Annotated in this window: 85 protein-coding genes (2 of these 85 cut by a window edge); 41 read left to right on the forward strand and 44 right to left on the reverse strand. The window is 70.6% G+C overall.

Annotation, left to right across the window (positions count from 1 at the left end; all coding sequences use genetic code 11):
- From ACTWOL_RS32840 to ACTWOL_RS32855, 4 genes are all read left to right on the forward strand, one after another.
- Positions 1–6,821: the 3' portion of a LamG-like jellyroll fold domain-containing protein gene (locus tag ACTWOL_RS32840; protein WP_474300504.1), read on the forward strand. 3,721 nt of this gene lie to the left of the window's left edge; 6,821 of the gene's 10,542 nt are visible here — the last part of the coding sequence; its start codon lies off the left edge, out of view; the stop codon is at positions 6,819–6,821.
- Between the two features lie 2 nt (positions 6,822–6,823).
- Positions 6,824–7,420, forward strand: a complete 597-nt coding sequence (locus ACTWOL_RS32845) for an SMI1/KNR4 family protein (RefSeq protein ID WP_474300505.1) — start codon at positions 6,824–6,826, stop codon at positions 7,418–7,420.
- Between the two features lie 866 nt (positions 7,421–8,286).
- A complete protein-coding gene (locus ACTWOL_RS32850) occupies positions 8,287–10,632 on the forward strand; it encodes a hypothetical protein (protein ID WP_474300506.1) in 2,346 nt (781 codons plus the stop codon).
- The gene (locus tag ACTWOL_RS32855) at positions 10,629–12,494 is read left to right on the forward strand and encodes an SNF2-related protein (RefSeq protein WP_474300507.1); all 1,866 of its coding nucleotides are present in this window, start codon (positions 10,629–10,631) and stop codon (positions 12,492–12,494) included. The genes ACTWOL_RS32850 and ACTWOL_RS32855 overlap by 4 nt, the downstream gene beginning before the upstream one ends.
- Positions 12,495–13,232: 738 nt before the next feature.
- Here the strand turns inward: ACTWOL_RS32855 and ACTWOL_RS32860 are convergent.
- Positions 13,233–13,712 (reverse strand): ricin-type beta-trefoil lectin domain protein, encoded by a 480-nt coding sequence (locus ACTWOL_RS32860; RefSeq protein WP_474300508.1) that lies wholly within the window; start codon positions 13,710–13,712, stop codon positions 13,233–13,235.
- A gap of 150 nt (positions 13,713–13,862) precedes the next feature.
- Between ACTWOL_RS32860 and ACTWOL_RS32865 the strand changes: the two genes are divergently transcribed.
- Entirely contained in the window at positions 13,863–13,997 is a 135-nt protein-coding gene (locus ACTWOL_RS32865) for a hypothetical protein (protein ID WP_474300509.1), read from the forward strand.
- 337 nt (positions 13,998–14,334) lie between these two features.
- Here ACTWOL_RS32865 and ACTWOL_RS32870 read toward each other — a convergent pair whose 3' ends face one another.
- Positions 14,335–15,294 carry an AraC-like ligand-binding domain-containing protein gene (locus tag ACTWOL_RS32870; RefSeq protein WP_474300510.1) on the reverse strand — a complete coding sequence of 320 codons (960 nt, stop codon included), beginning with the start codon at positions 15,292–15,294 and terminating at the stop codon, positions 14,335–14,337.
- A 329-nt stretch (positions 15,295–15,623) separates the two neighbouring features.
- Here ACTWOL_RS32870 and ACTWOL_RS32875 point away from each other — a divergent pair, with 329 nt between their 5' ends.
- A complete protein-coding gene (locus ACTWOL_RS32875) occupies positions 15,624–16,061 on the forward strand; it encodes an ATP-binding protein (RefSeq protein ID WP_474300512.1) in 438 nt (145 codons plus the stop codon).
- A gap of 123 nt (positions 16,062–16,184) precedes the next feature.
- On the opposite strand, the gene ACTWOL_RS32880 is transcribed toward ACTWOL_RS32875, so the two are convergent.
- The 11 genes from ACTWOL_RS32880 to ACTWOL_RS32930 all read right to left on the reverse strand — a co-directional run bounded on the left by ACTWOL_RS32880 (position 16,185) and on the right by ACTWOL_RS32930 (position 29,204).
- Positions 16,185–17,504 carry an MFS transporter gene (locus tag ACTWOL_RS32880; RefSeq protein WP_474300513.1) on the reverse strand — a complete coding sequence of 440 codons (1,320 nt, stop codon included), beginning with the start codon at positions 17,502–17,504 and terminating at the stop codon, positions 16,185–16,187.
- A complete protein-coding gene (locus ACTWOL_RS32885) occupies positions 17,501–18,148 on the reverse strand; it encodes an isochorismatase family protein (RefSeq protein WP_474300514.1) in 648 nt (215 codons plus the stop codon). The genes ACTWOL_RS32880 and ACTWOL_RS32885 overlap by 4 nt, the downstream gene beginning before the upstream one ends.
- A gap of 112 nt (positions 18,149–18,260) precedes the next feature.
- Complete coding sequence (locus ACTWOL_RS32890; RefSeq protein WP_474300515.1) at positions 18,261–19,202, reverse strand: LysR family transcriptional regulator; 942 nt, start codon at positions 19,200–19,202, stop codon at positions 18,261–18,263.
- 70 nt (positions 19,203–19,272) lie between these two features.
- Positions 19,273–20,412: a hypothetical protein gene (locus ACTWOL_RS32895; RefSeq protein ID WP_474300516.1), complete on the reverse strand. Its 1,140-nt coding sequence runs from the start codon at positions 20,410–20,412 to the stop codon at positions 19,273–19,275.
- Between the two features lie 11 nt (positions 20,413–20,423).
- Positions 20,424–21,926 (reverse strand): APC family permease, encoded by a 1,503-nt coding sequence (locus ACTWOL_RS32900; protein ID WP_474300517.1) that lies wholly within the window; start codon positions 21,924–21,926, stop codon positions 20,424–20,426.
- Positions 21,927–22,034: 108 nt separating this feature from the next.
- The gene (locus ACTWOL_RS32905) at positions 22,035–22,745 is read right to left on the reverse strand and encodes an ABC transporter ATP-binding protein (protein WP_474300518.1); all 711 of its coding nucleotides are present in this window, start codon (positions 22,743–22,745) and stop codon (positions 22,035–22,037) included.
- On the reverse strand, positions 22,742–24,526 hold the full coding sequence (locus ACTWOL_RS32910; RefSeq protein WP_474300519.1) for a branched-chain amino acid ABC transporter ATP-binding protein/permease: 1,785 nt from the start codon (positions 24,524–24,526) through the stop codon (positions 22,742–22,744). Before ACTWOL_RS32910 ends, ACTWOL_RS32905 begins: the two co-directional genes overlap by 4 nt.
- Positions 24,513–25,373 carry a branched-chain amino acid ABC transporter permease gene (locus ACTWOL_RS32915; protein WP_474300520.1) on the reverse strand — a complete coding sequence of 287 codons (861 nt, stop codon included), beginning with the start codon at positions 25,371–25,373 and terminating at the stop codon, positions 24,513–24,515. Before ACTWOL_RS32915 ends, ACTWOL_RS32910 begins: the two co-directional genes overlap by 14 nt.
- A 31-nt stretch (positions 25,374–25,404) precedes the next feature.
- The gene (locus ACTWOL_RS32920) at positions 25,405–26,613 is read right to left on the reverse strand and encodes an ABC transporter substrate-binding protein (protein ID WP_474300521.1); all 1,209 of its coding nucleotides are present in this window, start codon (positions 26,611–26,613) and stop codon (positions 25,405–25,407) included.
- Positions 26,614–27,227: 614 nt separating this feature from the next.
- The gene (locus tag ACTWOL_RS32925) at positions 27,228–28,163 is read right to left on the reverse strand and encodes an AraC-like ligand-binding domain-containing protein (protein WP_474300522.1); all 936 of its coding nucleotides are present in this window, start codon (positions 28,161–28,163) and stop codon (positions 27,228–27,230) included.
- A gap of 24 nt (positions 28,164–28,187) precedes the next feature.
- Entirely contained in the window at positions 28,188–29,204 is a 1,017-nt protein-coding gene (locus tag ACTWOL_RS32930; RefSeq protein ID WP_474300523.1) for an AraC-like ligand-binding domain-containing protein, read from the reverse strand.
- A 247-nt stretch (positions 29,205–29,451) separates the two neighbouring features.
- Here ACTWOL_RS32930 and ACTWOL_RS32935 point away from each other — a divergent pair, with 247 nt between their 5' ends.
- Together ACTWOL_RS32935 and ACTWOL_RS32940 are read left to right on the forward strand one after the other, a co-directional pair.
- The gene (locus ACTWOL_RS32935) at positions 29,452–30,459 is read left to right on the forward strand and encodes a phenylacetaldoxime dehydratase family protein (protein WP_474300524.1); all 1,008 of its coding nucleotides are present in this window, start codon (positions 29,452–29,454) and stop codon (positions 30,457–30,459) included.
- 95 nt (positions 30,460–30,554) lie between these two features.
- Positions 30,555–31,235 carry an alpha/beta fold hydrolase gene (locus tag ACTWOL_RS32940; RefSeq protein WP_474300525.1) on the forward strand — a complete coding sequence of 227 codons (681 nt, stop codon included), beginning with the start codon at positions 30,555–30,557 and terminating at the stop codon, positions 31,233–31,235.
- 480 nt (positions 31,236–31,715) lie between these two features.
- Here the strand turns inward: ACTWOL_RS32940 and ACTWOL_RS32945 are convergent, their stop codons facing one another.
- From ACTWOL_RS32945 to ACTWOL_RS32980, 8 genes are read right to left on the reverse strand one after another with little or no spacing between them, the layout of a single operon-like run.
- Positions 31,716–32,897: a 4-hydroxybenzoate 3-monooxygenase gene (locus ACTWOL_RS32945; RefSeq protein WP_474300526.1), complete on the reverse strand. Its 1,182-nt coding sequence runs from the start codon at positions 32,895–32,897 to the stop codon at positions 31,716–31,718.
- The gene (gene pcaDC / locus ACTWOL_RS32950) at positions 32,897–34,021 is read right to left on the reverse strand and encodes a bifunctional 3-oxoadipate enol-lactonase/4-carboxymuconolactone decarboxylase PcaDC (protein WP_474300527.1); all 1,125 of its coding nucleotides are present in this window, start codon (positions 34,019–34,021) and stop codon (positions 32,897–32,899) included. The genes ACTWOL_RS32945 and pcaDC overlap by 1 nt, the downstream gene beginning before the upstream one ends.
- The gene (pcaB, locus tag ACTWOL_RS32955) at positions 34,018–35,391 is read right to left on the reverse strand and encodes a 3-carboxy-cis,cis-muconate cycloisomerase (protein ID WP_474300528.1); all 1,374 of its coding nucleotides are present in this window, start codon (positions 35,389–35,391) and stop codon (positions 34,018–34,020) included. The genes pcaDC and pcaB overlap by 4 nt, the downstream gene beginning before the upstream one ends.
- Complete coding sequence (gene pcaG, locus ACTWOL_RS32960) at positions 35,378–35,917, reverse strand: protocatechuate 3,4-dioxygenase subunit alpha (protein WP_474300529.1); 540 nt, start codon at positions 35,915–35,917, stop codon at positions 35,378–35,380. Before pcaG ends, pcaB begins: the two co-directional genes overlap by 14 nt.
- Complete coding sequence (gene pcaH / locus ACTWOL_RS32965; protein WP_474300530.1) at positions 35,914–36,687, reverse strand: protocatechuate 3,4-dioxygenase subunit beta; 774 nt, start codon at positions 36,685–36,687, stop codon at positions 35,914–35,916. The genes pcaG and pcaH overlap by 4 nt, the downstream gene beginning before the upstream one ends.
- A gap of 11 nt (positions 36,688–36,698) precedes the next feature.
- A complete protein-coding gene (locus ACTWOL_RS32970) occupies positions 36,699–37,877 on the reverse strand; it encodes a thiolase family protein (RefSeq protein ID WP_474301305.1) in 1,179 nt (392 codons plus the stop codon).
- Positions 37,878–37,885: 8 nt separating this feature from the next.
- A complete protein-coding gene (locus ACTWOL_RS32975; RefSeq protein WP_474300531.1) occupies positions 37,886–38,536 on the reverse strand; it encodes a CoA transferase subunit B in 651 nt (216 codons plus the stop codon).
- Positions 38,533–39,303 carry a CoA transferase subunit A gene (locus tag ACTWOL_RS32980; RefSeq protein WP_474300532.1) on the reverse strand — a complete coding sequence of 257 codons (771 nt, stop codon included), beginning with the start codon at positions 39,301–39,303 and terminating at the stop codon, positions 38,533–38,535. The genes ACTWOL_RS32975 and ACTWOL_RS32980 overlap by 4 nt, the downstream gene beginning before the upstream one ends.
- Before the next feature lie 88 nt (positions 39,304–39,391).
- On the opposite strand from ACTWOL_RS32980, the gene ACTWOL_RS32985 reads away from it, so the two are divergent.
- From ACTWOL_RS32985 to ACTWOL_RS32995, 3 genes are all read left to right on the forward strand, one after another.
- Entirely contained in the window at positions 39,392–41,092 is a 1,701-nt protein-coding gene (locus tag ACTWOL_RS32985; protein ID WP_474300533.1) for an IclR family transcriptional regulator domain-containing protein, read from the forward strand.
- A 698-nt stretch (positions 41,093–41,790) separates the two neighbouring features.
- Positions 41,791–42,225 (forward strand): aspartate 1-decarboxylase, encoded by a 435-nt coding sequence (gene panD / locus ACTWOL_RS32990; protein ID WP_474300534.1) that lies wholly within the window; start codon positions 41,791–41,793, stop codon positions 42,223–42,225.
- Positions 42,226–42,318: 93 nt separating this feature from the next.
- On the forward strand, positions 42,319–42,663 hold the full coding sequence (locus tag ACTWOL_RS32995; protein WP_474300535.1) for a GNAT family N-acetyltransferase: 345 nt from the start codon (positions 42,319–42,321) through the stop codon (positions 42,661–42,663).
- A gap of 417 nt (positions 42,664–43,080) precedes the next feature.
- Here the strand turns inward: ACTWOL_RS32995 and gndA are convergent, their stop codons facing one another.
- On the reverse strand, positions 43,081–44,523 hold the full coding sequence (gene gndA / locus ACTWOL_RS33000) for an NADP-dependent phosphogluconate dehydrogenase (protein ID WP_474300536.1): 1,443 nt from the start codon (positions 44,521–44,523) through the stop codon (positions 43,081–43,083).
- Between the two features lie 311 nt (positions 44,524–44,834).
- Between gndA and ACTWOL_RS33005 the strand changes: the two genes are divergently transcribed.
- Entirely contained in the window at positions 44,835–46,121 is a 1,287-nt protein-coding gene (locus tag ACTWOL_RS33005; protein ID WP_474300537.1) for a transglycosylase family protein, read from the forward strand.
- Here ACTWOL_RS33005 and ACTWOL_RS33010 read toward each other — a convergent pair.
- Positions 46,002–47,102 carry a DMT family transporter gene (locus tag ACTWOL_RS33010; RefSeq protein ID WP_474300538.1) on the reverse strand — a complete coding sequence of 367 codons (1,101 nt, stop codon included), beginning with the start codon at positions 47,100–47,102 and terminating at the stop codon, positions 46,002–46,004. The genes ACTWOL_RS33005 and ACTWOL_RS33010 overlap by 120 nt on opposite strands.
- A 131-nt stretch (positions 47,103–47,233) precedes the next feature.
- Here ACTWOL_RS33010 and ACTWOL_RS33015 point away from each other — a divergent pair, with 131 nt between their 5' ends.
- From ACTWOL_RS33015 to ACTWOL_RS33025, 3 genes are all read left to right on the forward strand, one after another.
- A complete protein-coding gene (locus ACTWOL_RS33015; protein ID WP_474300539.1) occupies positions 47,234–47,974 on the forward strand; it encodes a (2Fe-2S)-binding protein in 741 nt (246 codons plus the stop codon).
- Between the two features lie 210 nt (positions 47,975–48,184).
- Positions 48,185–49,684: an SDR family NAD(P)-dependent oxidoreductase gene (locus tag ACTWOL_RS33020; RefSeq protein ID WP_474300540.1), complete on the forward strand. Its 1,500-nt coding sequence runs from the start codon at positions 48,185–48,187 to the stop codon at positions 49,682–49,684.
- 347 nt (positions 49,685–50,031) lie between these two features.
- Complete coding sequence (locus ACTWOL_RS33025) at positions 50,032–50,187, forward strand: hypothetical protein (protein ID WP_474300541.1); 156 nt, start codon at positions 50,032–50,034, stop codon at positions 50,185–50,187.
- Between the two features lie 88 nt (positions 50,188–50,275).
- Here the strand turns inward: ACTWOL_RS33025 and ACTWOL_RS33030 are convergent, their stop codons facing one another.
- Positions 50,276–51,709, reverse strand: coding sequence for a lipase maturation factor family protein (locus tag ACTWOL_RS33030; RefSeq protein ID WP_474300542.1), 1,434 nt, complete (start codon positions 51,707–51,709; stop codon positions 50,276–50,278).
- Positions 51,710–52,074: 365 nt separating this feature from the next.
- Between ACTWOL_RS33030 and ACTWOL_RS33035 the strand changes: the two genes are divergently transcribed.
- The 4 genes from ACTWOL_RS33035 (at position 52,075) to ACTWOL_RS33050 (ending at position 58,334) form a co-directional block, all read left to right on the forward strand.
- Positions 52,075–53,652, forward strand: a complete 1,578-nt coding sequence (locus ACTWOL_RS33035) for a DUF6777 domain-containing protein (RefSeq protein WP_474300543.1) — start codon at positions 52,075–52,077, stop codon at positions 53,650–53,652.
- Positions 53,653–53,774: 122 nt separating this feature from the next.
- Positions 53,775–55,862, forward strand: coding sequence for a SpoIIE family protein phosphatase (locus tag ACTWOL_RS33040; protein WP_474300544.1), 2,088 nt, complete (start codon positions 53,775–53,777; stop codon positions 55,860–55,862).
- A 102-nt stretch (positions 55,863–55,964) separates the two neighbouring features.
- Positions 55,965–57,356, forward strand: a complete 1,392-nt coding sequence (locus ACTWOL_RS33045; RefSeq protein ID WP_474300545.1) for a wax ester/triacylglycerol synthase family O-acyltransferase — start codon at positions 55,965–55,967, stop codon at positions 57,354–57,356.
- A 114-nt stretch (positions 57,357–57,470) separates the two neighbouring features.
- Positions 57,471–58,334 (forward strand): Fpg/Nei family DNA glycosylase, encoded by an 864-nt coding sequence (locus tag ACTWOL_RS33050; protein ID WP_474300546.1) that lies wholly within the window; start codon positions 57,471–57,473, stop codon positions 58,332–58,334.
- Between the two features lie 95 nt (positions 58,335–58,429).
- Here the strand turns inward: ACTWOL_RS33050 and ACTWOL_RS33055 are convergent, their stop codons facing one another.
- Positions 58,430–59,131 (reverse strand): anti-sigma factor, encoded by a 702-nt coding sequence (locus tag ACTWOL_RS33055; protein ID WP_474300547.1) that lies wholly within the window; start codon positions 59,129–59,131, stop codon positions 58,430–58,432.
- A gap of 163 nt (positions 59,132–59,294) precedes the next feature.
- Here ACTWOL_RS33055 and ACTWOL_RS33060 point away from each other — a divergent pair, with 163 nt between their 5' ends.
- The 4 genes from ACTWOL_RS33060 (at position 59,295) to ACTWOL_RS33075 (ending at position 63,923) form a co-directional block, all read left to right on the forward strand.
- Positions 59,295–60,119, forward strand: a complete 825-nt coding sequence (locus ACTWOL_RS33060; RefSeq protein WP_474301306.1) for a LytR/AlgR family response regulator transcription factor — start codon at positions 59,295–59,297, stop codon at positions 60,117–60,119.
- A gap of 244 nt (positions 60,120–60,363) precedes the next feature.
- A complete protein-coding gene (locus ACTWOL_RS33065; protein ID WP_474300548.1) occupies positions 60,364–60,753 on the forward strand; it encodes a DUF485 domain-containing protein in 390 nt (129 codons plus the stop codon).
- A 195-nt stretch (positions 60,754–60,948) separates the two neighbouring features.
- The gene (locus ACTWOL_RS33070) at positions 60,949–62,715 is read left to right on the forward strand and encodes a sodium/solute symporter (protein WP_474300549.1); all 1,767 of its coding nucleotides are present in this window, start codon (positions 60,949–60,951) and stop codon (positions 62,713–62,715) included.
- Positions 62,712–63,923, forward strand: coding sequence for a histidine kinase (locus ACTWOL_RS33075; protein WP_474300550.1), 1,212 nt, complete (start codon positions 62,712–62,714; stop codon positions 63,921–63,923). Before ACTWOL_RS33070 ends, ACTWOL_RS33075 begins: the two co-directional genes overlap by 4 nt.
- 140 nt (positions 63,924–64,063) lie before the next feature.
- On the opposite strand, the gene ACTWOL_RS33080 is transcribed toward ACTWOL_RS33075, so the two are convergent.
- From ACTWOL_RS33080 to ACTWOL_RS33090, 3 genes are all read right to left on the reverse strand, one after another.
- On the reverse strand, positions 64,064–64,588 hold the full coding sequence (locus ACTWOL_RS33080; protein WP_474300551.1) for a hypothetical protein: 525 nt from the start codon (positions 64,586–64,588) through the stop codon (positions 64,064–64,066).
- A 208-nt stretch (positions 64,589–64,796) separates the two neighbouring features.
- Entirely contained in the window at positions 64,797–65,345 is a 549-nt protein-coding gene (locus ACTWOL_RS33085; RefSeq protein ID WP_474300552.1) for a sigma-70 family RNA polymerase sigma factor, read from the reverse strand.
- 193 nt (positions 65,346–65,538) lie between these two features.
- Complete coding sequence (locus ACTWOL_RS33090) at positions 65,539–65,901, reverse strand: amino acid permease C-terminal domain-containing protein (protein WP_474300553.1); 363 nt, start codon at positions 65,899–65,901, stop codon at positions 65,539–65,541.
- A gap of 260 nt (positions 65,902–66,161) precedes the next feature.
- On the opposite strand from ACTWOL_RS33090, the gene lysX reads away from it, so the two are divergent.
- Positions 66,162–69,485, forward strand: a complete 3,324-nt coding sequence (gene lysX / locus ACTWOL_RS33095) for a bifunctional lysylphosphatidylglycerol synthetase/lysine--tRNA ligase LysX (protein WP_474300554.1) — start codon at positions 66,162–66,164, stop codon at positions 69,483–69,485.
- A gap of 118 nt (positions 69,486–69,603) precedes the next feature.
- Positions 69,604–70,452, forward strand: coding sequence for a polysaccharide deacetylase family protein (locus ACTWOL_RS33100; protein WP_474300555.1), 849 nt, complete (start codon positions 69,604–69,606; stop codon positions 70,450–70,452).
- A gap of 124 nt (positions 70,453–70,576) precedes the next feature.
- Here ACTWOL_RS33100 and ACTWOL_RS33105 read toward each other — a convergent pair whose 3' ends face one another.
- Positions 70,577–71,236: a class F sortase gene (locus ACTWOL_RS33105; protein WP_474300556.1), complete on the reverse strand. Its 660-nt coding sequence runs from the start codon at positions 71,234–71,236 to the stop codon at positions 70,577–70,579.
- Positions 71,237–71,544: 308 nt separating this feature from the next.
- Between ACTWOL_RS33105 and ACTWOL_RS33110 the strand changes: the two genes are divergently transcribed.
- A complete protein-coding gene (locus tag ACTWOL_RS33110; RefSeq protein WP_474300557.1) occupies positions 71,545–72,735 on the forward strand; it encodes a hypothetical protein in 1,191 nt (396 codons plus the stop codon).
- Positions 72,736–72,833: 98 nt separating this feature from the next.
- Here ACTWOL_RS33110 and ACTWOL_RS33115 read toward each other — a convergent pair whose 3' ends face one another.
- The 3 genes from ACTWOL_RS33115 to ACTWOL_RS33125 form a co-directional block, all read right to left on the reverse strand.
- Positions 72,834–73,400 carry a hypothetical protein gene (locus ACTWOL_RS33115; protein WP_474300558.1) on the reverse strand — a complete coding sequence of 189 codons (567 nt, stop codon included), beginning with the start codon at positions 73,398–73,400 and terminating at the stop codon, positions 72,834–72,836.
- Between the two features lie 187 nt (positions 73,401–73,587).
- Positions 73,588–74,352, reverse strand: coding sequence for a bestrophin-like domain (locus ACTWOL_RS33120; RefSeq protein WP_474300559.1), 765 nt, complete (start codon positions 74,350–74,352; stop codon positions 73,588–73,590).
- A 10-nt stretch (positions 74,353–74,362) separates the two neighbouring features.
- Positions 74,363–74,860, reverse strand: coding sequence for a hypothetical protein (locus tag ACTWOL_RS33125; RefSeq protein WP_474300560.1), 498 nt, complete (start codon positions 74,858–74,860; stop codon positions 74,363–74,365).
- A gap of 194 nt (positions 74,861–75,054) precedes the next feature.
- On the opposite strand from ACTWOL_RS33125, the gene ACTWOL_RS33130 reads away from it, so the two are divergent.
- From ACTWOL_RS33130 to ACTWOL_RS33145, 4 genes are all read left to right on the forward strand, one after another.
- Positions 75,055–76,011, forward strand: a complete 957-nt coding sequence (locus ACTWOL_RS33130) for an SCO0930 family lipoprotein (protein ID WP_474300561.1) — start codon at positions 75,055–75,057, stop codon at positions 76,009–76,011.
- Positions 76,012–76,226: 215 nt separating this feature from the next.
- The gene (locus tag ACTWOL_RS33135; protein WP_474300562.1) at positions 76,227–77,039 is read left to right on the forward strand and encodes an SAM-dependent methyltransferase; all 813 of its coding nucleotides are present in this window, start codon (positions 76,227–76,229) and stop codon (positions 77,037–77,039) included.
- A gap of 2 nt (positions 77,040–77,041) precedes the next feature.
- The gene (locus ACTWOL_RS33140; protein ID WP_474300563.1) at positions 77,042–79,207 is read left to right on the forward strand and encodes a putative bifunctional diguanylate cyclase/phosphodiesterase; all 2,166 of its coding nucleotides are present in this window, start codon (positions 77,042–77,044) and stop codon (positions 79,205–79,207) included.
- 289 nt (positions 79,208–79,496) lie between these two features.
- Positions 79,497–80,936 (forward strand): hypothetical protein, encoded by a 1,440-nt coding sequence (locus ACTWOL_RS33145; protein ID WP_474300564.1) that lies wholly within the window; start codon positions 79,497–79,499, stop codon positions 80,934–80,936.
- A gap of 235 nt (positions 80,937–81,171) precedes the next feature.
- On the opposite strand, the gene ACTWOL_RS33150 is transcribed toward ACTWOL_RS33145, so the two are convergent.
- Both ACTWOL_RS33150 and ACTWOL_RS33155 read right to left on the reverse strand, forming a co-directional pair.
- Entirely contained in the window at positions 81,172–82,176 is a 1,005-nt protein-coding gene (locus ACTWOL_RS33150) for a helix-turn-helix domain-containing protein (RefSeq protein WP_474300565.1), read from the reverse strand.
- A gap of 119 nt (positions 82,177–82,295) precedes the next feature.
- The gene (locus ACTWOL_RS33155; RefSeq protein WP_474300566.1) at positions 82,296–86,084 is read right to left on the reverse strand and encodes a S8 family serine peptidase; all 3,789 of its coding nucleotides are present in this window, start codon (positions 86,082–86,084) and stop codon (positions 82,296–82,298) included.
- A 433-nt stretch (positions 86,085–86,517) separates the two neighbouring features.
- Between ACTWOL_RS33155 and ACTWOL_RS33160 the strand changes: the two genes are divergently transcribed.
- Entirely contained in the window at positions 86,518–87,765 is a 1,248-nt protein-coding gene (locus ACTWOL_RS33160; protein WP_474300567.1) for a cytochrome P450, read from the forward strand.
- Positions 87,766–87,854: 89 nt separating this feature from the next.
- Here ACTWOL_RS33160 and ACTWOL_RS33165 read toward each other — a convergent pair whose 3' ends face one another.
- The 8 genes from ACTWOL_RS33165 to ACTWOL_RS33200 all read right to left on the reverse strand — a co-directional run bounded on the left by ACTWOL_RS33165 (position 87,855) and on the right by ACTWOL_RS33200 (position 96,194).
- Positions 87,855–88,460, reverse strand: a complete 606-nt coding sequence (locus ACTWOL_RS33165) for a TetR/AcrR family transcriptional regulator (RefSeq protein ID WP_474300568.1) — start codon at positions 88,458–88,460, stop codon at positions 87,855–87,857.
- 143 nt (positions 88,461–88,603) lie between these two features.
- Positions 88,604–89,479 carry a 3-hydroxybutyryl-CoA dehydrogenase gene (locus ACTWOL_RS33170; protein WP_474300569.1) on the reverse strand — a complete coding sequence of 292 codons (876 nt, stop codon included), beginning with the start codon at positions 89,477–89,479 and terminating at the stop codon, positions 88,604–88,606.
- A gap of 211 nt (positions 89,480–89,690) precedes the next feature.
- On the reverse strand, positions 89,691–90,860 hold the full coding sequence (locus ACTWOL_RS33175; RefSeq protein WP_474300570.1) for an acyl-CoA dehydrogenase family protein: 1,170 nt from the start codon (positions 90,858–90,860) through the stop codon (positions 89,691–89,693).
- 40 nt (positions 90,861–90,900) lie between these two features.
- Positions 90,901–92,079: an acyl-CoA dehydrogenase family protein gene (locus ACTWOL_RS33180; RefSeq protein ID WP_474300571.1), complete on the reverse strand. Its 1,179-nt coding sequence runs from the start codon at positions 92,077–92,079 to the stop codon at positions 90,901–90,903.
- 65 nt (positions 92,080–92,144) lie between these two features.
- Positions 92,145–94,205, reverse strand: coding sequence for an acetate--CoA ligase family protein (locus ACTWOL_RS33185; RefSeq protein WP_474300572.1), 2,061 nt, complete (start codon positions 94,203–94,205; stop codon positions 92,145–92,147).
- 1 nt (position 94,206) lies between these two features.
- Positions 94,207–94,398, reverse strand: coding sequence for a ferredoxin (locus ACTWOL_RS33190; RefSeq protein ID WP_474300573.1), 192 nt, complete (start codon positions 94,396–94,398; stop codon positions 94,207–94,209).
- Between the two features lie 21 nt (positions 94,399–94,419).
- On the reverse strand, positions 94,420–95,724 hold the full coding sequence (locus ACTWOL_RS33195; protein WP_474300574.1) for an NADH-ubiquinone oxidoreductase-F iron-sulfur binding region domain-containing protein: 1,305 nt from the start codon (positions 95,722–95,724) through the stop codon (positions 94,420–94,422).
- Positions 95,721–96,194 (reverse strand): hypothetical protein, encoded by a 474-nt coding sequence (locus ACTWOL_RS33200; RefSeq protein WP_474300575.1) that lies wholly within the window; start codon positions 96,192–96,194, stop codon positions 95,721–95,723. The genes ACTWOL_RS33195 and ACTWOL_RS33200 overlap by 4 nt, the downstream gene beginning before the upstream one ends.
- Positions 96,195–96,623: 429 nt before the next feature.
- On the opposite strand from ACTWOL_RS33200, the gene ACTWOL_RS33205 reads away from it, so the two are divergent.
- From ACTWOL_RS33205 to melC2, 9 genes are all read left to right on the forward strand, one after another.
- A complete protein-coding gene (locus tag ACTWOL_RS33205) occupies positions 96,624–97,898 on the forward strand; it encodes an aromatic ring-hydroxylating oxygenase subunit alpha (RefSeq protein WP_474300576.1) in 1,275 nt (424 codons plus the stop codon).
- Between the two features lie 341 nt (positions 97,899–98,239).
- Positions 98,240–99,412 (forward strand): polyamine ABC transporter substrate-binding protein, encoded by a 1,173-nt coding sequence (locus ACTWOL_RS33210; protein ID WP_474300577.1) that lies wholly within the window; start codon positions 98,240–98,242, stop codon positions 99,410–99,412.
- Position 99,413: 1 nt separating this feature from the next.
- Positions 99,414–100,322 (forward strand): ABC transporter permease, encoded by a 909-nt coding sequence (locus tag ACTWOL_RS33215; protein WP_474300578.1) that lies wholly within the window; start codon positions 99,414–99,416, stop codon positions 100,320–100,322.
- Complete coding sequence (locus ACTWOL_RS33220; protein ID WP_474300579.1) at positions 100,319–101,257, forward strand: ABC transporter permease; 939 nt, start codon at positions 100,319–100,321, stop codon at positions 101,255–101,257. Before ACTWOL_RS33215 ends, ACTWOL_RS33220 begins: the two co-directional genes overlap by 4 nt.
- 4 nt (positions 101,258–101,261) lie before the next feature.
- Positions 101,262–102,395, forward strand: coding sequence for an ABC transporter ATP-binding protein (locus tag ACTWOL_RS33225; protein ID WP_474300580.1), 1,134 nt, complete (start codon positions 101,262–101,264; stop codon positions 102,393–102,395).
- A gap of 38 nt (positions 102,396–102,433) precedes the next feature.
- On the forward strand, positions 102,434–103,756 hold the full coding sequence (locus ACTWOL_RS33230; RefSeq protein ID WP_474300581.1) for a flavin monoamine oxidase family protein: 1,323 nt from the start codon (positions 102,434–102,436) through the stop codon (positions 103,754–103,756).
- Positions 103,749–105,188, forward strand: coding sequence for an aminobutyraldehyde dehydrogenase (locus ACTWOL_RS33235; protein ID WP_474300582.1), 1,440 nt, complete (start codon positions 103,749–103,751; stop codon positions 105,186–105,188). Before ACTWOL_RS33230 ends, ACTWOL_RS33235 begins: the two co-directional genes overlap by 8 nt.
- Positions 105,189–105,513: 325 nt before the next feature.
- Entirely contained in the window at positions 105,514–105,930 is a 417-nt protein-coding gene (gene melC1, locus ACTWOL_RS33240; protein WP_474300583.1) for an apotyrosinase chaperone MelC1, read from the forward strand.
- A 17-nt stretch (positions 105,931–105,947) separates the two neighbouring features.
- Positions 105,948–106,775 (forward strand): tyrosinase MelC2, encoded by an 828-nt coding sequence (melC2, locus tag ACTWOL_RS33245; protein ID WP_474300584.1) that lies wholly within the window; start codon positions 105,948–105,950, stop codon positions 106,773–106,775.
- 124 nt (positions 106,776–106,899) lie between these two features.
- On the opposite strand, the gene ACTWOL_RS33250 is transcribed toward melC2, so the two are convergent.
- Both ACTWOL_RS33250 and ACTWOL_RS33255 read right to left on the reverse strand, forming a co-directional pair.
- On the reverse strand, positions 106,900–107,352 hold the full coding sequence (locus ACTWOL_RS33250; protein WP_474300585.1) for an FUSC family protein: 453 nt from the start codon (positions 107,350–107,352) through the stop codon (positions 106,900–106,902).
- Positions 107,301–107,903 carry a hypothetical protein gene (locus tag ACTWOL_RS33255; protein WP_474300586.1) on the reverse strand — a complete coding sequence of 201 codons (603 nt, stop codon included), beginning with the start codon at positions 107,901–107,903 and terminating at the stop codon, positions 107,301–107,303. Before ACTWOL_RS33255 ends, ACTWOL_RS33250 begins: the two co-directional genes overlap by 52 nt.
- Positions 107,904–108,307: 404 nt before the next feature.
- On the opposite strand from ACTWOL_RS33255, the gene ACTWOL_RS33260 reads away from it, so the two are divergent.
- On the forward strand, positions 108,308–115,343 hold the 5' portion of the coding sequence (locus ACTWOL_RS33260; protein ID WP_474300587.1) for a hypothetical protein. The gene runs 3,788 nt beyond the window's last position; only the first 7,036 of its 10,824 coding nucleotides appear in the window; the start codon lies at positions 108,308–108,310; its stop codon lies beyond the right edge, outside the window.

Raw genomic sequence — 115,343 nt, forward strand, 5'->3', positions numbered from 1 at the left:
GCCGCGCGACGAAGGTCGCCGACGGGAACGGGGGTCTCTGGCAGATCTCCGAGCCGCGCTACACGGCCGGCTCGCAGGCCTACGGCGATGCGGTGCGCGCGTCGGGTCCGGTCAACTACTGGCGTTTCGGTGACAGCGGCGGCGCGTCGGCGGCGGACGAGATATCCGGCGGAGGCAACGGCTCGTACCGCGACGGTGTCGCACTCGGCGGCGTCGGGGCGTTCCTCGACGGCGACGACGGCGCGATCACCCTCGACGGCTCCAAGGGCGTCGTCGAAGTACCGTCCGAAACGATCAGCGACGCCACCTCCCTTTCCGTGGAGCTGTGGTTCAGGACGGACAAGCCCAGCGGCGTCCTGCTGGGTCTGCAGAGCACCGAGCTAGGCACCACCCCCACGATGTGGAACGCGAGTCTCCTCGTCGACGCTGAGGGCAAGCTGCGCGGTCACCTGTGGGACGGTCCGTCCGCGGGCTGGCCGGTCATGGGCGGCGCCAAGGTCACCGACAACAAGTGGCACCACGTCGTGATCACCGGCGGTTCCGCCGGTCAGTCGCTCTACCTCGACGGCGCGAAGATCGGTTCCAAGTCCGGTGTGGTCAAGCCGGAGACCCTGGTCCACGCCTACCTCGGCGCCGGCTACTCCAGCGAGGAGTGGGACGGGCAGGCTCGTGCGACGCGCTACTTCAACGGTCAGCTCGACGAGGCCGCCTTCTACACGAAGGAGCTGGACGCACAGACCGTCGCGGACCACTTCAAGGCCCGCAACCGCCTGGTCTCCGGCAACGGGAACCAGTACCAGGGCGTCGTGATGGCGGACGCCCCGGCCGGCTACTGGCAGCTGAACGAGACCGGCGGCTCGACCGTCGTGAACAAGGTCGCCGCCGCGGGTGCCAACGGCACCTACACCAAGGCGACGCTGGGCGGGCCCGGTGCGTTCGGAACCGGCGACGGCTCCGCCGCGGAGTTCGCGGGCGACGGGTACGCCGAACTCGCCGGCGGTCACCTGCCGGACACCGACCTGTCGGCCGAGCTGTGGTTCAAGACCACCAAGCCGGGCGTGCTCTTCAGCGACCAGGAGAAACCCCTCCCGGACGCCGTCGCGTACGCCCCGGTCCTGTACGTCGGCTCGGACAACAAGCTCCACGGCCAGTACTTCACCCGCGGCGTCGGCGCGACCAACACCTCGCCGAACACGGTCACGGACAACGAGTGGCACCACGCCGTGGTGACAGCGCAGGGGTCCACCCACACGCTGTACCTCGACGGCGCGCAGGTCGCGCAGACCACCACCGTGCCGGTCACACACGAGACCAACCAGCTCGCGTACATCGGTGCCGGCTACACCAAGTGGTGGCCCGCTTCCCCGGGCGACGGCGTCCAGTACTTCACCGGCCAGATCGACGAGGTCGCGGTCTACCCGCGCACCCTCACCGCCGACCAGGTCGCCCGGCACTACGGCGCCCGTACCTACGCGTCGGGCTCTTCCCTCACTGCGACGGTGACGGTCACCGACCCGACGGGCGCGAAGACCAGCGGTATTTTCGACGCGGTCCGCGGCCAGCGCCGTATCGCCTCGACGAACGCGGACGGCGGTGTCACCACGTACGCGTACGACACCGGCGGCTTCCTGCACACGGTCACCGACCCCAACGGCCACGCGACCATCACCGGTCACGACGAGCGCGGCAACACCGTCTCGACCACGACCTGCCGGGACGCCAACACCTGCTGGACTTCCTTCGCGGAGTACTACGACAACCCTGCGGACAAGCTGGACCTGCGCAACGGCAAGCAGATCGCGCTCCGCGACGGCCGTTCCTCGGGACCTGCGGACAACCGCTACCGGACGACGACCTCGTACACAGCGCTCGGCATGGTCGACACGGTCACCTCGGTCGACGGCCGTACGGCGACGACCACCTACACCACGGGCACCGAGCCCGCGGTGGGCGGCGGACTGACCCCGGCCGGGCTGGTCGCCGCCAAGAAGAGCACCGGCGGCGTCACGGTCTCGTACGCGTACTTCGCGAGCGGTGACCTGGCCAGGACGACGGCGCCCTCGGGCGTGGTGACGACGTACACCTACGACGGCATCGGCCGGAAGGCCACCGAGACCCAGGTCTCCGACGCCACCCCTGCCGGTGTCACCACCACCTACGCCTACAACGCCATGTCCCGCGTTACCGCGGAGACCGGGCCGGGCGTCAAGAACGGAATCACCGGTGTCACCCACACCGCCCGGATCAGCCGCACCTATGACGCGGACGGTCATCTGCTCACGGAATCCACGGAGGACACCACCGGCGGCGACGCCACCCGCACCACCACCTACCGCTACAACATGCGCGGTCTCAACGACAGCGTGACGGACGCGGCCGGCAGCGAGTCGACGTACGACCACGACGCCCTGGGCCGCGTGATCAGTGCGACGGACCCCGCGGGCAACGTCGTCACGACCACGTACACCCAGCGCGGCCAGGTGGCCGAGTCGGTCCTGAAGAACTGGACCGGCGACCCGTCCGGCCAGACCCGCGATCTGGTCCTGAGCTCGAACGCCTACGACCCCGCGGGCCGCCTGGCTTCGACGACCGACGCCATGGGCGCCACGACCGCCTTCACCTACTACGACGACGGCCTCAAGGCCACGACGACGGCGAAGCAGGTCACCCGGTCCGACGGTTCCAAGAAGGACATCCTCCTCGGGTCGACGGTCTACGACGGCGCGGGCAACGCGGTCTCGGCCACCGCGAACGGCGGGGCCACGACCGTGAACACGGTCGACGCCCTGGGCCGCACCACCCGCTCGGTGTTCGATCCCAACGGTCTGAACCGGGTCTCCACCTACGCGTACGACGCGGAGGACCGGCTCACCGAGCAGACCCGGTCCATCGACGGCACCGGCAAGAAGGTGACCTCGACCACCGAGTACGACGCGGTGGGCAACCCGAAGACGACGACCGTCACCGACGGCACCACGACCCGGGTCTCCTCGACCACCTTCGACCAGCGGGGCCTCCCGCTGACCCAGACCAGCCCGCGCGGCAGCACCAGCACGGGCCGGTTCGACGAGCTGGGCCGCCTGGTCGAGACGACCGCGCCGCAGGTGCAGGCCGAGGAAAACGGCGGTGCGGCCACGGCCGTCACCCCGAAGACCCTCGTCGGCTACAACACCTTCGGCGAGGCCACGGAGTCGCGTGACGCGCGCGGCCTGGTGACCCGTACGGAGACCGACAAGCTGGGCCGCCCCGTCGCGGTCACGCTGCCCGACTACACGCCGCCGGGCGCGACCGCGGCCATCACGTCTGTCTCGCGCACGACGTACGACGCCCTCGGCAACACGGCCTCCACGACCGACCCGCTGGGCCGAGCCACGCATTACGCGTACGACCAACTGGGCAACCTCGTCCGCAAGACGGACCCGCTCGTCGGTAGCGGAGCGACGCTGCAGGCGCCCGGATCCACCACCTTCAACGAAACCTCGACCGACCTGTCCGGCCGCGGAGTCTCCACCTACACCTGGACCCCGACCGGTCAGCCGCTCTCCGCGACCGACCCCACAGGAGCGCGCACCGAGTCCACCTACGACGGACTGGGCCGCAAGCTCACCGCCACCACGGTCGAGCGCAAGCCCACCCTCCAGAACCTCGTCTCCCGCTTCACCTGGGACGACGCGGGCAACCAGGTCTCCTCGACCACGCCCGGAGGGCGGGTCACCAGCGCGACCTACGACAAGGCCGGCCAGACCCTGACGGTCACCGACCCGGCCGGTGGCGTCAGCAGTGCCGTCCACGACGGCCTCGGTCGCACGACCGAGAGCAAGGACGCGACCGGCCGCAGGACGGTCACCGCGTACGACCTCACGGGCAATCCGCTGTCCGTGGCTGACTACGGCACGGGTACGACGGCCCTGCGCACGACCAACACCGAGTACGACGCCGACGGAAACGTCACTGCATCCGTCTCGGCGACCGGCGCGCGCCGCACGTACACGTACGACGCCCTCGGCCAGCTCACCAAGCAGGTCGAACCGGTCACGGGCACCGACTCGATCACGACGACCTTCGGCTACGACGCGGCGGGCCACCGCACGCGCCTGACCGACGGCCGCGGCAAGGCCACGTACTACACGTTCAACACGTGGGGCCTGCCCGAGTCCACGATCGAACCCGGCACGACCCTCCACCCGGGCCTGACCAACCGCACGTGGACCAACGTCTACGACGCGGCCGGCCGGGTCGTCACCGAGCTGCTCCCCGGCAACGTCAAGCGTCAGAAGACGTACGACGACCTGGACCGCCTCACCCGTGAGACCGGCTCCGGCACCGCCGTGGCCACCCGTCCCCGCTCGCTCTCCTACGACCTGGCCGGCCGCCTGACCGGCGTCGGCGGCGACGGAGTGCTCGCGGGTAACAGGTACACCTACAACGACCGCGGCCAGCTGCTGTCCACCGACGGCCCGGGCGGCACCTCGTCCTACGCGTACGACGCGGACGGCAAGATGACCTCCCGCACGGACGCGGCGGGTGCGACGGCGTTCACCTACGACCAGGCCGGCCGCCTCGACACCACGACCGACCCGCTCACCGGCACCCAGGTGCGCAGCGACTACGACGCGGCCGGGCGACCGACCGCCGAGGAGTACGCACGCCCCGCCGCCGGCGGCACGTGGACGGTCGGCGCGAAGCGCTCGTACACGTACGACGCCCTCGGCCGGCTGGCCGACGACAGCGTCAGGAAGACCGGCACGGCTACCGCGATCCAGGGCACCGCCTACGAGTACGACCTCGACAACCGGCTGGTGAAGAAGACCGCGTCGGGGACGGCCGGGGCGGGCCAGCGGACGTACGCGTACGACCTCGCCGGCCGCATGACCTCCGAGACCAGCGGAGGCACCACCACCGCCTACGAGTGGGACAAGGCCGGCAACCTGACCAAGAAGGGGGACATCGCCGGCACGTACGACGCGCGCAACCGGGTCCAGACCTGGGGCACGCAGACCTTCGACTACTCCGCACGCGGCACGGTCAAGGGCATCACGGACACCGCGGGCCCGGCCCGCACCATCAACTCGGACGCCTTCGAGCGCACCGTGTCGAACGGTACGAGCACCTTCACCTACGACTCGCTCGACCGGGTCATGACCCACAACGGCACCGCCTTCAGCTACGACGGCGGCTCCAACAACCTGGTCGAGGACGGCACGTCCTCCTACAGCCGCACCCCCGGTGGCACGCTGCTCGCCAGCGCCACCACAGGGACCGCGGACTCGGCCCGCCTGGCCGTCACCGACGGCCACACCGACCTGGTCGCCAGCCTGTCCCCGGACGGCACCACGGTCACCTCGTCCCGCGCCTACGACGCCCATGGAAAGGTGACCGCGAGCAACGGCCCCACCCCGTCGATCGGTTACCAGTCCGGCTGGACCGACTCCTCCACCGGCGAGGTCAACATGGCCGCCCGCTGGTACCAGCCCGGCGCCGGCGGTTTCACCAGCCGCGACACCTGGCAGCTCGACCCGAACCCCTCGGTCCGGGCCAACCGCTACACCTATGCCAACGCGAGCCCGATGAACGGCACGGACCCTTCGGGGCACTCCGTGATCGACTGCTTCAAGCCCAGCCGTTCGAAGCTCGGGTTTCTCAGGCTGGGCGCAAGCCCGTGGTGCGTCGGATGGGAAGCCTGGAACGAGGGCAGCGACAGCGGGGGCAAGAGCGGCTCTGCCTGCGATTCCACACCTGCCGAGAGAGCGGCCTGTGCCGCCGTACGCAATTTCGGCAAGGCGTGCAATCACTGGATGTGCGGTGGCGGTCCGGCCCCGAAACGGATGGAAACCAGTTCACCGTCACCTGATCGAAGCCGGGGCCACAACAACTATTCGGGAGGCGGACGCCGTGGAGGTACCTCCACGCTGACGCGTCCGAAGCGGCCGACCGCACCTCCCAAGCCGAAGATCCCGCAGAACCCCTACAGCGGCCCGAACCCGATTCCGGCACCGAGGCACATCCCCAAGCCGGACTGGAACCCGACCCAGGCCGTCTGGAGTGCCACCAAGGCCGTCGACATGGTCGTCAGCGGCGCCAACCTCCTCGCCAGGCTGGCCGGCGAGGACACGTTCAGCCCGGACGAGGTGCTGGACACCCACGGTGCACCGGGCGCCGACCCGGGCACCGAACCGGGTACCGGTACGGAGCGTGGCGGCGACTGTCGCAAGAACGGCATCGGCTGGCGGGAGTACGGTGACCTGGATGCCGAAAACGGAAACAGGGCCACGGGAGCCGAGGCCTGCCTGGACAAGGCGTGGATCACCAACAACCCGGGAACCAAGACCAAGACGTTCGCCATGAAGGGCGAGGACCCTTCCGTGATTCGTCAGCCGCCTGGTTATGGATGGGCCGCCGGCGAGGTCAAGAAGCTCGGAAACTTCCCACCCAGCCGGTGGCGCAACGCCTGCCACCTCCTGGGGGACCAGCTGAGCGGTGACGGCCTCGACTACAAGAACATCTCGACGTGCTCACGCACGGCCAACGCCGACCCCAACGTCTCCGGCACGGCCCCACACCCTGTGGGGAACATGCTCCACTACGAGAAGCAGGTGCGCGCGGCGATCGAGGGGGGCCAAGTGGTCCACTACAAGGTGACCCCGCTGTACTACGGAGGAAGGGTCGTGCCCTACGCCTACCGAATGGAAGCGACCGGGCACAACCCGGATGGCAGCCCCGGCATACAGTTCGACAAGCGCGTGCCCAACGTCATCAAGAGCCTGAACGACGGTCGGTGGCACAACCTCGGAACTCGGGCACCGGAAGGACCGTTGAAGTAGCAGTGACCAAGCCATCGAGGTACGTCTCGGGCATTCCCGAACTCGTAGGCCTCCTCAGCCCGCTGGGTGAAACCGTGGGTGAGGTCGTCGATTGGGAGGCAGTCGAGCATGAGTACGGCACACGGTTTCCCCTCGATTTCAGGGATTTCATGGCCCGGTACGGGTACGGCTCCATCGAGGATCAGATCGCGATCCTGGCGCCGCGGCCGAGCGAATCCGAGCCGAACGCCATCTCCAGGTTCTCCCGGGGCTACCTGACCGAGGCCAATCTGTACGAAGGGTGGGAGTCGCCGGAGCTTGCTCTGGAGTATCCACTCGAGAAGATGCTCATCTGGGGTGACACGGTAGGAGCCGACACGCTCTGCTGGTTTACCGGTGATCCGGATCCTGATGCGTGGCCGGTGGCGGTTTTCAGCCGGGGGAGCCTCATGTGGTCTCTCCATCACTGCAGCATGAGTGCATTCCTCCTCAGGATTCTCCGCGGGGATCTCGCCGATTACCCGCTCTCGGACGAATCGCTCCTGGGGTGGGGGGAGGCGCGGTTCCTTCATTTGAAGGACGAGCGTGCCCTGCCGGTGGACGTCGATCCCTGGGGTTGATCCACCTGGCTGCGGCATCCCGCCGTCAGTGACACACGGACACGGCCGGCACCGGGGACTGTTCCCCGGTGCCGGCCCTGTCATGTCGCGCGCAGGTCGTTCGCAGTGCCGTGAGCGGCCCCGCGATGGTGCCCCGTCCGACGCCTGTGGGGGAATCTCATGGCGCCTAGGGGGTTTCTGATGGATCTCCGTGGAGGAAGGAGCGGCGTCCGGTGCGTGCTCTCGGAGTGCCGGCTGGAAGCCCTCGTACTGGACGTACTTGGGCTTTCGGCCGGTGCGGTGAGAGTGAGTGCCGGGCGTCGCGACGCCGCGGAGATCCGTCAGAAGCCCCCTAGGGGGCGGTGCAGGCCGCCTCCGCATGGAGCGAGCGCGGGGAAGCGGTCCCCGCCGTGCCGTGACGCTCAGGCCCCTCATCAGGCCGGCGGGTTGACGCACAGTCCTTGAAGCTCCCCGGGCTGCGTGGACGGCATGTGCAATTCCGGCGCGGACAGGACCTAATTGCCCGGTCCTGCGAACTCGTAGGTTCTCGCACCCAGTTGGGGAATCGCCCGCTACTATCTGGTCCGCAACCACCTCTGACAGGTGGTCGCTCCACGGCATCGGGAGTCCACCTGCCCTCGCACGCCGCATCAGGCGACGCGCCTGGACAGCTCTGGTGACGGTCTGTGGAGGCGGCGCTTGCGTCGTCATGCTGCTGAGTTCCGCGCTCCTGTACAGCGCACCGATGACGCACCCGCCCTCCACCGTGTCCTCCCATACCTGTGTTCTCGGGCCGAGCAGTCGGCGCCTTCGCGCCACCGGCCAGTGATGACGTGTACGGGCATCACGCTTCGACGGGTGTCGACCCCATGAGGAGATTGCCACCCATGGCTGCCCGCAAGAGCACCTTCCAGTTCCTGGACCCCCGCCACCAGAACCTGATCTCCGACGCAGTCCCGCTCGACGGCGTGTTCCCCCTGCTGCCACCGGTCTTCGAGCCCCTGCGCGGCGAGCCCGCTCTCGCCGACGGGGAGCCGCCTACCGAGCTCGGCAAGGCCGTCATGGAGTGGTACGGAAAGGTCCACGGCCGTGCGCCCGAGGAGACCCCCGCCGGGCTCGTCCGGGCCATCGAGGCGGTGTCGATCGGGCGGGACAACGCCGATGCCGTCCGCCGAGCGCAGTGGCGACGCAACCACGCCGGGCTGCTGTCGGTGGCTCAGCTCGTGGTGTGCGTACCGATGGTGCGTCCGGCCACCGTGCAGCCGCGCATGGCCGCCTCCGCTCAGCGGATCATGCGCGAGACGTACAGGGGATCGCTGATTCACGAGGTCGGCAACGGCCTGCGCATCCAGGCCCGTTCCGCGCAGCACCTGCTCGACATCACCCGTGCGCAGCAGGAGGTCCGTCTTCCGTACGCGTATGCGGGTGAGGCCGAGAAGGAGTTCGCCGACTCGTTGGCCCTTGAAGGCATCCGCGAGGAAATCCGCGGATTCGCGTACGACATGTACGTGTCGGACGAGGAACGCGGCCACCTCGTCGAGACGGACGACGGCTGGACGCGGGTCAGCGTCGCCCAGTCCTTCATGGGCCAGTTGATGGGCACGAAGGCCGACCTGTCCACGTGGCACTGGGAGAGCCCGACCGGCGTGACCGTCGGCCCGCACACCCCCGACTCGATCGAGGCCGCCCATCGGGCCCTGCGCTTCGCGGATGCCCCCTTCGCCGTGTGGCCGACGGGCCGCACCCATGCCGCCGTACAGGCGTGGCTCGACGGTGCCTCGCCGGAAGCCCAGGCCACTGTGCGAATGATGACGGCCCGGATGGACATCGGCATCGCCGTCCGGCCGTATCGCGACAACAGCGACCACGATGTGGTCTACGCCGACATGGCGCGCTTCCACGTCAAGGGGCAGAACCCGACCCTATGGGGGAAGGCGGACGACGAGGCGTTCAAGGCCCGTACGGTCGTCAACGACCTCGTCCGGCGCAACTACGTCACCGAGGAACAGCGGGACGTCTTCTTCGGCGACGCGGTGGTGCCGTGGGCGGACGACCCGGCGTCCACCCCGTACCGCAACCGGGTCGTGGCCACCACTCATGTCATGGTCTCCACAGTGGTTGACGACCCGACCGTCTCCACCAGGTACAGCGTGGTGCGCGAGACGCTCAAGCGGCTGCGGGTACCCAACTCGCCCCTCCAGGCGGCGACCACCACTGCCTCCCTGGCCGGCCTGGTCGCGGGCCTGGAAGGAGATGGCGAGATGGGCCAGTTCACCGCGGTGATCGCGCGTTCCTTTCGCAAGCCGGAGCTGCGCGACATCGGCCAGCACGAAGGCGGCAACTGGACCGAGTTGATCGAGCGGGACGTGGAGGAGATCGCCGGGGCCGCCCGCAAGGAGCTCGCGGCCGCTCAGCAGGCCAAGCGGACTCGGCTCGGCCCGCACCAGCGGGCCCTTGCGATCCTTGCTCTCGTCGCGCACGCGGCGAACCCCGCCTTGCGCAACTACCGTCGGCCGGACGGCGGTACGACCTCCGACGGTACCCCTCGTACGGTCCGCTATCCGTCGTCGATGACTCTGACCGGCCGTGGTGGCCGGGGCGGCGTGATGAAGGTCGAGGCCGACGTGATCGTCATGAATGCCGCCCGCTCGCGCCAGGGAATCGACCAGCTCGAGGCGATCGTCACCGCTGCCACCGGCGACGTTCCGGTCGTTCCGGTCGACCCGGCGACCGGTCAGGAGATGTTGGAGGAGTGGCTGCGGAAGCGCTGGGCGAACGCCCCCGGCGCCGGCACGCTTGCCGAGAGGCCGGACCGCGGAGCCCACGGCTCCGTTCCCGGGCCGCGTAGTGACGGCGCCGAGGAAGACCCGGGCGTCCGGTCCGGCGTGGCCATCCCCCTCTGGCTGGAAACTTCGGGGGAGGAAGAGGACCTGGGCGGCGCCGACCTGCTTTCCGACACCGCCGAGTGGGAGAAGGCCATCGTCGCCCTCGCTGACGACATCGACCATGTGGCTGCCCGAGCCGGCGCGCTCGCCGACGTCCGGGTAGACGCCGTAGGAGCCGGCGTCGACGAGGAGGATTACGACCCCGACGACGAGGGCCTGCCCCGCATGATCGACAAGGTGGGCATCGACCCCGAGGTGGAGGCGGGCACCGACGTGTCCCTCGAGAGCCTGCGCCGCTTCCTGAGGCAGGGCGTGATGGCCTACCTCAAGCAGCAGGCCCGCAGGTGACCGCCACCGAGGCCCAGGACGGCCGCGTCACGGGCATGGTCGCTGTGGACGAGGCCGGACGGCCCGTCGTCCGTCGGCCCGAGCACGTCACCGACCGTTGGTGGCAGGACGTGGCCGCCCTCCTCGGACCGACCGTGCACGGCACACCCGCCACGGCGGTGAACGCGACCTCGGTTGTCGTACGCCGCGACCGGGCCCGTGCCCTGCCCCGGCTGCTTGCTCGCCATCCGGCGGCGGCCGCCCGGTGGAGCTGGACACCGGCCGCCGAACGCCTGCGCGAGGGCGGGGTCGCGGCGGCGGACGGACTGGCCCGGCTGCTCGCACTGGACGTCGCCGAACAGTCTCTGTGGCCGCACGACCTCGACCTCCCGTCCCTGGGGTTCGTCCGGCCGCTGCGGCCTTTCCAACGCACTGCCGTAGCCCGGCTGCTCGCTGCCGGCGGCGGAGCGAACTTCTCCGTGCCGGGCTCGGGCAAGACCACCGTGGCTTACGCCGTGTTCGCCGCGCTGCGAGCCCGAGGAGCAGCGCATGCCATGCTCGTGGTCGCACCGCCGTCCGCCTTCGAAGCCTGGGTGGAAGAGGCGGAGGTGTGCTTCGCGCCGGGGCGGGCGCCCTCCGTGGCCGTACGCCCCCGGGTCCTCGCGCGTACCGACACCGTTGTCGTGCTCAACTACGAGCGACTGGGCGACCCGGTGGTACGCGCCGGGCTCGCCGGCTGGTCCCGCGGCCGGAAGGTCATCGCCGTGTTCGACGAGGCGCACCGCGCCAAGGCTGGGGCGGCGTCCCGACGTGGCGCTGAGGCCGCCGAACTCGCGCGCCGTGCCGACGCCGCGATGGTCCTGACCGGCACCCCGATGCCAAACCGGCCTCGAGACCTGGAAGCGGTCTTCGACCTGGTGTGGCCGGGGCAGGGGCAACGGCTCGTCCATGGCGACCTCGCTCACCTCCGGGACCGGGCCTACGTACGGGCCACCAAGGACGACCTCGAACTCCCGCCGCTGCGACTGCGGGTAGAACGCATCTCCCTCGATGCCGCCCATCGCGCGCTGTACGACGCCATGACCAACCAGGTCCGGCAGTGGGCGCGGGGCGTCTGTGTGCCCGAGGGGGCCGCCTCGACGACGGTGGCGGCCCAGGCGGGCCGTGTCCTGCTGCATCTGATCGCCGCCGCGGCCAATCCGGCCGCTGTCTTCACCCCAGGGAAGCCGTGGTCGCTGCCGCTGGACGAGCCTTGCCACGCCGACCTGCCGTCCCTGGTCACCGACCCGACCCGGCACATCCGCCCCGCAAAGGTCGTCCGTGCCGCCCAGATCGTGGCCGAGAACCGTGCCCGGGGCCGCAAGACCGTCGTCTGGTCGGGCTTCCTGGGCAACATCGAGGCGCTGACCACGGCACTGGCGCGGCACCGCCCGGCCGTCGTAACCGGCGCCACCCCGCTCGATGACCCGGCGGGCCGGAGCGGCCGTCGGGCCCAGCTCGACCGCTTCCGTCACGACGACGAATGCTGGGCGCTGGTCGCGACCCCGCAGACCTTGGGCGAAGGGGTATCCCTGCACCTATCGGCGAGTGACCAGGTGCACCTGGACCGCGGGTATGCTGCCGGCACCTGGCTACAGGCCATCGACCGCACGCACCGCCTCGGCCTGCCCGCCGACGCCAACCCCACCTGCACAGTGCTGCTGGCCGCCGGCACCATCGACGAGCGGGTCAACGCGGTGCTCAACCGCAAGGTCGCTGCCCTGGCTGCCGCGCTGCGTGACCCCGCCCTGCGGCCCGTCGCGGACCCGTCCCTGACAGACGGGGACACCGACGCACTGCTCGGCGACATCGACGCGCTGCGCGAGCTGCTGCAACCGTGGTGACATTTCTGGGCGCCGAAGCAACCTCCACATACGGGCGTGGGACTTTCGGGCGTGTCGGAGATGGGACGTGAGTCCGTGCTCCGAGCTCGGGCCCGGGGGATTTCGAGACCCGGCGCGCCGAAATCGAGTTCGCGCGCCGAAATCGAGTTCACCCTTCGTCTTCCAGGGTCGATTCCTGTCTGCGGTGGTCCATGCCCGCGCCGAGGGAGGCATCTGGTCCGACTGAGTCCGCCGCGCTCCGGCATCCGACCACGTGCCTGGGGGTGGAGCCTGCGGGAGTCGCTTCCCCTGCTGATGCGTTCGCGGCGGAGGGCGCTGTGGCGTTCTGTGCTGTATCCGATGGCCTTGAGCGCAGAGATACCTCGACTTTCGAGGCTTGGTCACGTCTTACCGCTGTTAAACACGGCCCTCCGCGAAGCGGTGCGGGCGCCTGAGGGGACGATTTCAATGAGGCGGGGAAGGTAGCCGAGTGACAGTTCGTCAGTTTGGTGGTGTCCTGTGATCCGTCTAGTGGTACCCCGTCGGAGCCTGGTGAAGCTCGGTGCAACATGTTGTACCAAGGCGTGCTCCGATCCCCGCATCGGCGCCCCTTGCCTCCGCCGTGGACGTCGTCCGATTCCGCCAGCCTCATGTGGCGGGACCTCGGGTGCGGGCAGTGCGTGCAGGGGTGGTCAGAGGGATAGGCCGCCGCACCCGGGGCTGTCCGGGCAGAGGCCGGGCACGGCGGTGGGGCAGGGGTCAGGCGGCGGCGAGGCTGATCTGGTCGTTGAAGATCACCCAGCGCTGGCCGGGGCCGGCGGAGTCGCACGGCTTGGTCGAGATGTTCGGGGTCTGCCAGGCGTTGGCCAGGCAGTAGGCCGGAGCGTAGGTGAGGGAGATCTGCTGGCCCGAGACAGTCCAGTACTGCCCCTGGTCCTTGGGGTTGCAAGGCTTCACCGAGACGTCCTGAGCGTTCCACGTGTTGGCGAGACAGTAGCCCCGCGCGTTGCTGAGAGAGATCTGCTGGCCCGAGACAGTCCAGTGCTGGCCGCGGTCGGCGGCATCGCACGGCTTCGTGGAGACATTCGGGGTTTCCCAGACGTTGGCGAGGCAGTGAAGGCCGGGAGCGCGCAGGGACGGGGCGGCGGTGTCTACGGCCTGTGCCCCGACGGTCGGCAGGATGGAGGCATTCAGGGCCAGCGTCGCAACGGCGAGCGTCTTGCGGAGTGCGATTGCCATGGGGCGGAATCCGTTCTTGCTGTAGGCGTGGGATTCGCGCACGACCACGAGGTGATTTCCCAACTCGGGCCCGAACGCATTGCAATTGGTAGCACCACCCGTCGGTGGGCCAACGGTTTCTGCGCGGCACATTCATTCCAAGGAGTCTGCATGTGCGATGATCCGACGGATATCCGAGAGTGGTGGATCGGGCTCGACGGCATGCGGGGATATCCCGCCCCGAACCCCAACGGCGACCACCTGGTCACCGTGATGCACTCCGAACTTCACGACGCTCGACAGTAAAAGCTCGAACTCGCCCCGCAGCGCACCCTGATGCCGCCGCTCTCGATCTGGCTCTGCTTGCCGATGTGGGAGGGCGCAGCGAGCCGGGTGTTGGTTCGGTTTGAAGGAGTTGCACCTTGTTGAGATACGACTTGAACGGCTTTGGAACGCCTTCCGTGTGATGCGCGTGGGCCGAAGCGAGACGCTGGTCGAGCCCCGGTATCGCGGAAGCCCCGTACGGTTCTCGTCGGCGCGTTCACGCGGGCAAGCGGGGTGCTGGTGGCAGATCTTCCTGGCCGCTGCGGCAAGACCGGCGCAGTCCCGCTCTACCGAGCGTGAGCGGATCCGCCGCTGTCGCTCACTGTGCCCTGCCGAATTCCCGCCATTCGCGCGGGGTCATGCCGTTTGCCGCGCGGAACGAGCGGCTGAAGTGGGCGGGGTCGGTGAACCCCCATCGGTGTGCGACGGACGCGATCGTGACGGCTGCGCGGCCTTGCCGGCCCAGTTCGCGCCTGGCCTCCTCGATCCTGCGCTGCTGGATCCACCGGTGCACGGTGGTTCCTTCGTGTTGGAAGAGTTTGTGGAGGTAGCGCACCGAGATGTGGTGGGCCCGGGCGATGTCTTCCGGGGAAAGGCCGGGGTCGCGCAGGTGTTCGTTGATGAAGGCGCGGATCTGCAGCAACAGCGACGATTGGCTGTCCCCTTGGACGTGCCCCTCTCTTCCGCTCCGCTCCGCGACCAGGGTCTCCAGCAGGCAGACGACGCCGGCGGCGAGCCGGGTAGTGCTGTCCTCCCCGTACGATCCGTTCTGCACCGCCAGACCGGCCAGGAACGGGCTGACCAGGTGCCCCAGCCCCTCATTGCCGCGGACCGCCTCGGCACTTATCCGGCGGAGATCCGGTTCGGAAACGCTGAGGAGCCGGCGTGGCAGCATGAAGACGCTCCACTCCATCGGCTCGGGGAATCCGATGATGAAGGGGCGAGCCGGGTCGTAAAAGGCGAGGTCCCCCGGGCGGAGCAGGGCCTGACGTCCATCCTGTTCGACATCGGCCTCGCCCTTGCGTAGCAGCCCTATGTGGATGGACTCCTCACCGGCATCCGAGGTGATCAGGCGCGGGTTGCGGATCACATCGTGCGGGTCGGCTCCGACCGTGGCGATCCGCAATTGCCCCAACCGGTGACTGGCCAAGGAACCGCGGAAGGCGCCGGATCTGGGTGTCTTCACATCGAGGGCAACGAACGTGGCGCACACCGCGTCATGCCAGAGGGTGAGCTGCTCACCCACCGGCGAAGCGGTGGTCGAAAACCCGTCGCTCATAACCCGTTCATCGTACGACACCCCTCGATGTGACGCGGGGTCGATGGATCGTGCCACGGCGTTACGGTCTGCGGGCCCCGCGGAAACCGTGCGTTCTCCGCCAAGGTGCGGTGCAGGGCTGTCCTAGATCGCATGCGGAGGGTGCTTAGCGTCTATGCCAAGACGGGCGGCCCCCGCCCCAGCACACCGGAATCCGCGAGAGTGTGAGTCTCATGACCCTGACGATGCCCCCTCCGCGTCACAGCGTCTCCGCCGGACCGCCTGTCGGCCGTGGCGCCGCCTCAAGCCTCTGTGTCGGAGCTGCCGCCGAGGATGGCGGAGTTTCTGCGGTGCTGTTCAGAGTGCCGGCCGATCTTGGTTCCGCGCACCGCGCCCGCAAGTTGGTCGTGCAAGCTACCCGCCGTTGGAGGCTGCTGAGCGAAGCAGCGATCGGGGACCTGGAGCTGTGTGTCGGGGAGATCGTGGCCAACGCAGTGGAGCACACCGGTTCCACCAGCGAGATCCGCGTGTCAGCGACAGCGTCCGGCGTACGGGTCGAGGTCGTCGATGGCGACCCGCAGCTGCCGATGTCCGCAGTGCCCGACGTCGATGGGGAGTCGGGACGCGGTCTGCTTCTCGTCGATGCCCTCGCGAGTGGGTGGGGCGCCTTCCCGGTCGGCGCGGGAAAGGCCGTCTGGTTCGAGATCGCTGCCGACGTCGCAGCAGCCGGATACGTCGGGCGACTGCCGCATGACCACGAAGCGGTGGAGCACCGCACGGCCGCGTGAGCACCTTCCCCGAACGTTCCGAGGGGGGGAACGTCCTTCAGTCCCCCCGGTGAACCGCAGGTTGACCGCTCCCGAGGCTGGACCCGGCCGCAGCTGTGCGCGGCCGGGGTGGATGTGCGGGGGCTACAGTTCTACTGTCCTGGTGATACCGACGTCGCCCTTGCCCGGGGAGTCGGCTCGGGTCGGCGCCGTCTCACGGAGCAACGAGGTCGCCACCACGCAGACCAGGAGGCCTCCGAGCGCCAGGTACAGGACGTACTGGATGCCGTAGTTCTGAGCGAGGAAGCCTGCGAGGGATGGCGCCACTCCTCCGCCGAATATCTCCGACAGGCCCATGACGGTGCCGGCAGCTGCGGCCATCAGGTTTGCGGGGACCGATTCCACGGTCACGGTGCCGGCCAGCAGTGCCAGGCAGCCGTTCGCGCCGAAGGCGACGAAGAAGAGCAGCAGGAACAGTACGGGTACGACCGGCCCCTGAAGGATGAAGGCGATGAGCATGCACATGGCCATCACCAGGGCGGCGACGGCCACGGGCTTGCGGCCGAACCTGTCCGACAGGCCTGGAATGGCAAGCTGCCCGGCGAAGGCCCCGAACCCGATGCCGGATGCGATGATCCCCATCTGGGACGTGCCAAGGCCCTGGTGGTCGACAAGGTAGCTCGGCATCATGGCGCTGAGTACGAAGATGCAGGTCATCGCTCCGCAGAGGGCGAGGATGGCCAGGCGGATGTTGCGATACCACAGGACGTCCAGGCAGCGGACGCGGTTCGCGGGCCTGGTCGACGGCGACTCGGGAGACGGGTCCGGCGTGGGCACCCCAGAAGGGGCGGCCGGTACGGCGGATTCGAAAGCCGGCAGCTGATGCGGTTCCCTGATCGTACGGAGAATGAAATAGGCCAGCACGAGCCCTGGCAGCAGCATGAGGCCGAAGACCCAGTGCCAGCTGGGCAGGACAAGCAGCAGCTGCGTAGCGATGATGGGGCCCAGCCCGATGCCGAAAAGCGCAAAGGTGCTCTGCTGCGTCCCCATGTTCAGGCCTCGGCGCTGCGGCCGTGACGCCTCCGCCGTGGCGGTGACCGCGGTCGGGCTGAAGGCTCCCTCGGTGATGCCCATGACGACCCGGATGAGGATCAGGCTGATGAGGCCGGTGGCGAATCCGGTCAGCAGGGAGCAGACCGAGAAGAGTAGGAGGGATCCGACGAGGATTCTGCGTCGTCCCAGTCGGTCGGATACGCCTCCGATGAGAAGGGAAGCGCATCCCCAGGCGAGGCCGAGAGCACCGATGATGTTGCCGAGGTCCTGATAGTCGAGGCCCAGTTCTTCCATCATTGACGGAAAGAGGGGGCTGATGATCCAGCGGTCCAGGCCCACCAGGCCGAATCCGAGGGACAGCAGCAGCACGGCGGAGCGTTCATAACGAATGTCGTACTCTCTTGGCTTCATCCCGATCGCCCTTCTTTTCTTTCACGGAGTTCGGCGGACAGCTCTTCAGTCGAGAGCACCCTGCCGAAGAATGCGGAAATATTGCGTTCCGTTGCGGACTGGGCCTCGACGCTCAGGGCGCCGGTGGCGTCTCCGACGAAGGCCACCTTGTAGTCACGCATAAAGGCGCCACGCGCGGTCGAATCGCAGCAGACCTCGGTAAGGGTGCCGACAATGATCACCGTGTCGACCTGGCGGGGACCGGATATGTTCGCCAGGACCGTCTCCAGCTGCGTGTTGTGGAAGGCGTCGTAACGGTGCTTACGGATGACGATGTCGTCGGGCCCGGGCCTCAGATCGTCGACGACCCTCGAGCCGAAGCTCCCTTCGCGCATCCCGGCCGCCAAGAGCGCCGGGTTGTACGCGGATTCGAGGGGCGACACGTTGAAACTGTCCAGCAGGATGTGTTCGGTGTAGATCACGGGGATTGCGGCCGCCCGGCACTCGCTGACGACCTCCTGCATTCGCGGTATTCGGCGGCGCGCCATCGGCACCTCCATCGGATACCCATGCAGCACAAAATCGTTCTGCATGTCTATGATCAGCAGTGCAGATTTCTGCGGATTCACATGCCATATGCCATTCAACGGAGTGAACTCCTCCATATTTCGCGTGCACCCGAGTCTTCGATCGGCTATTAGAGGTAGACCTTAACGGCGAAACATATCCCTGCAGTCATAGTGATTTCTTATGCCCTGGCCGGTGCCACGGACCTTGCTATGTGAAAGTCATTTCTCCGGAGAGGGCCCGGGACATCGACCGGATGAATCCGGCGCTCACCCCGTGCTCGAGGCCGACGTCGCTGATGCCTGCGGTCACATGGATCAGCGGCAGCTGACCGGGCAGCGGGGTGGAGAGGAGTCCGGGATCCGGCGTCCCTTGCGCTCCGAGCACGACACCTGCGGGCAGAACCGTGACGCAGTCCCCCAGTCCGATGAGCACCCTCGCGGTACGGAAGTCGTCGACGACGTGGAAGCGCGTGATCTCATAGGTGTCGATCAACGCGGTGGTGATGCGCGCATGGTGGGTGAGCACCGGGTTGTCGAAGAGGACGAATCGGTGGCGGGCGAGCAGTTCCGTCACCGCCGGGACGCTGATCTCCTCCAGCATCGTCCCCGGCGGGTGTACCAGTACCAGTTCCTCCGTACCGACGGTCTCGGTGTGGAACGGGAGGTCGGTGTCCGTCGAGTAGAAGAGTCCGGCATCGAGCTGGTTCAGCCGGAGCAGGTCGATCAGCGTGGAGGCCGGACGGCTGGTTACTTGGAACTCATCGAGGGCACAGGTACGCCGGGCGGTGCTGACCACAGCATGAACCGCCTTGTCGGAGAGCCAGTTGTCGATGCCGAACATGATCTTTGGGGGGTGGTCCGCCACCTCGGTGAAGCTGCGGGGTCTGGGCAGGTCGTGTCGGCCGAGTACGGCGGAGGCGTTCGAGAGGTCCCGCACGAGTTGGGCTGCGTAGGGCAGGAAGTAGGCTCCCTGCCGCGTCAGCCTGACACCGTTCCAGGACCGCTCGAAGAGGGAGAACCCGAGGCTCTCTTCGAGGCGTCGCAGCCGCTGACTCATGGCCGGCTGGGTGGTGTAGAGACTGGCGGCCGCCTTGGAGATGCTTCGGTGTTCGGCGACGGCGAGGAAGGAATCGACGATCTCGAAGTGCATGGGGACCCGCTTCCTGGCATGGGGGTTTCGAAGAGCGCTCTCCTCCTGGGGTCCCGCCGACTGCCCGGTTCTAGGGAGCCGATGCGGGACGGCTGTGACGCCGACCGGCTTGGACCCGCGCCCGATGTGGGGGCGCAGGGCCGTCGCTCGCCGGCCCTCGGCGGTACTCGTTGGTCACCGGCGCTACCGAGGCACAGAGGGGTGGCGGACCTTCGTCCGGCCGGGGCGGTGTCACGCCAGAGCCTGTTTTCGTGACTGCGTGAAGAGTTCCTGGGGGTCGCCGCAGTACGACCAGGGGACGGCGGTGGGGCGGTCGCCGAGGTGCAGGAAGACGGGTGGCGTCTTTGACGCGGCCTGCGAAGACCAGGCCATGGGCCAGCAGGTTGAGGTCGGCGACGTCCTGTGCGTATTCGATGGACCCACGGTGTGCGATCCAGCGGGCGAGTGTCGCGTCGAGGTCCGGGGCCACCACTTCGTTCGTCCAGTGGAATGACAGCCCCAACGATGCCTTTCCCTCGGTCCGGAGCAACTCGCGGTAGTGCTCGACGCGGGCCCTCTGGGTGAGGACCGCGAGAGGTGAGCCCGGGGGCGCGGCCACGGCCACGTCCCGGGCGAAGTTGTACATGCGGCCGTGTGAGCCGTGCCAGCGGGCGGAGACATGGCGCAGCATCTGGTGGTGTCCTTCACGGGAGTTGCGGTCACGGGCCTGGAGTTCCGCCCACCAGTCCCTCGTGTGGGGGTGCCCTCCGCCGTAGAGGCGGGAGAGGGTGATCAGCGAGATCCACGGCATCGGGTCGGCGGGGCAGGCGTCAGCCGCGCGGAGGCAGGAATGGGCGGCGTGGTGCAGGCGCTCGCGGTCGAAGGCGTTGTGGGTGGGGGGCTGCTGTGTGTGCGGCGGGGTCCGGGCCAGGGCCCCGAAGAGCCGCATCACCTCCGTGTCGGCGCGCAGGACGAGGGCGTCGGCGTCGTGGGGTTCGGCGATCTGCCAGCTCTCCACGATTCGGGAGCCTGCGGCTGCCTGGGCGAGGAGCCGGACGCGGTGGGTGCGGCGGTCCCAGTCGTTCCCGGTGTCGCGCAGCAGGTCGCATGGGCCTTGCCAGCGGCCCACGTGCAGGTCATGCAGGGCTGCCGCGAGCGGGCGGTCGCCATAGGTGGGGTCGTAGTCCAGGCTCCGGGAGCGGCCGAAGCGCTTGTGATTGCGGAATTTCATGGCGATGGCTGTCAGAGGTCGCTGACCCGGGTGTCATGCGGTGCAGGCACGGAGGTGGTGATGTCGTCGTACGGTGACTCCACTCCTTCCGCGACGGCCGCATCCAGTCGGGCGTGGGGGCCGGCGTAGTACGCGCTGTCCGCGACCATGTACCAGGTCAGGGGGAAGAAGCCGATCGCGAGGGCGCCGATGCCTATCAGGAGGACCGTGGGCTCCAGGCTGAGCAGTGACTGGTAGAGGACCCACAGCATGAACAGGGATCCGCATGCCGGCCACGCACCGATGAGGAGGGCGTGCCGGACCGACCGCAGAAGGAGCCTGCGGTAGGCGACGACGACGGCGATGCCGGCGAGGGAGTAGTAGACCGTGATCTGCAGGCCGATGGCAGTGAAGGCATCGGCGAGGACGGTGCTGACGGGACCGAGTGCGCTGGAGGACAGAAGCAGTCCCAGTGCGACCGCCGAAACCGCCGCGACGGCCACCCACGGTGTCTGCCACTGGCGATGAGTGCGTCCGAACGCCGCCGGGAGGGTCCGGTCGCGTCCCATGGCGAAGAGGGTGCGGGTGACCTGGATGAGTGTGGTCTCCAGGGTCGCCACGGTGGACAGCATCACCGCGATGACCATGGCCTTGCCTCCCCAGCCCGGCCAGATCGCGTCACCGAGATCTGCGAGGACCGTGCCGCTGCTCGTCCGGATGTCGGCCTGTGACATGACGAGGTTCACCGCGATGGTGACGATCTCGAACACGACCAGGACACTGATCACGCCGAGTACCGCCCCCGTTCCGGAGCTGCGGTGACTGTTGCTGGTTTCCTCGCCGAGGTTGGCGGTGACGTCCCAGCCCCAGAAGTAGAACGCTGCGATGAGGGCGACGCCGGCAAAGCCTTCGGGGCCGTTCAGGTCGGTGACGTCGAACAGCCAGGACCAGGAGAAGACCTGTTCGCCGCCCCCGCGGATGAGCACGGCGACTCCGATCACCAGAAGGATCGCAACTTCGACGCCGGTCATCACCCACTGGGCGCGGGCGGTGATCCGTGCGCCCTTGACCACCAGGCCCGCCATGAGCAGCAGCCAGAAGGCTCCGACCGCGGCGGCCAGATTCTGGTTCTGCGCCCAGGTGTCGGAGAACAGCGACAGCGTGTAAGCGCCGGCGGGCAGTGAGCCGGCCACCATGAACAAGGTGGCGGAGACGACCAGGGCCCACCCGCTGAGGAAGCCCAGCGCAGGGTGGAGGGCTCGGCCCACCCAGGAGTAACTGGCTCCGGCGTTGACGTCCACCCGTCCCAGATATCTGAAGGCCAGGACGATTCCCATCATGGGGATGGCGCACCACAGCAGGGCCGCGGGGCTTGCCAGGCCGGCCGCGCCCGCGAGCAGCGCAGTGGTCGCGGCAAGTGTGTACGCGGGTGCGCTGCCGGCGATCGCCATCACGACAGCGTCCGCTGCTCCCAGTACGTCGGCCCTGAGCCCTCGCGCCGGCTGGGCTGTGACGTCCCGCGTCTTCCTGTTCATGCTGTTCTTCACCGCTCCAGAAGAAGGTGCCGCGACCGGGCGTGGCCGCGGGGTTCGGTTGTGGGGAGGGTCCGGCGCTGGATCGGTCCGCCCGCCGCTGAGGGTGTTTCAGACGGACAGATATGCCTGGTGGAGGACTCCGGGCCTGGCGTCGAGTTCGGCAGGTGTACCGGAGAAGACGAGGCTGCCGCGGTCCAGTACGTGCACGGTGTCGGCGATCGGAAGTACGAGATGGGCGAACTGTTCCACCAGCAGGACGGTGATCCCCCGCTCGGCGAGGGAGCGGACAATGGGAACAAGCCGGGCGACCACGATCGGCGCCAGCCCCAGACTCAGCTCGTCGAGCAGAAGGAGGCGAGGGGCTCGGCCCGGCGCCGGGCTCAGCAGGGCCCGGGCGAGGACCAGCATCTGCTGCTCACCACCGGACAGCAGCGCAGCGCGGACGTTCATCCGCTTCTGCAGCTCCGGGAAAGGCTCGATCGCCTTCGCGTGCCGGCCCCGCGGGGCGGCGACGGCGAGGTTCTCCGCGACAGTGAGGTCCGCGAAGACGGTACGGCCCTGTTCGACGTGGCGGATGCCCTGCCGGGCCCGGTTGGTGCGAGAGGCCCCGGCCAGCTCCCTGCCGTCGAAGCGGATCTGGCCTGCGCGCGGCGCGACGAGGCCGGAGACCGCGTCCAGCAGTGTCGTCTTGCCGGCGCCGTTGGCTCCCAGCAGAACGGCGAGTTCCCCGGGGCGCACGGTCAGGTTGATGTCGCGCAGGACGTCGCCCTGGCCACGGCTGACGGTCAGGTCGCTGATGTGGAGCAGATGCGCCGTCATGAGCGGACCGCCGTTTCGAGGTCTCCGCCGGAGGCCGGCTCCGTGGAGGGGGTTTCCAGGGCCGTGCCGAGGTAGGCGCGTACGACGACAGGGTCGGCGAGGACTTCGGCGGGAGTGCCGCGAGCGATCACCCTGCCGAAGTCGAGTGCTGTCGCTTCGTCGCAGCATGTGGTGACCAGGTCGATGTCGTGCTCGACCAGGAGGACCGCGCAGCCGAAGCGCTCGGGTATGGCAGCGATGCCGGCGCCGAGGCGTAGGGATTCCTGGGTGGACAGTCCGGCCGCCGGCTCGTCGAGCAGCACCACCGAGGGTCTGCCGGCCAGCGTGGCGGCCACCTCGACCAAACGTCGGGTACCCACGTCGATCGCGGCTACCTTGGTGGCGGCCGGCGGGCAGCCGAAGGCGTCGAGCAGGTCGAGGACCAGTCGCCGGTCGGCGTTGCCCCGGCCGGAGAGCATGAGGTACTGCCCGATGGTCAGCTGCGGGTTCACCCGGCCCTGCTGGAAGGAGCGGCGCAGCCCGAGACGGGCCCTCCGGTGCGGAGGAACACCGTCCAGCGGTATCTCGCCGAGCGTCACATGGCCGGTGTCGGGCGTGACGAAACCGGAGAGCACGTCGATCAGGGTGGACTTTCCGGCCCCGTTCGGGCCGATCAGCCCGTGTACCGTGCCCTCCCGGATGATCAGGTCGGCTCCCTGGATGGCCTTCACCGCGCCATAGGCGACGTTCACACCGTCGGCCTTGAGCGCGGGCTTGGCGCTTCGGGGCTCCGTCCGCGGCCGGCCGGAGACGCTCACGGCCGGGTCGGTGCCGACGGCCTGGGGTGGTTGGTGTGGCTGGGTTCGCGCCGACCGCTTCCTGCCGAGCACGGCTCTGAGTTGTCCGGCGACACCGTCGGAGCCTGCGGCAAGAGCCTGTAGCGCGGCCACGGCGAAGACGGCGGGAGCCACGTCCTGCGGCAGGCCGAGCTGGTGCAGCAGTTCGGGGACGAACGTCGCCGCGAGCCCCGCCAGGAGCGCGCCTTCGACATGGGCCGCCCCGAACGCCACTGCTGCGGTGAACACGGCTATGGAGGCCATGGGCTGGAACCCGACGCCGCTGAGTACGCCCAGCTGGCCTGCCGTCAGGGCACCGCCGAGCCCGGCGATGAAGGCACTGACGGCGAACGCGAGCAGCTTGGTCGTCGTCACGCTGTAGCCGAGAGCCGCGGTGGCTCGCTCACTGTCCCGGACTGCAGTCCAGCGGGCCCCCGTGGTGCGCTTCGACAGCGCCGCCAGGGCCGCGCCGACCAGGGCGAGGACAACAACCGAGAGGAGGAAGTAGCCCGTTTCCGAAGCAGCGAAGGAGGGTCTGGTCACGGGAACGCGCTCGGCCGCGCCGGGGAAGCCCTTGTCGAACACGACCACGGCCACCGCACCGCCGAAGGCAAGGGTCGCCACCGCCAGGTTCACGCCGCGCAGCCGCAGCGCCGGCAGTCCGATCGCCATGCCCACCGGTACGGCTGCCAACGCACCCAGCACGGCCAGGACGAGGAAGGGCAGACCGGTGTGGACGTTCAACCAGCCTGTTGCCCACGCTCCGATGCCTGCGAACGCGAGCGGGCACAGCGCGACCATTCCCGCGCGCCCGTAGACGACTCCCACGCTCAGCGCGATCAGGGTATTGAGTGCCGCGCTGGTGGCCAGGTAGATCCAGTACCCGGGCAGTCCGAACGCGGCGCCCACCACGGCGAGCATCAACACGGCAGCCGGCACGAGCGTCTTGGGGTCAGCGAGCTTCATCCCACACCTGCTTCCGTTGAGACCAGAGGAGGGCGGCGATCACCAGGGCGAAGGGCAGTACCGCCTTGTATCCGGAGACAGCCGGCCAGCTCACCGACACCGACTCGACCGCGCCCAGCACGAGCCCGCCCACCAGGGTCACCGTCACACTGCGGAAGGCTCCGACGAGGACGGCGGCCAGCGCGGGCAGGATGAGCATGCCGAGTGTGCGGAAGTCGTCGGAGCGGGCCGGGGCGATCAGCAGCAGGGCCGCACTCGACATCGCACCGGTGAACGCCCACATGCCGAGTGACAGCAGCCGCACCCGCACGCCGAGGAGTTCGGCAGTCGTGGGGCGCACTGACACCGCCCGGAGGACCGCGCCGAGCCGAGTGCGTGCGAGAACAGCGGCCGATCCCCCTGCGAGGAGTACGGCGAGGCCCAGCGTGACGACGGTGTCCAGGCCGACGGTGACAGCACCGCCGCCCACTGTCGTCGCCGGTACCACCGGGGCGACTGACAGCGGGGTGTCTCCGAACAGGCGGAGGCCCAGGGTGAGCAGCCCGACGGTGACGGCGATCATGGCAGTTGCCCGGACCGCCGTCCGACTGTCCTGGAACAGCCATGACATCAGCAGCCCGACGAGCAGGGAGAGCGCCGTGCCGATGAGCAGGCCGACGAGTGCGGCGGAGGCTGCTGTCAGGCCGAGCACGTCATAGGTCTTGGCCGCCGTGTAGGCGCCGAAGGCACCGAGCGCGGCCTGGGAGAAGTTCAGTACTCCGGTGGTACGGAACAACAGGACCACACAGCAGCCGATGACGGCGTACGCGGCTCCGGGCGCCAGCCCGGCCGCGATGAGTTGAATCATGGCAGTTCACCTCCTCGGTGTGCGATCACGGTCAGGAGCCGGCCGGGAGCCTGATCCAGTCGTTCGTGGCCGTGGTCCAGACGCCGTCCTTCAGCACCATGAACTTGCTCGACTGGTTGGGCGCGTGCGTGGCGGCGGTGCCGAAGGAATAGGGCGAACCGCTCATCGGGGTTTCGTACGACGTCAGCGTGGCGAGCCGTTCGGTGACGGTCTCTCGGTTCACCTCGCCGGTCATGGACAGGAGGGTGTCCTGGGCGATCGTTGCCGCCAGATAGCCGCCCTGCGCGAACGACGTCAGGGGGATGTCGTTCTTCGCCATCAGCCCCCGCCAGTCGCGAAGGGGTGCGGCGTCGGTGTTGGTGAAGGGCTCGAACTCCGAGTTTGCCTGCAGGCCGTCGCCCGTGGCGCCGAGCTGCTTGGCCACGTTGTCGGTGTAGTAGGAGGCGAGCCCGATCCAGGTGATCCCGGTCAGTCCGTTCGCCTTGATGGCCTTGCCCACGGCCAAGCCTCTGGCCTCAGGTCCGTCGACAACCACCGCGTCACAGCCGGCCTTCCCGGCCTGGAGCAGCAGTGGGGTGACGTCGTCGGTCGCCTTGCCGACCGCGCCGGCATAGACGAGCTTCTTGCCGGTGATCTTCTCCCAGCGGTCGGCTGCGACATCGAAGGCGGAGGCGAAGCCGGGGACGTCGAAGAGCCTGATCCGGCAGACGTTCTGCTTCTTGAGGATCTCGCTGGCGTAGTACAGGGAGACGGTGACACCGGTGAAGGGGCCGGTGTTGACCGGTGAGATGTTCGGGGATCCAAAGCAGACCGGGTCGACGCCGATGCCCTGGATGGAGCCGATCTTGTGCTGCGCGTAGTACGTCGAGTTGACCGCGCATTCCAGCAGACTGGCGCTGCCTACGTTGAGCACCACATTTCGCTGCTCCACCAAGCGGCGGGCGGCCTGCGCGGCGGTCGCAGGATCGCCTTGGTCGTCCTCGATGGTGAAGTGGACAGGGCGGCCGCCGACACCTCCGCAGGTGTTGAGCCGGTCGAAGACCGCCTTGGCGGCCCTGGATACCTCCGGGAAGGTGCCGGGGCCGGTGAGAGAGCTGACGTTGCCGATCTCGATCGGTGTGCCGGTGGCCTTCTTGGGGGCCAGCCCGGTGGGACACAGCTCGGCCTGGGCGGAGTCCTTGGCCTGGACGCCGTCGGCCGGACCCGAGCGGGCGCAGGAGACGGAGGTGAGCAGAAGCACGCCCGTGATCGTTGCTGCAGTGATCCTGGGCAGTTGGCGCGGGGTTCGCCGGCGTCTACGAAGGACGGAGGTGCACATGTCGGGTCTCCAGGCAGGGGAAGGAGGCGGGCGGTGCGGCACGGGCGGCGGGGCGGTGACCGACGGACTGCCGGTGGCGGGGATCCGCCGGTGTCCGGCGAGTGGTCGGGATCGGCGAGCTGAGCGGCCGCGGGCAACAGGAGCGGCTTCGGCCAGGTGCCTTGGGGTCTGCTTCGACGGCCGCAGGGAAAGACCGGTGCGGGCGCGGGGCCCTGATGGTGGGGGAGGCGGGGTGCGACAGGTCGCTCGCCCCGGGCGGGATCAGCAATGCCCAGTGGGGTTGGCGGAGGCGGCTGCCGGATCGCGGTCAGATGCCTGCGATGCTCAGCCGCCCACCCGGCGGAGGAGCGAGGTGCCCAAACGTTAGGAGCGACCCGTCGCCCTGGTGCGGCATTCCGTGCACAGGCCTGCGGCATTCCGGGAGCAACGCGGGGAGCCTGGGAGCGGGCCGCCGGGGAGAGGGCCTTGAGGCTGTATCACGCAACCGTGCGCAGCGCAGAGCCGGGCGGCGCAGGCCGAGCGCCCTGCCGCCGGGCTCAGAGGGGTCGGCTGCCGGTGCGCAGGTCGGTCGGGGTCATGCCGTACTGACGGACGAAGGCACGCGTGAAAGTGGTCCTGTCGGCGAAGCCCGAGTGCGCGGCCACGCCGGCGATGGTGCGGTGCGACTGACGCGGATCGGTCAGGGCCCGGTATGCGGCCTTCAGGCGCTGGTCACGGATGAACGCGGCGGGAGAGGTGCCTGCCTCGGCGAACAGATCGGAGGCGTAACGCAGGGAAATACCCTGACGACGGGCCAGGACGGAGGGGGTGAAGGCGGGATCGGTGAGGTTCTCCATCACACAGCAGCGCATCGCCCGCAGCATCGCCTGCCGGCCCGTCGGGGCGTCAGGCTTCCGGCCGGCGGTGGCCCGCAGGGCCGTGGCCAGGAGGTCGATGGTGGTGCGGCCGAGCTCGGCCCGCTGCTCGGGAGTCAACTCCTGCGACACGTCGGCGAGCTCCCGCAGGAACACGGCGAACACTCGCCAGGCAGCGGCTTCGGACGGGAGCGCTCGGCTGGACAGCTCGTCGATGTCTTCGACCCGGTCACGCAGCGGCCGCCTGGGAACCTGGAGGACGACCTCCCGGCTGTCGGCGGGAAAATGCAGCTGGTAGGGGCGTGTGGCGTCGAACAAGGCTCCCGTCCCCGGCTGGAGCACCGCTTCCCGCTCGTTCTGGAGTCCGACTCCGCAACCCCCCAGATGCAGCGAGAACAGGTAGCTCTCGCGGGGTTCGACCCGGATCAGCCGGTCGGTGCGCAGCACCGCCGAGTGCCCGTGGGTACGGACGTCCGCCACGCTCACCTCGGGCAGCAGGACGGTCTGCTCGACCGAGCCGCGGAAGGCAGAGCTCATGTTCGTCAGCGAAAGCGGTACGAGGCTCTCACCCAGCACTCGGGCCCATTCTTCGGCGCTTTTCGCGTGGAGCGCTCCCATAAAAGGGACTCTAGGATATGGACATTACGAAATCGTCTCTTCTGCGGCTCGGTCGGGCAGCCGCAGGGAGACGGCGGCAGCGTCACGTCCGTCTGCCAGCTTCTGCCATTCGCGCGGCGACAGTCCGTACGCGGCGCGGAAGGCGCGGCTGAAGTGAGCGGGGCTGACGAATCCCCATCGGTGTGCGACGGCTGCCACGGCGGGCCTGCTCCTGCGTGGGCGGTCGAGCTCCCGTCTGCATTCCTCGAGACGGCGGCGCCTGATCCATCCCCCGACCGTCGTTCCCTCCGCCTGGAAGAGGCGCTGCAGATGGCGCACGGAGATGTGATGGGCGGCTGCGATCGCCTCCGGTGACAGTTCCGGGTCGCCGAGGTGGGATTCGGCGAAGGCCCGGATCCGCAGCAGCAGCGTCCGGTGGGAGGCGTCTGTTCCGGCGGCGTCCCTGCCGAGTCGTTCCGCAATGACGGTGGTGAGCAGGTCCACCGCGTTGCGCGCGAGCATCTCCCCGATCTCGGAGCGGTGGGCACCGGCTTCGGCCGCGAGGGTGGACAGAACCGGCACCATCATCGCGGACAGGCCCTCGTCCGCCCCCATGCTGACCCCCGTGATCCGCCCCAAATCCAAGCCGGGCAGCTCGAACGCCGACCGGGGTATCTGGAAGACCAGGAGCTGGAAGCGGTCAGGGAACTCCAGCGTGTAGGGGCGGGTCGTGTCGTACAGCGCGAAAGTCCCCGGCTCCAGGGGTGCTGTCCGTCCGTCCTGCACCACCGCGCCCGTCCCGCGGCGCTGCAGGCCGACCAGCAGGTATTCGTCCTGGTCCCGGGCGATCAGACGTCGGTTGCGTCGGACCAGCTGCCGGTCGGAATCGACCGTGGTGATCCGCAGGCACCCGAGCCGGTCAGAGGCGACGGCCCCGGAGAAGGGCCCGTCCTTGGTGGTGGTGACGTCCGAGGGGACGAAGGTCTGCCAGACGGCAGCCTGCCAGTAGGCCAGTCTTTCGCCGGGCGGTACCGAACTGGTGGAGAGGACAACCGCCACCATGCCTCCTCTGTGAGCCGGCGGAGCCACCGCCTCAGGTCGCAGCCGGGTGTAACGACCCGACCACACGGTATCCGGCCTCGTGGACGGGTCCCCTTCAGGACGGCGTCCCTGGTCGCTCCTGGTCAAGTTTCCGTGCGCGCACCGTCAAGACGTGGGGGATGTTCGCTCGTATCGTCCAGAGCTGCTGGACCTGGCCCGAGAAGGAGTCGAGATGCCCAGAAATCACCGGGAGGGCCACACTCCCCGAGTGCCTGCCTACACCGTTCGCTTCCCGGAGGGAACGAACACATTCGTATTCGCCCAGTACGCCTGCCAGGCGCCGTCGGCCGAGGAAGCTGCACGAGGTGCCGCCTCACTCTCGCAGCTGTTCACCGGGCCGTTCAAGCCCGATGTGCTGGACCGCGGCTCGTTCGTCGACACCACAGGATCACACAACGTGGTGTGGCTGGCCTACTGGCACGACCCGGTGGCGTACAGCTCGTGGCAAGAATCCGACACCGTCCGCTCCGCATGGGACGGGCTGCCCGACGAGGGCCGGATCGGGCACTGGCGCGAGACGTGCGTCATCCCTCTCGAGCGCAACGAAACCCTGCACAGCCACCGCCACGAGGACATTGCGACCAGCGGCCTGTCACAGCACGCAGCGGTCACCATGCCGGAGACACCTGTGCACGACTATTGGGGCGCCGCACGTGACCGCATCGCCGCCTCGGCCACCGAGACGCTCGAGCCGGAGCTTGCGGTGTTCCGGCCGAGCGCCCGGGCAGAAGCCGGGAATCGCAGTCGGCGCGTCACCGTCGAAGTTCCGGACAACGTCACCCTGATCCGTACCGCGCAGGACTGGTCCGCCAGCACGGTGTACCGCGAGAAGTACCTGGCCGACGTCAAACCGGTCAAGGACCGCGGAGTCGACTTCCTCGCGGAGAACGCGGACTCCGGCTGCATCGCGGCCCGCAACATCCTCGAAGAGACATCCGACGGCACACCGCTTGCCCGCGCCTGCACCATCGCCTGGTTCGCCTCGCTCGACCACCTCATGACCTGGTGCCGGTCCCACCGCACCCACCTGGAGATCTACGCCAGCTTCTACCAGATGGCCAGTGGCGGTGAAGGACCCCTGGACGTCGCCTTCTGGCATGAGGTTTCGGTCCTGCCGAGCGGGTCCGTCACCGCCGAGTACGTCAACTGCCACGCGTCGACCGGGTTCCTGCCGCTGCCCGAACACCGTCACCGCGCCATGGCATCGAACGTCTGACCTGCTTCCACCGGGCCACTCGCCGTCGAGGCCTGCGGCCCGCCCCCAACTGCCATCGTCCGCACCGCTCTTCTGCCATCTCGGAGGAATCCCTTATGACCACCATCGTTCTCGTCCACGGCCTGTGGGCCGACGGCTCCGCGTGGAGCGAGACCATCACCGAGCTCCGCGCCCTCGGGCACGAGCCGATCGCCGCGCAGCTGCCCCTGGAGACCATGGAGGACGACATCGCAGCCGTACGCCGGGTGCTGTCCACCGTCGACGGACCGGTCCTCCTCGTCGGCTGGTCCTACGGCGGCGCGGTGGTCACCAACGCCGCCGTGGGCCAGGACAAGGTCAAGGCCCTCTCCTACATCGCCGGTTTCGCCCCCGACGAAGGGGAGTCCGTCAGTGACATAGCCCACCGCAACCCCGGCAGCCTCATCCGGGAGAACATCAGGGTGACTGAGGACGGCCACTCCTACCTCGACCGGACCGCCTACGGAAAGGTGGTGTCCGCCGACGCCCCCGCCGAGCGGACCGCTCTTGCCGCAGCCGTGCAGAAGCTTCCCCGGCTGGGCATCGACGCGGCCCCCTCCGGTTACCCGGCGTGGCGCGACGTACCGTCCCACTACCTGATCGCCACCCAGGACAATGCCCTGCCCGCGGCCACCCAGCGTGAACTCGCCGACCGCATCGACGCCAAGGCCACCGCATGGGACACGGGACACGGCCCCATGTACGCCCGCCCCGGCGATCTGGCCACCTACCTGCACGACATCGCCAAGGGGCTGTGACGCACCCGATCAGTCATAGCCGGCTCAGGGTGGGACGACGAGCACCTTTGGTCCTCCCCTGAGCCGCTGGCGGCCGAACCCTCCCACGGCGCGGTCACCACGCCGAGCCATCCGCCGGCATCTCGAAGTGAACGGTCGCCCCACGCGGGCGACCGCCCCCAGCGGCGGCGCGACTTCGCGCGGCCGCTGGCTTCGTTCCACCGGCAAGCCTGCCCGTCATGAGCGCGTCCACCCTGCATGCGGTGACCGCAGAGCGGCCGAGAACGCGGCGTGCAGGCGGCAACAACCCGCGGGGTGCAGGGACTCGTCCGGCCGTGGCCCTCGGCCGGGTGCGGGAGGAGGTCCGCGTGATCGCGGTGGCGCCCGTTCGCGAGTCCCGGTCCGCTGCCGCTCCCGATGTTTGCGCGGACAGGTGCGCCGACATGGCTCGGCCCCGCAGCACAGTGGCACGCTGCGGGGTCGGGCGGTTCCTTCCGCGGATCAGCCGAGTGGCAAACCGGTGTAGTTCTCGGCGAGTTCCGCCGCGGCGTGCGGTGAGGTCGCCACACGTTCCAGCTGGGCGATCTGCAGCCGGGTCTCGAAAGCGGACTGATTCGGGTCCGTGTGCAAAGTGGTCGTCATGAAGTAGGAGAAGTGCTCGGCTCTCCACACCCTCTGCAGGCACGTGTCCGAGTAGGTGTCCAGAAGGTCGCCCGAGCCGGTGGTGCGCCACCGGGCCAGGGCGCGGGCCAGCACGATCACATCGGCGGCCGCCAGGTTGAGCCCCTTCGCCCCGGTCGGCGGCACGATGTGGGCGGCGTCTCCGGCCAGGAACACCCGGCCGTAGCGCATCGGCTCGGTCACGTGGCTGCGCATCGGAAGCACGGCTTTCGAGGTGATGGGGCCGCGTTCCAGCTTCCAGCCCGGACGGCTGTCGGTCGCGAACCTCGCGTCCAGCTCGTCCCAGATCCGCTGATCGGACCAGGCGGCAGTATCGGTGCCGTTGGGTACCTGGAGGTAGAGGCGGCTCACGGACGGGGAGCGCATGCTGGCGAGTGCGAAGCCGCGCTCGGAATGGGCGTAGATCAGCTCGTTGTAGACGGGCGGCGCTTCGGCGAGGACGCCGAGCCAGGAGTAGGGGTAGGTCCGCTCATAGGTGGTCCGCAGGGACGCGGGAACGGCATTGCGGGCCACACCGTGAAAGCCGTCGCACCCGACAACGTAGTCGCAGCTCAGGGTCTGCTGTCGGCCTTCGTGGATGAAGCGGACGACCGGCGTGACAGTGTCGGCCCCTTCGACGGACGTCACCTGGGCGTCGAACAGCAGCGGGCCGCCTTCCGCGAGCTGGAGGGCTATGAGGTCTTTCACCACCTCCGTCTGGGCGTACACGGTGACGTTTCGTCCGCCGGTGAGCGAGGGGAAGTCGATGCGGTGGGCACGGTTCGCGAACCGCATTTCGATCCCGTCGTGGGGCATGCCCTCGCGGTCCAGCCGCGCGCCGGCTCCGGCGTTGCGCAGTGCGTCGACCGTGGCCTGTTCGAGAATTCCGGCACGCTGTCTCTGCTCGACGTAGGTGCGGTCGCGCCGTTCCAGCACGACGCTGTCGATTCCTTCGTTGTGCAGCAGTCTGGCCAGCAGCAGCCCGGCCGGGCCGCCGCCGATGATGCCGACGGTGGTGTGCATCAGCATTCCCCTTCCTCGATTTCGTTCAGGATCCGGTCCGCCACGGCGAAGGCGGAGTTCGCGGCAGGCACCCCGCAGTAGACGGCGCACTGCAGGAGCACCTCGCCGATCTCCTGTGGGGTCAGCCCGTTCCGGACGGCAGCACGGATGTGCATGGCGAGCTCGTCCTCGTGCCGGCCTGCGACGAGCGCGGTGAGGGTGATGCAACTGCGTGTGCGCCGGTCCAGCAGGTCGCTGCTCCAGATCTCGCCCCAGGCATAGCGGGTGATGAAGTCCTGGAAGGGCGCGGTGAACGGAGTGGTCGCCGTGACGGCCCGGTCGACGTGGGCGTCGCCGAGTACGGCTCGCCGGACGGCCATGCCAGGTGGGGCGGGCGCGAAGTGGGCTTGGAGGGCACCGAGTACGGCCTGGGGCTGTTCTACGTTCGCCAGGTGCGCGGCGTGGGGTACTTCGATGAGCTGGGCGTTGCGGATTCCGTCCGCGAGCGCACGGGAATGGTGGGGCGGTGTCGCCCGGTCGTCGCGTCCGGCGATGACGAGTGTGGGCGCCGTGATTCCGGGCAGGTCGGCGCGGAGATCGGTGCTTGCGAGGAGGTCGCAGCAGCGTGCGTAGGCCTCCGCGTTGGCGAAACGCTGATCGGCGACGAGCGCGTCGTACCGGGTGAACGCGGGTGTGAACCAGCGTGCGGGTGCGTTCGCGGCAACCGAGTCGGTGCCGTTCTTGCGCACGGTCTCGGCGCGTTCTCGCCAGGGCCGGGGATCCCCGAAGCGGGCCGAGGAGCAGACGAGCGCCAGTGCGGTCACCCGACTGGGGTGGTGTGCGGCAAGCCACGTGCCGACGGCGCCGCCGAGGGAGATGCCTGCGTAGGCGAAGGTGTCGGCCCCGAGGCCGTCGGCAAGGTCGAGGACGAGCCGGCCCAGGGCTTCGATGCCGGACCCGGCGGGAAGCAGGCCGGCCGGGGAGCCGCCGTGGCCAGGGAGGTCCCAGCGCAGGACTCGCCACTGCCGGGCGAGGGCCGGGACCTGGGGGTCCCAGACGGACAGCGAGGTCCCCAGCGAGGGGCCGAGGACGAGCACGGGGGCGTCGGCCGGGCCGTCGATGCGGTGATGGAGTGCGGGGGTCATGGGACGTCCTGGGATTCAGGGGCGGGTGCGGACGGGAGCGCGTCGGTGCCCGCAGGACACGGGCCGCGCGTGAGGGCGCGGTCCACCAGGGCGGGCGCGGACCCCAGGTATCGGGCCGGGTCGGCGAGACGGGCAAGGGCCGTGGCGGGGAGCCGGGTCGTGAGCTCCGGGTCCTGGAAGAGGCTGGTGCCCTGCAGCGCGGCACGGCGTGCGGCTGCGGTCACCAGTCGGCGCGCCTCCGCGAGGCCCATCGTCGGTGCCAGCGCCGCCAGGACGTGTTCGGCGAGCACCAGTCCGCCGGTCAGTTCCAGGTTGGCTCGCATCCGGTCGGGGCGGACCACCAGGTCCGCGCAGAGGTCCGGTGCCACGTGTGCCGCGCCGCCGGCCAGCCTCAGAGCCTCCCGCAGGGGCAGCCATTCCGAGTGCCAGGCTCCCGGGGGACGTTCGTCTTCGGCGGTCAGCGAGGCGAGGAGGACCGAGGCCGGCGCGGGCATCTGGCGGGCGGCTGCCGCGATCAGAGTGGACCGTGCCGGGTTGCTCTTGTGGGGCATCGCCGAGGAGCCTCCGCCGGTGCCTTCCGCCAGCTCGCCGACCTCGGTGCGGGACAGCACCAGCACATCGGCGGCGATCTTGCCCAGTGCGCCCGTGCAGGACGCCAGTGCCGCGCCCAGATCGGCGATCGGAGTGCGCAGGACGTGCCACGGCAACTCGGGTTCGGCCAGGCCGAGCTCCCGCGCGAAGGCAGCCATGAGAGGCAGGCCCCGGTCGCCGAAGGCGGCCAGCGTCCCCGCGGCGCCCCCCAGCTGTGCGGGCAGGGTGCCACGGACACGCGCCAGACGGTCGTGTGCGTCCAGCACGAGTGAGCGCCAGCCCGCCGCCTTGAGTCCGAAGGTGGTGGGGACGGCGTGCTGGGTGAGGGTTCGCCCCGCCATGGGCGTGTGGCGGTGACGAGCGGCGAGCGTGCCCAGCACGTCGGCCGTCCGCCGAAGGTCGGCGACCGTCAGGTCCAGGGCCCGTGCCGCCACGAGCATCAGAGCACTGTCCATGATGTCCTGGCTGGTGGCGCCTTGGTGGACGAAGTCGGCGTGGTCGGGCTCGCGTTCGGCGACGGCCGCGGTGAGATCGGCGACCAGCGGGATCACCGGATTTCCTCCCGCCCGGGCCCGCAGGGCGAGGGAGCGTGCGTCGAACAGGCCCGGTGTGCGGACGACGGTGGTGACGGTCTGTCCGGCTTCGGGATGGTGGAGCCGCGCGATCGCCGCCTCGGCGTCCAACATCGCCTGCAGGACGGCCTGGTCGCCCGTGGCGGCCTCGACCGGGGTGCCTGCCCACAACGGGGCGAGAAGCCCGACGTCTTCAGTGGAATTCAAGGAACACCGTCTCCTTCTCCCCTTGCAGGTGGATGTCGAAGCGGTAGGTGTGCGCACCGTCGGGCGCGGCTACGAGGGTGGACCTGCGTGGCTCCGGCAACGCGTCGAGCAGCGGATCGGTCGCCGTCTCGCGGAGGTAGGCCCGTGTGAACAAGTGGTGTGTCAGCCCGCGTGCGAACACGCACACCGACAGGCACGGCGCATGCTCGGCCGGTGGGAGAGTATGCACGACCCAGCGCCCGTCGGCATCGGTCGCCACGCGGCCGAAACCCGTGAAGTCCACGCCGTTGCGGCCGGCGTACCCCCCGGTGACGGGGTCCCGGCGCAGCGAACCGGCGCGCCCTTGGCCCTGCCAGAATTCGAGGAGTGCGTCCGGAACCGGAATCCCGTTCCCGTCGTACACGTATCCGTGAAGGGTGACCGCGGCAGGGTGACCGGCGGGGGCCATGTCCCCGCCTCCTGGGAACGGGAGGGCATACCCGTAGAAGGGGCCGATGGTCTGCGAGGGTGTCGGGGCGAACGTCACCGTTCCTCCTCCGGGTCGGGGAGCGTGGCCGCCGGGCCGTCGAGGACGATGTCCCAGCGGTAGCCGAGGGACCATTCGGGGGTCGAGAGGTCGTGGTCGTACGCGGCGACGAGCCGGGCTCGTGCCGCCGGGTCGGTGACTGACTGAAGGATCGGGTCGTAGGGGAAGAGCGGATCGCCGGGGAAGTACATCTGTGTCACCAGACGCTGGGTGAAGGCCCTGCCGAAGACCGAGAAGTGGATGTGGGCGGGCCGCCAGGCGTTGACGTGGTTGCGCCATGGATAGGCGCCGGGTTTGACCGTGGTGAAGGAATAGGTGCCGTCGGCCTGTGTCAGGCAACGGCCGAAGCCGGTGAAATGGGGGTCCAGCGGTGCGGGATGTCGGTCGCGTTGATGTGCGTACCGTCCCGACGCATTGGCCTGCCAGATCTCGACGAGCTGTCCGCGAACGGGTCGTCCCGACCGGTCCAGGATCCGCCCGCTGACGGTGATGCGTTCGCCGAGCGGCTCACCCGCGTGGTGCCGGGTCAGATCCGCGTCGAGTTCGGTGACGTCGGTGACGCCGAATACCGGTCCGTGAAGTTCCACGGCCTCGGGGTCGCCTCCCACGAGGACGGGCGGTCGTTGCGGGTGACGCAGGACGCTGCTGCGGTAGGGGGCGAAGTCGCGGGCGGGGTGGTGCGGCGCCTGGGCGCCGTCGCTCACTGCTTGCGCAGCCGTCGCGTGTGCCGCGGTGATCTCTGCACTGATCTGCCGCTGGGTGGGAATCATGGGTCCTCCTGTCACCTTTCGAGGACGAGCGCCAGGCCCTGCCCGACACCGATGCACAGCGCCGCCAGGCCGGTTCCGGCTCCTGCGGCGGCGAGCTGATGGGCGACCGCGCCGGTGATCCGGGCACCGGATGCGCCCAGCGGATGGCCGACGGCGATGGCGCCGCCGCGCGGGTTGAGGACGGCCGCGTCGAGACCTGGCAGCTGATCGAGGCATGCGAGGGCCTGGGCTGCGAAGGCCTCGTTCAGCTCGACGGTGCGCAATTCACCCAGTTCACGGCCCGCCTTCAGGAGGGCGCGGTGGACGGCCTCGACGGGGCCTGCCCCGAAGTACTGCGGCGCGATGCCGGTGACGGCCGAGGCGCCGATGCGGGCGAGAGGTTCGCGGCCGGTGGCGCGCAGGCCGCTCTCGTCCACGAGAAGCAGTGCCGCGGCGCCGTCGCTGAGCGGCGAGGCGTTTCCTGCGGTGACGGTCCCGTTCGAGCGGAACACCGGCTTCAGTTTGGCCAGCGCCGCCGGCGAGGTGCTGTCGCGGATGCACTCGTCGCGGGTCAGGTCCACGCCGTCGACGGGGACGACCTCTTCGTCGTACAGGCCTTCGGCCCAGGCGCGGGCGGCGTTGCGGTGGCTGGCGAGGGCGAACGCGTCCTGTGCCCCGCGGTCGATTCCGTACCGCTCGGCGATGAGCTCCGCGCCTTCACCGAGGCTGACCGTCCACTCGTCGGGCATCCGCGGGTTGACCATGCGCCAGCCGAGGGTCGTCGAGTACATCTGCTGGTGGCCGACGGGGAACCCGTGCTCGGGCTTGGGGACCACCCAGGGGGATCGGCTCATCGACTCCACACCGCCCGCGACCGCGACCGACGCGTCGCCGACGGCGATGGCGCGGGCGGCTTGGACGACGGCCTCCATTCCGGAGCCGCAGAGCCGGTTCACCGTGGTGCCGGGCACGGTGACCGGCAGTCCGGCGAGCAGGACGGCCATCCGGGCCACGTCACGGTTGTCCTCGCCCGCGCCGTTGGCGTTACCGAAGAAGACGTCGTCGATACGGGCCGGATCGAGGTGCGGTGTGCGGGAGACGAGGGCGGCCAGTACCCCGGCGGCGAGATCGTCGGGCCGCACACCGGCCAGGACGCCGCCGTACCGGCCGATCGGCGTGCGGACGGCATCGACGATGTACACGTCACGCAGACGGCCGGTCATATCAGCTCCTTCGTGCCGGCGTCCCTGACGGGAGCCGCTGTGTTGTGGCGTATGGCGTCGTAGGTGACGCCGGGCGCCGTTTCGACGAGCACGAGCCCTTCGGCGGTCACGTCGAGGACGCCGAGGTTGGTGATGACCCGGTGCACGCACGCCCGGCCCGTCAGGGGAAGCGTGCACTTCTGGAGGATCTTCGGAGAGCCGTCCCTGGTGGTGTGATCCGTCAGGACGATCACCCTGCGGGCGCCGTGGACGAGGTCCATCGCGCCTCCCATACCCTTGATCATTTTTCCGGGTACGGACCAGTTGGCGAGGTCTCCACCTGCGGATACCTGCATGGCACCGAGGACGGCGGTGTCGATGTGGCCGCCTCGGATCATGCCGAAGGACAGGGCGGAATCGAAGAACGCGGCTCCGGGCCGGGTGGTGACGGTCTCCTTTCCGGCGTTGATCAGGTCCGGGTCCACCTCGTCGTCGTGCGGGTACGGACCGACGCCGAGGATCCCGTTCTCCGAGTGCAGGACGACATCCACGCCGGCCGGGAGGAAGTTCGGTACGAGGGTGGGCAGTCCGATGCCGAGATTCACATACGATCCGTCGGTGAGTTCGGCGGCCGCGCGGGCAGCCATTTCGTCGCGTGTCCAGCTCATCGGTGCGCTGCCGCCTTCCGTACGGTCCTCTTCTCGATGCCCTTGGCGGCCGCCTGGTCGGGGGTGAGCGGAAGCACCCTCTGGACGAACACCCCCGGGACATGGATGGCGTCCGGGTCCAGCTCGCCCGGCTCGACCAGCTCCTCCACCTCGGCGATCGTGACCCGCCCGGCCATCGCCGCGAGAGGGTTGAAGTTGCGGGCGGCCTTGCTGAAGACCAGGTTCCCGTGGCGGTCGCCCTTCGCCGCCCGCACGAGGGCGAAGTCGGAGGTGATGGCGTGTTCGAGGATGTGGTCGCACCCTCCGAAGGTCCTCAGCTCCTTTGCGGGGGACGGTACGGCGACCGTCCCGTCGGAGGCATACCGCCAGGGCAGTCCCCCCTCGGCGACCTGGGTGCCGACACCGGCCGGGGTGTAGAACGCGGGTATACCGCAGCCGCCGGCGCGAAGTCGCTCCGCGAGCGTGCCCTGGGGAACGAGTTCCACCTCCAGCTCGCCCTGGAGGTATTGGCGGGCGAACTCCTTGTTCACGCCGATGTACGAGCCGGTGACGCGGACGATGCGGCCTGCGGCGAGCAGGATGCCGAGGCCGCCGCCGTCGACGCCGCAGTTGTTGGAAACGATGTCGAGACCGACGGCACCCTGGGCGTACACCGCTTCGATCAGGACGGTCGGCACACCGCTGATGCCGAATCCGCCGACTGCGAGCGACGCGTGATCAGTGATTCCGGCGACCGCCTCTGCGGCGGAGCGTTTGATCTTGTCCATGGAGGCTCTCGCCGCCCCTTCCGGTTGTTCGCCAGATGAACTACAGTTCATTTTTGACTCGCCGAGAGTGTGCGTGCACCCGGCACGCATGTCAACGCCCCTGGAGCACCGAATGCCGGCCGCCCTTCCCGCCGACGACCCGACCACGGCACCGCCGGAGGTCGTGGGACCGCTGATGCGCGGCATCGCCGTACTGCGGGAAATCAGCGACGCGGGTGGCCGGATGCCGCTGAGCGACGTCGCCCGCACCACACAGCTCGCCCGCTCCACCGTCGACCGGGTCGCCGCGACCCTCGCACGCATGGGCTATCTACGGCTCGACGAACATCAGGCGACACTCGCGCCCCGCCTGATGGAACTGGGCAACGCGTACCTGGCCGCTCTCCACGTCCCGGGGCCGCTGCACGCGCTCTGCGAAAACCTGGCCGAGGAACTCGACGAGTCGGTGTCCCTCGCCGTCCCCGACCGGGACGGCATCCGCTTCGTCCACCAGACCACCCGGCGCCGGGCACTGTCCCTGACCTTCCGCATCGGCGACCTGCTCCCGGCCGAGCGCACGGCGCCCGGCCCTCTGCTCGCCGCGACGAGTTGGACGGAGGAGGACTGGTCCGCGTGGCACCGGCGCCGGGCCGCAGACCCGCAGGGCCGGGCGTTCCCCGACGTACCCCCGCGCTCCGCAGCGGACCATGACAGGGATGTCGCCGACTTCGCGGAACGGGCGGCCCGCTCCGCGAAGGACGGCTACGCTCTGGACGACCAGCGCATCGAGCCCGGGCTGATCGCGCTCGCCGTCCCGGTGCGCGACGCCCGGGGGCAAGTCGTCTGCGCGCTCAGCATCGTCAGCCATACCAGTAGGCACAGCGCCGACTCGCTGCGGAGGGCCGTACTGCCCCGGGCACGGAAGACCGTGGCCGCAATGGAACGCACCTTGCTGCGATCCGGGCCGTCAGCCGCGGAACGGGGCAAGGAGCTCGCGGGCTGGACCGCTGCCTCGAAGCAGGAGCTCGGCGCGGAGTTCGTGGAATCCCTGGCCCGCGGGCTGACCGTGATCACGGCTTTCGGCGAGGGAAGGGCGCAGCTCCCGCTCAGCAGGATCGCCGAGGCCACCGGACTCACCAGGGCTACCGCGCGCCGCGCCCTGATCACCCTGGAGCACCTCGGCTACGTCGCTTCACGCGACCGGCTCTTCCACCTCACTCCGCGCGTGCTCTCACTCGGGTATCCGCTCCTGTCGCGTACGGCACTCCCCGAGATCGCGCTACCGCACATGGCGCAGCTGGCCCGGACCGTCCACGATTCCACGTCCCTGGCCGTCCTCGACGGCGACGACGTCCGCTACACCGCCCGCGTCGCCATCGAACGCATCATGGACGTCAACATCACCATCGGCACCCGCTTCCCTGCGTACGCCGCCTCCATGGGGCGCGTACTCCTGGCGGGGCTTCCCGAGGGCGAACGCACGGCGTATCTGGCCCGTACCGGCCTCAGCCCCTTCACTTCCCGCACCGTCACAGAACCCGATTCGCTCCGCGCGCTCCTCCTCGGTGTCCGGCACGACGGCTACGCCATGGTCGACGAGGAACTGGAGGAGGGCCTTCGCTCGATCGCCGTGCCTATCCACGACAGCTCAGGACGCACGGTCGCCGCCCTCAACGTCGCGATGCACAGCAGCCGCCGCACGGCGGTCGACTGCATCGCGGAGGTCCTCCCGGAACTCCGCGCCACCGCGGCCGGCATCGAAGCCGATCTGCACATCGCGGCTCGCTTCGTCCGGATCCCGGAGGCCTGACGCAAGGCGGGGGAGCACACAACGCCGACGGGCGTGCCGCGCCGCCACCAGCAGTCTTGGTCCTGGGGCGAGGGCGTCCCGACCGTTTCACCCCGGCTGACCCGTTCTGTCCGGACAGGCTCCGGTCCGACGCACGGGTCGTGCGCAGAGCCGCACTCGGCGGGTGCGGCTCTGCGGGCTGTCGTCTCAGTTGATGGCGATGCCGTCGATGTAGCCGCGGTAGCTGCCGGAGCCCGGGTTCTTCTGGTCGTAGCCGACGAGGATCCGGCTGATCTGCTTGCCCGCGTTCTGGTCGAGGCTGACCGCGACGTGGTTCCAGGTGTCGAGAGTGAGGGGCCGTGCACTGTTCGGCGGGGCTGGCCCGATCGGCTGGACGGGGCGGCTCAGTTCAGGCGGCGATGCCAGGTGTAGAGATGCCGCCGCCGAGGCCGGCTGCCGTGGCGCCCTCCGCGGAGATAACCCGGCCGGTGTCTACCGCTCTGGGCACGCCTCGACTGGTCGTCGTGGCGGCGGGGAGTCAAAGGGCACGGAAGAGCCCGCACCGTGCTGACGGTGCGTCGGAAGAGTCGGCAATCGGTCAGCATGAGTCCTGAAAGACCCGGGGACAGCTGACCGAACATGCGAATCGTTGTAGGCTCCGGAGACCGCCCTTGACCTGCGTGAAGCGGGCAGGGAGCAGACATTTCGGGAGTTATTTCATGCTTCGTACCATGTTCAAGTCCAAGATCCACAGGGCCACCGTCACCCACGCCGATCTGCACTACGTCGGCTCCGTGACGATCGACGCGGACCTCATGGAGGCCGCTGATCTGCTCCCGGGCGAGCTTGTGCACATCGTCGACATCGACAACGGCGCCCGTCTCGAGACCTATGTGATCGAGGGCGAGCGGGGATCCGGTGTCATCGGTGTCAACGGTGCCGCCGCGCACCTCGTACACCCCGGTGACCTGGTGATTCTCATCAGCTACGCCCAGGTCGACGATGCGGAGGCCCGGACGCTGGTGCCCCGGGTCGTCCATGTCGACGCCGGCAACCGCATCGTCGAGCTCGGCGCCGACCCCTCCCGGCCGGTCCCCGGCAGCGACACCCTGAGCAGCCCGCACTCCGTCGCGTCGGCCGCCGTCCGGGGCTGAAAGCCGCGGTCCGGTACCGGACCGCCGTTCGTGACCGTGTCACGGTGCGGCATCGCACCGTGACACGGTGGGTGCCAACACGAGGAGAGGGCGATGGCTGGACGCGAGAGCCGGGACGACCGGGACAAGGGCCGACTGGAGGCATTCGAGGACGGCGAGTTCGCCGGGCACATCGCCTACTTCACGATGCGGGGCGAGCCGTCGGCACTCGTCCCGGTACACACCGTCGTGAGTCCCGAGCACGAGGGCAAGGGCGTGGCCGGCTCGCTGGTACGCGACATCTACGCGATGGCCGGCCGTGAGGCCGTGCCGGTCGTACCCCTGTGCCCCTACGCCGCCTCCTGGGCCGAACGCCACCCCGGCGAGGCGCCCGTGCCCCCGGCCGGGCTGGTGGACGAGGCCGTACGGCAGCTCAAGGAGGACCACCCCGAGCTGTGAGGGACGCGGGCCCCGCTGTGGTCGCCCCGGTCTTCCCGAGGCCGCGGTTCACCGCGGGACCAGGGTGCGTCGACTGCCGCGCGACCGGGGGTAGGCCGATGAGTGGACCCGCCGCGCGTGGGCACCCGCAACGGTGGAACCTGGAGCCGTAGGGCCCCACAGACCCGGGAGCCAGCGATGACCCACCCGAATCCGCACCCCGACCCCGTGCCCCCGACGCCGCCCCCGCCACCTACGCCGCCCGCACCGCCTGGCCCTGACCCGGCACCCGGCCCCGTGCCCCCGCCACAGCCGCCCCCCGGTCCGGCGCCCGACCCGATCCCCAAGCCGCCGGGACCCGACCCGGTGCCCGAGCCTGAGCCGTCGCCCGGCCCGATGCAGTGACCGGGCCGGGCGCCCGAGCCCGGGTCCGACAGCTCAGCTGGTGCGTTCCTCCGAGCGGTCGCCGCCCCACAGGGTGTGGAACGACCCGTCGCGGTCGGTACGCCGATAGGTGTGGGCGCCGAAGAAGTCGCGCTGCCCCTGGGTCAGCGCCGCGGGAAGCCGCGGCGCGCGCAGCGCGTCGTAGTACGCCAGCGAAGCGGAGAAGCCGGGGGTCGGTACGCCCTGCTGCGCCGCCGTGGACACCACCGCACGCCAGTCGTCCTGCGCCGCACCGATCTCCTGGGCGAACTGCTTGTCGGAGAGCAGGCTGGGCAGGTCGTGCTGCGCGTCGTAGGCGGCGCGGATCCGGTCGAGGAAGGCCGCCCGGATGATGCACCCCGCGCGCCAGAGGGACGCCACGGCACCCAGGTCGATGTTCCAGTCGTACTGGTCGCTGCCGGCCTGGATCTGGTGGAAGCCCTGGGTGTACGAGACGATCTTCGAGGCGTACAGGGCCTGCTCGACCTGGTCGGCGAAGCGCGCCGCGTCCTGCTCGCCGAGCGCCTGCGGAACCGGCCCCGGGAGGTGCTGGGAGGCCTCGCGCAGATCGGCGTGCCCGGACACCGAGCGGGCGAAGACGGCCTCGGCGATGCCCGAGACCGGAACGCCGAGGTCGAGCGCGATCTGCACGGTCCAGCGCCCGGTGCCCTTCTGCTCTGCCCGGTCCGCCACGATGTCGACGAACGGCTTGCCCGTCGCGGCGTCCGTGTGCGCCAGCACCTCGGCGGTGATCTCGATCAGATAGGAGTCGAGCCGCCCGGTGTTCCACCCGCGGAACGTCTCGGCGATCTTCGCGGGGGAGTACCCCGCGACCTCGCGCAGCAGGTGGTACGCCTCGGCGATCAGCTGCATGTCCGCGTACTCGATGCCGTTGTGCACCATCTTCACGAAGTGGCCCGCGCCGTCGGGGCCCACGTGCGTGACGCAGGGCGTGCCGTCCTTGGCCTTCGCCGCGATCTTCTCCAGCAGCGGGCCGAGCGAGGTGTACGACTCCGGCGATCCGCCCGGCATGATGCTCGGGCCGTGCAGGGCGCCCTCCTCGCCTCCCGAGATGCCCACGCCCACGAAGTGGATTCCGCGCTCGCGCAGTTCGCGCTCACGCCGGCGCGTGTCGGCGAAGTGCGCGTTACCGCCGTCGATGATGACGTCACCCGGCTCGAGGAGCGGGGCGAACTCCTCGATCACCGCGTCCGTCGGCTCACCCGCCTTGACCATGATGACCAGTCGGCGCGGACGCTCCAGCGCGGCGACGAACTCCTCGGCACTCTCCGCCGGAACGAAGGAACCCTCGTGGCCGAACGCCTCGACCAGCTCGCGCGTCCTGCTCGCGGTCCGGTTGTGCAGGGCGACCGTGAGGCCGTTGCGCGCGAAGTTGCGGGCGAGATTGCGGCCCATCACCGCGAGCCCGGTGACGCCGATCTGGGCGGTACCACTCATACGTGTGCTCCTGGATTCTGAAAGTGCGTCGAGTCCATCGGTCCCCGGGACCCTACCGCCGGCCCTTCGGGCCGCCGGTCCGTGCCACCGGCGGTCGGGGGCTGCCGGCAGTGACCCTCCCCCTGGCCAGTATGGATACGGGTCCCGGCGGCGGGGCGTTCATGGTGGCCCAAGTCGCTCGGGCGGCGCAGGAGTCCCGCGACCGACCCCCGGGACGGACACGTGTGCGACATGGCGCCCGTCCGCGCCCCTTGTCACACGCTGTTGGCACCCCATAGCTTTGCGGCTGCCGAGGCGTTCAAGGGGGGACCATGGCCTTACGCGGACGACACCGCCGCCACCAGCCGAGCCGTATCAACCGGGCATCTCTGACCGTCACCGCGAGCGGTGCGGGAATCGCGCTGCCGCTGATCGGCGCGGGCACGGCGGCCGCCGCGTCCGTGGACGTCTGGGACAAGGTCGCGGCCTGTGAGTCCACCAACAACTGGCAGATCAACACCGGCAATGGCTATTACGGCGGGCTGCAGTTCACCCAGTCGACCTGGGAGGCCTACGGGGGCCGGGCCTACGCCCCGCGCGCCGATCTCGCCTCCAAGGAGCATCAGATCGCGATCGCCGAGAAGGTGCTCGAAGGACAGGGACCGGGCGCCTGGCCGGCCTGTTCGTCACGCGCAGGGCTCGCCCGCGGGGGCGGCGACCCCGCCGTCACACCCGAGCACCGGCGCACGACCAAGACGACCAAGGCCGAACCGGCCCGCGCCTCACGGCAGCAGGCCACCCCGACCACCGTCCCCGGGCAACGGGAGATGTACACGGTGGCGCGTGGCGACTCGCTCTCCGTCATCGCGCAGTCCCACCAGGTCAAGGGCGGCTGGCAGGCGCTCTACGAAGCCAACCGCTCCGTCGTCGGCGACGACCCCGACCTGATCATCCCGGGCCAGCGGCTGCGGATGCAGATCACCGCATCGCGTCCCGCACCCGCGCACCCCGACAGCGGCGCCACACGGAGCCGGTCCCCCAAGGACTCCCGGCCGCAGTCCCGGTCGACCACGACACAGCCCAGGCCCGCCGCCAAGCCGGCGCCCCAGAAGCACCAGGAGCGGCAGCGCCCGCAGCCCGAGCGGCGCACACAGCCGGCCGAGCGCGCCGAGCGCCAGACCGCTCAGCGCCAGACCGCTCAGCGCCGGACCGCTCAGGGGCACGTCAGCGCACCCGTCGCCGCAGGACCCGGCACGCCCTACCGCAAGGCCGGTGCGTGGGCGAGCGGCTACCACACGGGCGTGGACTTCCCGGTGCCCACGGGCACCCCGGTGAACGCCGTCGTCTCCGGTCGCGTGGTGTCCGCAGGCTGGGCGGGCGCGTACGGCTACGAGATCGTCATCCGGCACTCCGACGGCAAGTACAGCCAGTACGCGCACCTGTCGGCGCTGAACGTGCGCGTCGGCCAGCAGGTCAACGGCGGGCAGCGGATCGCCCGTTCAGGATCCACCGGCAACAGCACCGGACCCCATCTCCACTTCGAGGTGCGCACGGGGCCGGGGTACGGCTCCGATGTCGATCCGCTGGCCTACCTCAGGGCGCACGGCATCACCGTCTGAAGCGGCGCTCCCGCCGGTCCCCGTGCCGCCGTCCGGCGCGGGGACACCGAGCGTCACCTCGTGCGCTTGGTCCTCCCGTGTCCGTTCCCGCTCCACCCGCGGCCGATCCTCCTGTGTCCCTTCCACCCGCGGCCGGTCGCCCACCGCGACGTTCCGCCGCCGCGCCGTGAGCAGCACCAGGCCCGTACCGGCGAGCGCCGCGCACACCAGCGCCAGAACGGCGCCCGTCATACCGAAGCGGAAGCGTTCACCGAAGAACATCAGTCCTGCCGTCGCGGCGACGACCGGATTGACCACGGTCACCGTCGCCAGCGGTGCGGCAAGGCCGGCGCCGCGGTAGGACTCCTGGGACAGCAACAGCCCCGTCGCGGCAAGCGCCGCCGTCACCAGCAGTCCCGGGACCAGCCCGGTCACACTTCCACCGGGCGGGTCCGCGAGACCGGCAGCAGTGATCTTGGTGAACACCGACCCGGCACCGAAGGCGACCCCCGCGCCCCCGGCCAGCACCACGCCCCGCAGCACGGGACGCCGCGCCCGTCGTCCCGCGAGGAACAGCAGCGCGACCGCCCCGAAGGCCGCCGCGGCCGCGGCGAGGCGCGCCTCGGCGTCCGGTGTGCCGTTGCCCGCCGGGTCGGTGAGGGCCAGCAGCCCCGCGAGGCCCGCCGTGGCCAGGAGTGCGCCCCGCCAGGCGCCCGGCGAGGCCTCGCGACGCCCGCAGGCCGCGGCGAGGGGCAGGGCGAAGACGATGGTCAGTGCCCCGAGCGGTTGCACCAGGCTCAGCGGTCCGCAGGCCAGCGCACCCACGTGGAGCAGTGCCCCCAGGCCGTTCAGCCCGACGGCAGCCCGCCACGGACCGCTGCGCAGCAGCTCGGAAGGTCCGCCGGGCCCCTCGGCGGCCACGCGCTCCTGGACGATCGCGGCGGCCGCATAGGCGACGGCCGAGACCAGCGACAGCAGCACGGACAGCACAAGGAAGCTCATGGTCAACACGATCTCCCGCGCCGGCCGTGACGTCGTCGTTCTGAAGCAGGCAATGGACCGTACCGCCGACGTAGTACGCAACCGGCGCCGTACAGCCCCGGTTGTGGTCCCCGCGACGGAGGGTCACCGGCGTGTGCTTCGATGAGCCGCCGGTACGCGACCGATCGGGGCAGCGGGTGAATCTGGACGAGGTGGCCTCCGTGGGAGGGTTCTTCGCGTTGCGCAGCGGTGCCCCCGGCGGCGGGCACACCGCGCTCTCCGGCGTCTACGCGGGTGACCTGACCGTGGTCGGCAACCGCGTCGACCGCGTCGCGGCCCGGCTGCGTACCCGGGAGCGCCGGGTCGCCGCCTCCGTCGCGCATCTCGGGCTCGCCGCCCGGCTCTGGTCCACGGCCCTTGGACCGGCGGTGCTCTGCGGCGAGTTCCCTGACCCGGCGGCCGGGACTCTTCACTGGGACCCGGAGCTGATGGCTCCTGACGACCTCTGCTGGTCCGGTTCGGCCACCCTGCCGGGCACTGTGCGCGCCCTGTCCGACGCCGTCGTGGACGGGCACCTCGTCCCGCTGGCGGAAGCGTTCCGGCGAGATACGCGCATCTCGCCCGGGCTGCTGAGGGGCAACGCCGGATCGGCGCTCGCCGGAGCGCTGCGCGAACTCGACCGCTGGGCGCGGGCCCACGGCCGTCCGGAGCCGGGCCGGCGCGCGGCCGGACTCGTCGCCGGGCTGCTGGAGCATCCGGAACTGTCCGGCACGGTCCGCGGGCCGGCGCTGCGCAGGACCACGTGCTGCCTCTACTACCGCCGCCCCGGCGGGCTGTGCGGGGACTGCGTCTTCGATCGCCCGCCGGGGCGCGAGCCGTCGCAGGCCCGGTGACCCGAGCCGTCGCCGGCCCCTTGCCGGCCGACGACCGGGCCGTCGGGGAGATCCAGTGCCCCTCCGGCCGGGCCGCCCGCGCCGCGGCGCTCTTGAATGCGCCCCCGCCGTCCGCCCCGTGACCTGGTTTGGCGTCCGTACGCCCGTCTGACGTAAAGTTCCGCTTTTGGAGTCCACGCGCGGCACACAGGGAACGGAACGACAGCGGCGATGACGGTGACACAGGACGGCCCCGGCCAGGAGCACGGGCCGGTCCAGGAGTACGGGCCGGGCATCGCCCCGGAGCGCCTGGCCGTCTGTCTGAGCGTTCTCGAAGAGCTCGACGGGCTGGAGGTCGACCACCCCGACGCGATCACGGTCCGCAGGGCCACGGCCGGCGTCTACCGGACCGTGAAGCAGCGCCGCCGCCAGGAGCGCCGCGCCGCCAAGACCGCCCACGACCGGTCTGTCACCGAGGCCACCGCCACCGGCTCCGCCGAGCGCATCGACGACGAGACGCAGGGTCTGCTGCCCTCCTCCTCCGTGATGGGGGAGATCGCGGGCATCCTCCAGCGCCCCCGGTCCTGCTACATCTGCAAGACCCGGTACACCGAGGTCGACGCCTTCTACCACCAGCTGTGCCAGAAGTGCGCGGCCGAGAACCGGGCGCGGCGCGACGCCTGCACGGATCTCAGCGGCCGGCGGGCGCTGCTCACCGGCGGTCGTGCCAAGATCGGCATGTACATCGCGCTGCGACTGCTGCGCGACGGCGCCCACACCACCATCACGACGCGCTTCCCCAGCGACGCCATCCGCCGCTTCAAGGCGATGCCGGACAGCGACGAGTGGATACACCGCCTCAAGGTCGTCGGCATCGATCTGCGGGATCCCGCGCAGGTCGTCGCCCTCGCCGACTCGGTGGCCGCCGAGGGTCCGCTGGACATCCTGATCAACAACGCGGCGCAGACCGTACGCCGCTCCCCGCAGGCGTACAGCGAGCTGGTCGCCGCCGAGGGCGCCCCGCTGCCCGCGGGTGAGCTGCCCGCCTCCGAGGTGATCGGCACCTTCGGAAGCGGCACCGTCGACCGGGTCGCGGCACTGCCCGCCGCCCGCACCGAGCTGTCGGGCGAGGCGCTCACCGCGCAGGACGTCACCGAGCTGGCGCTGGTGTCCGGTTCGGCCTCGCTCGCCCGGATCGAGGCGGGCACCGCCATCGACGCCGGCGGCCTGGTCCCCGACCTTCACGACACCAACAGCTGGATCCAGACCGTCTCAGAGGTCGATCCGGTGGAGCTGCTCGAGGTGCAGCTGTGCAACTCCACCGCGCCGTTCATCCTCATCAGCCGGCTCAGGCCGGCCATGGCCGCATCCCCGGCGAAGCGCAAGTACGTGGTGAACGTCTCGGCCATGGAGGGCGTCTTCAGCCGCGGCTACAAGGGCGCGGGGCATCCGCACACCAACATGGCCAAGGCGGCGCTGAACATGCTGACCCGCACCAGTGCCCAGGAGATGTTCCAGTCCGACGGCATCCTCATGACCGCCGTCGACACCGGCTGGATCACCGACGAGCGCCCGCACCCCGACAAGATCCGCCTCGCCGCCGAGGGCTTCCACGCCCCGCTGGACCTGGTCGACGGCGCGGCGAGGGTCTACGACCCGATCGTGCGCGGCGAGAGCGGCGAGGACCTCTTCGGCTGCTTCCTCAAGGACTACGCTCCCGCCAATTGGTAACGATTGGGTGAACGGCACGGCCCGCGCGGGCCGTAACCCGTTCGGCCGTCACCCCCGGGCGCCTTGGGCTGTCCGGGGGTTTCCTATACCCGATGGGCCGTCATCTCCGTACGTTTTTCTGTACAGAACCCTCGATGTGACGCGCCCCATCGAGCGTAGGGGCGCTCATTTGGTTAAGCTGGAGCGCACGGACGGCCAACAAGGGCCCACGAAACCCCTCGGCCGCCCTGGGACAGGCCCGCAACCATGGCCGCGATCCCGCCAGAGAACGGCGCCACCGCGACCGATTTGCCCCCTAGTCCCCCTGTTGCGCGACACACGAGGAGTGCGCGGTGACAACTGAAGTGATGAAGCAGGACAAGCGGCCGGCCGAACGAGGCGAGCGGGTCGGACGGCGCGACGAAATCGGCAGCCTGGAAGTCTGGGCGCGGTCCGCGCCGATCCGGCTCGCCGGATACGAAGAGGATCTCGAAGAGCCGCACATTCTGCCCGGTGTCGACTGATATCGCCCGAGCCGTTGCCTGATCCGTACCCCCGGGACGACGCCCGTCTTCGGGGGTACGGGCTTTTTGCCCTCTTTCGTGCCGCTGTTCAGATGCGTTCGGCGGAAAGATCGGTCGTGCTCAGCCTCGTCGGCGGCAGGAAGTCGCGCAGATACCGCCGCTCCCAGCAGGCTCCCGTCGCTCTCAGCCGGCGCCAGCTCGTGAACTCGTAGTGGTAGAGCCTGGCGCGGACGAAGTGCGGTGGGGCATCGGGGAACGGATTGCGGCGCAGCAGCTTCAAGGTGTCCCGGTCATGGTCGAGGAGACGCTCGACGAAGGCACCGAACCAGGGGCGGGCATACGCGGGGGAGAGCGCCGCGAACCACATCAGCCAGTCGAGGCGCAGGTGGTACGGGGCGAACTGGCGGGGCCATCTCCTGACGTCGCCCGGTTTGCCGTGGAACTCGTACTCCCGCCACACCGTGCCGGGACGCAGCGCCCGCTCGTCCGTGCCCTCCACCACGACCTCGAAGCGGACCCGCCCCACCGTGCCGAAGGCCCCGTACGTATTGACCAGGTGCAGCGGGTCGAACGAACGGTTCATGGTCTGGCGCCGGGAGAGCAGATTGCGCACCGGCCGGTAGCTGAGGGCCAGCACCAGCACCGTCACGGCGATGACGAGGACCTCGTACCACAGCGGCGGGGCCGGAAGCGGATGCGGCCCGGTGACCAGGGAGCCGTCGACGGCGGACAGGGCGAGGGCGATGGTCAGCCAGTTCAGCCAGGAGAAGTTGCCCGACAGGACCAGCCACAGCTGGGTCAGCGCGATCATGCCGGCCGCCACGCTCGCGATCGGCTGCGGGGTGAACAGCAGAATCGGCACAAGGAGTTGGGTGACATGGTTGGCCGCCGCCTCCGCGCGGTGGACCGGCCCCGGCAGATGGTGGAAGAACCAGCTCAGCGGCCCCGGCATCGGCTGGGTCTCGTGGTGGAAGTACAGACAGGTCAGCCGGCGCCAGCACTCGTCCCCGCGGATCTTGATGAGCCCCGCGCCGAACTCCACACGGAACAGCAGCCAGCGCAGCAGCCACAGCACCAGTACCGGCGGAGCGGCGCGCTCGTTCCCGAGGAATACCGCCAGAAAGCCCGTCTCGAGCAGCAATGACTCCCAGCCGAAGGCGTACCAGGTCTGCCCCACGTTGACGATGGACAGATACAGGGCCCACAGCACCCCCCACCACAGCATCGCGGTCCACAGCGGCAGCCGGTCGGCCGCCCCGCCCACGAGCGCGGCGGACAGTACCGCCCCCGCCCAGGCGCAGCAGGCGAAGAACCGGTCCGAGTAGTGCAGTTGGAAGATGCCCGGCGCACGGCGCATCGGCACCCGGCGGAGGTAATCGGGCACCGGGAGCATCCCCCGCTCCCCGATCAGGGCACGGAACTGCAGGGCGGCGCCCAGGAAGCCGACGAGGTACACGGCGGCCAGCGCCCGCTGGAAGACCAGCCTGCTGAGCCAGTAGTCGGGTGCCGTGAACCACTCCATCGCGGACCTCCGGTGATTCCAGTATCGGCCCGCGCACGTGATCCGCTCCGCCGATAGCGACCCCGGCGGGTGTGAGGAGCGGTCGTCACCCGGACGGGCCAGCCGGCGCCGGAGGACACACAGCGTCATCGCCACCGGAACGGACGCGTCGGGCGTGCGGGGCCCGTGAGTCAGCCGTTCGGCGCTGTCCGCCCCGGAATCACGGCAGGTCAGCGGGACCGGGGTGGAGCCGTCGGGCGGCGGTGTGCGGGTCCGCAGGGCCCGCCCGGGTCGCGCACCGGGCCGGGATACGGCAAGACAAGGAGTGATCACTCCGAATCGCACTTCACTCAGGGCGCTTCACCACAGGCGGGAGATGGCGGGTCATGTTCGTGTGTTCACCGACGCATCGCCGGTACGCCAGGCTCGCCGCGCAGTCGGCGGTCCTGTCGGCGGCACTGCTGGTCACAGGCTGCAGCAGACTGACGGGTTCCGGTCAGGCCGGGACCGAGTCACGGCAGCAGGTCCATCTGCAACCTGCCTCCGTGCAGGGGCCCGATCCGTTCACCCCCTCGACGGCCACCCTGGCGGGTACGGCGGGGTCGCTCCCCTCGGCGCATGCCGCCGCCTCGCCTTCGCCCACGTCCTCCCCGTTCGCGTCGGTGCGTACGGTGCTGGGCTCCACACCCGGTCTGTACGGCGGCACGCGCTCGATCGCCAGCTGTGATGTCGAGCAGCAGATCCGTTTTCTGACCGCGGACGGGAACAAGGGCCGTGCCTTCGCCCACGGCGCGGGGATCAGCCAGGAGGACCTCCCGGAGTTCCTGCGCGGCCTCACGCCCGTGGTGCTGCGCGCGGACGTCCGGGTCACCGGCCACGGCTACCGCGCCGGTGCGGCGCAGCGCTTCCAGGCCGTGCTCCAGCGCGGCACCGCGGTCCTGGTCGACGAACACGGCTCACCCAGGGTGCGGTGCGCATCGGGCAGCCCCCTGGCGTCCCCGGTGATCGAGGCCGGTGCGACGGAGGAGCAGGGCAGGGCATGGCCGGACTACAGCCGTGACCGCGTGGTGGTGATCACCCGCTCCGCGGATGTGATCAAGACCCTCGTCATCGCCGACATGGCCGGCAACTCCTGGCTGGCGCGGACGAGCGGCACCGACGGCGAGGCGGACCGCAAGCCTGAGGTGATGCCGCCGTACGGCCCCGGCATCCATGTCACCGAGGTGCCGAACGTCCGGCCGGGGCAGGACACCTCGAGCCCGAAGCCGATCCTCCCGGACGCGAGCGCCAGCGCCGCCGCGAAGCCGAAGGGGACGCCGGACGGGCCCGGATCCGGCTCGGGGGCCGGGACCCGTAAGCGGCAGGACGTTCCCCAGGGGGTCCCGGTACCCGACGCCCCTCTCGGCAGTGATCCGGGAGCCGCGCAGGACGTGCCGATGCCCGACGCAGGGATGGACCCCGGCAGCGGTGACCAGGGTGGTGTGCTGCCGGACGGAGGAACGGTCCAGCCGCCGTTCGACAGCGACTCCGGGGTGCTCTTCGGCCCCGCAGCCGGTCCGGGCGCCGGTTCGGGCACCGGTCCGGGCGGGGTGTCGTCCGGCTCGGACCCGGCCGGTCAGGCCACCGGTGGGGCGAACGGCACGCACAACGCGGGTCCGGGCGCAGTGAACGGCTCGCAGCGTGGGGGCGCCGCGCAGGGCAGGAACGACGCCGGGCAGGATTCCGGGCAGGGAGCCACCGGGCAGGGAGCCACCGGGCAGGGATCCACCGGACAGGGAGCCACCGGGCAGAGCGGCTCCGCCAAGGGCGGTGCCAACGGCTCGGGCCGCGCCGGCGTGGGCGGCGCCCTGCCGGGCGCGGGAGCGATGGTCCCCGGTGGTGTGGGCAAGCCGGCTCCGGGTGCCTCGGGTGCGGGCGGTGCCGCCGGCACACCCGGCGGCGGTGGCGGTCCCGTGGCGGGCTGAGCGGCGGGGCACGTGTTCGGTTCGGTCCCCATCGGCTCACGGGGTGCGTTGGGGATCTTGTGAGGGCCCGCGTGCCCCTTCCGCCGCTCGAAAAATCGGACAAATGATGGCAGAGTGTCACCATGGTTGATCGGGCAGCGGGTGCCGTGTCGCTTCCCGACGAGTGGCCGGCACACCCGGATCTGAGCCTGTCTCTCAACCACATGGGCAGCTTCGACTGGGATCTCGACAGCGGGCTGCTGCACCTGGACCAGTCGGCGCTCGACGTGTTCGATGTGACGGCGGAAGAGTACGACGGGCGCCCCCAGTCACTGGCTCTCCGCGTCCCGCCCAGCGAGGCGACGCGACTGGACGGGCTGGTGACCCAGGCGCTGAAGAGCGGCAGCAGCAGCTACGGCGCGTACTTCCGGATCCGCTGCCGCGACGGGAGTCTGCGCTGGACGCACACCCAGGGTGCGGTCAGACGTGATGCCGATGGCCGCCCGCACCGCATCATCGGCATCGTCCGTGACGCCACCCAGGAACTCGCCGACTCCTCCGCCCGGATCGAGCTCGACGCGGAACGCCGTCGGCAGACCAGCGTCGTCGAGAGCACCACGGCCGCGCTGGCCCATGCCAGGACCGTCAGGGACGTCATCGACGTGCTGAAGGACTCGCACGGCCTCGAGCGCCTCGGTGCCGCCAGCATGGTGATGGGGCTGCTGGAGGCGGGCAGGATCCATCTCGTCGCGGAAGGCCCCGAAGGGTCGTTCGTGCCCGGTACGCGCTACACCCGCGTCGACGAGCAGTACCCCATGAGCGAGGTCATCCGCACCCTCGCGCCCCGCTTCATCGAGAGCAAGGAGGACTTCGCCGAGTCCTACCCCAGGCTGTGGCCGCACCTGCGGGGCCTCGGCATCACCTCCGCCGCGTACATGCCGCTCATCGCCCAGGCGCGCCCCATCGGAGCGCTCGGACTGCTCTACAGCGACAAGACCGGTTTCACGTCCGAGGAGCGCAATCTGCTGGTGGCGCTCGGCAGCAGCATCGCCCAGAGCCTCCAGCGGGCCGTGCTCTTCGAGCAGGAGCACGATCTCGCCGAGGGGCTGCAGCAGGCGATGCTGCCACGGCGCATCCCGTCCGTGCCGGGGGCCCAGATCGCGGTCCGCTACCGCTCCGCCCGGCTCGGCCGTGACATCGGAGGGGACTGGTACGACGTCATTCCGCTGCCCGGCGGCCGTGTCGGGGCGGTCATCGGCGATGTCCAGGGCCATGACACCCATGCCGCGGCCGTGATGGGGCAGCTGCGCATCGTGCTGCGGGCCTACGCGGCCGAGGGACACACCCCGGCGACCGTCATGGCCCGCGCATCCGTGTTCCTCCACGAGCTCGACACCGAGCGCTTCGCCACGTGCATCTACGCGGAGGCCGACCCGACCACGGGGGTGGTGCAGGTGGTGCGGGCCGGGCACATGGACCCGCTGCGGCTCAACGCCGAAGGCGGAAGCCGCCGGGTGCCCGTGAGCGGGGGCATGCCGCTCGGCCTCTCCGCCGAGTTCGGCCGCCTCGAATACCCCGTGGCGACCATCGAACTGGATCCCGGAGAGACCCTGCTGCTCTACACCGACGGGCTGGTGGAGCGGCCCGGCACCGATCTCGACGACGGCCTGCGAGCGCTCGCCCAGCTGATCCGCAGCGGCCCGCGCAACCTCCAACTGCTCGCCGACCGGCTGTGCGAGGAAGCCGACGAGCGCGCCGGTGAGGACGACGTGGCGCTGCTGCTGCTGCGCCGCCACGCTGCCCAAGCCGCGCATGCCGGAGGTCGCCTGCAGCAGCACGTCGCCCAGAACGACCCGGAGGCGCTGTCCTCGGCCCGCCATATGATCCGGGCCGCGGTGCTGGCCTGGGGTGCGGGGGACCGGTCCGACGAGATCGAGCTCGCGGCCGACGAGCTGATCACCAACGCCCTGATGCACACCGACGGCGGAGCGATCGTCACCGCCCGGGTGCTGCCCGGACTGGAGCAACGGCTGAGGGTCGAGGTGGAGGATCCGTCCAGCGCACTGCCGCGGCGCCGCGACGCGGGGGAGTCCGGGGTCTCGGGCCGGGGGCTGATGCTGGTGGACCGGCTGGCGGACGTCTGGGGTGTGGAGTCGCGCGGCACCGGCAAATGTGTGTGGTGCGAGTTTCTCGTCGCGAGCCCTGTCGCCACCGACCGGGCGGCCACCTGACCACTACCGAATGGTAACCACATGTAACACGGCTGTACTTGACCGTAACCGATCGTAAGCGATTGACTTCCTATGTTCGGCCTTCTAGGACATGAGGACCCTTTGAGTACTGAGCTACTGGCACCTCTGGATCTGGCCTTCTGGCATCTCGAAACGGCCGACCACCCCATGCACCTCGGCGCGCTCGCGTGCTTCTCCCAGCCCGCGTCGGGCGAACGTGGCAGCGTGGAGATCCTGGAACTGCTGGCAACCCGCGCCGCCGCCGTCCCCCGGCTGAGGATGCGGGTGCGGGATGTCCTGCTGCCCGTCGGCGGCGCGGCCTGGGCCGTGGACAAGGACTTCGACGTACGGCGTCATCTGCACCATGTGCGGCTCCCCGCGGGGGACTTCGCCACCTCTGCCGCCGGGATCGCCGGAGAGCTGATGGAGCGCCCCCTGGAACGGGGGCTGCCGCCCTGGGAGATGTACCTCCTCACGGGCGGACCGGGCGACCCGTTCGCCGTACTCGTCAAACTCCACCACGCCCTCGCCGACGGGATGCGGGCGGTCGCCATCGGCGCCGGGATCTTCGACGAGGTCGTCGACGCCCGCACCGCCCGTTCCGGCCGCGGTGTGCTCGGCCGGATGAACCCCGCACGGGGCAGCCGCCCCGTCCCGCCCCGCTCCTGGCTGCCCGGACCCTGGCAGATGGCGGGGATGGCGCGCGGACGGATCGAGGACCTCGGCAGGGCCGTCGGAGTCGGCGCCTCGCTCGTCGGCGCCTCCCTCGCCCGGGCCGGCCGGCTCGACCCGCGCGGCGCCGCCCCGCTCAGTGCCTTCTCCAGCGGAACCCGCCGGCTCGCCACCGCCGTCCTGAGCCTGGACGACGTGTACGAAGTACGCAGGACCGCCGGCGGCACCGCCAACGACATCCTGCTCGCCACCGTCACCGGGGCACTGCGCCGCTGGATCGTCGCGCGCGGCGACGCGCTGCCGCTCACCGATCCACGGGCCCTCGTGCCCGTGTCCAGGCGGCGCCCCGGCAGTGCGCCCGGCACGGGCAACAAGCTCTCGGCCTATCTGCTGGGACTGCCCGTCTCCGAGCCCGACCCCTGGACGCGCCTGTACCAGGTCCGTACCGGCATGGACCGCAACAAGGCCGCCGGTCCCCTGCGAGGCGCCGGCGCGGTCGCGGTACTCGCCGACCAACTGCCCGCGCTGGCACACCGCTTCGGCGCGCCGATCGCCGGGAACGCCGCCCGGATGCTCTTCGACGTGCTGGTGACGAGCGTGCCGCTGCCACGCTCCGCGCTCTCGCTCGGCGGCTGCCCACTGCAGGAGCTGTACCCCATGGCCCCGCTCGCCCGAGGCCAGTCGCTGGCCGTCGCGATGTCCACGTACGGCGGAAAGGTGCACATCGGCCTGGTCGCCGACGGCAAGGCGCTCCCGGACGTGGACGTGCTGGCACGCGGCATGGAGGAGGAGCTCGCCGAGCTGCTGTCGCTGGTCCGCTGACCCGTCACCGGCGAGCGGCCGGGCCGTCATCGGAGCCCGGGCCCCGGGTCGGCACCGGCTGTGCCGCTGCCGGGCTCCCCTGCACGCACCTGGGCGATGCGGCAGTCTGGACCCATGCCGGAACTGCCCGAGGTCGAAGCGCTCAGGGACTTCCTCGACGAGCATCTGCTGGGCAAGGAGATCGCCAAGGTACTGCCCGTGGCGATCAGCGTGCTCAAGACGTACGACCCGCCGCTCACCGCCCTCGAGGGCGAGGAGGTCACCGCCGTGCGCCGGCACGGCAAATTCCTCGACATCGGCACGGGCGGCGGGCTGCACCTGCTCTTCCACCTCGCCCGTGCGGGCTGGCTGCAGTGGAAGGATCCGCTGCCGTCCGGGGTGCCCAGGCCCGGCAAGGGGCCGCTCGCCCTGCGCACCGCGCTCACCGGCGGCGACGGCTTCGATCTGACGGAGGCGGGGACGACCAAGCGGCTCGCCGTCCATCTGGTGCACGAGCCGGCCGAGGTCCCGGGGGTCGCCCGGCTGGGCCCCGACCCGCTCGCGGACGACTTCGACCGCGACGCCTTCGCCGCACTCCTCGCGGACGAACGCCGCCAGATCAAGGGAGCACTGCGCGACCAGAGCGTGATCGCCGGAATCGGCAACGCCTACAGCGACGAGATCCTGCACGCGGCCCGGATGTCGCCGTACAAACTCACCTCACGGCTCACCGCGGACGAGATCACCGTGCTCTACGAGGCGATGCGTGCCACGCTCGCCGACGCGGTGGGGCGTTCGCGGGGGCTGGCCGCGGGGAAGCTCAAGTCCGAGAAGAAGAGCGGACTGCGGGTGCACGGCCGCACCGGCGAGCAGTGCCCGGTGTGCGGCGACACCATCCGCGAGGTGTCCTTCCACGACTCGTCGCTGCAGTACTGCCCGACGTGCCAGACGGGTGGCAAGCCGCTCGCCGACCGGCGGATGTCGCGGCTGCTCAAATGAGTGCCCGGGTGCGGCGCTCGGGGGTGCGGTGCAGTCGGCGCGGTCCGAGCCCAGCCGCGGGCGGCCCCGGATCGGGGCAGCGGTCTGACGGTTCCTCAGCGGTTCAGGGACACCAGGAGGTCCCCCGCCATCGTGCGGATCTCGAAGCGGCCGATCTCGTCGAGCACCAGCGCCGTGCCCACCTCGATGTCCAGGGGCTTTCCGTCCTCGGCCGATTCGGGCAGCCCGTAACCGGCACGCGGCACCGACCAGCTGGTCACCGCATGCTCCGTGCCGTCCTTCCCGACCGCGACCAGCTGGCAGGTCCGCGGTCCGGCCACCTTCGCGAGACGCAGTGCGACGGCGGTGCCCCAGGCCTTCCGGTGGAGGTCGACCGCCCCGTACACCCCGGTCGCCGCGTTCGTCGCCGCGAGCCGGCCATCGTCGCCGACACCGCCTCTGTCGCCGGTCAGGCCCACGGCGATCGCGGGCATCGCTATGATCAGAGCGGCCGCTGCCGCCACGAGCCGCAGCCTGCGGCGCGAACCGCGCCGATGGTGCTCCGCGATCCTGAAGAGCAGCCGGTCGAGTAGGGTCGGCGACGGACGCGTCACCGGTACGCCCGCTCCGTCGTGTCCGCCGTGCCCGTCGGGTCCACGGAGCCCTTCGAGAGCCGTAGCGACCGGGGCGAGATCCGTGAGCCGTACCGCACACAACACGCATTCCGACAGATGTTCCTCGAAGCGGAACGCGTCCGAGGGACCGAGGACGCCCAGCGCATAGGCAGCCACATCCCGGTGGCGCTCCCGCAGATCCATGGACCAATCCTTCGGCTCGTCGGCTACGAACGGTCCATACGAGTCGTACGTACCGTGGTGTCGACGTGGAATACGCACGGCAAAGCCACCCTGCTCATCCGCGCGGGGAAAAGCACGACCGAGCTCTCGCCCACTCCCGGACAGGACCTCCAAGGACACTAGGATCCGCAGCATGCTGCGCGTACTGGCCGTGGACGACGAGAGACCCGCACTCGAGGAACTGCTCTTCCTGCTGCGCTCCGATCCACGCGTACGCACCGCCGAAGGAGCGACCGACGCCACCGGGGCACTGCGCCGCATCAGCCGGGCCCTTGACGCGGGGCCCGACGGCGACGACGCCATCGACGTCGTCTTCCTCGACATCCACATGGCGGGGCTGACCGGGCTCGATGTCGCCAGGCTCCTCACCGGCTTCGCCCGGCCGCCGCTGATCGTGTTCGTCACCGCCCACGAGGGCTTCGCCGTCCAGGCCTTCGACCTCGAGGCCGTCGACTACGTCCTCAAACCCGTGCGCAAGGAGCGGCTGGCCGAGGCCGTGCGGCGGGTGAGCGAACTGGCGCAGACGGCCCGCGATCCCCGTACGCCTGCGCCCGGCAGCGCGGCGCCGCAGCGGACGGTTTCCATCCCGGCGGGCGACGCCGCTCCCGCCGGGGTGTCCGACCAGATCCCCGTGGAACTCGGCGGTGTCACCCGCTTCGTGACGATCGGCGACATCACCTATGTCGAGGCCCAGGGGGACTACGCCCGCCTCCACACGCAGGAGGGCAGCCATCTGGTCCGCATCCCGCTGTCCACCCTGGAGGAGCGCTGGGCGTCCCGGGGCTTCGTCCGTATCCACCGCAGCCATCTCGTGGCCCTCGGCCGGATCGACGAACTGCGCCTCGACGGCGGGGCCACCACGGTGCGGGTCGGCGCGGCGGAGCTCCCGGTCAGCCGCCGGCACGCCCGCCAGCTGCGGGAACTGCTGATGCGGCATGCGCGCGGCTGACGGGCCGTGCGACGCCGGACACCGAAACGCCGCTCGAGGAGCCCGGCGGTCTGCGGGAAATCCGGCCGACCGGCCCCGGATACACCACCGCGCCGCCCGCCACTCGCGAGACCGGGCCGAGACAGTCCCGAGAGCGGGACGAGACGCACGACGACTGCATTCCGCGGCGGCCGCTGCGTAGACTCCGTAGATCCCCGGATGGGTGTCGGGACGAGTCGTGCAGAGCTGCGGGGAGGGGACGTTCTTGTCTGCGGAGCCTGCGGAGCAGCCGCCCCGCCGTGAGGTGGTCACAGGGGTGCCGCGTGCCACGCGCCGCCCGCCCGGCCATGCCCCGGCCCGCTCCGAGATCAGTGAGCAGACACCGATCGGCAGCGTGTACGTACGCTCCCTGATGCGCAGCCAGCTGCGTGCCGCCCTCGGTGCCCTCGGCATGCTCGTGCTGCTCGTCGGCACACTGCCGCTGCTGTTCGCACTGCCCGGCGCGGTGCTCGGCTCGCTCTCCTCGCCCGAGCCGTTCGTGTGGGTGGTGCTCGGCGTGGCCGTGTACCCGGTGATGTGGGCCGTCGCACGCTGGTACGTCCGCCGGGCCGAGCGCAACGAGCGTGACTTCACCGGGCTCGTCGAGGGTCGCTGAGCGGGGTAGGTCGTGTCTTCAAAGTCCCGTCTGCCCGGCGGCGTCTGGCACGCGCCCTCGCTGCGTTGTCGTCAGTCGCCGATGCTCCGCATGGGCTCCTTCCTCCGCCTTGCAATCGCACGCACCAGACGCCGCCGGGCCCGCCCTTCGGCCGGACGACGCTACTGTGAAGACACTCCCTAGGGGGACCGGCCGGTGAACCAGACCTACGCGGTGACCGCTGTCGCCTTCGTCGTCCTCGCGACGGTCCTCATCGGCGCGCTCGGTCTGCGGATATCCCGCACGACCTCGGACTTCTACGTCGCCTCGCGTACCGTCGGACCGGGGCTCAACGCCGCCGCCATCAGCGGGGAGTACCTTTCCGCCGCCTCCTTCCTCGGCATCGCGGGGCTGCTGCTCCTCCAGGGGCCGGACATGCTCTGGTACCCGGTCGGCTACACCGCCGGCTATCTCGTCCTGCTGGTGCTCGTCGCCGCCCCGCTGCGCCGCTCGGGTGCGTACACGCTCTCCGATTTCGCCGAGGCCCGGCTCGAGTCGGCGACCGTACGCCGCCTGGCCAGTCTCTTCGTCGTCGGCATCGGCTGGCTCTACCTGCTGCCGCAGTTGCAGGGGGCGGGTCTGACACTGGAGATCCTCACCGGTGCGCCCGACTGGGTCGGCGGACTCGTCGTCGCGTTCGTCGTCACCGGAGCGGTCGCGGCGGGCGGGATGCGGTCCATCACCTTCGTCCAGGCCTTCCAGTACTGGCTCAAGCTGACCGCACTGCTCGTCCCCGCGCTCTTCCTGGTCGCCGCGTGGGCCGGTGACGACGCACCCCGCGCCCGGTTCGACGCGCCGGCCGCCTTCCGTGAGCACACCGTCGTACGGGTCGACGACACCGTGCGGGTCGCACTCGACCGGCCGCTGACCGTGGAGGTCCTCGGCACAGTCGATGGCACGCGACGCGCAGGGGAGCGGCTCACGCTCGGGGCGGGCACGCACCGGATCGACGCCGGCACCCGGCTCACCTTCCCCCGGGGCGCCGAGGTGCCCGAGCGCGCGACCACCGGCGCGGACCCGTCCAGCTGGTCGCAGCCGCTCGCCGGCGGCCGTGACGGCTACCAGCTCTACGCCACCTACGGTCTGATCCTCGCCACCTTCCTCGGCACCATGGGGCTGCCGCATGTCGCCGTGCGCTTCTACACCAGCCCGAACGGGCGTGCCGCACGCCGCACCACGCTCGTCGTGCTCGGACTGATCGGCGCCTTCTATCTGCTGCCGCCGGTCTACGGGGCCCTCGGCCGGATCTACGCTCCCGAACTCGCGCTCACCGGTGCGGCCGACGCCGCCGTGCTCGTCCTCCCGGAACGGATGATCGGCGGCGTGGCCGGGGACCTGCTCGGCGCACTCCTCGCGGGTGGTGCGTTCGCCGCGTTCCTGTCCACCGCCTCCGGGCTGACCATGTCCGTGGCCGGAGTGCTCACCCAGGACGTCCTGCCCGCGCGCGGGGTACGGTACTTCCGGCTCGCGACGGTCGTCGCCATGGCCGTGCCGCTCGCCGTCAGCGTCGTCGCCACGCACGTACCCGTCGCCGACGCCGTCGGACTCGCCTTCGCCGTCTCCGCTTCGTCCTTCTGTCCGCTGCTCGTGCTCGGCATCTGGTGGCGGCGCCTCACCCCGCCCGGCGCCGCGGCCGGGCTCGTCACCGGCGGCGGCGCCGCCCTGACCGCCGTCATGGCGACCCGGGCCGGGCTCGCCCCCGAGGGCTGGGCACACACTCTGATGGCCTGGCCCGCCGTCTGGTCGGTGCCGCTCGGCTTCCTCACGATGGTGCTGGTGTCCCTGGCGACTCCCCGGCACATACCGGCCGGAGCCGACGCCATCCTGACGCGTCTGCATCTGCCGGAGGACCTTCTGACGCGTCCGCAGCCCGAAGGCACGGAGCCCACCATGACCGAGGCGACCCCGGGGAGACGGCGATGACCGCGATGGCGCTGGCGGCGCTCGGGGCGGCCGGAGCCCTGCTGCTCGCGGCCGGCTTCGGGCTGGGCCGGCTGACCGCACGGCGCGGCGACGACCCGGACCCGGGCCTCGGCACCCCCGTCGAACGGGCCACCTTCCACACCCTGCACACGGCCTCGCTCGCCGCCCCGCCCCTGCGCGCCGGACTCACCGAGGACACGGCCCGCAAAGCCGCCCGCAGACTGCGTTCCCTGCTGGGCACCGAGGCGCTGTGCCTGACCGACCGGGAGCGCGTCCTGGCCTGGGACGGACCCGGCGGCGAGCACCACGACGAGTGGGTGCTGCGGCGCGTGTCGGAGGTCATCGAGTCGGGCCGCAGCCAGAGCGCCCGCACCGGGTGCGACGACCAGGAATGCCCCCTGCGCTGGGCCGTCATCGCCCCGCTCACCGGCGAGGAAGGAGTGCTCGGCACGCTCGTCGCCTACGGCTCCAGGGAGTCGGCGGTGCTCGTACGGGCCGCGACGGAGGTCGCCCGCTGGGTGTCCGTCCAGCTGGAGCTGGCCGAACTCGACCGCTCCCGCACCCGGCTGATCGAGGCCGAGATCCGTGCGCTGCGAGCCCAGATTTCACCGCACTTCATCTTCAACTCGCTCGCCGCCATCGCCTCCTTCGTCCGCACCGATCCCGCACGCGCCCGTGAACTCCTCTTGGAATTCGCCGACTTCACCCGGTACTCGTTCCGCAGACACGGTGAGTTCACCCAGCTCGCCGATGAGTTGCGCTGTATCGAGCAGTATCTGGCTCTCGCCGGGGCGCGTTTCGGCAACCGGCTCAAGGTGACCCTCCAGATCGCCCCCGAAGTGCTGCCGGTGGCGCTGCCCTTCCTGTGCCTGCAGCCGCTCGTCGAGAACGCCGTCAAGCACGGCCTCGAGGACTCCGGACGGACCTGCCGGATCTCGATCTCCGCACAGGACGCGGGCGCGGAGGCGGTGGTCGTCATCGAGGACGACGGCGTCGGTATGGATCCGGCCGAGCTGCGCCGCATCCTCGCGGGGGAGCCCGGTGGGTCGTCGGGCATCGGGCTGTGCAATGTCGACGAGCGGTTGCGGCAGGTCTACGGCGACGACCACGGGCTGGTCATCGAGACGGGTGTGGGGGCCGGGATGAAGATCACGGCGCGTATCCCCAAGTACCACGCGGGCGTGCACAGGAACGCCGGCGGGCGCTGAACGGCCACCGTCGCGGTGCCCGGCAGCCGGTGCCCGGTGTGCCCACGGCCACGCTCCGCCCTCCGGGCGCCCAGGTCCTGCCCGCTGCCGGCAACGGCACCCGTTCCCGCCCGCAGCGGCCCCGGTCCGGGCACGGCCGGTCAGTACAGATGCATGGCCAGGTGCCCGAGCGGCAGCCCCAGGCGCCAGGCCGCGGTCCACACCTGCTCCGACTCGTCGACCGCCGGGTCCTGGGGCAGCGCGGGAGGCCAGAGCCCGGACTCGTCCCCGAGGTCGGTGGCGAGGAGTTCGGTGCGCTCCAGCCACTGCCAGGCGTCGCGCGCCAGCTCCAGATCCGGGTCCGGCCCGGTGACATCGCGCTCGAAGGACTCCCGTACGGCGATCCGTTCGCGCACCCACTGGGGCCACGGGTGGCCGTACGCCGTCCGGGTCAGCCACTCGTCCAGCCGGGCCACCGTACGGGCGCCGGTCGCCGGTTCGTCCGGCCCTCCGCACAGATAGATCGTCAGAGCCAGGGTCAGCCGGCCGGCTCTGAACTCGAGCGAACCGGTCTCGACCAGACCGCCGGTGCGCAGCACCTCGTCGGCCACGTACTCGGCACACAGCCAGGCCATGGGGACCGCCAGACCGCCTCCGCTGGTGCCGTTCGTACTTTCGGGCAGCACTCTCTCCACCTTCTCCCCGGACGTGCTCGGCGCGGGTCTCGATGACGAGCCTCCACCGAGAGACACGCGTGGGGGTTCGTCTTTGCTCAACTCGAGCGGTGGATTCCGAATCCCGTCGGCGTGGACCGTGGCGCCAGGGAGACGAGGGTCCCGAAGGGGCGACGGGGACGGGAGTGAACAGCCCGACGGCGGGCGGACGGGAACCGCGTCACGCGGCCGGCGCCACGGCCGCGCGGTGGTAGCCCGGCAGGGAGCGGGCGAGCTGACGCAGTGCGTAATGCGAGCGCGACTTGACCGTCCCGGGCGGAATCCCGAGCGCCCGTGCGGCCTCTGCCACGCTGCGGTCCTCGAAGTAGATCTGCACGAGCACCGCCCGGTGCTCGGGACTCAGCGAACGCACGGCGGCACGGACGTCGAGCGCGGCGACCGCGCGATCGGCCGGATCAACGGACTCCTGGCTGGTGGCGAGGACGCCGTCGCCGATCTCGGCGGGCCGGGCCATCCGGGAGCGGCGCGCGTCGATCGCCAGCCGCCTGCCGACGGTGAAGAGCCAAGGCCGCATCGACTCGTACGGTGCGTCGAACGCTTCCGGATGCTGCCAGGCGCGCACCAGGGTCTCCTGCAGGAGGTCCTCGGCTCGCTGCCGGTCCCCGTAGGTCAGACCGAGGAGGAAGCTCAGCAGGGCGGGGCCGTGCTCGTGCTTCAGCTCCGCCAGGGCCCGCTCGTCGGTCGTCGCCGCCACCGTCGCCGTCGGCATCGTCGGCATCCCTTCCCGCTGGATTCTCCGGATCGCTGCTGCGTGGCGTATCGCAACGCATCGGAGACCGCGGCGACAGGCGCCGTACGCCGGTGTGCGCCGAGTGGTCCGCACGGGGCGGTGAATGGTGCGCCGAGCGGTCGACCGGAGGGATCCGGCCGCGCCGGGACTTCGCAGGACGGCGGGACAGCACCTACCGGGCCGAGGAGGAGCCGCCAGTCTCCGTCCCGCCCTTGGCCAGCGCGGAGTTCCGGTACGAGTACCCGAAGTAGATGACCAGCCCGACCACGAGCCAGATGGCGAAACGCACCCAGGTGTGCCAGGACAGGAACGTGATCAGCCAGAGCGAGAACACCACGCCGATCGCCGGGACGAACGGCATCCACGGGCAGCGGAAGGCGCGCGGCAGATCCGGCTGCCTGTAGCGCAGCACGATCACCGCGATGCACACGACCACGAACGCCAGCAGAATGCCGATGTTGGTCAGCTCAGCGGCCTCACCGATCGGCAGGAACCCGGCGATCAGCGCCGACGCGAAGCCCACGATCCAGGTCACCCGCGGCGCAGGACGCCCTGCCCCATCCGAAGCCCTGCCATGAGTCACCTCTTCGCGGACTGCTGTCGGCTGATGGCGGCCCGGACGGACCGTGGGAGCCGGCCTCGGCAGACGGACCATGGTGTGCGGCGTGCCCTGAAGGCCCGGAAAACGCCCGGCACCGTTGCCCTCGCCGTGCCCCGCAGTAACCCCTTCGGTGGCCGAACGGGTGCTCCGCCGCCGACAGGCGGTGCGGCGGAGGTCTCCCTAGAGTGCGGAGCATGAGTGTCAGCGCGGCGGAGCGCTCGGCCGTCGCCCGGAGCGGCTTCACGGCCGGGGTGCCGGGCGGCTTCGCGATGTTCTTCGCCCTGCTCGGCGCGTTCTGCGCGCTGCTCGCACTGATCGTCCCCCTGCGCAGGCTGCTGAGACCCGTCGTGGTCTTCCTCGACCAGGTCGCCGTGCCCGTCAGCGCCAACCTCGCCTACGCGGTCTTCCTGCTTCTGCTCGCCGCGGCCATCGGCGCCCGCAAGAAGGTCGCCTGGTGGCTGGTCGTCGTCTATCTGGCCCTGATCGTCATCGCGGACGTCCTGACGCTCGCCTTCTCGGGGGAGTGGGCCTGGACGGTTCCCAACCTCGTGCTGTGCCTGGCGGCCCTCGCGGTGCTGGTCGTCGCCCGGCGTGAGTTCTACGCCGAGACCCGGCGCGGAGCCCTGCGGCGTGCGCTCGTGGTCCTGGCCGTCGGGCTGGCCGCGGGCGTACTGGTCGGATGGGGCCTCGTCGAACTCTTCCCCGGCACGCTCGTGGCGGGGCAGCGCCTGCTCTGGTCCGCGAACCGGGTGCTCGGCGGCCTCGTCTCCGGCGGCCAGTTCGACGGCTCACCGCCGCGTGCGCTCTTCTTCCTGCTGGGACTCTTCGGGGCCCTCGCCCTGCTGAACTCCGCCGCCACGCTCTTCCGCTCCCAGCGCATGGAAGCCGCGCTGCACGGCGACGAGGAACCCCGGATCCGCGCGCTGCTGGGCGCCTACGGTTCCCAGGACTCGCTCGGCTACTTCGCCACCCGCCGGGACAAGGCCGTGGTCTTCGCACCCAGCGGCAAGGCCGCCGTCACCTACCGCGTCGAAGCCGGAGTAGCCCTGGCCAGCGGCGACCCGGTGGGCGACAAGGAGGCATGGACCCCCGCGATCGAGGGCTGGCTGGACGTCGCGCGCCGCTTCGCCTGGGCGCCCGCCGTGATGGGCGCTTCCGAGGACGGTGCCAGGGCCTACGCCCGCTCGGGTCTCGGGGCCATCCAGCTCGGCGACGAGGCGATCCTGTACGTCGACCACTTCGACCTCGACGGGCGCGACATGCGGGTCACCCGGCAGGCCGTCAACCGTGTCCGCCGGCTCGGGACCACCGTGCGGATCCGCCGGCACTCCGCGCTCGGCGACGAGGACATGGAGCTGGTGGTCCACAGGGCCGATGCCTGGCGCGACACCGAGACCGAACGAGGCTTCTCCATGGCTCTGGACCGGCTCGGAGACCCGGCCGACGGCGACTGTCTGCTCGTCGAGGCCTTCGACGGCGACCCCGCGGACGACGGCCGGCTCATCGCGCTGCTCTCCTTCGTACCGTGGGGGCGTGACGGCGTCTCGCTCGACGTCATGCGCCGCGACCGGGACAACGCCCCGAACGGCGTCATGGAGTTCATGGTCGCCGAGCTCTGCGCGCAGGCTCCGCAGTTCGGCGTCCGGCGCATCTCCCTGAACTTCGCCGTCTTCCGCTCGGCGTTCGAGGAAGGCGCCCGGATCGGCGCGGGTCCCGTGCTGCGCGCCTGGCGCAGACTGCTGCTCTTCTTCTCCCGCTGGTGGCAGCTGGAGGCCCTCTACCGCTCCAACGTCAAGTACCAGCCTTCCTGGTATCCACGCTTCCTCTGCTACGGGGACGCGGGCGCCCTCGCCCGCATCGGCCTCGCTTCCGCGATCGCCGAGGGCTTCGTCTCGGTGCCGAGTCTCGGCAGGCTCCGCGGCAACGGGCGGGCGCGCGGGGTCACCGGACCCGTGGCCGGAACCGCGGGGCTGCCGGCGATCGACGCGCTCGAACTTGCCGGACCCGACACCGTGCGCCCGATGGGGGAGCGCCGGCTGCCCGAGCAGACACGTATCCGCCACCGCAAACTGGAGCGACTGCGCGAGCAGGGCATCGACCCCTATCCCGTCGGGGTCGCCGCACCCACCGGCACCCTCGCCGGGGTGCGCGCCGCGCATCCCTCACTCGCTCCCGGGGCACACACCGGCGAACAGGCCACCGTGGCCGGGCGCGTCATGGCCGTACGCGACTTCGGGGGCATCGTCTTCGCGGTGCTGCGCGACTGGTCCGGCGATCTGCAGGTCGCCTTCACCCGCGGCGGATCGGGCCCGGCCGTCCTCGGCACGTTCAGGGCGGAGGCCGACCTGGGCGACCACATCACCGCCACCGGTGAGATCGGAGCCAGCGACCGCGGCGAGACCACCGTCTTCGCCACCTCCTGGCAGCTCACCGCGAAATGCCTGCGCCCGCTCCCCGACAAACGCCTCGGGCTCGCCGACCCCGAGGCCCGGGTCCGCCGCCGCTACCTCGACCTCGTCGCGCGCCCCGATGCCCGGCAGGTCGTACGCGCCCGTTCGCGGGCGGTGCAGGCACTGCGCCAGGGGCTGCTGGAGCGCGGCTACCTCGAGGTCGAGACGCCGATGCTGCAGCAGATCCACGGCGGTGCCAACGCCCGCCCCTTCACCACCCACATCAACGCCTACGACCTCGACCTGTATCTGCGCATCGCGCCCGAGCTGTATCTGAAGCGGCTGTGCGTCGGCGGTATGGAGAAGGTCTTCGAGCTGGGCCGTACGTTCCGCAACGAGGGCGTCTCCTACAAGCACAATCCCGAGTTCACCATGCTGGAGGCCTATCAGGCGTTCGCCGACTACGACGTGATGCTCGACCTCGCCCGCGAACTCGTCCAGGGCGCCGCCATCGCGGCCTTCGGATCGCCCCTCGCACATCACACGGCGCCCGACGGCACGCTCGTCGCCCACGACATCTCCGGGCCCTGGCCGGTCAAGACGGTCTACGGCGCCCTGTCCGAGGCGCTCGGCGAGCAGGTCGACGCGGACTCCGACGAGGACGACCTGCGGCGGCTGTGCGATCTGGCGGGAGTCCCGCACACACCCGACGACACCCGGGGCGACGTGGTCCTGGAGATGTACGAGCGGCTGGTGGAGGAGCGGACCGGGCTGCCGACCTTCTACAAGGACTTTCCGACCGATGTCTCCCCGCTGACCCGTCAGCACCGCCGCGACCCGCGCCTCGCCGAGCGCTGGGACCTCGTCGCCTTCGGCACCGAACTGGGCACCGCCTACTCGGAGCTGACCGACCCGGTCGAACAGCGCCGACGGCTCACCGCCCAGTCACTCCTCGCCGCCGGCGGCGACCCGGAGGCCATGGAACTCGACGAGGACTTCCTCGACGCGCTGGAGTACGCGATGCCGCCCACCGGCGGGCTCGGCATCGGCGTCGACCGGCTGGTGATGTTCCTGACGGGCCTGACCATCCGTGAGACCCTGCCGTTCCCGCTGGTGCGCCGTCACTGAGAGGGACGCGCGGGGCGGCTTCGAACCCTGCCCGCGCCGCTCGCCCCATCGGGTGCATTCGTACGCCGAACCGGTGTCGCACAGGCCTGTTCGGCGGTAGCCATGGCAGCCATGCCCCATGGAGAAGGACCAGATGCGGCCGGGCCGCAGATCGGTGCTGCGCGTCGCCGCCTGTGTCGGGGCCGCCGCCGTCACGCCGCTGCTGAGCTGCGAGGGGAGTCGTACGCAGGGCAGGGCACCGTACGCCGCCCCCGTGGCGGGTCCCCCGGCGTTCCCGCGGGACGGCGCACCCGGGGCGTCCTCGTCCCGGTTGCCGCCCATGACGGGACACGGCGCGCACCGTGTGACCGGCCTGCCCGTCCCCGTACGGGAGCGGCCGGTCCTGCGGATGCCGGAACTCGGCCGTTCCGTGGTGCTGAGCTTCGACGACGGGCCCGATCCGCGCTTCACCCCGGACATCCTCAGGACCCTCGGCGAGCACGGCGTACGCGCGATGTTCTTCGTCTGCGGCGGCATGGCGGCCCTGCACCCGGACCTGCTGCGGGAGATGGCCGACGACGGCCATGTGGTGGGCAATCACACCTGGTCGCATCCGCTGATCCCCCGCCTCGCCCCCTCCCGCATCCATGACGAGCTGGGAAGTACGAGCGAGATCATCGAGAAGACCCTCGGCACCCCGCCGCTGTGGTACCGGGCACCGTACGGGGCGTGGAACAGAAACTCGTTCGAGATCGGCGCCGCCCTCGGCATGGAGCCACTCGCCTGGACCATCGACAGCCTCGACTGGCGGGAGCCCGGGGCCGGAGCCATCGTCAGGAACGTGCTCCAGGGTGCCGAGCCCGGTGCGGTGGTCCTCTCGCACGACTCGGGCGGCGACCGTACACAGAGCGTGGACGCGCTGCGCCGCTATCTGCCCGTGCTGCTGGAGTCCGGGTACCGGATCACGGTGCCGGTGCCGGTGCGCTGAACGGTGCGGACCGCGACCGCCCGGCGTGGGGCGTCTTCGAGGCCCGGTCGCCGTGGGGTGCAGCCGGTGGCCGGGCACGCCGAGGGGGCCGCCGGAACGCTGCTCCGGCGGCCCCCTCGCGCGCTCACCGGGTGGAGATCATTCGGGCGAAGACGACGACGTTGCCGTCGTACCCGCCCGCCCGTGAGTAGCCTCCGCCGCACGTGATCACGCGCAGCTCGGGGCTGCCGGTGTCGCCGTAGACCCGGGCGCCGGGGAAGTTCTGCTTGGAGAACACCTCCACCCCGTACACCTCGAAGACCGCGATCCGTCCGTCGTAACGGGTCACCTCGATGTGTACGCCCTTCTGCAGGGCACCGAGCCCGTAGAACACCGCGGGGCCCCCGGCGTTGTCGACATGGCCGACGATCACGGCGGTGCCCTGCGCACCCGGGGCGACACCGTTCTGGTACCAGCCCGCCAGGTTGGTGTCCTGCGGGGGCGGGGCCTCGATCCAGCCGTTGGGATCCAGACCGACGTCCACGATCGGCGCGTCGACGCGGATCGCCGGGATGGCGATCCGCGAGGCGGGCGCGTACGCGAGCGGCACCACCGCTCCGTTCGCGGCCAGCGAGTTCCCCTCCGTGCTGTTGCTGTCGAGCGCTGCGGCGACCGCCGGCTGGGGCGGCCCCATGCCCACGTCGACGCCGTTGCGCACCAGCGCGAGGCCGGTGAGCATGACAAGAGCCAGTACGCCCCAGGGTGAGCGTCTTCTCGGCTCCGAGCCGGTGTAGTCCTGGCCCATGGTTCTCCCATCTCATCGCGTGCAGGCACGTTAAGCACCTCAGCGCGAGACGGCGACTTGGGAGAGGCGAACGGGTGGTACGGCCACATGGGGTGACCCAAACGAGTACATAGCCATATAACCGGTCTGATGCGTGTGACCTGCGGCTCCGTCAGATCTGGGCTCCTCCGACCGGCGTGTCGGCTCACTGGGGTGGACCAGTCCCGAAATGCGGTGATTGTGCATTCCGGTGAGTGTTCGTCATGGAGGGCGTTCTCATCGAACTCCCGGAGCACCGTTCCGGGGCGCCGTCCACTGGAGGTTCAACCATGCGTGCTTCACGCGCCTTCGCGGTGAGCGTCACCGCTGTCGCGGCCATGGGGCTCACGGGGCCCGTGGTCGCCGCCACCAGCAACGGAAATGGCACAGGACCGAGGAACATCAGCCTCTCCCCGTCGGCAGTCCACCAGGGCGGGACCATGCACATCCAGGTCGACGGCTGCGACCGGGGCGGCGTCGTCACCTCCAATGCCTTTCCGACGGCCAACCTGACCACGGACCGGGACCGCGGGGGTTACAACGGTCCGAACCGTGAGCAGGGCGGGAACGCCGCCGCGAGCAACAGCGGGCGCGTCACCCCGAATGCCAGCGGCAACGTCGCCCCCAACGGGAACGCGAACCCCAACGGGAACGCGAACCCCAATGGGAACGCCGCCGCGAACGCGACCCCCAATGGGAACGCGAACCCCAGCGGGAACGCCGCCGCGAGCAGCGTCACTCCGAACGGCCTCGGCAGCACCACCCCGAATGGCCTCGGCAGCACCACCCCGAACGGCGTCGCCAACCCGCCCGCGAACAACGTCAGCCCGAACACGACGGGGAGCGCCACCGCCAACAGCAACGGTACCGGGACCGGCACGGACACCGAGGAGCAGGGCAACGGCAACGGCAGTGGCAATGGCAATGCGTCGGTGAACAGCAACAACAACGGCCGTCACCCGGACACCAACGGGACCGGCAACAACAACGGCACCGGGACCGGGTCGGGCAACGGCAACGGGAACGGCAATGGGAACGGCAATTTCAACTTCAACTTCAACAACAACGAGAACGACCGCCGTGACCCGTTCTTCAACAACCGCAACGACTTCAACAACCGCAACGACCGCGGCCGGGGCAACAACAACAACCGTCGCCGAGACTTCGACCGCGGCCGGGGCGGCAACTTCGACGACCGTTTCTTCCGGGTGGGCAGCGGCGTCGCCGACGCCACGGCCCGGATCTACGACAACGCGACGCCCGGTCAGTACAACCTCGCCGTCCGGTGCAACGACAGCGGCCGAATCGCCACGCGGACGTTCACCGTGCTGTCCGCCCGGGGTGCACAGGGCGGCCTCGGCGGCTCGCTCGGCCCCTCGTCCACCGAGATGGCGGTGGGTGGCGGGCTCGTCGCTGCCGCGGCGGTCGGCGGTGCCTTCTACATCGTCCGCCGCCGCCGTATGAGCAGCGGAAAGGCCTGACCGGCCGAACCTCCCGGTCGGCCCGAACCGCCCGTCGCCCCGAGTCCTCGTCCAGGACTCGGGGCGACGGGCATCGCAAGGGAGCAGAGGCGGGACGTTCAGCGCAGCTTGCCGCCGGGACGCCTGCGCAGCACATAGAAGATGCCGCCCGCGGCGGCGGCCACCAGCACCGCACCGGTCGCGATCATGCCGGTGTTCGACTCGCGGACGCCGCCGCCGAGACCACCCCTGACACCCTGGGGAGCGGTCGTGGGCGTCGTCGCCGGTGTTGTCGCGGTCGAGCGGGTGGTGGCCGCGGCGGCACCGCCCGAGATGTTCAGGTCGGTGGTCCCCGACTGGGCGCCGCAGGTGAAGGTCACCGAGTAGACGGCACCCCGGCGGGCGTCCCGGTCGACCATCGCCGTACCGGTCAGGCCGGCCGGGATGGTCACGGTGTCGAAGACGCCGGACGACGCCGTGGCGGAAGTGGTGCAGCCCGAGACGGTCAGCGTGACCTGCCCGCCGGGGGCGACGGTCGACGGGGAGACGGCGAACGAGAACGGCTGCTGGCGGGTGGAGCCCGCGGCGCCGTCACCGTCGGTGCCGGCGGCCGTGGCGGTCGGAGTGGTCAGGGCGAGGGCGGCCGCTCCCAGCAGAGCGGCGGACGCGATGGGTATCGCGCGCATGGTCAAATCCTCCGTGTCCCCGAGGAGCAGTTGCGGAACGGGTTTCCACAAAGGCAGGGAATGCACCTCGATACCCGAAACGCTAGGAGCGCCCCTCCCGCACTCGCGATCGCTGTCGGGCGAATGGGTTATTTGTGTCGCCCGACTGGCCTACGGAAGGTTTCGGCCGCGGCCACTCGGGCCATGATCAGCCGCCGAGCTGCGGGAACAAGGCGATGAACGCGTCGGCCGCCCCGGTGGGGCTTCGCCCGAACGGTGCGTCGAAGTCCCAGATGAGGAAGAGCAGGAAGGCGATCAGAGCGCTGAACAGTCCGGCGAGGAGCAGTTCGCGGAAGGTCCTGCGGATCTGAAGGGTGAAGATCAGACCCACGGTGACCAGCGCGCCGGTGATCAGTCCGAACCAGACCACGCCGGGCATGGTCGCCTCCGCTCCCGCACCTCGGGCGCCCCTGGCGTCGTCCACCGCGGCGACCTGGTCCACCAGGGGCTGGTACGCCTGAGCCTCGTGGTCGTTCTTCGGCGCGTAGTCCGTCACATCCCGCCGGAGCCGGTCGAGCAGACGGGAGCCCTCTTCGGTGAGGGAACCGTGTTCGACCATGTGACGCCACTCGGCGTGGACCACATGGGTGGCGTAGGCGTCGACATCGGCGCGGATCCGGTTGCGGACCTCCACCGGGTAGACGGACACCCGTTCGTGGACCTCGTGCAGCGCCTGTGCCTCGTGACGCACCGAGTCCTCCGCGGCACCGCGGGCCTCCCAGACCCCGGCGATGGCCAGCCCCAGCACGATGGCATAGACCACGCCGATCATCATCGTCATGTACTCGATGACGTCGGGGGTCTCCGTCGGATCGTCGTCATCGCCGATGCGGCGCTGGTTGATGACGGTGATGGCCAGTACGACGGCGCAGGCCGCGGCCATGGCGATGGTGAGTACGGCCCATTGCGACACGGGATTCCTCCTAACGGGAGCGCGGGCGCAGGAAGGCAGCCGCGAGTACGGCGGGGGCGGTGACCAGGAGCGTCAGGGTGACCAGTGACGGCCCGCCCCGCGGTTCCTTGTGTGGCGGTCTGCGGTAGGAGGGGTACGCGACCGGGGTCGGCGAAGGGGGTTTGGGCCGGACGGTGGGGGAGGGCGGCGGTGGCGGCGGGGAAGGAGGCGGTTCGGGCTCGAAACGGGGAGCTGGAGGAGGCGGTGGCGGTGGCGGTGGCGGCGGGGGCGGCTCCGGAGGAGGTGGTGGAGGGGGCTGAGGCCGGGGCGGTGGCTTCGGGCTGGGCAGCGGGCCTGCCCAGCAGTCGGCGGTGGCGGCTGCCGTCTCGAGGGTGGCCGGTCCCCCTTCTCCGATCGACGCGTACGAGCAGTTGTCGGCGGCGGCGGGCAACGGGGCCGCCAGCAGCCAGATGAGTGCGGCGGCCGAGAGCAGCCGCCCGACGAGCGATCCGTACACGCGGATGAGCATGATCCGCGGATGCCCGGTACACGCCCGCACGGGTGGTGATTCGCCGGATGGAGGGGTTGTCGGCCGGTCGGGGTTTGCGGCTCCGCAAGTTTTTTCCGGGTCCTTTGAACACAGACGATGCCGCGGCCCGTACTTAGGGCCATGAACGGCGCACAGGCTGCGCCGCAACCGGATCAGGGCTCACGGGAGTTGACATGAATACCTGGCGGAACGCCTCGCTCGCGATGACCGCGGTGGCCGTACTCGCGCTGACGACGGCGTGCGGTCAGGAAAAGGGCACGGCGACACCCGGCCAGAACGTCGGTGCCGTCCAGCCCGCTCAGCAGCCGGCCGCCGACGGCTATGGCACCGGCGCCGGCTACGGATCGGCCGGCGGTGGCGCCGCGAAGACGGCCGGCCAACTCGCGGTCCTGGACAGCAAGAAGCTCGGCAAGGTGCTCACCGACAGCGAGGGCTTCACGCTCTACCGCTTCGAGAAGGACAGCGCCAAGCCGCCGAAGTCGAACTGCAACGGCGACTGCGCGAAGGCCTGGCCGGTCGTGGCCGCGGGCGACGTCACCGCCGCACCCGGCACCGACGCCTCACTGCTCGGCGAGGTCACCCGGGCCGACGGCAGCAAGCAGCTCACCGTCGGCGGCTGGCCGATGTACCGCTACGCCAAGGACACCAAGCCCGGTGACACCAACGGCCAGGGCGTGGGCGGCACCTGGAACGCCGCGGCCCCCGACGGCAAGAAGGCCGCCGCGGGCGGCGGGGGAGCTGCAGAGGAGGGCGGCGAGCCCGCGGACCTCGCCGGTCTCTCCGTCCGTAAGGACCCCAAGCTCGGCGACGTCGTCGTGGACAAGAACGGTATGACCGTCTACCGCTTCATGAAAGACTCGGCCTGGCCGATGAAGACGGCCTGCACGGGCGCGTGCCTCGAGAAGTGGCCGGTCGTCGCGCCCGTCGACAAGAACGACACCGAGGGCATCCTCAAGAAGGGCTTCGTCACCTTCGACCGTCCCGACGGCATCAAGCAGCAGACCATCGACTGCTGGCCGATCTACACGTACTCCAAGGACACCAAGCCCGGTGACACCAACGGTCAGGGCGTGGGCGGCACCTGGTACGCCGTGTCGCCCCAGGGCAAGCCGGTCGGAGCGCCCAAGTAACGGCCCCCACGCAGCGCTTCGGCCCGCCGGCCCGCCCGTCACGCGCCCCAACACGCGACGGCGGGCCGGCGACACGTGCCGGCGGCATGTGTGACCAAGAACGGATCGGTAATTTCCGTTTCTGCTCGCTCTCTTGGCGGTCGATCAGTAGCCTCGGCTCGAACAAAGGCCTTCAGTATGGCCTCACGTCCCGTGGCGACTTGTTGGAGACATCAATGGAGCGTCCCGCCTGGGCCCCGCCGGGCATCGACATATCGGTGCCGAGCGTGTCCCGGATCTACGACTACTATCTGGGCGGCTCGCACAACTTCGAGGTCGACCGGGAAGCGGCGCGCAGGGCCATGGAGTTCGTGCCGGGGCTGCCCAAGATCATGCAGGCGAACCGCGCCGTGATGCGGCGGGCCGTGCGGTTCGCCGTAAGCGAGGGCATCACCCAGTTCCTCGACATCGGTTCCGGCATCCCGACCTTCGGCAATGTGCACGAGGTGGCGCAGGAGGCCAGCCCCGGGGCGCGGGTGGTGTACGTGGACCACGACCCGGTCGCCGTCGCCCACAGCCGGGCGGTGCTGGAGGGCGACGACCACGCGGACATCGCCGCGGCAGATCTGCGCAAGCCGGGCGACATCCTGAACAGCCCCGAGGCCGTCCGGCTGCTCGACCTGGACCGCCCCGTGGCGCTGCTCCTCGTCTCCGTCCTGCACTTCATCGAGGACTCCGACGAACCCCACCGCGCGGTCGCCGAACTCCGCGACGCGCTCGCGCCCGGCAGTCTGCTCCTGGTCACCCACGCCGCCTACGACGGAATCCCGGTCGACAAGGAGCAGGTGGGCGGCGCGGTCGGCGTCTACAACGACATCCGCAACCCGTTGATCATGCGTAGCCGCGAGGAGATCGCCGGGTTCTTCGACGGGTTCACGCTCGTCGAACCCGGACTGGTGTCGATGGGCAGGTGGCGCCCCGACACCCCGGCCGAGCAGGAGGACCCATACTCCTTCTCGGGCTACGCAGGGGTGGGGCGCAAGGCGTGAAGGTGCCGTCACAGGCAACGGGCTCCGCGGCTGACCCGGACGGCCTCGAAGACAGACTCCAGCGGTTCGCGACCATCTGGAGCCGGGCGATCTTCCCGGTCACCGCGACGTCGCTGACCCGAGCCGAATTCGAACAGCATCTGCTTCCGCTGGCCCGGCGGTTGAGCGACGCGCTGCGCACGCGTCCGTTCGACACCGCCGCCGCCCAGGCGGTCGGCGCGGCACTCGTCGACGCCCACTGCACCGACCCGGACGCGCTGGGCCGCACGCTCGGTGTCGTGGACGCCTATCTCGTTCTCTACTGCGGGAACGACCAGGAGCGCGCCGAGGACAGCCGGGCCCGCTGCGCCCGGCTGCAGCACGCCCTCGCCGCGGGCTACGCCCACGCGCTGCGCGAACGCACCCTCGCCGAGCAGGAGGCCATCGCGCGCTCGGCACTCTCGGCCCGCAGCGACGCCATGGAGGCGCTGCACGCGACCGAGACGCGCTTCCGCGCCGTGTTCGAAGGTGCGGCGGTGGGCATCGGAATCGCCGACCTCGAAGGCAATGTGCTGGAGGTCAACGACACCCTCACCCGGATGTTCGGCGGCCTCGAGCACCATGTGCGCGGCCGCAAGGTCAACGAGTGGGCCCATCCCGAGGACCGCCCGCACGTGTGGGACCTCTACGAGGAGCTCGTACGCGGCGAACGCGAGCACTTCCGGGTCGAAAAGCCCTTCTACCGCAACGACGGCACCGTCCTGTGGACCAATCTCACCGTGTCCCTGCTGCGGGACGCCGAGGGCAGGCCCCAGTACCAGCTGGCCCTGATCGAGGACACCACCGAGCGCCGCCTGCTGAACCTCCGTCTGCGGTACGAGGCCACCCACGACGCGCTCACCGGTCTGCCCAACCGCACCCTCTTCTTCGAGCGGTTGGAGAAGACGCTGACCGCCAAAGAGGGCAACCGCTTCGGGCTCTGCTACCTCGACCTGGACGGTTTCAAGGCGATCAACGACAGCCTCGGCCACTCGGCCGGCGACCGGCTGCTCGTCGAGGTGGCCGACAGGCTGCAGAGCTGCGCCACCGCGCCCGGTGAGATGGTGGCCCGGCTCGGCGGGGACGAGTTCGTGGCGCTGACGACCGGCAGGGACACCGCACACGAGACCCGTGAACTGGCCGGGCGGATCCTCGGCGTCCTGGCCACTCCGGTCATGCTCGACGGGCGCGAGATCAGCGTCCGCGGCAGCATCGGGATCGTCGAGGGAGCGGCCGGGGAGCGGACCTCGGCGGAGGTGCTGCGCAGCGCCGACATCACCATGTACCGGGCCAAGTCCGCGGGCGGCAACCGCTACGAGTTCGCCGACCCCGAGGCGGACGCCCGCGCGATCACCACACACGGGCTGACCACGGCGCTGCCGGCGGCCCTGGAACGCGGCGAGTTCTTCATCGAGTACCAGCCCCTGGTCCACCTCTGCGACGGCAGTGTGCACGGGGCGGAGGCGCTGGTGCGCTGGTGCCATCCGCAGCACGGCGTCCTCGGTCCCGACCGCTTCATCCCGCTCGCCGAGCACACCGGGCTGATCGTGCCGCTGGGCCGCTGGGTCCTCCAGGAGGCGGCACGCCAGGCCCGGTTCTGGCACGAGCAGGAACCCCTGGGCAGCGGTGGCCGTCCCCTGCGGATCAATGTGAACCTCTCCCCGGCCCAGCTGCACCACCCAAGACTGGTCGCCGACACGGTCGACGTGCTGGAGCGGTCGGGTCTGGAGCCGGGCGCCCTGTGCCTGGAGGTCACCGAGTCGGCGCTGATCGGCGCGGACGAGGACCTCCTCAAGCCGCTGCGGCAGCTGGCCGAGATGGGCGTCGACATCGCACTCGACGACTTCGGGACCGGCTACTCGAATCTGGCCAATCTGCGGCGGCTCCCGGTGAGCATCCTCAAGCTGGACCGCTCCTTCACCCAGGGCATGCAGCAGCATCCGGCCGACCCCGTCGACATCAAGATCGTCGAGGGCATCGTCTCCCTCGCCCACAGCCTCGAACTCGCCGTGACGGTCGAGGGTGTCGAGACCGGCGCCCAGGCGGAGCAGCTGCGCGAGCTGGGCTGCGACACGGCCCAGGGCTGGTACTACGCACGCCCCGGTCCGCCGGAGCGGCTGCACGCGCTGTCGCTGGCGGACGCAGTGTGACCCCGGACGGCGGCGGACAGGCGATACGGCATCGCCCTCGCCGCCGAAACCGCGGCGAGACGTCGTGCTGACCGGTCAGGCATCGAAGTCGATCGCGGACCAGCAGAAGGCCGTCGCGGACGCCCACGCCAAGATCGCACAGGTCGGCTGAGTTCGGAATTTCGCGGGTGACGTGCTCAGCCACCACGTACGGCGACGGTGTGGCGCTGCCCTGTCCATGGGGCGTGTTGAGGGTGGGGCAGTCTGGTGGTGCCTACGGTGCTCGTGATCCCTCGCCTCTGGAGATGTCATGAGATTCGTTCCGAGAGCGGGCGGTGCCTGCGCTCTCCTGGCCCTGAGCCTTGTCGTCGTGCCGGCCCCGTCCGCGCAGGCCGGGCCTTCCCGGCCGCCATCCGTGGCCATCGCCTGTAGTGTCGCGGTCCTCGTTGGCGCCATCGACGACGCCAACGCCGCCGGGGGCGGCACCATCCGGCTGGCCCCCGGGTGCACCTACACGCTCACGCAAGTGAACAACATCGGTCCCAGCGGCGACCCCAACGGCCTGCCGCTCATCACCACCCCCATCACCCTCATCGGCGGCAAGGGCACCGTGATCGAACGCTCCGCCGCAGCACCCCAGTTCCGCATCCTCGAGGTCGCCCGTCAGGCGGGTGCCCTCACCCTCGACGGCACCGGCAGCGGCAGGAACCACGGTCCGGGTCGCGGTGACGGCTGGGGCCCGGCTGCCGCGCTCCTCGGCGGTAAGGACCGCGACGAGGACCGGGGCTGCCGGGACGGCTCGGGTCTGATCATCCGCGGCGGCAGCAGCACCGACGAAGGCGGTGCCGTCTACGTCGACGCCGGTCGCAGCCTGTCCCTGCGGTGCACCACCCTCACCGGCAATCACGCCGACGACCACGGCGGCGGAATCTACGCGGAGGGCGGCGCCACCGTCACCCTCACCTTCAGCCAGGTGGACCGCAACAGCGCCGCCAACGACGGCGGCGGCATCCTCGCCATGGACAGCCGTCTCTCCCTGACCTCCAGCCACGTGGGCCACAACATCGCCGCCGACTTCGGTGGCGGCATCGCCGCCATCAGGGGCAGCCTCTCCGTCACCTCCAGTCACGTGGACGACAACACCGCCCGTATCGGTGGCGGCATCGCCATGTCCAACGTCCCGACGACCGTGACCCGCAGCACGGTGAACCGGAACACCGCCGACGGCGGCGGCATCGCCGTGCTCAACGGTCCGGCGATCGTGACGACCATCGACCGCAGTGAGATCAACGGGAATAGGGCGTCCACCTTCGGCGGCATCGTCCAAGTCGGCGGCGCCACCACGTTGCTGCACACCCACGTCAGCGGCAACACGGCCACCAGCACCGCCGCATTCGGAGCCGGCGTCGGCAATGTCGGCGGCACCCTCACGCTCCGCTCGAGCCACATCAGCCGGAACACCGCCCGCGGCGCACAGAGCGCCGGCGGCGGCATCTACAACAACGCGGCCCTCACCGTCGAAGACACCACCATCACCCGCAACACGGCCGACTTCCGGGGCGGCGGCCTGTACAACGACGACGGGACCGCGACCCTCACCGACTCCAAGGTCACCCTCAACCAAGCAGGAACCGACGGCGGCGGCATCTACGAAGACGGCGGCACCGTCACCCTCAACCAGACCCAAGTCACCAGCAACACCCCCAACAACTGCGCACCCCCAGGAACCGTCCCTGGCTGCATCGGCTGACGCCCAGCCCAGGGTTCCCCGCCGTTGTCATCGCCTACGACCCCACCCGGTAACCGGAATCGCGGACACGGGGCTTCGGCGGCCGCACCCTGACCGGGGAGTGTGCGACGGCGTGCCCCAAGGGCATCCCGCTGCCGTCGATCGCGGCGACGAACAAGGAGTGGCTGAGGGCGCCGCGCAAGACGGGACGCTGAGGGCTGTCCTGAGAGGTTGTCGACGGGTGAGGCCGATCTCGTCACAACCATCCCCGGCGCGCCGCGTGCCAGGCCAGCTGCATACGGGTCGCCGCGCCGGCGAGTTCCATCATGCGCTGGATGTGCCTCTGCACCGTGCGGCGGCTCAGGCCCAGTTGGCTGGCCACCGCCTTGTCGGTGACCCCCGCCACCAGGAGGGCGAGCAGCCGCCGGTCGGCTGCCGACAGTGGGTCCGGTCCGCCGACCCCCTCCGTTCCGGCGACCGCGCCCGAGTCGTCGACGTCCAGCGGGACGGCGTCCTCCCAGTAGCGCTCGAACAGGGCAATGAGGGCGGCGAGCAGATTGCTGTCCCGTACGAGGGCCGCGGTCGGTTCGTCGGGGTTGCCCTGCGGGCCGCCGGGCACGAGCGGGCAGATGGCGATGCCACGGTCCGCGACCGCCAGCCGCAACGGCAGGTGCGGGACCGCACGGGCGACCTCCCCGGCGCGCACACCCGCTACAACGTTGTCAACGGCTCCCTCGTCGTCGAAGAAGGCCTTCTCGTACAGCACCCGATAGCGCACGCCGCGCCCCAGCGCCTCGAACTCGGAGTCGTTGCTGCCCGACGGCATGGCCACGTAGTGGGCCTTGCAGAACCAGAGCATCTCGTCCTGAGCGCTCGACTGGATCTGGCGCAGGTGTTGGCGCAGCGCCTCGGCGCCCGTGATGACCTCGATCAGCTCGCTGGCGTCCCGTCGGCGCATGGTGTCGCGGTACACCTGCAGCAGATTGGTGGCCTCGGCGCGTGCGAGGTCGAGTGCGTCGGCGTTGCGCTTCAGCCGGGGCATCAGCGCCACGTCCGGGGGAGTGGCCCGGAAGTGACGGGGCAGCATGTCGGTGTGACTCGCCATGCCCTTGACGGCCAGCGCGTCGAGCACCGTCTCGGCCTCGGCCAGACTCAGCCCGGTGTGCGAGGCGAGGTCGCCCGCCGAGGCCTGACTCACCGTCACCAGATGTCGGTAGACGGATTCTTCGGCATCCGACACCCCTGCAGCCTCCAGCGTCATGGTGACCTCCCCGCGACCGCCGGCTTCAATGACTGAATACCGTACTGCACGGGTGTTACACGCGGTGAGGGTGAGTGGGCGCTCCTGCGCCCACTCACCCTCTCATGTGCCCGGAGCGCCTATCGGCGGTGCAGGTAGGCCCGTTGCACGGTCTGCCGCACGGAGTTGCCCATCGCGTCGCGTGCCGTCACTCTCAGTGTCACGAATGCGTCTCCGCGTATCTGCGACGGCTTGCTGACGGCGGCCTCGAAGGCGTTGTGCCCGCGCTCCTTCACCCCGGCCCGGCTCCAGCTCCTGCCGTCGTCGTAGGAGACCTCGACCTTGAGGCTCACGCCTCGCGGCGTGGCCAGTCCGTCCTGTGCACGGACCGACAGGCCGACGGAGTGCGTTCGGCCGCAGACGGCGTTGTACGCGTCGACCGGTACGTCGTAGTCGAGTTGGAGCAGCGGCAGGGTCGTCGCCGAGCCCGTGCTGCCCGAGCGGAACGACCAGGACGTCTCGGTGCCGGTCCCGTACGCCCACTCCTGGGACACCCGCGAGGTGGTGAGGTCCAGCCGGTAGTCGGCGGCATCGGCCGGCACCTCGAAGTCCGCCCACCCGCTTTGCGCCTCCCCGGTCTTGCGGCCGTTGCGGTACAGCACGGCGGCAGCCGATTCGCCCTCCGCCGCCTTCGCCCCGCCCGAGGTGGCGATGCCGCCACTGAGCAGCCATGACCGGTGACCGGACTGCGAGTCGGTGAACTCCGGTATCCGCAGCTTCAGTACGTCGCCCGATCGCACGGACGGAGTCGCGGTGCCGCGCGGGATGGACGGCCGTACGACGGCTCCCTGCCAGGTGTCTCTGATCCGCTCGCCCGACTGGTACGTGCGCGGGGTGTCCCTCATGCCGACGGTCAGAGGCATGTCCTGGTCGAACGTGGTGTCGTGGTACACCACATGCTGCCAGGCGGTGTCACCGGAACTCACGTACTCGGTCCGGTCGAAACCGGTCGGCACGTGGCGGGTGTACTGCAACCAGGCGGTGTCCTGGTAGGGCCGCCGGGCGAAGCGCTGCTCACTCGCCCAGCGCGCGCCGCCGTTGTCGGCGTACCTGGCCTTCACGACGGCGCTGTTGCGCTCGGAAACCGTGTGCACCACCTTCTCGGGGATGCGCTGCGACGACACCTGCATGATGTCGTACAGGTACGGGCTGCGAGCGGTGCCGGTGAACTCGACTGTGGTGTCCCCCTTGCCGATCCGCTTCAGCAGGGCAGCTCCCGCCCCGGCGCCGATCCTCACGGTCGGCACGCCCCAGCGGTCGCCGTTCGGGCGCCAGCGGGTCCATGCGATGTCGTCGAGGTGGACGAGCACGATGCCGCGCACACCTGCGGCTGCTGCCTGCTTGGCCAACTCCTCTTCACTGACGCCCTGTTCGTTGGTGAGGACCGCGAGCTTCCCGCGCGCCCGGCGGAAGACCGGAGCGGCGGCGTCGCCCGCGTCGACCGCGGACAGGCGTGCCCCCTTCTCGTCGAAGAGCGGTGAGGAGGGCATGTAGTAGGCGTCCGGCTCCTCCTTGCCGCCCTTTCCGCCCGACACCGTCATGTCGAGGAGCGGCGCGACGAACTGCCAGCGCGAGGCGAACTCGAAGGTGCCGTCGGTGACGGCGGACGTGGGACTCACGTACAGGCGCTTGCCGATGTCGAAGTACATCGTGCCCTGGAGCAGGCTGCGCCCCTCGATCTTCCGGTAGGTCTGGTAGCTGAGAATGCCACGCTGCTCGGCCGGCCGGGGTGTGCGGATGTCGACCAGGGTCGTCCTGCGCGCGTCGAGCGTGACGGACATGTCCTTGGTGACCTTGACCTCGGGCAGGACGACGTGCCGCAGTTCCTCTCCGTCGGCGGCCCGGTCCGTGGACGAGTAGTCCAACTGGTAGGTGCCCTCCTCGACTTCGGCGACGGCCGGGTCGGTGCCGGTGTAGCCCACGAAGCCGTCGGCGCCCCAGATGGTCGGCAGCGCCTTCACCTGCTTGCCGTTGAGGTCGACGGTCCTGACGGTGAGCCGGTGCGTGGGTCCCTGCACGGCCAGGCTGACCGTGGTGTGCACGGTGACCTTCCCGTCTCCGGAGACCGCGGTCACGTACCCGTAGTAGTCGCCCTTCTGGACACGGGCCGGATCGACCGTGAGCGGTACGTCCGCGGTGGCGCCCGCGGGCACCCGGACCGACCCGGCGCCGAGCTTCACCGCCCCTGACCCGGGCGTGCGGCCCCCGGCCGTGGCCAGCCGGGCCGTGAGCGCCAGCGTGACGTCGGCCTTGGAGGTGTTCGTGTACCGCAGCTGCGTCGTACGGGGCTTTCCGCCGCCGGTCTCGAACGGACCCAGAGCGACGGTGCCCGTGGCGGTGACGGGACCCAGAGCGGCCGCGGCCACGTCGACGAGCCCGCCGCCCTGCTCGGTGACCTCCTGGCCGGCTGCCGTGCGGGCCGTGCTGATGAGCGCGTCCTTCAACCGGGCCGCGTTCCAGTCCGGGTGCCGCTGGGCGAGCAGTGCTGCCGCGCCCGCCACGTGCGGGGTCGCCATCGACGTACCGGAGGCCGCCACGTGCTGTGCGTCGACCGGTTCGCCCATCGTCGTGCCGGCCGCGCGCGCCGCCACGATGCCGACACCGGGCGCGGTCAGGTCGGGCTTGACGGCGTCGTCGCCGGACCGGGGACCGCGGCTGGAGAACGACGCGAGGTTGCCGGCCCGGTCGACCGCACCGACGGTGAGGGCCGCGTCCGCGGCGCCGGGGGAGCCGATGGAGCCCCTGCCCTGCTCGCCGCTGTTGCCCGCCGCGACGACGAACAACGTGCCCGTGCGCTTGGTCAGTTCGTTCAACGCGAGACTCATCGGGTCCGTGCCGTCGCTCGGGCTGTCGGAGCCCAGGCTCATGTTGACGACCTTGGCGCCCGTGCCCGCCGCCCATTCCATGCCGGCGATCACCTGGGACTCGGTGCCGAAGCCGTCGTCCCCGAGGACCTTCCCGATGAGCAGGCCGGCGGCGGGCGCGACGCCCTTGCCCCCCTTGCCCCCGCCGGACGCGGCGCCGCTGCCGCCGACGGTGGACGCGACGTGCGTGCCGTGGCCGAAGGCGTCCCCGGTCCCGGAACTGCCGGAGAAGTCCCTGGCCTCGGAGATCCGGCCGGCCAGGTCCGGATGGGACTGGTCCGCGCCGGTGTCCAGCACCGCGACCTTGACGGACTCGCCCTGCTGGCCCGCCTTCCACACGGCGGGCGCGCCGATCTGCGGCACACTGCGGTCCAGAGTGGACCGCACCCGGCTGTCCAGCCACACTCGCGGGGTGCCGGCCTTCCGTGCGGTGCTCACCTGGCCGTCCTTCGGCGCGAGTTGCTTCCAGAACCGGCCGAGGTCCTCCCCGGCCACCCGCACGGACCGCGCGCCGATGCTGTCCAGCCTGCGGACCGGCGAACCGTTTTCGGCAAGTCCGGTCAGCCGCTGTACGGCGGAGGCGGCCGCCCCGTCGGCTCCCACCACGATCAGCGGGAGCGCGTCGCTGTGCGCCTCGTCGTACCGCTGGGCAAGGAGCGTGCTCACATCGAACAGCTTCCGGTCCAGCAGCCCCGCCGAGACCAGATCTCCGGCGTCGGAGGGCAGGACCGTCAGCCGCCCGTCCTGTTCGTAGGTCCGGAAGACGACCTGCTGTCGTCCGGGTCCGGGTGTGACCGAGGCAGTCCGCCGGCCTTCCGCGTCCGTGCTCACGGCCACCCGGTCGCCGGTGATCAGGCGAACGGTGCCGAGGCCCTTCGACACGGCCGCGTCGGCCACCGCCTGCGCCGCGAGCGCCGTACCCGTACGGGCGGCGACCGGCGCCACGGCACCGGCGGCCAGGGCGAGTCCTGTCGATATCGCCGCCACCAGGCGGATGCGTCTCATCAGTGCCATGCCTTCCGTCGTGCGCATTGTGAAGTTCACGCGCTGGACAGAATCCGGCGGCACAGATCGCCATGTCACTCGTTTTCGCTGGCACAGGTGGGACATGTCGCAACCGCGACACCGCAGCACCGCGCCACGCCCAGCCCTTGTGGCCGCACCGGTTGTGGCTGCCGCTCACCACGATCGAAGTCGAAGGCCTGCCGCCGGCATGACCGGAACGTCGCCCGCGAGCGTCACCTGGTGCATGCTCCGCCGATGGCCGGGGTGGGGCGTCGGCGCCCCGGGCGCCCTGCTTGCGGCACCCGCCGCCGGGGATCAGGCGGCGCTACTCCACGAGGGGCAATTAGGGCCCGGGGAGGTGTCCCCGGCCCGGGCAACGCGCACATAAGGCATAGGCGGGACATGGCCACGCCGGCCGGCTCCCGCTTTCCCCATGAGCAGCGACGCGCGTCACCCCGGAGCGGAGTGGTACACGATGGCCGAAGCCGGCGAGGCAATCCTCTGTCCTTTCGACTTCAGCGAAGGACTGGACTTCGACCCCTCCCTCGCGGAACTGATGGCCGAAGGCCCCATCACCCGGATCCGGCTGCCGTACGGCAACGCGGACGCCTGGCTCGTCACCGGGTTCGACGGGGTGCGGCAGGTGACCACCGATCATCGCTTCAGCCGTGCGGGAATCATGCAGCACGACTATCCGCGGCTGACGCCGGAGCCGATCGTCTCCCCGGAATCGATCAATGTGATGGACCCGCCGCGCAGCAGCCGGCTGCGCCGGCTGGTGTCGCACGCCTTCACCAGGCAGCACGTCGAGCAGATGCGCGTGTCGATCGTCGAGCTCGCCGACGAACTGCTCGACGAGATGGCCGAGCAGGGGCCGCCGGCGGATCTGGTGCACCACCTCTCGAACCGGCTGCCCCAGCACACCATCTGCGAGCTGCTCGGTATTCCCCGGGACGAGCGCGCCCAGATGCAGGGGTACGCGCAGCGGCTGCTCGCCACCGGCGAGGACAGCCAGCAGACCGAGGCCAGTGCCAAGGCGGCGCTGCGGTCGTACTTCGACGGGCTGGTCCGGGAACGGCGGCGCACCCCGGGCAAGGACCTGATCAGCGCACTGGCCGCGGCCAAGGACGGCGAGGACGCCCTCGACGACCAGGAGCTGACGGTGATGGCGCTGACCCTGCTGCTCAGCGGACACGACACGGGCTCCTGCCAGATCAGCAACGTCTCCTACCTCCTGCTGACCCACCCCCATCTGCTGGAGCGGGTCAGAAGCGAGCCGGAGGCCCTGACCGCCGTCCTGGACGAACTGCTGCGCTACATCCCCTTCCGCAAGGGCGTCGGCATCCCCCGGGTGGCCCTGCAGGACGTGGAGATGGGCGGGGTGAAGATCCGGGCGGGCGACTTCGTGCATGTGTCGTACCTGACCGCCAACCGCGATCCGGACCGCTTCGCCGACCCCCACGCCATCGACCCTGACCGGCCGTCCATGCCGCACATGACCTTCGGATGGGGCGGCCACCGGTGCATCGCGGTCCCTCTGGCGATGGCGGAACTCGAAGTGGCGATCGGACGACTGCTCGAGCGGTTCCCCGGGCTCCGGCTCGCCGTCCCGGCGCAGGAGGTGCGCTGGGACACGGAGACCATCCGGCGGTTCCCGGTCGAGCTGCCCGTGGCCTGGTAACCGCAGAGGTCGAACCGGGTGCCCGCGGCGTACGGCCGCGGGCACCGGTGTGTCGGGTCCCGGAGGGGCTCGCCTCCCCGGAGGCGTCGTCAGAGCTCCGGGAACGTCCCGGACACGCCGAGTGCCGGTGCCACCGCTCCCCAGATGGCCGCCTGCGCCGATTCCAGGGTCACCCGCGGGTCGCCCAGCATCAGCCGGATGCCGAACCCGTCGCACATCGCCAGCAGCAGGGTGGCCGTCGCGTCCACGTCGAAGACGGCGAACTCCCCCGAGTCGGCGCCCCGCCGCAGCGCCGTGCCGACCCAGGTGTGCAGCTGGTCGTAGAGGTCCACGGCGAACTTCTGCGCGGTCTCGTCCCGCAGGGCCCGCACCCACAGCTCCTGCCAGAGCCGCCAGTCCTGTCTGAGAACCGGGTCGGTGGGGAGCAGGCTGTGCAGGATTCGCGCGAGGATCACCGACGCGGGCACCGAATCGGCGTCACGCTCGAGCTCCGTGCTCGTATGCGCGAAGGAGTGCGTCATCGCCTCGGTGAAGAGCTTCTCGCGGTTCTCGAAGTGATAGTGAAGCAGCGCGGTCGAGACACCGGCGTGCTCCGCGACCATCCGCATACGGATCTTCTCGAAGCCGACCTCGGCGATCACTTCGCACGCCGCGGACAGGATCCGCTCACGTGTTTCGCGAGTGCGTTCGGCCATGGCCACGTGGATACTCCCTGAAATCGGTCCTGTGGTGCGGTCTCGGCGCCGGCAGCGCCGGGTGTTCCGTACGCCGCCACCTCCCATCTTGGCGTATCGACGCCGGTGGCGGACCGGGTCCGGCGAGGTCTGCCGGGTACGTGCTACCGGTACGTGTGGAAGCCCCGGCCCGACTTGCGGCCGAGCAGCCCCGCCTCGACCATGCGGGACAGCAGGGGCGGCGGAGCATAGAGGGGCTCTCGGAACTCCTCGTACATGGACTCCGCGATCGCCCGGGTCGTGTCCAGGCCGATCAGATCGGTCAGCGCCAGCGGGCCGAGCGGATGCGCGCAGCCCAGGGTCATCGCACGGTCGATGTCCTCGACCGAGGCCGTTCCTGCCTCCGCCATCCGGACGGCCGCCAGCAGATACGGCACCAGCAGCGCATTGACGATGAACCCGGACTTGTCCCTGGCCCGTACGACCTGCTTGCCGAGCACGCCGTCGGTGAACGCCTCGGCACGCAGGACCGTCTCGTCGGATGTCAGCAGCGACGGCACCAGTTCGACCAGCCGCAGGACGGGCACCGGGTTGAAGAAGTGGAGGCCGATCACCTGCTGGGGCCGCGACGTGGCGGCCGCCAGCCGGATGACCGGGATGGAGGAGGTGTTGGTCGCCAGGACGGCGTCCGGGTTCTTCACCACCGCGTCCAGCCGGGTGAACACCTCCACCTTGACGTCCGCGTCCTCGGCGACCGCCTCCACGACCAGATCACGGTCCGCCAGCCGGTCGAGGTCGTCGACCACGGCGATCCGGGCCAGTGCCGCGTCCCGCTCGGCGGCGGACAGCTTCCCCTTGTCCACCGCGCGGCCCAGGGATTCCGCGATCCGCGCCCGGCCGGCCGCGGCGGCCGCGGCGCCCGACTCGGCCACCACGACGTCCAGCCCCGCCCGCGCACACACCTCGGCGATCCCGGACCCCATCAGTCCGCATCCCACGACGCCGACCCGTTCGATGGGTGGCTGTCCGGCTCCGGCCATTGGCTCTCCTCCTGCGTGGTGTTCTGGTGTTCTGGTGTTCGTGGTGACCGTGGTCGCGGTCCTCGCGCGTCCATGCCCTCGCGTGTCCGCGCGCCCGTGTGCTGCGGGCCGCCGGCGCCCTCGTCCGGTCCGGGCGCCGGCGGCACCGGTGTGGGGTACGGACCGGGACGCCCGGACCCCACACCGACCGCAGCCGCAGCTGCCGCCGCCGTCAGTCGGTCGGCAGCTGCAGCACGCCCGTGCCGCGCTTCACCAGCTCACCCGCGACGATCAGGCGCTGGATTTCCGAGGTGCCCTCCCAGATGCGGTCGACGCGCAGCTCGCGGTAGAGACGCTCGACGGGGTACGTACGGTCGTACCCCCGGCCGCCGAAGATCTGCACACAGCGGTCGATGACCCGCCCGGCCGCCTCGCTCGCCGAGAGCTTGGCGATGGCCGCCTTGGCGTGCAGCGTCTTGCGGTCGGCCAGCCCGGCGTCCACCTCCCAGGCGACCTGGTGGAAGTAGGCGCGGTTGACGGCGATGTCGACGGCGCAGTCGGCGAGCATGCCCTGGATGAGCTGGAAGTCGGCGATGCGGGTGCCGAACTGGCGGCGCTCCACCGCCCAGTCCCGGGCGAGCTCCAGAGCCCGCTCGGCCGCGCCCGTCGTACGCGCCGCGATCATCAGCCGTTCCTCGGTGAACCAGGAGCGGGTGATGTCGTACCCGTTTCCGACCCCGCCGAGGACCGCGTCGTCGTCGACGTGCACGTCATTGAAGGTGAACTCGGGGTGCTCGTAGACGAAGGTGTGCATGAAGCGCGGCACCCTGGTCATCTCGATACCCGGGGTGTCCTTGTCGACCAGGAAGAGCGTGGGCGCCCCCTCGTCGCCGGCCGCGGCCAGCACGATCATGAAGTCGGCGTGGTCCCCGACCGTCACGAACCACTTCTCGCCGTTGAGCACCCAGCCGCCGCTGGTGCGCGTCGCCGTCGTCTTCAGGTTCTGCGGGTCGGAACCCGCCTCGGGTTCGGTGACCGCGTAGCAGTCCCGGCGCGCGCCCCTGATGACCGGGACGAGATAGCGCTCACGCTGCTCGGGCGTGCAGAAGCGGAGCGCGTTGGCCGGCCGCCACACCGTGTCCCACAGTGCTCCGGTGAGCCGGCCCAGCTCCTCCTGGACGGTCGCCTGCTCCAGGATCGTGAGCCCGGCGCCGCCCCACTCGGCGGGCATGTTGACGGCCTGCAGCCCGCTGCCGAGCACGGCGCCGCGGATGGCGGCGTGGGCCTCGGGCGGCAGCCCGTTGTTCTCCTCGCAGTCGAGCTCGTACTTCATGATGAACTCGGTGAGCTCGCGGGCGGAGCTCCTGAGCTCTTCCTGACGGGCGGTGAGACGGAAGTCCATGTCAGTCCTCGGATTCGGGGCGTAGGGAGGGAGGGCGTGGTCAGGAACCGGACGGCGGCAGCGCGAGGGCACGGGTGCCGCGCTTGATGAGCTCGTTGGAGATGATCAGGCGCTGGATCTCGGAGGTGCCCTCCCAGATGCGGTCGACGCGCAGCTCGCGGTACATCCGCTCGACGGGGTACGAGCGGTCGTAGCCCCGGCCGCCGAAGATCTGCACACAGCGGTCGATGACCCGCCCGGCCGCCTCGCTCGCGGCGAGCTTCGCCGTCGACGCCTTGGCGTGCAGCGTCTTGGGATCGGTGTGCGGCTGGTCCGCCTCCCAGGCGACCTGGTGGGTGTAGGCGCGGTTGACGGCGATGTCGACGGCGCAGTCGGCGAGCATGCCCTGGATGAGCTGGAAGTCGGCGATGCGGGTGCCGAACTGGCGGCGCTCCACCGCCCAGTCCCGGGCGAGCTCCAGAGCCCGCTCGGCCGCGCCCACGGTCCGCGCGGCGATCATCAGCCGTTCGTCCGTGAACCACTCCTTGGTCAGCTCGTAGCCCTGGCCCACGTCGCCGAGCACGTCCTCGTCGGGCACGAACACATCGGTGAAGACGAACTCCGGGTGCCCGTTCACGGCGGAGTGCATGAAGTGCGGCACCCGGGTCATCTCCACGCCCGGAGCCTGCTTGTCCACGAAGAACAGCGTTGCCGCGCGCTCCGGTCCGGCGTCCGCCTGGACGAGCAGGAAGTCCGCGATGTCGCCGCAGGTCACGAACCACTTCTCGCCGTTGAGCAGCCAGCCGCCTTCGGTCCTGGTGGCGGTGCTCGTACCCGAGCCGGGGTCCGAACCCGCACCCGGCTCCGTCACGGCGAAGGCGTCGAAGCGCTCACCGCGGATGACGGGCAGCAGATACTTCTCACGCTGCGCCTCGGTGCCGTACGCGAGGACGTTGGCGGGTCGCCACGGGATGTCCCACAGACAGTTGGTGACCTTGCCGAATTCCTCCTCGACGATGACCTGGTCCAGGAGCGACAGACCGGCCCCGCCCCACTCGGCGGGCATGTTGATCGCGTAGACGCCGGCGTCGATCGCCGCGCGGGTGAGTTCACGGACCGTCTCGGCCGGCAGTGGGCCGCCCGCCTGCTCGGACTGGTCCTCGTAACGCATCAGCAGCCGGGTGTACTCGGCGGCCCGCTCCTTGAGCCGGGCCTGCTCGGGGGTGTAGCGGAAGTCCATTGCGGTGTCCTCCGGGAGTGAGAAGGAGAGGGGGATGGGAGGGAAGCAGGGGAGGGGACAGGGGGTCAGCCGAGTACGGCCCGGGCGTCCAGCGCCAGGACGCCGTCAGGGCGGACCAGCAGGGGGTTGATCTCGAGTTCGGCGATCTCCGGATGGGCCGCGGCGACCTCGGTGATCAGCGCGATGACCTGGGCAGCGGCCGCCACGTCCACGGCCGGCCGGCCGCGTACGCCCGCGAGGAGTCCCGCCGTGCGCAGACCGCGCAGCAGCCGCTCGGCGCGCGCAGCCGGCACGGGGGCCAGGGAGAACGCCACGTCGTGCAGCGTCTCGGTGAGCACACCGCCGAGTCCCACCATGGCGACCGGTCCGAACCGCGGGTCCCGGTTGACGCCCACGATCAGCTCGACCCCGTCGCTGAGGTCGGCCATCGCCTCGACCGAATAGGACGACGCACCGAGCCGGGAGTGCATCTCCCGGTACGCGCCGAGCAGTGCGCCCCGGTCCGGGAGCCGCAGTGCGACACCGCCCGCGTCCGACTTGTGCAGCAGATGCAGGGCCTTCAGCACATACGGACCGTCGAACTCATCGGCGGCAGCGAGCAGTTCCTCCTCGCCGCTGATCTCGCGGGCCGCGGGGAACGGCACTCCGGCAGCCTCGAGCAGGGCCCGTATGCCGTGGTACCCGGCGTCCTCCAGCGGGGCGGCGGGCGAGGGGAGCGGGGTGATCCCGGGAACCCCGGCGGTCTCGTCCACCGTGATCGCGGTCAGCGCGCGGGCCGCGTCCTCGGTGGCGGAGAACACCGGCACGCCCGCGTCCGCGAGGATCCGGCAGCTCGGCGCCTGCGGATACATGGACTGGACGACGAGCGGCTTCGGATGCTCCGCTCGCCGGCGGACGATGTCCTGCGCGGCCCGGATCTCACCCTGGGACAGCGCCATGCCCCCGCCGCCCAGACCGCCGTCGGACGCGGAGTACCCGCCGAAGTAGCCGGTCATCAGTACCGCGTCGACCTCGTCGGCGGCCAGCAGTGCGCCGACGGCCTCCGCGTACGACCGGGGGTCCTGCTCGCCCATCCCGGCCAGGTCGACCGGATTGCCCACGGCGGACTGCTCCCACAGCACCGACCGCAGCCGGGCCTGTGCCTTCTCGCCGAGTTCCGGGACCGCGAGGCCCGCCGACTCGGCGGCGTCTGCCGCGATCACCCCGTGACCGCCGCCGTCCGTGAAGACCGCCGTGCGCCGTCCGGCGCTCGGCCGGCCCGATCGCAGTGCGGCCATGACCACGGTCATCTCCCGTGGTGTGGCGACGAGTTCGACCCCCGCGTCACGGCAGGCCGCGGCCACCACATCGGCCGACGTGGTCAGAGCGCCGGTGTGCGACTGGGCGCTGCGGGCCGAGGCACTGCCGCGCCCGGCCGTGAGCAGGACGACGGGCTTTCCCGCGGCGGCGGCCGCGGCGGCGAAGGCGCGGCCGTCGCCGAAGTCCTCTGCGTACACGGCGATCGCCGATGTGCCCTCGTGCCGGGCACAGTCCTCGACCAGGTCGACGAGGGTGACGTCCGACTGGTTGCCGAGCGAGACGAACCGGGAGAAGCCCAGACCGTGCGGGGCGAAGCGCAGCTGGAGCTCCAGCGCGAGGTTGCCGCTCTGGCTCAGCAGGGCGATGCCGCCGGGGGTGAAGGTGTCGGACGCCAGATACAGCTCGGTGGTGTTGTCGGCGATGCCGAGGCAGTTGGGGCCGACCAGGACGGCCCCGGCGGCCCGCACCTGCTCGGCGATCGCCTGCTGGCGGGCGAGCCCGGCGGCACCGGTCTCGGCGAATCCGGCCGTGATGGCGACGATCGCCCGCGCTCCGCAGGTCAGGGCGTCCTCCACCGCGGCCTCGAAGCCCCCGGCCGGTACGGAGATCACGGCGAGGTCGACCGGTTCGCCGATCGACGCCAGTGAGGTGGCGGCCGGGCGGCCGAGCACGGTCCCGCCGCGGCGGTTGACCAGATGGACGGGCCGGCGGCCCGGGGCGCGCAGTGCCTGGGCGGCCACGGCGTGACCGTACTTGGCCGGGTCGTCGCTGGCGCCGACCACGGCGACGGACTTGGGGTCGAAGAGTGCCGTCAGGTCGCGTGCCATCTCACTTCTCCAGCCGCAGGGCGGAGTTGGGGCACGACTCGGCGCAGGCGCGGGCCGCGTCCTCGCCGCCCGTCGGCACGGCGACCGTGATGACCGCCGCGTATCCCCACTCGTCGAGCTCGACCATGTCGGGGGCGTGTTCCTGGCACAGGCCGTAGCCCTGGCAGCGGGTGGAGTCCAGAAGGAGTTTCATGGTGATCCTTTCAGCGGGGGCTCAGCGAGGGCCCGACGGGGACACGGGCAGGGGGTAGGTGTGAGCCTCTTGCCCGGGGTGGTCCATGACCTGGGGGATGGGCACCACCAGTCGGTGGCCGCCGCTGGACGGCTCGGCGGCACAGGCCGCGCATGCCGCGTCGAGATGGGAGCGGACCAGGGAGGGGAAGGCCCGCAGGAGGCTGCCGGCCGTTTTGGCGGCGGCGTCGAGCAGGCCGCAGGCGCCGCGCCCGGGCAGACCGGTCGACCAGCGCGACAGGCGCTCGGCGGCGTCGGGGCCCGCGGTGCCGCCGGTCAGCTGTCGCAGGGTGTCGGCGATCGCCGCGGTGCCCGAGACACAGACGCCGCACTGGCGGGCGCTCTCGGCCTGCAGATGTCCGACGGCGTCGGCCGCCGTCGTCACCGGGCAGGTGTCCGGGCCGAGGAACCGGATCGCCCCGCAGCCCAGTGCCGTGCCCGCCGCGGTCAGCTCGGCGTGATCGAGCGGGAGGCCGAGGGAGTCCGGCCCGACGAGACCGCCGAACAGCCCGCCCATCAGGGCGCCGGACGCCTGCGCGGTGCCCTGGACGGTGGCCAGGGTCCGCAGAGGTGTGCCGTACTGCGCCTCGGTGAGCAGGGCGCCGCCGTCCGATGAGGAGAGGGTGAGCAGGGTGCTCCCGGCGATCTCGTGCCGGTGCTCGGGCCGGGCGGCGATCAGGGCGATCCGGGCGAGCGTCTCCACATTGGAGACCAGCGTGGGCTGGTCACCGACCCCGCGTTCGTACGGGCGCGGCGGCTTTGCGGCCGGCAGGGCGGGCCCGCCGTTGATCCGCCGCACCGCCGCGGTCTCCTCGCCGGCCACATAGGTGTGGTCGGTCTCGATCACCTCGGTGGGCAGCCGGGCCGGCCATTCGGCGAGGGCCTGGCGGATGCTCGCCGCCGCGTAGGGGTCGGAGACGTAGACGTACCCGCGCGCGGCGCCGACGATCTCGGCGGCCCGTTCCAGGCCGTCCAGGACGAGGTGCGGTCGGGCGCGCAGCAGCCAGCGGTCCTTGACCGACCCTGGTTCGCCCTCCTCCCCGTTGGCCACGACGACCGGGGCTCCTCCGCCGTCGCGTACGGACCGCAGTTTCACGGCGACCGGGAAGGCCGCGCCGCCGCGCCCGCGCAGTCCGGCCTCGTCGAGCTGCCCCAGCAGGTGCTCGGGGGAGCCCGCGCTGTGGTAGCCGCCGCCGGCCGCGTAGGCCTCGCCGGTCTCCACCAGCTGGGGCACCGTTCCGAGGACCGTGCCGACCCGGTACGGCATCAGGGAGCGGATGACGGTCATCCCCGTCCTCCTTCTGCTTGCCGGGGCGTGGCGCCGCCGGGGTGTGCGGGTGTTCCGGTGTCGCCGGCTGCGGAGTCCTGCGGGGACTCGCGCAGGGTGCGAACCGCCGCCTCCAGGGCCCTGCGCTCCGCGGCCGTGCGGCCGTAGCCGCTGCCGGGCAGGCCGATCAGCATGTGGTGGTGGTCGAGGACCACCTCTCCCGCCAGTAGCGCGGCCGTCCGGTCGCCCTGGCGGGCGCCGGAGGCGACGGCGGTCACCAGGTCGGTGACCTCGGCGAGATACCGCAGCCAGCTCCGCTCGCTGCCGTGCAGGATCAGCCGCTCCACGCGGCGCTGCTCGGCTGCGGCGAGCTCCGGTGATGCCACGGCAGCGTCCGGCGCGGGGTCGCGCAGGGCGGCGACGGTGGAGGGAAGTTCCCGCTCGGGTTCGGGCGTCAGCCCGAGCCAGACGAGACTCCGACGACCGCTCATGGTGCCTCCGGGTCGGGAGTGGGGAGCCGTACGACGCGGCCGACGGGGGAGCCGTCGGGAGCCGGAAGTGCGCTGTGTGTGACCGGCGGACTGGCCGGTGCGCCGTGCGGCGGGGGATTCGGCGGGGTCCTGTCCGGGCCGGGAAGATCGCCAGGACAGGGGCTGGAGAGGTACGGGCGCATTCGCCCGGTGCTGTGCCGGCCTGCGGTCCGGGGCGGGGTGGTGCCGGATCGCGGGGGTGGCGGCGACACGACTACGCTAACTAATCAATTAGTCAGCCCACAAGTCTTGACACCGCGGAAACCTGACAGCAATCTGACTGGCCAATTAGTCAGTGCGGTTCCGGTGCACTCGCATCGCCTCCCGCCGACAGTCCCAGGGCCGCCTCACCACCGATCGCCGCGCAAGGCGGCAGTGAGGAGTCATTCGATGCAGCCCGAAGCACCCGCGACCGAGGACGTACCCACCACGGCCTCCTCGGCCGGGACACCTTCCGCCTCCCAGGCCACGCCCACACCGCCGGGTAGCGGCCCCACCGCCGCGCCCCGCCCCGTGAGCCCACCGGGCGCCACCGCACCCGATCAGGGCCCCAGTCCCGGCCCGGCGCTGTCCGCCCGCTACTACACCGATCCGGACAGCCTGGCGGCCGAGCAGCAACACATCTTCGCGAAGTCCTGGCAGCTCGTCTGCCATGAGTCGGACCTGCCGGGTCCCGGCGCCCGGCTCACCGCCACCGCCGGCGGGCGCGAGGTCCTGGTGGTCCGCACCGAGGACGGCGGCCTCGCCGCCCACCTCAATGTGTGCCGCCACCGGGGAACGCGCCTGGTCACGGCGCCTGAGCCGGACGGCAAGGCGATCCGCTGCCCGTACCACGGCTGGACGTACAAGCTCGACGGCCGGCTCGTCGGAGCCCCCGAGGCGCGGCAGATCCCGTGCCTGGACAAGCCCAAGCTCGGCCTCTTCCCGGTCCGGGTCGAGTCCTTCCTCGGCTTCGTCTTCGTCAACCACGACCCCGACGCCGTACCGCTCGCCGAGCAGTGCAAGGGGCTCGCCGAGGCGGTAGGCCACTACGCGGGCTCCGACCTGGTGCCCATCGGCCGCAGCCGGATCCACGATCTGGCCGGAGCCGAGGTCCAGCACGCCAACTGGAAGGTCGCCGTCGACAACTACCTCGAGGGCTACCACGTACCGGTCGCGCACCCCGGGCTGATGCGGCTGCTCGACTACCAGGGCTACACCTGCGAGCTCGAGGAGTCCTATGCGCTCTTCGCCTCCCCCCTGCGCGACAAGCCGTCCTCGAACTGGGCGGAGCGGCTCTACCAGCGGATCACCGCCCCCATGCCGGGGCTCAGTGAGGACGATCACCGAATCTGGCGTTACGCGGTGATTTATCCCAACACGCTCATCGACTTCTACCCCGACCATGTGCTTGCCTGGACCGCCATACCCACGGCCGTGGACCGCGTGGCCGTACCCGGCGCGTTTTACACCCGGCCCGGGACCGGGCTGCGAACCCGTATCGCCCGGCGGCTGAACATCCACATCGGCTGGATCACGAACGACGAGGACGCAGAGCTGGTCGCCCGGGTGCAGAAAGGACTCACCACCCCCGGCTTCGAGCCAGGACCCCTCTCCCGGCGCGAGTCGGCGGTCGGCTGGTTCGCGGGCCGCGTCCGGGCCGACCTCGACGGCGAGGAGCGCTGACCCGCTCGCTCGCCACCCCATCGCGGCGCACCCGTCCCGCACCCCCGTCCCCCGCACCCCCCGTCCCCCCGATCCCGACCGTGCGGCGTACCTCGCCGCGAACCCCCCATCGTGCGGCCCACCCGCCGCGCACCCCGGCGCGACCCCCGACCGTGCCGACCCCCGGCGCTGCGGCCCCCCGACCGCACCCGCCACGCACCCGTCGAGCCGCGGCGGCGGTGCCCCCCGCCCCGCCCGCCACCGTCCCGCGGCCCCCGGTCCCTGCATCAAGCCAGGGACCATACCCCGCTACCGCCCCACAGCAGTGCTCAGCACCGCACGGACCCACGGAGAGGACCCCGATGTCCCCCGAGGCACCCTCGTTCCCGCCCGCGCTCCCCGCTTCCCACGCGCTGTCCCGCCGCTCCCTCCTGCGCACAAGTGCTGCAGCAGCCACCGGTCTCGGCCTCGGCCTGACCGCGGCGGGATGCGGATTCTCGCCGGCCGGTTCCACGGCCGAGAAGCACACCGAAGAGCCGATCGACGTCAAGGTCGACGGTGACCTGGTCTACTTCAACTGGGCCGACTTCGTCGATCCGGCCGTCTTCGCCGGATTCGAGAAGGAGTACGGCGTCAAGGTCATCCAGTCGAACTTCGACTCGATGGAAGGCATGGCCGCCAAGCTCAACGCCGGCAACCGCTACGACATCATCTTCCCGACCGCCAAATGGGCCCAGCGGCTGGCCGCCGGGCACCGGCTGCGGCGCATCGATCACAACAAGCTGAAGAACGCCGGGTCCATCCTCTCGCACTACGAGTACTTCGCCGATCCCTGGTACGACCCCGGATCCCGGCACACCCTGCCGTTCACCATGTACAAGACCGGCATCGGCTGGCGCAAGGACAAGATCGGCGACGGGCTCGCGGGCTCCTGGGAGGACCTCTGGAACGCCCGCGCCAAGGGCCGCGTCTTCGTGCTGGACGACCGCGACGAGGTCCTCGGCTTCGCCGCGCTCAAGCTCGGCCTCGACGTCTCCACCACCGACGCGGGCGACCTCGGCCGTATCACCGAGACCCTGAAATCCCTGCGCCCCCATCTGCGCGGCTTCTCCAGCGACAGCTACAACAACCTGCTCAACGGCAACGCGTTCATGACGCAGGCCTGGAGCGGGGACATGGCCGCCATGCTCGGCCAGGCCAAGGACCCCTCCGTCTTCGGCTTCGAGGTCGCCAAGGAGGGCGCCCCGGTCAACTCCGACTGCTACGCCATACCCTCCGACGCGCGCCACCCCGGCACCGCGATGCTCTTCATCGACTACATGCTCCGCCCGGAGAACGTGAAGAAGAACATCGAGTACATCGGCTACCCCATGCCGGTCGGCGGCACCGAGAACACTTACGCAGCGCTCGTGGAGCCCTTCCCCGAGTGCCTCGTCTCCGCCGACGACCTCAAGGACGACCTCTACTTCCGCAACGGCGACGCGAAGGGCGAACAGGCACGCGACACCGCCTGGACCCATGTGAAGGCGGGATGACGTGGCACCGCACACTCCTGGACTGCGCACCCGGCCATCCCGGAACCGCGGCCCCTCCGCCCGGAGCAACCGGATGTGGACCTGGCTGATGCTCCCCGGCACCCTCTGGATGGCCGCTTTCCTCCTCGCCTCGCTCGTCCTGGTCGCCACTCTGGCCCTCGGCACCACGGACCCGCTCGGCAATCCGCGCTTCGGCTTCAACCTCGACAACATCACGGCACTGGCCGACCCCGCCTACCGGTCCGTGCTCCTGCGCTCCCTCGGTTACGCCCTGCTGACCGTGGTGATCTGCCTCGTCGTGGCGTATCCGGTGGCCTACTCCATCGCCCTGTACGGCGGGCGGTTCAAGAACTTCATGATCGCCGCGATCGTGATTCCGTTCTTCGCCAACTACCTGGTGCGGATGTACGGCTGGTCCGTCGTCCTCTCCGACGACGGCCCCCTGCTGAAGATCCTGCGCTCCATCGGGCTCGCGGACGACGGCACCAAGATCCTCCAGACCGGCGCCGGAGTCATCGCCGGACTCGTCTACGGCTTCGTCGTCTTCATGATCATTCCGCTGTACGCCGCGCTCGAGCGTATGGACGTCTCGCTCATCGAAGCGGGACGCGATCTCTACGGCGGACCGCTTCGGACCTTCTTCTTCGTCACCCTGCCCGCCACCCGACAGGGCGCCGCGGCCGGCTGCGTCCTCGTCTTCCTGCCCGCCATGGGCGACTTCGTCAGTGCCCAGCTGATGGGAGGTCCCGACCAGATCATGATCGGCAACCTGATCCAGGACAAGTTCTTCCAGGGCCAGAACTGGCCGCTCGGCTCCGCACTCACCATGCTGATGATGGCCGTGCTCTTCCTCGGCATGCTGGGCTACTTGCGGCGCGCCCGTAAGGACGAGACGGAGGCGGTCCGATGACCCTGCGCCCCGCTCTCAAGCCACAACGCCGGCTCGCACTGCCGACGGTGCGCACTCCCGGCCTCCGCAAGGGCGGCACCGGAACGGGGGAGCCGTCCCGGCCCACCCCGCGCCGGCGCCGCCGCGGCACCGACCGCAAGCCCCGCTTCGCCGTCGCCGTGACCGCAGCGTTCTTCGCGCTGCTCTATCTGCCGATCGGCGTCGTCGTCCTCTTCTCCTTCAACTCCCAGAAGTCCCTCACCGTCTTCAAGGACTTCAGCCTCCGCTGGTACTCGGCCTTCCTCCAGGACGACCACCTCATCGAGTCGCTCAACATGAGCCTCAGGGTCTCGCTGGTGGCCATGGCCGGCTCGCTGATCCTCGGAGTGACGCTGGCACTCGGACTCGTCCGGTGCCGCAGCCGGCTCGGTTCACTCGCCGGACTGATCATGCTCATTCCCCTGATCACTCCGGAGATCGTCACCGGCGTCGCGGCCATGCTGCTCTTCAAGGGCATGGGCATCACCCTGTCCACCACCACGGTGATGCTCGCCGAGATCACCTTCTCCATCTCCTATGTGACGGTCGTCCTCCGCTCCCGGATCGCCGCCCTCAACCCGGAGACCGAGGAGGCGGCGATGGACCTCGGAGCCACCCGCTGGCAGGCCCTGCGGCTGGTCACCCTGCCCGCGCTGCTCCCCAGCATCCTGGCCTCCGCAGTCCTGATCTTCGCCCTGGTCTTCGACGACTTCGTGCTCGCCTACTTCACCACCGGCGTCGATCCGCAGCCGCTGTCCGTGCGCATCTACTCGGCCATCCGCTTCGGTGTGCAGCCCACGATCAACGCCGTCGGCACCCTGATGCTCGCCGGGTCCGTGGCCCTCATCGCCATCGCCCTCTTCATCCCGCGTCTGTTCGGCCGTCGCGGCGGCCTCGATCTGCTCTCCGGGAAGTGACACCGTGACGCTCACCCCTGCCACGAACTCCACGCACCCCACGGACACAACGCCCGCCCCGACGGGTGAGGACTCCGTGCCCGCCGTCCGCCTCGAAGGCCTCAGCAAGAGCTACGGCGACAGCTACGCGGTCCACTCGCTGTCGCTGGACATCGCACCCGGTGAGTTCTTCTCGCTGCTCGGCCCCTCCGGCTGCGGCAAGACGACCACCCTGCGGATGATCGGCGGCTTCACCGACCCCACCGACGGCACCATCCTGCTCGGCGGCGAGGACGTCACCTGCCTCCCGCCGGACAAGCGCAACGTCAACACCGTCTTCCAGAGCTACGCCCTCTTCGACCATCTCTCGGTCGCCGACAACGTCGCCTTCGGCCTCAAGCGCAAGGGCGTCAAACGAGGCGAGATACGCGAACGGGTGGGCACCATGCTGGAGCGCGTCCAGCTCGGCGGACTCGGTGATCGCAAGCCCGCCACCCTCTCCGGGGGTCAGCGCCAGCGGGTCGCCCTCGCCCGCGCCCTCGTCAACCGGCCCCAGGTCCTGCTCCTCGACGAGCCCCTGGCGGCCCTCGACCTCAAGCTCCGCCGCCATATGCAGGTCGAACTCAAGCAGATCCAGCGGGAGATCGGCATCACCTTCGTCTTCGTCACCCACGACCAGGACGAGGCGCTGACCATGTCGGACCGCCTTGCCGTGATGAACGACGGCCACGTCGAACAGTGCGGCACCCCCGAGGACGTCTACGAGCGCCCCGCGAGCAGCTTCGTCGCCTCGTTCATGGGCACCTCCAATCTGGTCCCCGGCACCTACCGCGACGGCAAGGTCGTCATGGACCAGGGTCCGGCGCTGCCCGTCGGAAACCGCAGTGGTGTCTCCGACGGAGCCAGGGTCAGCGTGTCCATCCGTCCCGAGAAGATCTGGCTCTCCGACTTCCTGCCGGACATGGCCCGGGTGAGCGGAGTGGTCCGCGAGACGGTCTACTCGGGCCCGACCACCACGTATCTCATCGAACTCGCCCCCGGCGTCACCGTGTCGGTGCTGGAGCAGAACACCGACCGCTCCCGGATGGAGGACCGCTGGAGCGGCGGGGAGACCGTCGAGATCGCCTGGAAGCCCGAGCACTGCCTGGTCCTGGACTGATCGCGCCGCGTCCGTCCCGCACCCCGAAGGAACGACTCATGAACCACGATGTCATCGTGCTCGGCGCCGGGCTTGCCGGTCTGGCCGCCGCACGGGACCTGGCAGCCGGCGGCGCCGATGTGCTGGTCGTCGAGGCCCGCGATCGGGCGGGCGGGCGGGTCGAGCAGACCGCACTGCCCGATGGCAGGCTCGTCCAGCTCGGCGGCGAGGTGGTCGGCCGCGCCCACACCGCCTACCTCGCACTGGCCGCCGAGCTGGGCCTCACCCTGGTCCCCAGCTATGTCGCCGAGCCCGGTGCCATCGCCCGCGCCACCCCGGAGGGCGTCTCGGCGGGAGACCCGCCGCACTGGTTCGGCCCCGGCGACGACGCCGCGCACCGGCGGGTCACCGCCGCGTTCACCACACTGGCGGGTTCGGTCGACCCCGACGCCCCCTGGAACCACCCGGAGGCCGACGCCCTCGACGCCCTGTCCGTGGCGGACTGGCTGCGCTCGGAGGGAGCGGGTCCGGCCGTCGTACGCCTGTGGGAGATCGGCCAGTTCGCCCTCGCCGACGGCTCGTACGAGCGCATCTCCCTGCTGGCCGCGCTGCGCAAGCACGCCGCCGTCCCCGGCGGCGGCGAGTCCGGGCACTACGACTACGAGGACTGGGAGGGCCTGCGGGTCGCGGAGGGCTCGGCCACCGTGGCCCTGCGCATGGCCGAGGCCCTCGGGGAGCGCGTCCGGTACGGCACACCGGTCGAGGCCGTCGGCATCGACCCCCGTGGCTGTACCGTACGGCTCGCCGGGGGCGAAACCCTCACGGCCGGGGCGGTGGTCAGCGCCCTTCCTGTCGGCCCGCTGCGCTCCGTGTCCGTCACCGGGGTCTCCGCCGAACGTCTTGCCTCGCTGCACCGCCAGCGCCATGCGGTCGCGGCCAAGTTCGCGGCCGCGTACGACAAACCCTTCTGGCGCGACAGCGGGCTGAACGGTCTGTCCGAATGTGAGGGCGTGCTCGGCAGCACCTGGCCGCAGAACGAAGGCATCCTCTCCGCCCTCGTCCCGCCGGAGCGCTACGGGGTCCTGCTCGGCATGCCCGAGGCACGGCGCGATACGGAGCTGCTCGCCGACATCGCCCGGCTCTACGGCGACGAGGCACACCGGCCGCTCCATACCTGGATCCGGATGTGGGGCACCGACCCCTGGACCCAGGGGTACGTCACCCAGTGGACCCCGGGCGATGTGATGGCGGTCGGCCCCCTGCACGGCACCCATGAACCACCCTTCTACGTCTGCGGATCGGACCAGTGGGTGGCCGGATACATGGAGGGCGCCGTGCGCACCGGACGCGCAACGGCCGAGGAGGTGCTGCGCCGTGGCTGAACCCCTGCCCACGCCGCGCCCGGGGGCACAGGAACCGCGAACGGTCCGCAACCACATCGCCGGAACCGATCTGGCCGCAGCCTCCGGCGAGTCGATGGATCTCGTCGACCCCGCGACCGGCCTGGTGAGCGGCAGCGCCCCGCGCTCCGGGCCCGCCGATGTGGCCGCGGCCTGTGCCGCGGCCGGCGGAGCCCTGGAACACTGGGCCGCGACCACCCCGTTGACCCGTCAGCGTGCCCTGCTGCGCGTCGCCGACGCGCTCGAGACGTACGCCGACGAACTGGTGGCCGCCGAGACCGGGGACACCGGCAAGCCCGCGGAGCTGTTCCGCTCCGACGAGCTGCCCGCCATCACGGACACCGTTCGCTTCTTCGCCGGGGCCGCCCGCGGACTGCCCGGAGCCGCCGCGGCCGAATACACGGAGGGCCGCACCTCGCTGTTGCGCCGTGAACCGATCGGCGTCTGCGCACAGATCACCCCCTGGAACTATCCGCTGATGATGGCGGTGTGGAAGATCGCCCCGGCGCTCGCGGCGGGCAACACCGTCGTGCTGAAGCCCGCGGACACCACCCCGTCGTCCGCGGCCCTGCTCGCCCGGATCGCCGCCGATCATCTGCCGCCAGGGGTACTGAACGTGGTCTGCGGTGACCGGGACACCGGAAGGGCACTCGTCGTGGATCCGCGGGTCCGGCTGATCGCGGTCACCGGCAGTGTCAGGGCCGGGCGGGAGATCGCTGCGGCGGCGGCCGCGGACCTCAAACGCGTCCACCTGGAACTCGGCGGCAACGCACCGGTGATCGTGCACGACGACGTGGACGTCGATGCCTGTGCGGCCGAACTGGCGGGCGTGGCCTATTACAACGCGGGCCAGGACTGCACCGCTCCCACCCGGTATCTGGTGCACGAACGGGTGCACGACGACTTCGTCGCCGCCTTCGCCGCCCATGCGGCGAAGCACCGTCCCGCGGTGGACTTCGGCCCGCTCAACAGCCAGGGGCAGTTGGCGGCGGTCGAGGGCCTGCTGGACCGGCTGCCCCACTACGCCGAGGTCGTCACCGGTGGTTCCCGTATCGAGGGGGCCGGCTACTACCACGAGCCGACCGTCGTCACCGGCGTCCGGCAGAGCGACGAGATCGTGCAGGAGGAGATCTTCGGACCGGTGGTCACCGTGCAGCGCTTCAGTGACGAGGAGGAGGCCCTGCGTCTTGCCGACGACGTACGGTTCGGTCTCGCGGCCAGTGTGTGGACCAGGGACCACGACCGCGCCATGCGGGCCACCCGCGCCCTGCACACCGGGATCGTGTGGGTGAACACCCATGGCACGACGGTGTCCGAGATGCCCCACGGCGGAGTGAAGCACTCCGGCTACGGCAGCGATCTGTCGCTGGCGGGCCTCCTGGACTACACGCAGGTCAAGCACGTCATGGTCTGAGGCCCCGGGCCGGGCGAATGTTTCGGCGGTGTTTCCGGACAGATTCGCCGTGTGAGGCCTGGCACAGCTTCACCACGCCGACCGCAAATCCTTCACATATATGGCGCGTTGTGTGAAGGATTTGCGGTCGGTGGTCGCCGTGGTGATCACCACAGCAAGATCAATTTTGTTCAACTCTGCACTTCGTGTGGCGACATGTCCGTATAGCGATCAACCGACCCCCGGCGTTTTCCGCCCGCGCGGCGCCGAGCTGTAGTCATGGGCATGGCGGCCCGTCCCGACCAACGGGCCGCCATCCGACCGCAGTTCGTCTTGGGGGTTACGTATGAATCGACTCACCCGCCGCCAGGCCCTGGGCGCCGCGGCCGGCGTCGCAGCGGCCGTCGCGGCCACCGGCGCCGCGAAAGCCCTTCCCGCCGGCACCGAGGGACACGGCACCGACCACAACGCCGGCCTCGCGCACGCTTCCGCGACGCCCGGCTCTTTCGACGAGGTCTACCTGGGCCGCCGGATACAGGGCAAGCCGTCGCACGGCGGCGGTCACCACGGCCATGGAAGCGGCGGCCACGGCGGCTACACCGTGCTGATAGACGGCAAGGAACTGCACGTCATGCAGAACGCCGACAGCACCTGGATCAGCGTCGTCAACCACTACGAGCCGCACCCCACGCCCCGTGCCGTGGCCCGCGCCGCCGTCGTGGAACTCCAGGGCGCCGCCCTCGTCCCGCTCGCCCTCGCCTGATCCGGAGCACACCCGCAATGACCGTTCGTATGAACCAGGCCCAGCTCGGCTCCGAGGAGAAGCGCCGCTTCGTCAACGCCCTCCTCGCACTCAAGCGCAGCGGCCGCTACGACACCTTCGTCACGACCCACAACGCGTTCATCATGAGCGACACGGACAACGGGGACCGGGTCGGCCACCGCTCGCCGTCGTTCCTGCCCTGGCACCGCAGATTCCTCATCGAGTTCGAGCAGGCGCTCCAGTCCGTGGACCCCGGCGTGGCGCTGCCCTACTGGGACTGGACCGCCGACCGGACCACGGCATCCTCCATCTGGGCGGCCGACTTCATGGGCGGCACCGGCCGCGCCAGGGACGGACAGGTCACGGACGGACCGTTCTCCGCGACTCGTGGCGCCTGGCCGGTCAACGTGCGCGTCGACGGCCGCGGTTTCCTGCGGCGCGATCTCGGCGCGGGCGGCCGGCAACTGCCCACCAGATCCGAGGTCGACACCGTCCTCGCCATGTCCACCTATGACGCGGCCCCGTGGAACAGCGCGTCCGACGGCTTCCGCAACCATCTCGAGGGCTGGCGCGGCGTCAACCTCCACAACCGCGTCCACGTCTGGGTCGGCGGACAGATGGCCACCGGGGTTTCGCCGAACGACCCGGTGTTCTGGATGCACCACGCGTTCATCGACAAGCTCTGGTCGCAGTGGCAGGCCCGTCACCCCGACTCGCCCTATCTGCCGGCGGCCGGGACCCCCAACGTGGTCGACCTGCGCGACACCATGCGCCCCTGGAACAACGTGACCCCCGCGGACATGCTCGACCACAGGCGCTACTACACCTACGACACGGCCGCGTAGGCCCGGACAGAGCCGCGCGACCCGGCCCTGTCCGGCCGTGCGGGGGTGACGGCCGCGCTCTCGGTGGCGGCCGTCACGCCCCCGGCAGTCCTGCCGCGTGCCGGAGAACCGGCAGGTGCGCGGCTCAATGGGCACGTTCGCGCCGCTTCACCGTCCCGGGCTCAGTCCTCCCGCCGCGTACAGTCCTCTGGAAGACGGCGTACGCGACGATCGTGAGGGCCGCGCCGCACACGGTCAGGCCGATTCTCGTGGCGGCGAGCACCCAGTCGCCCGTCCCGTGCTCCATGCCGAAGAGCAGGGCCACGACGGTGAGGCAGAACGTCCACCATCCGTAGCGGGCGGGTCCCACCAGTTGCATCACGAAGACCGCGGCAGCGGCAAGGAATGCGAGCAGCAGGACCGGCAGCGCGGGGGTGAGCAGCAGTGCCGCGAGGACACCACCGCCCACCGTTCCCCACACCCGTGACCGGACTCGCGTGTGGAAGACCTTCGCCTCCGGTTTCGCCACCCTGAGCGCCGAGGTCGTCAGCCACACGGAGTGCGAGGACGGGATGAACCAGGCCGTGGCCGTGCCCACCAGACCGATGACCGCGAGCGTCCGGCGTAGGGTGCCCCATCCCTCCGGGGCCGCAGAAGCGGCCTCAGCGCCTCCCCGGGAGCCGGGTCGGTCGGAGGGCCACCGGTCGCCGCGGTGACGGCGGCCTGCCCCAACGTGCCGGCCGCGAACGCCGCCGCGTACTCCCACCACGGCATTCCCTGCGCCAGGTTCACCCCGGCGAGCAGGAACGACAGCACTGCCATCGCCGCTGCCATCCGAAGGGGACCGCCCGCCGTCTCGAACAGCCCCTGGCAGCACGCCAGCAGTGTGGCACCCGCCACCAGGGCCAGCGGCTGACCCGCCGCCGGGGCTCCGGCAGCCGCGGCCGCGGCGAGAAGAGCGCAGCCGCAGAGCAGGACGGCCCCGCGGGGCCGCTCACTCAGCGAAGAGAACGCCGCGAGGGTCAGGTACGCGCCGAAGGAACAGGCGAGTCCCCAGGCGACACGGCCGGCGGCCACACCGAGGCACAACGGGATGACGATGGCCACGGCGCGGGTGAGGGCGGTGAGCCGCGCTCTCGAAGTGGACACGCGACTCCTCTTCGTACGAGGGGCGGACGTCCCGGGGCGTCATCCGGGGACCGGACCGCTTGTCTGCGGGCGCATCCGGTCGGACCCATCGTCGCGGCCGCCGTGCGGCGGGTCGCGACGCCACGCCGTCGGCAGCCCACCACGCACCGCGCACCGCTTTACGCGTCCGCTGACCGGATGGGGATCCTCACTCACCGGGTGAGTAAACACCCAGGGAAGGATGGAGGAACACTCACGTCAACGGACCATCGCGAACCGTGACACAAGCGGGCGTATATGACAAGCCGTCTGCAATTGCCAACTTACCCTGCAACACACATCAGTTGAGTCCGGGCTGCTGATCAGAGGCGCCGCCGGGCGGTGTTGAGCACATGCCGGACGTGCCGTGATGAGTGGGGTTCTGGGTGGAGGAGATCAATTTTCCTGACGATGTCAGGAAGATGCTCTGGATCCTGATCGGTGAGATGCCCCTGCAGGCGAGGGAGGGTCTCGCTTATGCGAGTCGTGAACTGTATCTGGCGTTCGTCCGGGGTCTTCGGGCGCTCCTCGAGGAGATCCGGCGTGCCATCGCGGAGGCGTCGATCTCCCTGCCGGAGGGTGTGGCGGACCAGTACGTCAAGGGGTTGTCGCTGCTCGTCGATGACGGGGGTGTGAACCATCTCGACGAGATGATCGCTCAGCTCGAGGAGATCGCCGAGGGGCAGGTCGACTACGCGATCAAGATCCAGGCGTCGAAGTGGGAGATCATCGCCGAGATCGTGGCCCTGATCATCGAGCTCGCCGCCCTCGCCGCGCTGTCCGTGATCACCGGCTACACCTCGCTGGCCGAGATGGCACTCGCCAGGGCACGGAGCAGGCTGGCCATCTTCATGATCATCCAGCGGCTGATGCAGAACCCCTTGACGCAGGGCATCACGGAGGGCTTCGAGGAGGCGATCCAGACCCTTGCCGTCCAGCTCGCCCAGATCGCTCTGAACCCGCCCGGGCAAAAGCCCGACGGAGTCGACTGGGGTGACGTCGGGAAGTCCTTCGTTCAGGGTTTCTTCGCCGGATTCATCGACCGTGTGCTCCACATCGGTTCCGGCAACATGCGGAACTGGTTCAAGAACAGCGTCCCCAACTTCAACAACTTCACGAAGAACAATCCCAACTTCGCCAAGGGGCTCCACAACACGAACGACGTCATTGAAGCGGGTGTGGCCGGCGGGATCAGTGAATCGGTGGCCGAGGTGCTGACCAAGGGCATCTTCGAGGGCAAGTGGGAGTTCAAGTGGGAGACGCTCGTCGGCGGCGCCACGAGCTCGTCCATCCAGGTGATCGCGGAAGGAGCCATCGGCAACGCCGGGGTGTCGGTGCACAAGATCCTCGTCGCAGGCCAGTTCGGCTTCACGAACGTCAACCGCCTGGACGGCGGGGGCTTCTCGCGCGGTCCGGACGGTGGTGGGGGCATCGACTCGTCGAGCGCGCAGCCCGTGCCCACACCCGTCCCATCGGTCACAGTCGGCGCTCAACCGACGCCCGTGCCACTCTCATTGCCGCCGGTGACCACCCAGGAACCGACGTCGCTCCCATCGACGCAGGCACCGACGCCCTTGCCCGACCCCACGCCGAGCGCAGCGGCCACGGCCGACACATCCCGCACTGCGGAGTCGGGCCCGGACCTGTCCACAGCGGCACCGAGCCCGTCCGTGCACGGTGGGACGACAACACCGAATGTGACACCGTTCACCGCACCGCCGGTGCCGAACGTGACTTCCTTCGCGTCAACGACCGCTCCGGACACGTCCGTACGCTCGTCGGACATCACGTCCACACTGCTCGGTGACGACTCCTCTACCGCGACCGGCTCCCCGACCTCGTCGCGAGGCACAGGGACTTCGTCCTCGTCGCGGGGGACGACGGACGAGGGAATCGTCTCCGACGAGCTTGCCAACACGCTGCCGGATCCCGCGGCGATGGATGACACCGGCACGTCTCCTCGTGACGCCGGTACGCGCCCTGACCTCGGCTCCCACTCCGGGCACAATCCTCGCCGGCCGGCGCTGGAGGACCCGTTCGACGGTGTTGCGGATACGAGGGACGCCGACGGCACAACCACCGACGCGAACGCCGGCCCCACCACCGACACGAGCGCCGAGGAGATCTCGCCGGAGGCACAGGCCGCGCCTGGGCTGAACCCCGCCCCGCCCCACACGAACGCCGGGACCGGCCCCGACACCCATGCCGCTCCCGTCACCGCACCACCGGTGGACAGCGCACGGCCCGCGGACGGTCGGCTCACTGACACCGCGCGCCTCGCACAGCCGGCCGCCCGTCCCAGCACCGCGACCGACCCCGCGACGACGACCACCGACGCCGACCCGGCCACGCAGCCTCGCACCGCCAACCCGGCGGCTGCCTCGTCTCCCGTGATGACCGGCCTTGCCCAGCCCGTCCGCACGGTCGGCGACTTCGTCGGTGACGCGGACAAGGGACCGGGCGGCAGCGGAGACGTCACCTCGTTCGGCGTGCGCGACCTCGGCGAGTTTGAGGACATCGACGAGATCACCTCGCTGCCGTCCCTGTCGCAGCCGGGCGGGGCGCTGGACGCCGACCCCTTGGGGCGGGATCCGGACCTGCTGCGCGGGGTGAACCTTGCCCTGGCGAAGCTGGGTTGGACCGGTGAGCCGGTGGGCGAGGCGGAGGTGGCGGTCCGGCATGCCCGGTTGCCGGAGTACTGGCGTCGTCCGGTGCCCCGCCCGAGGAGCGAGCGGGCCGAGCGCATCGCACGCGGGATCATGGGGCGGGAAGAGCCCGGGCTACGGGGCGGAGCCCCCGCCACGACGGGCACGCAGCCCGGACAGCCCCTGCCGGCACCCCCGACGACCACGCCCGTCCTGGAAGACCCGCCTGCCAACGCGCTGCCGGGTCCCACGGTGGTGGACGGCACCGGCACGTCTCACGCGACGGTTCCCACCGCTCCTGCGGTCGCAGCCCCTCGGTCCTCACCGGCGACCGCGGCAAGCGGTGGTACGGGAGCGGGCAACGGCGGGTTGCTCCCGGCGCCGGCGCCGGCGCCGACACCAGCGCCAGTGCCAGCAGTGGCAGTGGTATCAGCACCGGTACCGGCCATTCCGACTCCCGTCCCTCCCGCGTCCCCGCCTGTCGCGCCGCTGCCCGTCCTCACGTCCGCCTCGCCCGCCGCTGCCTCGTCGACCACCCCGTCCACCGCGGCAGCCGGGACGTCCCGCATGGGCACGGGCAATGACAAGGGCACGGGCAGTGACAAGGGCAAGGGCAACGGCAAGGACACAAGCGGGGGCAGCGAAACAGGCAGTGGCGAGGGAACAGGCCGCGGCACCGGAGCGGTCAGTGGTACCGGAACACCCGGCACCGGGGCCTCCGGTCCGCCCTCCGTGCCCGCGACCGCCACCGTCGCCACCCCCCGCGCCTCCACCACCGGCCTCCCCAACCGCCTGGACGCCACCCACCCGCCCAGGGTGGAGCGGGACGCGCCAGGTCCCGGCGTCGGGCGCGGGCCGACCCGGCTCCCGGACGGCGGCAGCATCCCGGCGTACATCGACGATCTGGCCTCCCTGCTCGCGGACGCTCCGGCCGACCTGATGGAGGAACTGCTCGCCCAGCCGACCGCGTTCGGCCAGAGCGAAGTCGTCCTGCGCGGCACCGAGCTGATCGTGTCCGAGGCCGAGGCGCTGCTCCATGGCATCCGCTCGCTGCGGCCGGCGGAGCCGGATAGCGGCTCGCCGACGAACGGCGGGCCGCTTGCCGAGCTGCGTTCCGCGCTGCGGCATCGGCCCCGTGCCCTGATCGGCGGCCTGGAACTCCCGTACACCAACACCGCGGGGCAGGCGCGGGTGCTCCGGGTGAGCGCCCGCCACTACGCCAACTGGCAGAGGTTCGCGGACGACTACGGCAAGCCCACCAAGATAGACACCATGGACCGGGCCACCGTGCAGGCCGGACAGAGCGCAGGTGTCCAGTCCACGACCCGACTGGGCCTCGGCGGGCCCTTCCTCGGGCCGGCGTCCGCCGCCGCCTTCGGCGGGTTCGGCCGACTGGCCCTGCGCGGCGGGTACGGCACCAAGGTCGGGTACGGGCTGAGTGACCAGGCCGGCAGCCAGTCGGAGACCCGCATGCTCGACGGCTCCCATGTCTACCTGGACGACCTGCGCGTGGACATCGAAGTCACCGATTCCGACGGCCGGTTGGTCACCGAACCGCCGCCGGCCGGAACCGCGGGGCCGGTCCACGGCGCGCAACGGGGTTTCGCGCTGCGCAATGGCCTTTCCCTCAGGCTGCCCGACAGCGCGGTCAAGCCGTCCAAGCCCGGCCGGATACCCCGCTCGATCGCCCTGGACCAGAACAGCCAGTACCGGCTGGTGCGTACCGAGGACTTCGGGCCGCTCAGCCGAATCCGGGACTGGTCCGCTCAGCAGATCGGCGCCGGCCCGGACAGCTCCGCCTATCGTGAGCTGGACTCCTTCTTCTCCGGCGACTTCTTCCGGCGACACGCTCGGATGCTGGCCGCAGGGCGGCTGGCCACCGCCCCGCTCTTCGCGGACGACCGCACCCGCAGCCCGCTCGGGGCGTTTCTGGTCGAGCGGGTGGTGCCGGTCCGCGCCACCCTGATCGGGGAGACGCCCGACGCCGAGCTGCGCGACATCGCCACCTCGATCGTCCGCAACGACCGGTCCCTGGCCAAGAACGCCCACTTCGGAGTCGACGGCGTCCTCGGGCCGGCCTTCAACTTCCTGGACCTGGGCAACAGTTCCCTCAACCTGCGCCTGCAGTTCGGGCCCGCGTTCCGCTACCTGTTCTCGGTGTCCCGCTCCGCCGCCCTCGGCGGCTTCGGCGGGCTGAAGACCTCCGGACAGGTCAAGGGCGATGAGACCGGCCTCTATTTTGTCCGCAAAACGGTCTACGTGCGGCACGTCGGCAGCCGTGGCCCGGCCCGGCCCTTCCACACCTGGAGCCTGGACCGGATGACCCGCACCGAGGCCCGCCGGCTCGCCGGCTGGGACGACGGCACGGCGCTGCCGTCCCGGCACGGGCAGCCCGAACCCTTCGCCCCCGCCTATCTCACCCCCGACCACCCACCGACCCTCGGCATGCACCGCGTCGAGGAGTTCGCGCACGCCGGCGGTGGTCGCACCCGCGCCGTCGTGGACGATCCGCGCACCCTGCTCGACCTGTTCGCCGACGCCGTGCTCGACGCCCTCGCCCGGACCTATCCGGGCATGGTCGCCCCGCTCGACCAACTCGCCCCGCCCGGCCGGGCCAGGGCGGCGGGTGGCGAAGGCTCCGCAGCGCCGCGCCACTGGAGGAGCGACGAGGCCTACCAGACGGCCCTGTCCAACACGCTGACCGTGCTGATCGCCCTCTCCCACCAGAGCCTGGCCGCCGGGCTGGAAGCCCTGGTCACCACCGGCATCCGGATCCGGATGACCGAGCCGGGTACCTTCGGCCGGGGCCATCGCTACATCTGGGTGCACGGTGAGCTGACCGGAAGGCGCTACGAAGGCCGGCAGGACGATCTGAAACTGCGGCACAGCGCCCCGGGCGGCCAGCGGTTGGACGGCCAGGAGAGCCGCGCGCGCACGATCGGCGGCGGCGTCGACGGCCAGCTCGGCTTCCGCGACCCGGACTCCGGGGCCGGCGAGTCCATCGGCGCTCCCGACAACGCCGGGGTGCTCTCCGTGGGCTGGCGCTCCGCCGTCCAGCACGACTCCGAGTCCGGCCACGGCTTCTCCGCGACCAACGAGCCGATGTCGGTGAGCAACCGCCCCTCCCACCTCTACCGCTACGACCTGGCGCTCAGCGTCAGCCACGGCGGGCACTGGCGACCCCGCGGACTGTTCCGAGGGATCGCCACCCTCGGATTGCTCGGCACGCAGGCGTTCGTCTTCCGGCGCCCGCAGTCCCTGCTGATCGGCATCATGCCGGACGGCAGCCCGGTCGGCGGCGGCCCGGTGCGCGGACAGGTCCTCATCAGCATTCCCGACCGGCACGCTCCGGCCGTGGACCCGCACCGGCCCGGCGCGCTCAACCCGTACCGGACCCTCGCCGGGCCGCTGCGAAGCAGCCCCATGCCCCGCTCCCGGGCCCACGCCCTCGCCACCGGGAACCTCGCCACCGCCGAAGGGCGCGCCCACCGGCGAGGCGACCGGCTCTTCCAGGACCTCCAGCAGCATCCCTTCCTCACCGTCTCCGTCGTCGTGCCGCCCGGGCTCGTGGAGGCTGTCGCCAAGGTGGTGCGCGAGGCCTCGGGCGGCAGCTGGCAGTTCTCCTACGAAGGCGCCCCTGCCCGGGAGGCGATCATGCGGACCTTCCAGCCGCAGTTCGCCACCGCCAACTTCGACCAGGGCTCGGGCCCGCTCGGCTTCGCCCTCGCCGGGCTGATGGGCAAGTCTCCGTACGGCACCCTCTGGGGCACCTTCCGGCACTACACGGCGGTGACCGGCGTCCGCGCCCTGACCGGGCCGGTGGAGATGGACTCCGAGATGATCCTGGGCAGCGGCACCCAGGCGTCCGGGAAGACCGGCCGGAGCGTCACCCACTCCCTGGGAGGCCAGCTCGTCTACGCCAAACCGCACACCCACCCGCACGGTCCGCTCGGGGCGTACGGCATCGTGGCCAACCCCTGGTCGAAGAGCACCCAGCACAGCCTGACCCTCACCCGGAGCGTCGTCGCCGACCTCAACCTCAAGAGCTTCGGTCACCAGGTCCTGGTGACCGGCTCGGTCGATCACTGGGCGGCGATGGTCTCCAGCATGCTCGGCAACACCGCGGCCGGCCTCGCCTTCGTCCCCTCCGCGCTGGCCGGCACCTCCGGCTCGGTCACCACCGTGCCCGGTGGCTGGCTCGCCCATGTGCCGGAGAAGAGCGCCCATCTGCTCGGAATCCTGGACGACGGACTGGGGCCCGTCCCGCAGTACCGCGCACACGGCTGGTCCCCGCAGCCCTGGACCCGGGGCAACGCCTTCGGCAGCTACCCGGTCAACACCCTCGACCCCACCGCCGTGCTCGCCGCGTTCCAGTCGAAGGTGGCCGCACTGGGACTCGACGACCACGCACAGGAACACATCAGGCAGCACGTCGCCTCCCGCGTACTGCGCGCCCTGCAGCGGGAGATGACCGGCACCGGCACCACCGCGCCCGCGCGCTCCGGAGGTTGGGGCTGGCGGAGCATCCGCATCGGCTCGCACCGGGCCCGGATACGGGTCGAACTCCTGCCGGGGACACCGCGGTTCGAGATGCTGGACCACGGGACCGAGATGGAGGAGAACCGGCGGGCCGTGCAGTCGGTCCAGGAGGGCGCCGGCCGCACCTCCGGCCAGGACGTGGGCTACCTGGTCGGCGAGGCCGTCCACACCGGCAACCCCACCGCCGTGGCCGCCGGGCCCGTCCACAGCGAGACCGGCACTTCACTGCGCTCGGTGT

It is taken from the genome of Micromonospora sp. IBHARD003 (assembly GCF_056106285.1).

Coding starts and splice junctions, on each gene's coding strand:
- ACTWOL_RS32850 (WP_474300506.1), top strand. CDS start 8,287: ATGGCTGCCCGCAAGAGCACCTTCCAGTTCCTGGACCCCCGCCACCAG.
- ACTWOL_RS32860 (WP_474300508.1), bottom strand. CDS start 13,712: ATGGCAATCGCACTCCGCAAGACGCTCGCCGTTGCGACGCTGGCCCTG.
- ACTWOL_RS32865 (WP_474300509.1), top strand. CDS start 13,863: ATGTGCGATGATCCGACGGATATCCGAGAGTGGTGGATCGGGCTCGAC.
- ACTWOL_RS32870 (WP_474300510.1), bottom strand. CDS start 15,294: ATGAGCGACGGGTTTTCGACCACCGCTTCGCCGGTGGGTGAGCAGCTC.
- ACTWOL_RS32880 (WP_474300513.1), bottom strand. CDS start 17,504: ATGAAGCCAAGAGAGTACGACATTCGTTATGAACGCTCCGCCGTGCTG.
- ACTWOL_RS32885 (WP_474300514.1), bottom strand. CDS start 18,148: ATGGAGGAGTTCACTCCGTTGAATGGCATATGGCATGTGAATCCGCAG.
- ACTWOL_RS32890 (WP_474300515.1), bottom strand. CDS start 19,202: ATGCACTTCGAGATCGTCGATTCCTTCCTCGCCGTCGCCGAACACCGA.
- ACTWOL_RS32895 (WP_474300516.1), bottom strand. CDS start 20,412: ATGAAATTCCGCAATCACAAGCGCTTCGGCCGCTCCCGGAGCCTGGAC.
- ACTWOL_RS32900 (WP_474300517.1), bottom strand. CDS start 21,926: ATGAACAGGAAGACGCGGGACGTCACAGCCCAGCCGGCGCGAGGGCTC.
- ACTWOL_RS32905 (WP_474300518.1), bottom strand. CDS start 22,745: ATGACGGCGCATCTGCTCCACATCAGCGACCTGACCGTCAGCCGTGGC.
- ACTWOL_RS32910 (WP_474300519.1), bottom strand. CDS start 24,526: ATGAAGCTCGCTGACCCCAAGACGCTCGTGCCGGCTGCCGTGTTGATG.
- ACTWOL_RS32915 (WP_474300520.1), bottom strand. CDS start 25,373: ATGATTCAACTCATCGCGGCCGGGCTGGCGCCCGGAGCCGCGTACGCC.
- ACTWOL_RS32925 (WP_474300522.1), bottom strand. CDS start 28,163: ATGGGAGCGCTCCACGCGAAAAGCGCCGAAGAATGGGCCCGAGTGCTG.
- ACTWOL_RS32930 (WP_474300523.1), bottom strand. CDS start 29,204: ATGGTGGCGGTTGTCCTCTCCACCAGTTCGGTACCGCCCGGCGAAAGA.
- ACTWOL_RS32940 (WP_474300525.1), top strand. CDS start 30,555: ATGACCACCATCGTTCTCGTCCACGGCCTGTGGGCCGACGGCTCCGCG.
- ACTWOL_RS32945 (WP_474300526.1), bottom strand. CDS start 32,897: ATGCACACCACCGTCGGCATCATCGGCGGCGGCCCGGCCGGGCTGCTG.
- pcaDC (WP_474300527.1), bottom strand. CDS start 34,021: ATGACCCCCGCACTCCATCACCGCATCGACGGCCCGGCCGACGCCCCC.
- pcaH (WP_474300530.1), bottom strand. CDS start 36,687: ATGATTCCCACCCAGCGGCAGATCAGTGCAGAGATCACCGCGGCACAC.
- ACTWOL_RS32975 (WP_474300531.1), bottom strand. CDS start 38,536: ATGAGCTGGACACGCGACGAAATGGCTGCCCGCGCGGCCGCCGAACTC.
- ACTWOL_RS32980 (WP_474300532.1), bottom strand. CDS start 39,303: ATGGACAAGATCAAACGCTCCGCCGCAGAGGCGGTCGCCGGAATCACT.
- ACTWOL_RS32985 (WP_474300533.1), top strand. CDS start 39,392: ATGTCAACGCCCCTGGAGCACCGAATGCCGGCCGCCCTTCCCGCCGAC.
- panD (WP_474300534.1), top strand. CDS start 41,791: ATGCTTCGTACCATGTTCAAGTCCAAGATCCACAGGGCCACCGTCACC.
- ACTWOL_RS32995 (WP_474300535.1), top strand. CDS start 42,319: ATGGCTGGACGCGAGAGCCGGGACGACCGGGACAAGGGCCGACTGGAG.
- gndA (WP_474300536.1), bottom strand. CDS start 44,523: ATGAGTGGTACCGCCCAGATCGGCGTCACCGGGCTCGCGGTGATGGGC.
- ACTWOL_RS33005 (WP_474300537.1), top strand. CDS start 44,835: ATGGCCTTACGCGGACGACACCGCCGCCACCAGCCGAGCCGTATCAAC.
- ACTWOL_RS33010 (WP_474300538.1), bottom strand. CDS start 47,102: ATGAGCTTCCTTGTGCTGTCCGTGCTGCTGTCGCTGGTCTCGGCCGTC.
- ACTWOL_RS33020 (WP_474300540.1), top strand. CDS start 48,185: ATGACGGTGACACAGGACGGCCCCGGCCAGGAGCACGGGCCGGTCCAG.
- ACTWOL_RS33025 (WP_474300541.1), top strand. CDS start 50,032: ATGAAGCAGGACAAGCGGCCGGCCGAACGAGGCGAGCGGGTCGGACGG.
- ACTWOL_RS33030 (WP_474300542.1), bottom strand. CDS start 51,709: ATGGAGTGGTTCACGGCACCCGACTACTGGCTCAGCAGGCTGGTCTTC.
- ACTWOL_RS33035 (WP_474300543.1), top strand. CDS start 52,075: ATGTTCGTGTGTTCACCGACGCATCGCCGGTACGCCAGGCTCGCCGCG.
- ACTWOL_RS33040 (WP_474300544.1), top strand. CDS start 53,775: ATGGTTGATCGGGCAGCGGGTGCCGTGTCGCTTCCCGACGAGTGGCCG.
- ACTWOL_RS33050 (WP_474300546.1), top strand. CDS start 57,471: ATGCCGGAACTGCCCGAGGTCGAAGCGCTCAGGGACTTCCTCGACGAG.
- ACTWOL_RS33055 (WP_474300547.1), bottom strand. CDS start 59,131: ATGGATCTGCGGGAGCGCCACCGGGATGTGGCTGCCTATGCGCTGGGC.
- ACTWOL_RS33075 (WP_474300550.1), top strand. CDS start 62,712: ATGACCGCGATGGCGCTGGCGGCGCTCGGGGCGGCCGGAGCCCTGCTG.
- ACTWOL_RS33085 (WP_474300552.1), bottom strand. CDS start 65,345: ATGCCGACGGCGACGGTGGCGGCGACGACCGACGAGCGGGCCCTGGCG.
- lysX (WP_474300554.1), top strand. CDS start 66,162: ATGAGTGTCAGCGCGGCGGAGCGCTCGGCCGTCGCCCGGAGCGGCTTC.
- ACTWOL_RS33100 (WP_474300555.1), top strand. CDS start 69,604: ATGGAGAAGGACCAGATGCGGCCGGGCCGCAGATCGGTGCTGCGCGTC.
- ACTWOL_RS33105 (WP_474300556.1), bottom strand. CDS start 71,236: ATGGGCCAGGACTACACCGGCTCGGAGCCGAGAAGACGCTCACCCTGG.
- ACTWOL_RS33110 (WP_474300557.1), top strand. CDS start 71,545: ATGCGTGCTTCACGCGCCTTCGCGGTGAGCGTCACCGCTGTCGCGGCC.
- ACTWOL_RS33115 (WP_474300558.1), bottom strand. CDS start 73,400: ATGCGCGCGATACCCATCGCGTCCGCCGCTCTGCTGGGAGCGGCCGCC.
- ACTWOL_RS33125 (WP_474300560.1), bottom strand. CDS start 74,860: ATGCTCATCCGCGTGTACGGATCGCTCGTCGGGCGGCTGCTCTCGGCC.
- ACTWOL_RS33130 (WP_474300561.1), top strand. CDS start 75,055: ATGAATACCTGGCGGAACGCCTCGCTCGCGATGACCGCGGTGGCCGTA.
- ACTWOL_RS33135 (WP_474300562.1), top strand. CDS start 76,227: ATGGAGCGTCCCGCCTGGGCCCCGCCGGGCATCGACATATCGGTGCCG.
- ACTWOL_RS33145 (WP_474300564.1), top strand. CDS start 79,497: ATGAGATTCGTTCCGAGAGCGGGCGGTGCCTGCGCTCTCCTGGCCCTG.
- ACTWOL_RS33150 (WP_474300565.1), bottom strand. CDS start 82,176: ATGACGCTGGAGGCTGCAGGGGTGTCGGATGCCGAAGAATCCGTCTAC.
- ACTWOL_RS33155 (WP_474300566.1), bottom strand. CDS start 86,084: ATGAGACGCATCCGCCTGGTGGCGGCGATATCGACAGGACTCGCCCTG.
- ACTWOL_RS33160 (WP_474300567.1), top strand. CDS start 86,518: ATGAGCAGCGACGCGCGTCACCCCGGAGCGGAGTGGTACACGATGGCC.
- ACTWOL_RS33165 (WP_474300568.1), bottom strand. CDS start 88,460: ATGGCCGAACGCACTCGCGAAACACGTGAGCGGATCCTGTCCGCGGCG.
- ACTWOL_RS33170 (WP_474300569.1), bottom strand. CDS start 89,479: ATGGCCGGAGCCGGACAGCCACCCATCGAACGGGTCGGCGTCGTGGGA.
- ACTWOL_RS33175 (WP_474300570.1), bottom strand. CDS start 90,860: ATGGACTTCCGTCTCACCGCCCGTCAGGAAGAGCTCAGGAGCTCCGCC.
- ACTWOL_RS33180 (WP_474300571.1), bottom strand. CDS start 92,079: ATGGACTTCCGCTACACCCCCGAGCAGGCCCGGCTCAAGGAGCGGGCC.
- ACTWOL_RS33185 (WP_474300572.1), bottom strand. CDS start 94,205: ATGGCACGCGACCTGACGGCACTCTTCGACCCCAAGTCCGTCGCCGTG.
- ACTWOL_RS33190 (WP_474300573.1), bottom strand. CDS start 94,398: ATGAAACTCCTTCTGGACTCCACCCGCTGCCAGGGCTACGGCCTGTGC.
- ACTWOL_RS33195 (WP_474300574.1), bottom strand. CDS start 95,724: ATGACCGTCATCCGCTCCCTGATGCCGTACCGGGTCGGCACGGTCCTC.
- ACTWOL_RS33200 (WP_474300575.1), bottom strand. CDS start 96,194: ATGAGCGGTCGTCGGAGTCTCGTCTGGCTCGGGCTGACGCCCGAACCC.
- ACTWOL_RS33205 (WP_474300576.1), top strand. CDS start 96,624: ATGCAGCCCGAAGCACCCGCGACCGAGGACGTACCCACCACGGCCTCC.
- ACTWOL_RS33210 (WP_474300577.1), top strand. CDS start 98,240: ATGTCCCCCGAGGCACCCTCGTTCCCGCCCGCGCTCCCCGCTTCCCAC.
- ACTWOL_RS33220 (WP_474300579.1), top strand. CDS start 100,319: ATGACCCTGCGCCCCGCTCTCAAGCCACAACGCCGGCTCGCACTGCCG.
- ACTWOL_RS33230 (WP_474300581.1), top strand. CDS start 102,434: ATGAACCACGATGTCATCGTGCTCGGCGCCGGGCTTGCCGGTCTGGCC.
- melC1 (WP_474300583.1), top strand. CDS start 105,514: ATGAATCGACTCACCCGCCGCCAGGCCCTGGGCGCCGCGGCCGGCGTC.
- melC2 (WP_474300584.1), top strand. CDS start 105,948: ATGACCGTTCGTATGAACCAGGCCCAGCTCGGCTCCGAGGAGAAGCGC.